Here is an 85790-nt window from a genome sequence, read left to right as displayed (position 1 = left end):
CGGGGCGCCGGTCGCGGGGCGGGGCGCCGGTCGCGGGGCGGGGCGCCGGTCGCGGGGCGGGGCGCCGGTCGCGGGGCGGGGCGCCGGTCGCGGGGCGGGGCGCCGGTCGCGGGGCCACGGTGGCCGGGGCCGGCCCCGGCCGTGGCACCCGCTCCCGGCACCGGGCCGCTCCCTACCGCTTCTCGAACTCCACCGGCACCGCGTGCCGCAACCGCGCACACCGCGGACAGCGGAGCAGGCGGCCCGGCCCGAGCCGGTCGGCCTGCTGCATCGGGAACGAAGCGGTGCTGAACACGTGCCCCTCGGCACAGCGGACGACGGTGCGATCCATCAACTGCTTGAGTCCCTTCCCCAAAGCCGTAACTGGCGGACGACGAAAGCCACATTACGGGATGAAAGGGACGCCGCTCCAGGCGGCACTCCGACCCCACGGGGACCCCTCACGACCCCCACACACCACTCCCCGGATCCACCTCCGGACCTCCCCAGGAGCGACGCCCGGGAGACCCCGGAGCGACCCCCCAAGCGACCCACTGCCACCTCGGAGAGGGCCCCACCGTACGCCCCAACTCCCTTCGCCCGCAGTCACCCAGAGCCCACGCAGCGCAGTCAGGCCCCAGGGGCTCGATGCCCGGGGCCTGGGATGGGGTACAGTGTCCGACAGTACGAAACCGGCTCAACCGGTGTACCGCGCGGGTGTAGTTTAATGGTAGAACATCAGCTTCCCAAGCTGAGAGCGCGAGTTCGATTCTCGTCACCCGCTCCACGATGAAGGCCCGGTCAGAGACCGGGCCTTTTTGCTGTTCAGACCTCCGGTGCCCCGAACCTGCTTCGTTCCATCAGGTCGATCACGTAGTGCACGATCTCCACCGGATGGTTGGTCGCGGCGAATATGCGGCGATCCGCCCCCGATTCGGGGTCGAAGTTCGCCGCGTGCACCACGACAGGCACAGCGACGTTTCTTTCTTCCAACTTCCGCAGCAGACGGATCCCCGCCTGCGGGTCCCCGTCACGGTGTACGTCGCTGAGGATGACGTCGTACGAGCTACGGCGCAGCGCGACCAGCCTCTCGTCGGTCGAACGAGCCGTATCCACGACCATGCCCATGGGTCTGAAGAGCCTGGTCCAGGAGCCGCTGATCTCAGGGTGCCGGGGTATCACCGAGTCGGGCGGCTTCGTCCAGCAGTTGCTCTGTCATCTCCACCTCGACCCCGAGAGCCCGCAGTGCCGTGAGCCTCGGGACCAGGTTTTGGATGATCTCACCTCGCAGCGCCAGATAGCCAATGGTGGCGAAGGCCACCCGGAAGAGGCTCGGTAATGTGCCGATCAACTTGATCCATATTGCTTCCGGCATAGGGACATGATTACCTCCGGCAGCCGGCGCCGCACAGCAAATGAGCGCATCCGTCCCTCGGGTCCTCGCGGAACGGGATATCAGGGGAGAGTCAGGTGGCCACTTGAGGGGAGCCATGGTTCGGCAGGTGTCTCAGGGGGTGTTCCCTGCACGCCTCACCAACTCGGCGCGCGTGTCGCCCCTGTCGAAGGCCCCCGCTCCCTGCGGACCTCTTCCGTCGGCCACGGTGCCGGCCCCACACCTCGTCGATGGAGGTCACAGGGCCGGGGGCGGAGGCGGTGGCCAAAACGCCGTGCCCCCGGAGAGCAATATCTGTGCTCACAAAATGAGAAATAGATGCGACGCCCGGCGAGCATTCCTCGGTCGCCGGGCGGATTGAAATCAACAACCGGGCGGGGGCGAACTCGGCGTGCTACTGTCGATCTCAGTTGCAGGTGTGGTTGCCAGAGGGTTCATTTCCGACGAGGTAATCAGCACGGCGACACGGAATTCGTAGAGCGGATTCCTGCAACCGCCTCCGAAGGAGAAATGATTATGTCTGCTGGCACCGTGAAGTGGTTCAACGCGGAAAAGGGCTTCGGCTTCATCGAGCAGGACGGCGGCGGCCCCGACGTCTTCGCCCACTACTCGAACATCGCCACCCAGGGCTTCCGTGAGCTGCTGGAAGGCCAGAAGGTGACGTTCGACATCGCGCAGGGCCAGAAGGGCCCGACGGCCGAGAACATCGTTCCCGCCTGACACCGGCTTCACCGCGCGTACTTCGTAGCTGGGGCCCGCACCTTGGGGTGCGGGCCCCAGCTCGCCGCGTTTCAGGGTACGGATCCGGCCTTCGGCCCCCGGCCCCTGATGGTGATTCTCTGTGCCGCCGCCCGCCGCGGTCGTACCGTTCCCGCTCCCGGTGGCGGACCTGCCGGATTGAATCCAGCCCTTCTCAGGAGGCCCCCATGACGCAGGCTCAGACGCAGCACCATGGAGTGGACCCCTCCCCCCGGGTCTGTGACGACATGACCGTCGAGGTGGCGCTGTCCCTCATGGCCGGTGCCCGGGTCGATCACCTCGTCCTCTGCGACGGGGACGAGCAGAAGACGGGCCTGATCACCCTGGCCGGGCTCGCTGTTCTTCGCCGCGGCCCCGCGTACACCGACCGGCTCCGGCTGCGGGACGTCCTCACCGTCGGCCCCTGACCATCACCCTTCTCCCCCGCTCTTCTCCTCTGTGAGGCATCAATGCGCTGTGTCATCGCCCGGTACCCGTTCGAGCTGACCAAGGACGGAGTGCTGGCCTCGATGAAGGGCGTCGCGCCCGAGGCCGTCACCGGTGAGTCCGTGACCATCGGCCGCCGCCGCTACCCGGTCAAGCAAGTGGGTCAGGTCGTCACCCGGCAGGACCCCCGCGACTTCACCAGCGGCGAGGTCGTCCGGGCCATGACCCGCCTCGGCTTCACCTGCCACGCGCATCCCGAGATCGCGCCCGCGGGCGCGCCCACCCCGTTCGAGAACGCTTCGGCGCTGCTCGGGGGCGCCGCCATCTCCACGGAGGAGTGAGGCTCGGCGGGAGACCGCCATCAGAGAGCTGTAGAGGGCCCTGCCGACACACGTGTCGGCAGGGCCCTCTTCCTCGTGCCGCCCCTCGCTCCCGATCCCCATGACCACCGCACCACAAAATCTGTCCTCACCAAGGTAGACATTGACCCACAGCCTGGCTACGCTTTCTCTCGTAGAGACGGTCGAGCAAGACCCGGCAGACACGAACTGGCGGGTACGCAGCACCAACGCAGTACCGCAGCATCAGGATCGCCCGGTCCGGCAAGCTCGGTCCGGGTTCCGCGACAACCCGGATTGGATGGTGGTTCCCGGTCACGCAGCAGCGATCCCCGCACCCCTCCCCTCGCCGGGACCGGTAGCGGAATCAGAAGGTCGGCACAGCATGAGGGCCGACAGATGGTGTTGAATTCCCTTCGGGGCCCTGGTGCCGTACGGCATCGGGGCCCCTCGACGCGTTGCACAACGAGGTGACATGGCAGCAGATAATCCGCTCAGCGGTCGTCTGGACGACGACGACTACCCCGCTTACACCATGGGCCGGGCCGCCGAGATGCTCGGCACCACCCCCGGCTTCCTCCGAGCCATCGGCGAGGCTCGTCTGATCACTCCGCTGCGCTCCGAGGGCGGACACCGCAGGTACTCGCGCTATCAGCTCCGGATCGCCGCCCGCGCCCGCGAGCTGGTCGACCGGGGCACCCCGATCGAGGCCGCGTGCCGCATCGTCATCCTCGAGGACCAGCTCGAGGACGCACAGCGCATCAACGCCGAGTACCGCCGTGCCGCGAGCGCCGCGTCCGAGACCGCGCCGGGCCCGAGCTGACCGCTCCCCCGACGGCCGGCCCGGCGCCGGCTCAGGTCCTGCGCGGCGCGAAGCGCCAAGGGCCCGCGAGGTCTCCCTCCGCCGTCAGGCCGTAGCACGGCAGGTCGCGCCAGCGGTGGTCGGTGCGCGCGCGCAGCGCCGCCCAGGCCGGGAGGGACGCGTCGTGGCCCGCGTTCACCGCCAGGCGGTAGAGGCCGTCGGCCTCGGCCAGGGAGCCCCGGTGGGCGCAGAGGCGGGCCAGATCGGCGAGGGCCTCCACATGGCCGGCGTGCGCGGCGGCGCGGGCGTGGTGCTCGGCCGCCTCGTGGTCGCCGGACTGCTGCTTGAGACGGGCCAGCTCCCCCAGGGCCTGGGTGCGGCCCTGGTCGGCGGCGCGCTGGTAGAGGCGCTCCGCCTCCGGCTTCCTGCCGTCCGACTCCCACAGCCGGGCCAGTTGCAGCAGGACCCGCCCGCCCCCGGCGGCGGCCAGGCGCTCGGCGCCCTCGCTGTCGCCGCTCTTCTCCCGGCGCAGCACGAACTCGTTGAGCACCTGGGCGTCCCCGGCCCGGGCGGCGCGCAGCACGAGCGCCTCGGCCCCCGCCTTGTCGCCGGACTTCTCGCGCAGCCGGGCGAGGAGGACCAACGCGCCGGAGTTCCCCGCCCGGTTGGCGGTGTGGGCCAGGCGCTCGGCGCCCTCGGAGTCGCTGTTCTTCTCGCGCAGCCAGGACAGTTCGAGGAGCGCGAAGGTGCTGCCGCCGCCCGCGGCGCCGCACGCCATGCTCTCGGCCTCCGCGCCCGCCCCCTCCTCCTCCTTGAGCAGGGCGAGATGGGCGAGCGCGTCCGTGCTGCCGCAGGAGGCCGCGCTGCGGTAGAGGCGCACCGCGCCCGCCCTGTCCCCGGCCTTCTCCCGCAGCCTGGCCAGCTCCGTCAGGGCGTACACGCTGCCCTGGCGCACCGCCGCGGTCAGAAACCGCTCGGCCCCCTCGCTGTCGCCCCACCGCCGCTTCAGGCGGGCCAGCTCCGTCAGGGCGAAGATGCTGCCCGAGTCCGCGGCGAGGTCGAGCGCGCGGGCCGCGCCCTGCCGGTCCCCCGCCTGTCTGCGCACCCCGGCGAGGCGCAGCGCGGGCCGCACCTTGCCCCGGGCGGCGGCCGCGCGGACCAGGCGCTCCGCCGCCGCGCCGTCGCCCGCCTTCTCCCGCAGGCCGACCAGGTCGGAGAGGGCGTACGTGCTGCCGGTCCGGGTCAGGGCGAGGAAGGCGAGATCCTCGGCGCCCTGGCGGTCCCCCGCCTCCTCCCTGGACCGGGCGAGTCCCGCGTACGTCCTGATCTTGCCCGTGGCGGCGGCGTTCCTGGTCAGGCGTTGGGCGCCCTCCTCGTCCCCGGCCTCCTGGCGGAGCCGGACGAGACGGGTCAGACAGGAGCTGTCGCCCTGGTTGGCGGCCTCGTGGGCCAGTTCCTCCGCCCGGCCCGGCTCGCCCTTGAGCTGGCGAAGACGGACCAGTTCCCAGCGCGCCCGGTGGTCGTCCTCCCACGCGGCCTCGTAGAAGTCCTTCGCCCGGTCGAGATCGCCGACGCCCTCGGCGAGGCGGCCCAGCTCGGGCCGCACGTCGGTGTTCCCGGCCTTCAGGGCCCTGCCGTAGAGGCGGGCGGCGATCCGCAGGCGCCCCCGCGTCCGCGCGGCCCGGGCAAGCGTGACGCTGTCGTCGGTGGTGAGGCAGTGGCGCCCGGCCGCCTCCCAGAAGAGGGCCGGAGGGCTCATGAGGCGGCGCTCCACGCGGCCGTACTGCTCCAGGTAGTCCGCGAGCCGGTACGCCCCGCCCGTGAGCGCGCCGCTCCGGGTCGCCACGGGCGTCAGCGGCCCCGGCACCCCGTGGCACGGCGTCGCGCAGTACGCCAGGGCCTCCTCCAGCCAGCCGCTGCCGCGCAGGCCCCGCTCCTGGTCCTTCAGGTAGCCCTCGGCGGCCTCGGCGAGCAGCTCGTGCGGGAGCAGGGGGCCGTGCCCGAGCCTGCGGCAGTCCATGGCGGCGTGGATCAGGGCCTTCTCCGCGGGGGGCGCGCACAGATAGCGGCGCATCAACTCGGGGACCCCTGCGAGGAACTGGGTGATCTCCCCGTCGCTCGCCCCCGCCAGGGCGCTGGCGAGGCGCGGGTCGTCACGCGCCCGCCACCGGGCCTCGCGCAGGTCGTGTTCGGTGAACGCCTTGGGCACCACGACGCACCGGCCGAGGCCGGTGAGGAGCTTGCGCTGCTGCTCGAAGCGGTCGTCCGCGCCGGTGGCCGACGGCAGCGTCAGGGCCTCCCAGAACCGGGGCCAGATGGTGGCGAGGACCAGGACGGGGCCGCGGCGCCGGTCGGTCAGGAGGGAGCGCAGGCCCGCGGCGATGCCCTCGGCGGTCTTCGCGTCGGGGGCGAGGAGGTAGTGCTGGATCTCGTTCAGCCAGATCACCGTCTGCCCGCCGACCTCCGCGAGGTGCACGAGCGCGGCGTCCGGGCGCGACGGGTCGAAGGGGTGCCACACCCGCCAGCCCGGCGGAAGGCGCCGCAGGACCTCCCAGCAGGCGCGGGTCTTCCCCGTCGAGGACTCGCCGACCAGCGTGACCATGAGGCTCTCGCCGCCGGTCGCCCGGTCCACGAGCGCCGCGAGGGCCGCGTCGTGGTCCCGCGGTACGTACGCGGGCAGCCGCGGCAGCGGCCTCCCGCCGGGCACGCTGATGGCCCGGTGCACCTCGAGGGCGAAGGGGTCGAGGTCGACGACCGGGCTGCCCAGCGGCTGCGCGAGCTGGGCGGCGACCCACATCCGCCCGACCCGGGTGCCCACCCGGACCGGGTCCCGGCCCGCCCACCGGGCCAGGAGCAGGGCCACGGAGACGACGTCCTCCTGCCCCGTCGGCAGCTCCGTGGAGCCGATGATCCGGTGGATGGTGGCCTTCGAGGGGCTGCCGGGGAACGCGTCGTCCTGCCCGATCTCCTCCGCCATGCGCTGGGTGGCGGGCGCACCGGCGTCCACGTACAGCTCGTAGACGTACTCCTTCAAGTCCCGCAGCGGCGCCGGGGTCACGCCCAGCGGCTGCGGGATCCGTCGCTGGCTCCCTTGCCGCGCACCACTCTTGCGACCGGTCATCGAAGCATCCTTGCGTGTGGGAGGCGCGGCCGCCGGGAGAGTCACGGATTCGGCCGCGGGCAGGGTGTCCAGGGCCGCCGCTCAGGACACCAGGGCGCGGAGGGTCTCGTCGGCGGCCGCTCCGACGAGGGCGGACACCAGGCCGCTGAGGACGAATCCCAGCAGGGTGAGGCGCTCACGACGGCTCAGGGGGCGTCGGGGCATGACGGGGCTCCTGTCTCGGTGCGCTCGGGCGGCCGACCGGATCGCCGGCCGTGACCCACTGTCGCCGACCGGCGCGCGCCGTGGACGAGTTGAGACGAGACGGCGGCGCGCGTACTGGCCGCCGGGGCGCCGGGTAGCCGCACACAATGGGCGACATCCTCGTGGGCACCTGTTCGTGGACCGACCGCGGCCTCGTCGGGAGCGGCTGGTATCCGGTGGGGCGGCGCGACGCCGAGGGGCGGCTGCGGCACTACGCCGAGCGGTTCCCGGTCGTGGAGGTCGACGCCTCCTACTACGCGCTGCCCAGCGCGCGGAACAGCCGGCTGTGGGCGGAGCGCACGCCGGCCGGGTTCGTCTTCGACGTGAAGGCGTTCTCCCTGCTCACCGGGCACCCCACGCGCGGTACGGCGATGCCGGACGGGGTGCCGAACGACCACCGTGACCCGGGCGTGCTCGACGAGGTGTGGGCGCGGTTCACCGCCGGGATCACCCCGCTGCGCCAGGCGGGACGCCTGGGCAGCGTGCTGTTCCAGTTCCCGCCGTGGTTCCGGCCGGGGCCGCGGGCCGGGGCGTTCCTCGCGGACTGCGCCCGGCGCACGCGGGGGTGGCCCGTCGCCGTGGAGTTCCGGCACCCGGCGTGGTGGTCGGCCGCGTGGGGCGGGGCCACGCGGGCGCTGCTCGCGCGGTACGGCATGGCCGCCGTCGCCGTCGACATGAACCAGTCGCTGCCCGCTTCGGTGCCGCCGGTCACGCCCGTCACCACGCCGCGCCTGTCCGTCGTACGGTTCCACGGGCGCAGCCCCGCCTGGGGGACCGGGAGCAAGGAGGACCGGTTCCGGCACGCGTACGGGGACGGCGAACTCGCCGAGTGGCTGCCGAGGTTGCGGACCCTGGCCGGGCGGGTCGAGCGGGTGCACGTCCTGTTCAACAACTGCTGCGGTGACGCCGCGGTCCGGGCCGCCGAGGCCATGACGCGGCTGCTCGGACCCACGGCGTCGAGCGCGCCCGGCGTGCGGCGCGCCCCGGGGTGAGCGCCCGCGCTCAGGTCAGGAAGCCGCCGTCGATGTTGAGGGTCGCGCCCGTGACGTACGCCGACTCGGGGCCCGCCAAGTAGGCGATCAGGCCCGTCAGTTCGTCCGGGGTCGCGTAGCGCCCCGCCGGGGTCAGGCCGGTCATGATGTCGGCGACGGGGCCCTCGGGCGGGTTGGTGTCGGTCGCCACCGGGCCGGGCTGGACGTTGTTGACCGTGATCGCCCGCGGGCCCAGCTCCCGGGCGAGCGAGCGGGTGAAGCCGGCGACGGCCGCCTTGGTGAGGGCGTACGTCGTACCGTTCGGGAAGGGCATGCGGTCGGCGAAGACGCTGCCGATCGAGATGATCCTGCCGCCGTCGCCCATGTGCCGCAGGGCCTCCTGCGCGGCCACCCACACCGCCCGGACGTTCACCGCCACGTCCCGGTCGAAGTCGTCGACGGTCAGCTCGCCGAGCGGGCGCATGGTGCCGATGCCCGCGTTGTTCACCAGGACGTCCAGGCGGCCGAAGGCGGCCACGGTGCCGGTGACCGCCGCGCGGACCGCCTCCGCGTCGCCCGAGTCCGCCGCGATCGCCACGGCCCGGCCGCCCTCGGACTCGATGTCCGCGACGACGCCGTCCGCCCTGCCGGGCGACGAGTGGTAGGTGATCGCCACGGCCGCGCCCTCGCGGGCGAGGCGCCGGGCGACGGCCGCGCCGATGCCCCGGCTCCCGCCGGTCACCAGGGCGGCCTTGCCGCTGAGGGGTCCGTCCTGCTCGCGCTCGCTCGTCATTCGGCTGCCCCTCTTCGGAGTCCACACATCAGGTTGATACGTCAACCCGAAGCTAGACCCGGGCGTGCCCGGACGACACCAGGTACTCCGAGATCGTCCTGACGGCCGCCGGCCGCGCGGCGATAGAGGCGGCGGCGCCGCGCCATGTCGCCCACGTGCGCGCGTGGTTCGTCGACGCGCTGACGCCCGAGCAGCTCGCCGCCTTCGGTGAGCTGTGCGACGCGGTGGCGGGCAAGGCGCGGGCGGAGCCGGGCGGGCCCTGCCGCATCGGTTTTGAGCCGACCGGGGCCTGAAGTCCTCGGCCCGGGCCCTTTTGCCCCTACGCTCGTTGATCCCCTCAGTGCGGTGTGAGCGGTGCCCGAGCGGCATGGAGGCATGGATCGACAGTGCTGCCCGGCGTCGGCCTCCCGAGGGCAGGTGAGGTGAGAGCCCCATGCGCATGACCGATCTTCAGCGGTGCGAACTCCGTCCCGGACGGCTCGTGGAGTGGACGCTGCACCCGGCCGCGGTGGGGGCCGCGCGGGACCTGCCCGACGACGTCCGGCCGCCCGCGTACGTACAGGAGTCGCACATCCGCACCTCGCGCACGGTGCGCGGCGACGGCCTCTTCGTGCCGACCTGGCTCGGCACCGTCTTCGACCTGCCGGGGCGGATCGACCTCGACGTGCTCCAGGACGCGCTGCGCGCCTGGACGCTGCGGCACGAGACGCTGCGCAGCGGCTTCCGCTGGGCGGGGGACGAGATGCGGCGCTTCACGCTGGCCGCCGACGATGTGGCGCTGCACCGCGCGGACGGCGGTGCCTTCACCGACGCCGCGACCCTGACCCGCTACCTCCAGGACCGCTTCGACACCGCGGCCGACGCGCTGACCTGGCCGAACTTCATCTTCACCGCGATCGTCCGGGACGACGGGGCGACCGTGTGCATGGCGTTCGACCACAGCAACGTCGACGCGTACTCGATCCATCGGATCACCGCCGAGATCCACGAGCTGTACGCCGCCGGGCTCGGGGGCACCGCCGTGGCCGCCGCGCCGGTCGCCAGCTACGTCGACTTCTGCGCGAGCGAGCGCACGGACGCCGACCGGATCGACGCCGCGCACGCGATCGTGGCGCGCTGGCGGGAGTTCATCGGCCGGTGCGACGGGAAGCTGCCGAACTTCCCCGTGGACCTCGGCCTCGACCCCGAGGGCCCGCTGCCCGAGCAGCGGCTGCTGCACGAGACGCTCGTGGGCGACGCGGAGGCCGCCGCCTTCGAGGCGTACTGCCGTCCCTACGGCGGCAGCCTCGTCGGCGTCCTCGCGGCCGTCGCCCTCATCGCCCGGGAGATCAGCGGGCTCCGCGTGTACCGCACCGTCGTGCCCTTCCACACCCGGGCCCGCTCCCAGTGGGCCGAGTCCGTGGGCTGGTACGTGGGCGGGGCGCCGATCGAGGTGCCCATCGCCGACGCGGTGGACTTCGACGACGCGCTGCGGATGGTCCGCGCGGCCCTTCGCGAGGCCAGACCGCTGTCGCGGATGCCGATCGCGCGGATCCTCCCGCTCCTCGGCGCCGACTTCCGGCCCACGTCCCCCGACCTGTACTCGATCGTCTCGTACGTCGACACGCGGTCGATCCCCGGCTCGGAGCGGTGGCAGGAGCTGAAGGCGTACGGACTGCTCCGGGTGTCGTACGGCGACCAGGTGTGCGCCTGGATCACCCGCCTCCACGAGGGGTTGCAGTTCGCCTGCCGCTACCCGGACACCGACGCCGCGTACAAGAACATGCGGCTCGTGGTGGAGCGGCTGCGGGAGCGACTGGTGGAGGTGGCGCGGGTGACGCCGGGCGGCGCCCCGGCCGGGCCCGGCGCCGCCCGGGTCACCTCGGGCGCCTAGGACCGCCTGGGACCACCTGGGACCGGGTCTCGCGCGGGGCGAGGGCCGCCGCCGCCAGGTGGCCGCGGAACCAGCGGTGGCCCGGGTCGGCGTCGTTGCGCGGGTGCCAGGCCATGCCCAGGTCGATCGGCGGCAGGGGCAGCGGCACGGGAAAGGTCCGCAGGCCCAGGGCCTCGGTCGCGCCGGGGAGCCAGTCGGGCAGCGTCAGGGCGACGAGGTCGGTGTCCCGGGCGAGGAGCAGCGCGCCGGTGTGGCTGGGGACGACCACCGCGACCCGGCGGCGCAGGCCCAGCTTCGCCAGCTCGGTGTCGATGGGGCCGAGGCGCTTGCCGAGCCGGGAGATGCCGATGTGCCCGGCCTCGGCGAAGCGGCGGGCGTCGACGGGCCCGTCGAACAGCGGGTGCCCGGCGCGGGCCACGCCGACCAGGGTCAGGCTGGTGAGGTGCCGGGTGCGGGTCTCCGGGTCCAGGTGCGCGAGGACGCCCAGCTCGACGTCCACCAGGCCCTGGCGCAGGGCGGGCCCGCCCTCCACCGACTCCGGCAGGAAGACCACGTCCACGCCCGGGGCCTCCGCGTGGACACGCTCGGTCAGGGTCCCGGCGAGGCCCGCCTGGAGCAGGTCGATGGTCTGCACGGTGAAGGTGCGCCGCAGGTGCTCGGCCGCGAAACCCGCCCCGGGCCGCAGCACGTTGTCGCAGCCGCGCAGCAACACGGCGACCTCCTCGCGGAGTTCCAGGGCCCGCGGCGTGGGGACCATGCCCTGGCCCGCGCGGACCAGGAGGGGGTCGCCGACGGCGCGGCGGAGCCGGGCGAGGGTGCGGCTGGCCGCCGCGGGGGACGTGCCGAGCCGCTCCGCGGCGCGCGTCACGCTGTTCTCCTGGAGCAGGGCGTCCAGGGCGCGCAGCAGGTTGAGATCCATGGGCCCTCCTGAGCGGCGTCTTTGCGTAGGCGGCAACTATGGAGTGCCGATCCTTGCATTGCTCCGGAATGCGGCGGCGGCGAGGGTGGAGGCGTTCCCCTCCCTCTCTCTTGCAGGAGTCGTCATGCCGAAGGCCCACCAGGAAGAGTCCGCCCGTGCCGGCCGCGAAGGCGACGTGCTGGCCGTGGTCAGCCAGAGCGGCCCGACCGTCTCGTTCTTCGACGCCGCCACCGACCGGTTCCTCGACGCGGTGGACGTCCGCGCCGAGCCGCACGAGCTGTGCTTCGACCCGGTGCGGCGGCTGCTGTGGTGCGCGACGACGTACACCTGCGGCTACTACCACGACAACGCGGGCCGCGGCACGGAGCTGACCGTCATCGACCCGGACACCCGCCGCGTCGTGGAGGTCGTCGACCTCGCGCCCGAACACGGCCCGCACGGGCTTGCGTTGGACGCCGAGGGCGGCCGTCTCTACGTCAGCGTGGAGGGGTCCGGCGACCGGCCCGGCGGCGTCGTGGTGATCGACGCCGAGAGCCGCAAGCCGCTGGGGCGGATCGACACGGGCGCCCCGGGCCCGCACTGGTTCGCCATCGACCGGGCGGGCACCGTCGGGTACGCCACCAACAAGGAGGCGCCGTTCGTGTCGGTCGTCGACCTCGAACGGGGCACCCTCACGGCAAAGATCGAGGTCCCGGGCAGTGAGGGGCTCGCCGTCTCCGCCGACGGCACGCACGCCTTCGTCGCCGCCCCGTACGGGTCCTTCGCCCCGCCGCGGGACGCCGAAGGGCCCGCCGGGGTGCCGCCCGCGCCCGGCGTCCGGGTCGTCGACGCGCGGGCGGCGTCCGTCACCGCCGTCCTGCCCACGGAGGACGTCGTCTTCCCGGTGCACCTGACGACGACGGGCAAGCTGCTCGCGGGCGAGCTGCGGATGCGGCCCGGGGCGGGCCTCGGCGGGCACGAGCCCGGGCGCCTGCGGGTGTACTCCGCCGAGACCCACGAGCCGCTCGGCGAGGTCGAGGTGGGGCACTTCCCGCTGACCATCACGTCGTCGCCCGACGGCAGGCTCGCCTATGTCTCCTGCGTCGTCTCCTCCACCGTCGACGTCGTCGACCTGGTGACGCTGCAACCCCTGGCCCGGCTGGACGTCCCCCGCCGCGGCGAACCCGGCGCCCACGGCTTGGCGTACGTGCCACGCCCGGCTTGAGGCGGGGCCGCGCGGAGTTGCTCGCCCGCTCCGGCGCCCGGCCGGGTGCCGCTAGTCCGGCCGCAGCGATCGCCAGATGCGGTCCGGCAGGACCCGGGCCGCCTCGTCCAGGTCCACCTCGTACGTGCTGGAGAGCCAGCGGTGGGCCGTCTCCGCGACGGGGCCGAGGACCAGGACCTCGATCAGGGGCGCCGGCAGTGCGGCCACCTCGCCTGCGGTGACGCGCGGGTGCATCCAGGCGGCGATGGGCGCGAACTTGGCGTCCTTCACCGCCATCACCTCCTTCGCGTGGGCCGCCAGATAGCTGGAGTACGCGGAGCCGTGCAGGAAGAGCGCCACGTCCCGGTGGTCGCGGGTGAAGTCCAAGTACGCCCGCACCAGGGCGCGGATGCCGGTGCGGGCCGTGCGGCAGCGGGTGACGGCGGCGACCACCGGGTCGCACAGCTCGTCCACGCAGCGCAGATAGAGCGCGGCGGCCAGGCCGTCGAAGCTGCCGAAGTGGTGGTACAGGCTGCCGAAGCTCACGCCGCTGGCCGCCGTGACCGCGTTGACCGTGAAGCCCTGCGCGCCCGAGCGCGCGTACACCTGGAGCGCGGTGTCCAGGAGGAGGTCGACGGTGGCCTCGCCCCGCTGCTGCTTAGGGGACACGGTGCCGCCCCGGCTTGCGCGGGGCCTCGGAACGGGCGCGTCCGCCCGGTGTCACCGCGTCACCTCGTGGGTCACCTCGTCCGCCGCCATGCGTTCAAGCGTAGAGCAGAACCGGCGTCGCGGACGCCCCCGCGAAGCCTTCGGCGCAGCAAAGAATCTAGAGGAATTTTCTAGAAAGTATCTCCATCAACTCCCTTCCTTGGCCACACTTCTGTCATGGCCAGTCCACCGCCCCAGCGGCCTCACGAGCCCGTTCCCGGCAATCCGTACGTCCAGCCGGTCCCCTCTCCGAAGAGGCGGACGGGCGCGGTCGCCTGGGTCGTCGCGGGCGCCGTGCTCGCGGCGGCGGCCGTGGGCGCGGGCGGGTACGTCCTCCTGAAGGAGGACGGCGGCAAGGGGTCGGGTGGTTTCCGGCCCCCCGTCGCCAAGGAGTCGGGGCCGCCGGGCGAGCCGTCCGGCTCGGGGGAGCGGACGGACGCGCCCGGCGGCTCCGACGCGCCGGTGCGGCGCGTGGACGTCAACGCCGGGCGCAAGCCGGGCGAGGCCAAGGGCTGGCTCGATCTGAACGGCGTCAAGCTGCCCGGCAAGGGCGCCATGCTCGGCGACCTGTGGACCGTGGACGGCGGCGCGCCCGGCGGCTCCGACGCGCTCGTCGTGCAGGCCCTCTACGACACGGTGACCGGGTACCGTGCGCAGGACGGCAAGAAGGCCTGGACCCTGCGGCTGCCCGACCGGGTGTGCGACACCCCCGTGGACAGCGCGGGCGGACACGTCGTCGTCGCGTACGGCGACGGCACCACATCCGGCTCCGGCAAGTGCAACCAGCTCCAGCAGATCGACCTGCGGACCGGCGAGAAGGGCTGGCACCGCGAGCTGAAGGAGCACGACCTCTCGGACAGCACGAGCACCGTCCATCTCGCCATGACCGGCGCCGCCGTCACCGTCGGCCAGGGCGACCTCGCCCACACGTACCGCCTCAGCGACGGCAAGCGGCTCTTCTCCTCCGAGCGGGACCGCGTGGGCACCTGCTATCTGCGCGACGTCGCGGGCGGCGCGCGGCTCCTGTACGTCGAGAACTGCGCGTCCGGGGCGCCCAAGGCCCACGGCCGGGTGAAGAACGTCGACCCCAGGACGGGTGACGTCCGGTGGAGCTACCGGACCAGGACCGGCTGGAGCGTCGACAAGGTGTACTCCGTCGACCCGCTCGTCCTCGCCGTCCGGAAGCAGGGCGACTACGACAAGTGGAGCGTCGTCTCCGTGGACGGCCGCGGGCGCCAGCGCGCCTGGATCCCGATGGACCGGGGGCCGTACACGTTCGAGATGTGCGACGGGGCGGGGGACGCGGGGGAAGGCGTGCAGAACTGCCCCGGCGGCGCCGTCGGCGGTGACGCACTCGTCCTGCCCACCGAGGGCAAGGACGGCCTCCTCGGGCCCAACAAGGTCGTCGCCTTCGACCTGGCGACGGGCAAGCGGCGGTGGGACGCCGCCGTGCCCGGGCGGCAGCTCAGGCCCGTGCGGCAGGCCGGGGGCGGCAAGGTCCCCGGGGTCGTCGTGTACGTACGCGCGCAGTCCGGCAAGACCGGCCGCACCGTGGCGTTCCCGGCCGCGGGCGGGGCGCCGCGGGAGCTGCTCCGGCACACCACGCCCGCCCAGAAGTGGGAGGCCCCGATGTTCGCCGGGGAGACCCTGTTCAGCGGCGGGCGGATCTTCGTGGCCCCTTCGCGGCTCAGCCCCGAGGGGCTCGGCGGCGAGAAGGAGCAGGGGCGCCTGGTGTCGTTCGGCCGCTGACATCCGCTGACGGCCCCGCCGCGGCGGGGCCGCGCCCCGCAGGAGAAGTCCCGCGCAGAGCAAAGACCTTGGAGAGACCATGACGCAGCCCCCGCCCGGACCGCCCGAGCCCCACGGGCAGTTCGGGCCGCCGCCCCCGCTCCCCCCGGCCGCTTCCGGGGGCGGTTTCGGGCCGCCGCAGGCCGGGTTCGGGCCTCCGGTGCCGCCGCCGCCCGGGGGCTTCGGGCCGCCCGCGCCGCCGCCCCCGCCGAAGTCCCGCCGCCGCACGGCCGTCGTGATCGCGTCCGTGGCCGCGCTCGCCCTCGTCGCCGGGGCCGGGGCCTGGTACGTCGCCGCCCGCTCCGACGGCTCCGACGACGGCGGGGGCAGGGGCGGCAAGAAGCCGGGGCCCGTGTACGCCCAGCCCAAGGAGGTCGTGCCCGCCGATCCGAAGGCGACCTTCCAGGGCGGGGCGCCGGTGCCGACGCTGCCCGGGAAGGAGAGCACCTGGCCCGTGAAGGGGTCCTGGCTCACCGACAAGGTGTACGTGAAGTCGTCCGTGGCGAAGATCGCGGGGCTCGACGCGGCCACCGGCGACACGCGCTGGACGCTGCCCAAGCCGGGCCAGTCCTGCGGCGGTTCGCCGGAGGTCGGCGCGGGCGGGATCGCCGTGGTGGTCATCGCGCCCACCACGCACGACAAGAAGGGCTACCGGACGCCCTGCACGCAGGTCATGGCCTTCAAGGTCGCCACCGGCGAGAAGCTGTGGACGAAGTCCGTCCGGGTCGGCTACCAGAAGGATGCGGTCGCGTTCAACCACGTCGCGATCAGCGGGCGTACGGCCGCCGCGGGCGGGATCTACGGCGGGGCCGCCTTCGACCTGCGCACCGGAGAGCTGCGGTGGAAGCCCCGGTCCGGCGACACCTGCCGGGACGTGGGCTACGGCGGCGGCGCCCGGCTCGTCGCGATCCGCTCCTGCGGGGACTACGGCTCGCAGAAGTACGAGGTGCAGGACCTCGACCCCCGGTCCGGCAAGCCGCGCTGGAAGTACAAGCTGCCGGGCGGCGTGAAGAACCTCAACGTCATCTCCACCGACCCCGTGGTCGTCGGCGTCGACTCGGGCGAGATCACCGGGCAGGGGGCGAGCGACGTCTTCGCCCTCGACGGCCGCGGCAGGCTGCGCTCGAAGATCTCGCTGCCGGAGCGGAGGTACATGCACGACTGCGGCGACACCAGCGTCGTCAACGACTGCCGGGCCCTCGTCGTCGGCAACGACAGGCTGTACGTCCCGACCGCGCGCCGTAACGCCAAGGACGGCATCTCCTCCACGAACGACGTCATCGCCTTCTCGCTGGCCACCGGGAAGACGACAGGGCAGCGCGGCAACTCCGACAGCAAGGGCCCCCTGTTCCCCATCCGCATGGACGGCGGGAACGTCCTCGCCTACCGCGACCAGCTGGGCGTCCAGGTGGTGACCCTCGACGGGCGGACCCTGCGCGAGAAGAAGCTACTCACCTCCACCAAGAGGCCGAGCGGCATCGTCCCGGTCGGCTCGGAGCTGCTCTTCACCAACGGGCGCCTGTACATCAGCACCGACCTGGTGTCCAAGTCCAGCTCGAAGACACAGCAGTTCATGATGTACGTGTTCGCCCGCAAGGACCAGAAGAACCAGCAGGGCCAGCAGGGCCAGGGCGGCTAGCCGTCCAGGAACTGGGAGCAGCGGTAGGGGCCGAAGCGGTGGGTGCCGTTGTCGAGGGTGACCCGGACGTCGTCGGGGCGGACGCGGCGGGTCTCGTCCTTCGACGACAGGTACGAGCGGGCGCGGGCCAGGGTGCAGACGACCTGGCCGTTGGGCAGGCGTTCGCTGTCGGAGTCGAAGAAGGCGCCGGGCGAGCGGTAGGTGACCTCGTTGCCCCGCGCGGTCACGTCGATCTCGTGGAGTTCGACGAGGTTGGTGAGGCCGCTCTGCCGCTCGGCGCGGTTCGGGCCCGACCCGAGCAGCTTCAGGGCACCGGCGAGGTCCCTGATGGCCGCGTCGGGGCGGGACACACCGCGCAGGCCCGTGCCGTCCACGTAGTAGAGCCGCATGCCCCGGGTGAGGCCGGTGGCCGGGTCCCCGCCGGTCACCACGCCGGTGGGGCGCACCCCGCAGGCCGTGAGGGCGGCGGCGAGGGCCAGGGCGAGCGCGGCGGCGCGCACGGGGGTCACCGGGGCTCCCCCGCCGGGCGCAGCGGCAGCCGCAGGGTGAAGACCGCGCCCCGGCCGCCGGGGCGGTTCGCGGCCTCCACGGTGCCGCCGTGCAGCCGCGCGTTCTCCAGGGCGATGGCCGTGCCGAGGCCGCTGCCCTCGGAGCGGGCGCGGGCCGCGTCGGCCTTGTAGAAGCGGTCGAAGACGTGGGCGAGGGCGTCCGGGGGCAGCCCGGGGCCGTGGTCGGTGACGGTGACCGTGGCGAGCCCGCCGCCGGTGGTGAGGCGGACGGTCACGGGCGGGGCGCCGTGCCGCAGCGCGTTCCCGACGAGGTTGGCGATGACCACGTCGATCCTCCGTACGTCGATCAAGGCGGGCGCGGCGCTTGGGAGTTCGGTGGCCACCCGGCCGGTCCAGGCGCGCAGGGCGAGGGACGAGCGGACGGTGGCGGCCAGGTCCGCCTCCGTCAGGTGCAACCGGGCCACCCCGGCGTCGAAGCGGGACATCTCCATCAGGTCGTCGACCAGACGGGTCAGCTTCGCCGTCTCGGCGCTGACGGTGCGGGCCGCGTGCGCGGCGTCGGCCGGGAGCCGGTCGGCGTCCTCGTCGAGGACGGTCGCCACCATCGTCATGGCGGCCAGCGGGGTGCGCAGCTCGTGCGAGACGTCGGCGACGAACCGCCGCGCCTTCGCCTCCTGCTCCCGCGCCTTCGCCTCCTGGTCGCGCAGCTCGGCGACCGTGGCCTGGAGGGCGTCGGCGGTGGTGTTGAAGTCCCGTGCCAGGTCGGCGAGTTCGTCGCGGCCCCGGGGCTCGACGCGGGTGCCGAGGTCGCCTTCGGCCAGGCGGCGGGTCGCCCGGCCGAGGTCCCGTACCGGACGGAGCACCGTACGGGCGGCGAGCAGCGCGAGCACGGCGGTGAGCAGGAGGACGGGCAGCAGTCCGTCGCGCACGGAGGTCAGCAGGGCGGCGACGTCCCGCTCCTCGGCGCGCAGCGGTGTGACGGCGAAGACCTCGAGGCGTGAGGCGCGGCCGCCCGCGTAGGTGACGGGCGTGCCGACCGCCAGATACGGCTCGCCGCCCCGCGTGACGCGCTGGAAGCTCATCCGCCCCGAGACGCGGACGTCGGCCCGCAGGTCGGCCGTGAGGCGCGGGTCGTCGGGCGACCCTCCCGAGGCCGCCTTGAGGTTCTCGTACCGGGCCACGACCAGGGGCGAGCCGCTGAGCCCGGAGGACACCGAGCGCGCGAACGCGGCGAGGGAGCGCTGGTCGGGCGGCACGTCGACGTCGGGCGCGAGGGCGTCGACGCGGGTGCGCAGGTCGTCCTGCGCGGCCTCCTGGGTGCGGCTGAGGACGGCCGTACGGGCGTCGCGGTAGGCGAGGGCGGTGGCGGTCCCGGTGCCGATGAGGGCGACGAGGACGAAGGTGACGACGAGGCGGGTGCGCAGCCCCCGCGGGGCGCGCGGCCTTCCGGAGCGGCGGCCGGGCAGCGTCACAGCGGCCCGAACCGGTAGCCGAAGCCGCGGACCGTCTGGACGTAGCGCGGCCGGGACGCCACGTCCTCGATCTTCGCGCGCAGGCGGCCCACGGCGGCGTCCACGATCCGGGAGTCCCCGAGGAAGTCGTGGTCCCACACGCTGCGCAACAGCTGTTCGCGGCTGAAGACCTGGCCGGGCGAGGCGGAGAGTTCCAGGAGGAGGCGGAGTTCGGTGGGCGGCAGCGCGAGGGGGGCGCCGCCCTTGGTGACGGTCAGGCCCGCGCGGTCGACGACGAGGCCCGCGTACGTGTCCTGGGCGGCGACCGGGGTCGCGCGGCGCAGGGCCGCGCGGATGCGGGCCTCCAGGACAGGCGCCGTGACGGGCTTGACCACGTAGTCGTCGGCGCCCGCCTCCAGGCCCCTGACCACGTCGGTGTCGTCGCCGCGCGCGGTCAGCATGATCACGGGCAGCGTCGCGTGGGACGTACCGGAGCGCACGCGGCGGCACACCTCGAAGCCGTCGAGCCCGGGGAGCATCAGGTCGAGCACGGCGATGTCGACCGCCTCGCCCCCGGGCCCCGCGAGGAGGGCGAGGGCGGCCTCGCCGGTGGAGGCGAGGGACACCTCGTAGCCGTGGCGGCGCAGCACCAGCTCCATCCCGTCGCGTACGGAGGCGTCGTCCTCGATCAGCAGCACATGCGGCATGCGCTCGATTATGGGCGAGGGCCCGGGCTTTCCAAGCTGGTCAGAGGGGTGGGACGGGGTCGGCCCGCACATTGTTACGTGCTCATCATGTGGCCATGGAGGGACCATCATGTGACGGCCGGACGGTGAGGCGCATGACCATCACCTCACGCAGGGCGCCGGTCTCCGGCGCACCCCGGCTCCGGCTCGTCGCGCTCGTCGCGGCGCCCCTGCTCGCGCTCGCCACCGGCTGCGGCTCCGGCTCCGACAGCGGGGACGGGGGCGGCAAGGACGACCAGGTCGCCTCCGTGCCCGAGGCCTCCGACAAGGACAAGAAGGAGGACAAGACCGAGGACGCGGACGCCTCCTCGGGCGACAAGGCGGGCAAGAGCGCCTTCTTCGACGCGCAGATGACGTACGTCCGCTGCATGCGCACCAAGGCCGGACTCAAGGACTACCCCGACCCCAAGCTCAGCGGCCACCTCGACTTCGGCAAGATCGAGAAGCTCGTCGACCCGGGCGGCGGCGGCGAGGAGTACAAGGGCGGCAAGGACGGCGTCTGCGCCGACGAGCTGCGCGCGGCGATGGCCAAGGAGCCCAAGCGCGATCAGCAGCAGGACTTCGAGTCGATGCTCGCGCACGCCAAGTGCATGCGGGACAAGGGCGTCTCGCGGTTCCGCAACCCGACGATGGCCGCCGGCATCGCGCAGCCCGGCGGCGAGCCCGACCCCGCGTCACCGAAGCTCGACACCAGGTCCCCCGTCTACAAGCAGGCCCGCGAAGCCTGCGCCAGCAAGCTGCTCGACGGTCTGGACGGCATGCAGTGAGACGTCGTACGGGCTGGACGGTGGCGCTCGGCGCGGTCGCCGCCGGGGCCGTGACGGCGGGCGCGTTCACGCTCGGGGGCGGGCAGCGGGACGGCGTCAGGGACGAGGGCGGGGCTCCGCCCGCGACCGCCGAGGTCGTCCGCACCGACCTGGAGGTGAGCAAGACGGTGGACGGCACGGTGGACTTCGCCGGGCGCAGGGCCGTGAAGTCGGCGGTGGAGGGCACGGTGACGGTGGCCGCGCGCGAGGGCACGACGGTGCGGCAGGGCCAGGCCCTGTACGAGCTGGACGACAAGCCGGTGACCCTGCTGTACGGGCCGGTGCCGATGTTCCGCGAGATGAAGAAGGGTGACCGGGGCACGGACGTGCTCCAACTGGAGCGGAACCTGCGCGACTTGGGGTTCGGGGCCGGTCTCTACATCGACGTACGGTACGACGCCGCGACCGCGGCCGCCGTCGAGCGGTGGCAGAAGTCCCTCGACCGCACGCCGACCGGCCGGGTCGGCAGGGGCGAGGTGGTGTTCCAGGGCGGCCCGGTCAAGGTGGTCGAGGCGGACGCCGCCCTCGGCGACCGGGCGGGGCCCGACCGCCCGGTGCTCACCGCCGCGTCGCCGACGCCGGTGGTGCGGGCCGGCCTCGACCAGGGCGACGGCTCGCTCGCCGCGCGCGGCACGAAGGCGGAGATCCGCCTGGCCGACGGCAAGAAGGTGCGGGGGAAGGTGACGGGGACCGTGCGCCCGGAGAGCGCCGAGGGGCCGGGGGCCGAGCCGGGCGGTGACGGCATCACCGTGGAGATCGCCCTGGACGGCGGCGCCGCAGCGCTCTCCGGGCTCTCCGGGCTCTCCGGCGAGGCGGCGCGGGCGACCGCGAGCGTCACCTTCGTCAGCGAGAGCCGGCGCGGCGTCCTGGCCGTGCCGGTCGAGGCGCTCGTCGCCCTGCGCGGCGAGAGCGGCGGCTACGGCCTCCAGCTCGTCCCCGCGTCGGGGCGGTCCCGCATGGTGCGCGTCGAGACGGGCATGACGGCCGACGGCCGGATCGAGGTACGCGGGGGCGGACTTCGCGAGGGCACGCGGGTGGGGGTGGCGGCCCAGTGAGGCGCCCCGCGCCCCGGGCGGAGGCCGCCACGCCACGGGAGGCCGCCATGCCGCGGGAGGCCGCCGCCGTCGTCGAGCTGCGGCGGGCCACCAAGGTCTACCCCGGCGGTGTCACCGCGCTGCGCGAGGTCGACCTCACCGTGTACGACGGGGAGTTGCTCGCCGTCGTCGGTCCTTCCGGGTCCGGCAAGTCCACCGCCCTGAACCTCATCGGTACCCTCGACCGGCCCACGTCCGGCAGCGTGCGCGTGGCCGGGCACGACGTGGGGGCGCTGTCCGACGCGCAGGTGGCGGCGCTGCGGGCCCGGTACATCGGGTTCGTCTTCCAGCACTTCCACCTCGCCCCCGGGCGCGGCGCCGTCGACAACGTCGCCGACGGGCTGCTGTACGCGGGCGTTCCCGCGCGGCGGCGGCGCGCCGCCGCGCGCGAGGCCCTGGAGCGGGTGCGGCTCGGGCACCGCCTCGAGCACCGGCCCGGCGAGCTGTCCGGCGGCGAGAAGCAGCGCGTCGCGATCGCCCGCGCGCTCGTCGGCGCGCCCCGGCTGCTGCTCGCCGACGAGCCGACCGGCGCGCTCGATACCGCGTCCGGGCAGGTGGTGATGGAGCTGCTGCGCGAGCTGAACGCGGCCGGCACGACCGTGTGCGTCATCACGCACGACCACGACATCGCCGACTCGCTGCCGCGCCGCGTCCGCTTCCGCGACGGCGAGGTCGTCGTATGAGCGCGCCCGGCAGGGACCGGCTCAGGCCCGCGCGGCTCTCCCTCGCCGACGTGCTGCGCGTCGGCTCCGTCGGCCTCAGGGCCCGGCGCGCCCGCGTCGTGCTCTCCTCGCTCGGCATCGCCATCGGCATCGCCACGATGGTGGCCGTCGTGGGCCTGTCCACGTCCAGCCGCGCCGACCTGATGCTGCGCCTCGACCGGCTCGGCACCAATCTGCTCACCGCCGAGGCCGGCAAGGACGCGAGCGGCCAGGAGGTGAAGCTGCCGAAGAGCGCCGTCGCCATGGTCGAGCGCATCGGCCCGGTGCGGCAGGCCACCGCGACGGCGAACGTCGACGCCCGCATCCGCCGCAGCGCCGCCGTACCGGAGGAGCGGTCGGCACCGGTGACCGCGCAGGCGGCCCGCCCCGACCTGCTCTCCGCCCTCAACACCCGGGTGGCCGAGGGCGCCTGGCTCGACCGGGGCCGTGAGCGGCTGCCGGTGACCGTGCTCGGCCGGGTCGCCGCCGAGCGGCTCGGCGTCACCGCGCCCGGCGAGAAGATCATGATGGGTGACCGGTACTTCGTGGTCGTCGGCATCCTCGCGCCGGTGGAGCTGGTGCCGACGCTCGACCGGGTCGCCCTCGTCGGATTCCCGGCGGCGGAGCGGTACTTCGGCTTCGACGGCCACCCCACGACGGTCTTCGAGCGCTCCACGGACGCCTCCGTGGCGGACGTCCGCGCGGTCCTCGCCCGCACGGTCAACCCGGGCGCCCAGGGCTCCGTGACGGTCTCGCGCCCCTCCGACGCGCTCGCCGCCAAGACCGCGACCGACGAGGGCCTGACCGCGCTGATGCTCGGGCTCGGCGCGGTCGCGCTGCTCGTCGGCGGGGTCGGCGTCGCCAACACCATGGTGATCTCGGTGCTCGAACGCCGTACGGAGATCGGCCTGCGGCGCGCCATCGGGGCCACGCGGGGCGCGGTCCGGCTCCAGTTCCTGACGGAGTCCCTGCTCCTGTCGGCCATCGGCGGCGTCGCCGGGGCGGGCCTCGGCGCCCTCGCCACCTACGGCTTCGCCGTGGCCCAGGGCTGGACCCCGGTCGTGCCGCCCTGGTCCCTCGCGGGCGGTCTCGCGGCGACCCTCGTCATCGGCGTCCTCGCGGGCCTGTACCCGGCGGCGCGGGCGGCGCGGCTGCACCCGACGGTTGCCCTGAACGCCACGTGACATCCGGCGCGATCGCGGTACCCATCCCCTATGGAGCCCATCGACCACACCACGGCCCCGGTCCTGGAAGCCCTCGACGCCTACCACGACCGGGGCCGGCTCGCCTTCACGCCACCCGGCCACAAACAGGCACGCGGCGCCGATCCACAGGCGCGGCGGGTCCTGGGGGACGCCGTGTTCCGCTCCGACGTGCTCGCCGTCGGGGGCCTCGACGACCGGCGCGCGAGCGGACACGTCCTGAGCCGGGCCGAACGCCTCATGGCCGACGCCGTGCACGCCGACCACACGTACTTCACCACCTGTGGCAGCTCCCTGTCGGTCAAGGCGGCCATGCTGACGGTGGCCCACCCCGGGGACCGGCTTCTGGTCGGCAGGGACGCGCACAAGTCCGTCGTGGCGGGCCTGATCCTGTGCGGCATCGACCCCGTGTGGGTGGAGCCGCAGTGGGACCCGGAGCGGTCCCTGGCGCACCCGCCGTCCGTCGCCTCGTACAAGGAGGCCTTCGACCGGCACCCGGACGCGCGCGGCGCGCTCGTCACCAGCCCCACGCCGTACGGCAGCTGCGCGGATCTGCGGGGGCTCGCGGAGCTGTGCCACGGGCGCGGCCTGCCCCTCGTCGTCGACGAGGCGTGGGGCGCGCACCTGCCCTTCCACGAGGACCTGCCGTCGTGGGCGATGGACGCGGGCGCCGACATCTGCGTGACCAGCATCCACAAGATGGGCAGCGGCCTCGAACAGGGCTCGGTCTTCCACCTCCAGGGCGACCTCATCGACCCCGGCGAGCTGGCCTCGCGCGCCGATCTGCTCGACACCACGAGCCCCTCCGTCCTCATCTACGCGGGCCTCGACGCCTGGCGCCGCCAGATGGTGCTGCGCGGCCACGAGCTGATGTCCGGCGCGCTGCGGCTCACCGCCGCGGCGCAGGAGGAGATCGAGCTGATCCCGGGCCTGCACGTGAACGGCCGCGCCGACCTCACCGGGCCCGGTCTCGCGGCCGACCTCGACCCGCTGCCCACGGTGATCGACATCTCCGCGCTCGGTACGACGGGTTACCGCGCCGCCGACTGGCTGCGCGAGCACCACGGGCTCGTCGTGCACATCGCCGACCACCGCCGCATCGGCACGCAGCTCACCCACGCCGACTCCCGCGAGACCGTCGAACCCCTCCTGGACGCTCTGCGCGACCTGTCCGCGCACCGCGCCGAGCTGGCCGACGCGCCCCGCGTCGACGTGCCGTCCCCCGCGGAGCTGCGCATGGAGCAGGTGTGCCTGCCGCGCGACGCGTACTTCGGCGCCGTGGAGTCGGTGCCCCTCGACCGGGCCGCGGGCCGCGTGGCCGCGGAGATGGCCACGCCCTACCCGCCGGGCATCCCGGCCGCGCTCCCCGGCGAGCGCCTCACCGAACCGGTCGTGGAGTATCTGCGCACCGGCTACGCGGCGGGCATGTACATCCCCGACACCGCCGACCACACGCTCCGTACGATCCGTGTCCTCAAGGAGTGACGCCCGGCACGAGGGGTGCCGTCCTCCGCCAGCCCTTAGCCTTGCCGTACGACATGAGAACGCAAGCGAAGTGCCTCGCGGCGCGACGCGGTGAAGAAACACAGAGGACGGACGACCGATGCCGCGGCGGGCCCCGAGACGCACCCGCGGGCGAAGACGCCCACAGCCCCGGATAGCGGGAGGGCTCCCGCCGGGGGCCGGGAGGCCGCTGCCGCCGGAGCCTGCGGGCCACCCGCCGGCCCGGCCCGGTCCGGGCCCGGCGCCCCGGGCCCGGGGCGTGCTGCCCCGGCTGCGTGGCGTGCTGCGGCGGGAGTGGCGGGTCGTGGCGGGTGCCGCGTGGCGGGAGCTGCGGGCCCGGGGGGCGGCGGGCATCGCGCTCGCCCTCGCCGGGACCCTCGCGATGGTCGTGCTGCACGGCCTGGAGCAGGTGCCTGCGCCCGACCGGGTCGTCCGCATGCTCGGCGAGGTCCGCGCGGACCAGCCCCTGTGGCAGTCGCTGCTCCGCACGCCCCTGTCCGTGTTCATCCCCACGCGCGAGCAGCCGCCCTGGGGCGGCATCCCCCGCCTGGTCCTCGCCTTCGGCCTGGGGCAACTGCTCGTCGGCTGGCGCCGCACGCTCCTGGTCGCGTACGGGGCCACGCTCGCGGGCACGCTCGGCGCCCGGGTCATGGTCGCCATCGGCCCGGGGCACTGGGCCGGGGTGCCGGACTCCTATGCCCACGCCGTGGACACCGGGGCCTCCGCGGCCGTCGTGGGCCTCTTCACCTATCTGGCGATCCGGTTCCGGGCCCCGGTCCTGTGCCTGGCCTTCGTGGTCCCCACGGTCGTCGGCTCCGCCCTCAACCCGAACCTGGCGGGGCGCGAGCACCTGGTGGCGGTCACCCTGACGGCCCTGGCGGCCGTGGCTCTCCACGGGCGCCGCCGAGTAGGGCCCTGATCCCGCGAGCCCTACTCGGCGGGGGCGGCACCGGCGCGGCGCGGGAGGGTGGCCGTCAGGAGCAGGGCCGCGGCCAGCAGGGCCGCGCCGATGGTGAAGGCCAGGTGGTAGCCCGAGGTGAGGGCCTCGGGGCGGGAGTGGCCCGCGGTGAGGGCACTGTCCGTGCGGGAGGCGGCGAGGGTCGACAGGACGGCGACGCCCAGCGCGCCGCCGATCTGCTGCGTGGTGTTGAAGAGCCCGGACGCGAGCCCCGCGTCGTCCGCCCGGGCCCCGGACATCGCGAGCGAGGTCAGCGCGGGCAGCGCGAGCCCGAAGCCCGCGGCGAGGAGCATGACGGGCAGCAGGTCCACCCAGTAGTTCGCGTGCGCGGGCACCCGGGTCAGCAGGCCGAGGACGCCGATGAGCAGCACGAGCCCGGCGAGGAGCACGGCGCGCTCGCCGAAGCGGGCGTTGAGCCGGGCCGATGCCCCGAGGGACACCGCGCCGATGACCACGGCGGCGGGCAGCATGGCGAGGCCCGTCTCGGCGGCACCGTACCCGAGGACGTTCTGGAGGTAGAGCGCGACGAGCACCTGGAAGGAGAAGAGGGCGGCGACCATCAGCATCTGGACGAGGTTGGCCCCGGCCACGGCCCGGGAGCGGAACACCCGCAGCGGCAGCAGCGGCGTACGCGCCTTCGCCTGGCGGGCGACGAAGCCGCCGAGCAGCACCGCGGCGAGCGCGCCGAAGCCGAGCGTGTGCCCGGAGGCCCAGCCGTACCGCTCCACCTTCACCACGCTGTAGATGCCGGCCATCAGGCCCGCCGTCACCAGGAGCGCCCCCGTCACGTCGGCCCCCGCGCGCAGCCCGAGCCCCCGGTCGGCGGGCAGCGCGGACAGGGCGACGAGCAGGACGGCGAGGCCGATCGGCAGGTTGATGAAGAAGATCCAGTGCCAGTTCAGGGCGTCGGTGAGGACCCCGCCGAGTACCTGCCCGAGCGAGGCGCCCGCCGCCCCGGTGAAGCTGAACACCGCGATGGCCCGGGCCCGTTCGCGCGGCTCGGTGAACAGCGTGATCAGGATGCCGAGGCCGACCGCCGAACTCATGGCCCCGCCGACGCCCTGGAGGAAGCGCGCGGCGATCAGTGTGGCGGGGCTCGTGGCCACGCCCGCCAGGACCGAGGCGAGCGTGAAGACGCCGATGCCGGCGACGAACATCCGCTTGCGGCCGACGAGGTCGCCGAGCCGCCCGGCCAGCAGGAGCAGGCTGCCGAAGGCGATGAGGTACGCGTTCACGACCCAGCTCAGCCCGGCGGGTGTGAAGTCGAGGTCTTTCTGGACGGCGGGCATGGCCACGGTCACGATGCTGCCGTCGAGAATGATCATCAGCATCCCGGTGGCGACGACACCCAGGGCCAGACCCCGGGAGCGGACCGCGGGCGGCACGTCCTCGGCGGCTCCGGCCGCGGGCGCCTCGGGCGGTGCGGTGACGGTCATGGGTCTCTCCTGTCAGAGGAGTCCGGACAGCGAAGCCCGGCACAAGGAAGGGGCGGCCGGCGAGGAAGCCCGGCACACGGGAGGGGCGGCCGGCGACGAAGTCCGGCACACGGAAGGGGCGAACAGCGCGACGCCCACACGGTTTCGGCACGACTCGACCGGGCGGCGCCCGGGCCGGCCGCGCCCCGGCCGATATGCAGGACCGTAGCAGATAGTTCCGTTGCAGACTATCTATCTCGGCCTCACACCCGCCCCCTCGGCTACCCTTGCCGCATGACCGCCATGGCACCCGCCCGCACCGAACCGGACCTCTCCTTCCTCCTCGACCACACCAGCCACGTCCTGCGCACGCAGATGGCGGCGGCGCTCGCCGAGATCGGCCTCACGGCGCGCATGCACTGCGTCCTCGTCCACGCGCTCCAGGAGGAGCGCACCCAGGCACAGCTCGCCGAGATCGGGGACATGGACAAGACGACGATGGTCGTGACCGTGGACGCCCTGGAGGAGGCGGGGCTCGCCGAGCGCCGCCCGGCGCGCGAGGACCGCAGGGCCCGGGTCATCGCCGTCACCGAGAAGGGCGCCGGGGTCGCCGCCCGCAGCCAGGAGATCGTCGACCGGGTGCACGAGGACACCCTCGGCTCGCTGTCCAAGACCGACCGCACCGCCCTGCTGCGCGCCCTGAACCGCCTGGTCGAGGGCCACTTGGCGACCCCCGCCGAGAGCCCGCGCCCGGCCCGCAGGGCCCGCCAGCGGGCCTGAGGGCGACCTTCGCGGTCCGTCACGCCGGTCCCGTACGGTGAGAGGTCCCGGTACGCCGTCAGCGCGTACGGGCGACCGCATACGGAACGAACGAGGGTGGGGCCACCATGGCGCTGTTCGGAAACGCGCACACCGTCGACCCGGCGTCGGCACAGCAGGAGTACGCGCGGCTCATGGGCCACGGCGAGCAGGTGTACGCCGCGTACCGGCTGATACGCGACACGATCCTGCTCACCGACCGGCGCATGATCTTCGTCGACAAGCAGGGGATGACCGGCAAGAAGGTCGAGTACCACTCCGTGCCCTACCGCAGCATCACGCACTTCGCGGTGGAGACCGCGGGACACTTCGACCTGGACGCCGAGCTGAAGATCTGGATATCCAGCAACCCGGTGCCGATCGAGAAGACCTTCACCAAGGGCGTCGACATCTACGAGGTGCAGGCGATCCTGACGCAGTTCGTCGCGCGCTAGGGCCTGTCCGGACGCCCCGGACGGGCGCCGGGCGGACGGGCCGGGGTACGTTCGTAGGGCACCTGAAAGCTAAGAGGGAACACCCCATGATCTTCATCACCGTGAAATTCACCGTCCGCCCCGAGCGCAGCGACGACTGGCTCGACCTCGTCGACGACTTCACGCGTGCCACCCGCGACGAACCCGGCAACATCTTCTTCGAGTGGTCCCGCAGCGTCGACAACCCCCACCAGTTCGTCCTGGTGGAGGCCTTCCGCGACGGCGACGCGGGCCGCGAGCACGTGGAGTCCGCGCACTTCGCGGCCGCGATGGAGACCATGTCGTACGCCATCGCCAGCACGCCCCAGATCGTCAGCACGGAGATCCCCGGCATGGACGGCTGGGGCGAGATGGGCGAGGTCTCGCCGCGCGAGGCCTGAGCGCGGCGGCGCGCACGCGAAAGGGGCCCGGGCCGTCGAACGGCCCGGGCCCCTCCCGCTTCCCCTCGGCTCACCCCTGGGGCACCCGGTCCAGGAAGCCGTACACCGTACGGATGCGGCCGTCCTCCGCGAGCGCGATCACGTCCGAGCCGGCCACGGGCGCGGCCCCGTCGGCCTTCGACACCAGCTCCCAGCTGAACCGGGCGATCCCGTGGTGTCCGTCGACCTCCCCGGTCCGCCGGAACTCGAAGCCCGGGAACTGCTCCTGCACGGCGGCTATCACCGCCGTCAGCGCCTCCGCCCCCGCCACGTCCGCCAGCGGGTCGGTGTACGTGCCGTCCTCGGTCCAGGCCGCCTGGACGGCCTTGCGGATGCCGTCGGCCCCGGTGGCGTTCCAGGCCTCGAAGTACCGGGCGACAGCGGTCTCGTGAACGTCCTGTGCGGGCATGGTCTTCGCCTCCGGCGAGTGTCGGTCGTCCCTACGTGGCCCCGAAGCCCGGCCGGAGTGCGCCGCCCGGCCTTCGGTGCCCTCAGCATGCCGCGCACCACCCGCCCCCCACGATTACGTCCCAGGTAAAGCGGGTCAATGACGGTGGTGGCAGCCAGATCGAGCCCGTCCGGCGATTGAGGACAAGCGCGTCAGCGCGGTGTTTGAACGGGGTGGCTTCCGCCGCCCGCGCACATGTGCTTGCCTGGGGGGCCGATTTCGTTCGCCGAGCCGGGAGTTGCCGGATGCGGAAGCAGTTGGTCGGTGGTGCCCTCGCGGGGATGCTGCTGCTCGGGGCCTGCGGGGACCCGGGCGCGGAGGAGGGCGCGGGCGGCGGCGCGGCACCGGACCCGCCCGCGGCGTCCCGGACCGCGGGACCAGGAGCGCCCTCGCAGACGAACCGGCAGCAGGCCGAGCGGGACGGCCCCGCGAAGCCCCCCGAGAAGCCCGGCTCCCCCAAGGCGCCGGGACGGGCCGCGAAGCCCGCGCCGCGCGTGCTCTACCTCGGCGACTCCCTCGCCATGGAGAACCAGGACGTCCTCGGCACCCTCCTGCGCGACCAGCTGGCCGCCCGCTACACCAGCGCCCCCTACTCCGGCACCACCCTCTGCGACTACCTGGAGGGCACCGGCGAGGACTCCCTCGTACCGGACAAGGACAAGGCGGCCACGCTCGTGCGCAAGCTGCGGCCCGACTTCGTGGTGCTCCAGTTCTGGGGCAACGCGTGGGGCTACACGCCGTGCATGGGCGGCGTCACGTACGACAAGCAGCGCGAGACGTACTTCGCGCGGTACGCGGCCGACGCGCGCAGGCTCACCGGGCAGATCGAGGAGGCCGCGCGGGACGCGGGCGCGAAGCGGCCGAAGGTGGTGTGGGTGTCGCAGGGCCCGGACGCCATCACGCCCGACCGGGTGCGCCGCGTGAACGAGCTGTACCGGCGGCAGGCCGCGGCCTCCGGTGACCTGGTGTCGGACGCGGGCAAGGCGGTCAGCCCGGCATCGGAGCGCTACCGGTGGGTGCGGGAGCTGCCCTGCACGGCGTACGAGCGGGCGCACCCGGCGTACTGCACGGAGGCGGGCGGCCGTACCGCGCTGCACCGCGGCGACGACTTCCTGCACTTCTGCCTGGCCCCGACGACGCCCAAGTCACGGCCCTGCCCGGTGCGTTCGCCGGGCATCCGGCGGATCGGGCAGGCCGTGACGGACACGGTGGCGGGCGCCGCGCGGCGCTGACGCGGGGGCCGGGGCACGGTTCAGTCGCGCCGCCACGCGCTGTACGACATCACGTCCCCGGCCCGGACGGCGAACCGCGGCTGCGCCCGGGTGAACATCACCTCCAGGCCGAGCACGTCCCCCGTCCTCGGGTCGAGGATCAGCATCCGGCGCAGGGCCTCGTCCGCGGGGTCCTTGGACTCGTACACGTACGCCTGCCCGGTGCGCCCGAGCCGGTCGGTGATCGCGCCCGCGGGCCGCAGGCCCTCGGTGTCGGCGAGGACGCGGGCGAGCGCGGCGCGCTCGCGGGCGCCGAGCGTCCAGGAGTCGAGGAGCTGCGGCAGCGCGTCGAGGAGGTGGTCCGCGCCGAGCGGGCCCGAGGCGCGGGCGACGCCGCCGTCGTGCGTGTCGGTCAGATAGGAGCGCAGCTTGCCGGGGGTGTGCGGAGGGCGGGCCTGAGGCGGCGCGTCGGACCAGGTCGGCGGGTGGACGCGCTCGGCGACCAGGTCGCCGCCGGACTCGACGCGCTCGGTGCGGCTGCCGTCGCCGTGCCAGCGCACCTCCCGCTCCTCGGGCAGCGTCACGGGCCGCTCGGCGTGCGGCCCCGCGTCCATGGCGAGGCTCCAGGTCTGGATGTGACTGCCCTTGCGCAGTTCCGGCTCGCCGTCGCGCGCGGCGGCCCGCGCCCGCTCGGCGACCTCGGCGAGCGGCACGGCGGCGGAGCCGGCGCGCGGGTGCAGGGCGCGGGGCGCGGCCGTCGCGTCCGAGGCCGCGAGGTCGGGCAGGGTGAGCACGAGCGCGGCGGCGAGCGCGACGGCGGCGGCCTCCGCCCACAGCACGACGCGGCGGCGGGCCCGGCGCCGGGTGGTGTACAGGAGCTGGTTGAGGCCGCGTTCCGCGCGGGCGTCGAGCGGCCGGTCGCGCCAGGGGCCCTCGGTGGCGGACACGGGGTCGGCCGCGCGCAGCAGGTCCAGTTCGTCAGTCATGGGTGCCGTCTCCTGCCGTTACGTTCATCCGCATCCGGTCGATCTCCGCGCGAAGCCGCCGCCGGGCCCGGTGCAGCCGCATCGCGGCGGCGCTCCGGCCGCAGCCGAGGGCCACAGCCAGGTCGTCGATGCCCAGCTCCTCCCAGGTGGTCAGGCGCAGCGCCTCCTGGTCGGCGGGCGAGAGCCGGGCGAGGGCCTCGTGCACCCAGGCGCCCGGCGCTTCGGTGTCGGGCCCCGTGACGACCTGGCCGTGCCGGGTGGCCTCGTGGTGGCCGATGCGGTGCAGCAGGCGGCGGTAGCGGCCGAGGCCCCGCACCGTGTTGGCCAGGCAGTTGCGGGCGACGCCGTACAGCCAGGGCAGCGCGTGCTCGGGCAGCTCGGCGCGGCGCCGCCAGGCTATGGAGAACACCTCCGCGACGACTTCCTCGACCTCGTGCGCCTCGCCCGCGCCGAGTCTGCGCGCCACGAAGCGGCTCACCGCCCAGTAGTGCTCGCGGTAGGCGGCCGCGAAGGCTTCGTCCGTGCTCATGAACCGTAGGTGTCCGGCATGGCCCCGATCTTCACACCCGGGTGCTGTGACGTTCGTGGCAGGGGTTCGCGGTGACGCGCGGGGCGGTCCCGGACACGTACGGGGCATGAGGGCAACCGTGAAGTGGCTGACGACCACCGACCACAAGACCATCGGCACGCTCTATCTGGTGACGGCGTTCGGCTTCTTCTGCCTCGGTGGCGTGCTCGCGCTGTTCATGCGCGCCGAACTCGCTCGTCCCGGCACGCAGATCATGTCGAACGAGCAGTTCAACCAGGCGTTCACGATGCACGGCACGATCATGCTGCTGATGTTCGCGACGCCGCTGTTCGCGGGCTTCGCGAACTGGCTCATGCCGCTCCAGATCGGCGCGCCCGACGTGGCGTTCCCCCGTCTGAACATGTTCGCCTACTGGCTGTACCTCTTCGGCTCGCTGATCGCGGTGGGCGGTTTCCTCACCCCGGGCGGCGCGGCGGACTTCGGCTGGACCGCGTACGCGCCGATCACGGACTCCGCGCACGCGACGAACATCGGCGCCGACCTGTGGATCATGGGGCTCGCCCTCTCCGGCTTCGGCACGATCCTCGGCGCGGTCAACTTCATCACCACGATCATCTGCATGCGCGCGCCCGGCATGACGATGTTCCGCATGCCGATCTTCACGTGGAACGTGCTCCTGACCGGCGTCCTGGTGCTGCTCGCCTTCCCGGTCCTCGCGGCGGCGCTGTTCGCCCTCGAAGTGGACCGGAAGTTCGGCGCGCACATCTTCGACGTGGCGAACGGTGGCGCGCTGTTGTGGCAGCACCTGTTCTGGTTCTTCGGCCATCCCGAGGTGTACATCATCGCGCTGCCGTTCTTCGGCATCATCTCCGAGGTCATTCCGGTCTTCTCGCGCAAGCCGATGTTCGGTTACATGGGCCTGGTCGGGGCGACCATCGCGATCGCGGGTCTCTCGGTGACGGTGTGGGCGCACCACATGTACGCGACGGGTGGCGTGCTGCTGCCGTTCTTCTCCTTCATGACGTTCCTCATCGCGGTGCCGACGGGCGTCAAGTTCTTCAACTGGATCGGCACCATGTGGAAGGGCTCGCTGAGTTTCGAGACCCCGATGCTCTGGGCGGTCGGCTTCCTGATCACCTTCGTGTTCGGCGGTCTGACCGGGGTGCTCCTTGCGTCCCCGCCGATGGACTTCGCGGTGACCGACTCGTACTTCGTGGTGGCGCACTTCCACTACGTCATCTTCGGCACGGTGGTGTTCGCGATGTTCTCCGGGTTCCACTTCTGGTGGCCGAAGTTCACCGGCAAGATGCTCGACGAGCGGCTCGGGAAAATCACGTTCTGGACGCTCTTCATAGGCTTTCACGGAACGTTCCTGGTGCAGCACTGGCTGGGCGCGGCGGGAATGCAACGCCGCATCTCCGACTACCTGGACGTGGAGGGCTTCACCGGCCTGAACACCCTCTCCACGATTTTCTCGTTCCTGCTCGGCATGTCTCTCCTGCCGTTCTTCTACAACGTATGGAAGACCGCGAAGTACGGTGAGTACGTCGAGGAGAACGACCCGTGGGGCTACGGCCGCTCCCTGGAGTGGGCCACCTCCTGCCCGCCGCCGCGCCACAACTTCCACTCCCTGCCGCGCATCCGCTCGGAGTCCCCGGCGTTCGACCTGCGCCACCCCGAGATCGCGGCGGGACCCGCGCTCACGCCGGAGCCGGCGAAGGAGAGGGCCGCCCTGTGACCGCGATGGACGACCGCCCGATGGCCCCGGCGGAGGCGGCCCTGCTCATCCAGGAGATCGAGGGCCACCTCCTGGTGGAGTCCGCGCGCGCCGAGAGCCGCGCGGCGGCGGCCCGCTTCACCGCCCGCCTCGACTGGCTCACCCAGGCCCAGCGCGAGGACGTGGAGCGCGTGTACGCCGAGGACCACCTGGCCCTCACCCGCCACACCTGGCGCCACACGGCCCACCGCTGCCGCCAACTCCGCACGGAGTACGAGACCCGTTACCAGGCCCTGCGCCGCCGCCTCCTGGCGGGGGCCCTGCTGGCCATGACGTTCGCCCTGCTGGTCGCCGTGGCCTGGGTGAGCGCCCCTTAAGGGGCGCGGGGAACTGCGCGACCAGCCCCCACCCACCCGCAGACAACCGCCTAAGGGGCAGGCGGCCCACCCTCCACCCGCCGGAGCACGGGGGCTCGGGCAAACCCCTAAGGAGCACGGGGGCTCGGGCAAGGGCTTTGCCGGGCGCGGGCCCGCGCCGGCCGTCACCATGGTCTCCATGGGAACCCATGAGGAAGCCGGGGCGGAGACTCTCACCGACATCGCCGTCCGTTACCACCGGGCCGTGGGCGCGGGGGCCACGGGCGCCGAGCTTGCGGCGTTCTTCACCACGGACGCGGTCCACCGCGAACTGCCCAACCTGCTCTTCCCCGACGGCGTCGTCCGCGGCCTGCCGGGCATCCTGAAGGCCGCCGACGCCGGGCGCGGCACGCTGCGGCGCCAGACGTACGACGTCCGCAACGCGGTGGCCTGCGGCGACCAGGTGGCCCTGGAGGTCGAGTGGACCGGTGAACTCGCCGTGCCGCTCGGCTCCTTGCCCGCGGGCCACGTCCTTCGGGCGCACATCGCGACGTTCCTGGAGTTCCGCGACGGCCGGATCCGAGCCCAGCGGAACTACGACTGCTACGAGCCGCCGGTCTGAGAGCACCCGCCCCCAAGCCGGCGGCCGGGGTCAGAGCGAAGGACCGTAGTCCTCGCACACGGGCTTGAAGTCCGGCTTGTCGGGGCCGAGGGCGTTGACGACGTCCTGGGTCGTCGGCCCGTCCGCGAACAGGCCGACATGGCCCACCGGGTTCTTCGGACACTGGTCCTGCACGACGACGTTGCGGACGTTGTCGCCTTTCAGGAACCCCTGGCTGTACGGGGTGGAGATGAGGTCCTTCTTCGTCGCGATGACGGTGTAGCGCACGCCCGGCACGGTGTCGCCGTCCGCGAACAGGGCCTTCTGGAAGTCCGAGCCCTCCTCCTGGTCCTTGAGGCCCTGGAGGTTCAGATGGTCGAACGCGCCGTTGACCAGGCCCATGACGCCGAGGGCGTGGCCGAGGTTAACGAGGCCGCTGAGGGTGGTGCCGTGGTTGGTGGGGGCGAGCGCGACGAGCCGGTCGACCTTCTTCGCGCCGCCGAGCCGCTTGATGTAGTAGTTCGGCATCATGCCGCCCTGCGAGTGCCCGACGACGCTGACCTTCTTCGCGCCCGTTCTCGCGAGCACCTGGTCCACGAAGGCGCTCATGGTCCCGGCCGACCTGGCGATGCCGGTCAGGCCGCCGACGCGCCCACCGAAGTCGAACGCGGTGCCCATGCCGTAGTTGAAGGCGTAGACGCAGTGGCCCTCGTTGGCGAGCGTGGGGCCCATCTTCACCCAGTTGGCGCCCAGGTTGACGCCGGTGCCGTGCACGAGCACGACGGGGTTGGGGTGCTCGGCGGACGGCTTGCAGCTCCAGTCGTTCACGCCGGTCACGGCGTTCGGGCTGAGTAAGAAGTTGCGGACGCCGTCCGCGACCCCGCCGACGGGGTACGAGGGCCGCCGCGTCTGCTCGCCGGCCTGCGCGGGCGAGCCCACGGCGGTGAGCGCGGTGGCGGCGAGGGCGACGGGCACGACGGCGGCGGCCCCGCGGCGCAGGGGGCGCAGGGGGCGCAGGGGGCGCGGCAGACGGCGGCCGGATGCGGAAGTTCCGTTCACGGTTCCTGTCCCTTCGAGGAGGGGGCGTCATGGCCATGACACACCGAGCGGCACCTATCTGAAACGACACCGCTTCAGAATTGGTTACTTGAAAGTAGGCCCGAGGCAACGCCGACGCAAGAGCCGTACGCGCGACAATTTCCCCACGGCGGCGGCGCGTTGGCGGCGCGGCAGGTGAGAGGGGCGGCAGGGGTGGAGTCCGACGAGACGGACGAGGCGGGGGGCGCGGGCGGGGCGGCCCGGCGGCCCGCGAGGGCGTACGGAGGCAAGTCGGCCGACCAGCGCAGGGCCGAGCGGCGGCGGCGCCTGCTGGAGGCGGGCGTCGATATCTTCGGCTCGGGCCCCGGTGCCTACCGCTCGGCGTCCGTGGCCGCGCTGTGCGCCCGCGCGGGCCTGTCGACGCGGCAGTTCTACGAGGAGTTCCGCAACCTCGAAGAGGTGCTCGCGGCCCTGCACCGGCACGTACAGCAGGCCGCGCAGGCCGCCGTCATCTCGGCCCTCGCGGAGGTGGCGGGCGGGACCGTGCGCGAGCGCGTCGAGGCCGCCTTCCGCGCGTACGCACGCGTGCTCACCGCCCACCCGCACCTGGTGCGCATCGCCTTCGTGGAGGTCACCGGCGTCACCCCCGAGCTGGAGCGGCAGCGCCTTGAGGCCCGCAAGGGCTGGGTCGACCTCCTCGTCACCGCCCTGGACGAGGCCGCCGAGCACGGCGAGATCGGCGCCCGCGACTACCGCGTCGCGGCGCTCGGCTTCGTCGGGGCGGTGAACGCGCTCCTGTACGACTGGACCGCCGGGTACGTGGAGGCGGACCTGGACACGATCGTGGACGAGCTGATGCGCATGTTCATGGGCCTGCTCCAGCCGCCCCCCGACGCCGGGGCCGGTCCGGGCTAAGGGCGCAGGTGGGCGAGCAGCGCGTCCCCGGCGGGGTAGGCCGGCTCCGCCGGGAGGAGTGCGCGGGCCCCGTCGAGGTCTCCCTCGCGCACCGTCTCCCGTACGCGGCGGGCCCGCTCGGTGACGTCCGTGACCGACACGATCCATTCGTCCGCGTACCGCCGGGAGGCCTCGCCCGCGAGCCCCAGCTGGAGCGAGCGGTGCGGGAGCGGACGCAGGCGCAGATCGCGCTCCGGGTCCCACTGCACCCGGGCGGGCGCCTGCTTGAGCTGCCGCTTCCAGTCCGCCGCGTCAGCGTGCACGCCCGGCTCGTAGTGCGACAGGCACGCGTGCGCGAGGGCCCAGTCGAAGCCCTCCCTGCTGATCTCCAGGGCGAGGACCGTCTCCTGGCCCTCCTTCGTGCCCCAGCCGCAGCGGTACATCATCCACAGGAACGAGGGCTTGATCCATGTCATCCGCCCCCGCCGCCACGCGGCTGGAAACCGCCCGTCCCGGGCGGCGGGCTCCCCGAGGTGCGGGGCGTACGCCTGGTAGACGGTCACGGTGGTGTCGGTGTGGGCGGCTCGGATCTGGTACTTGGGGTGTTCCACGGGGCCAGCGTGCGGGCCCTGCGGGGGCTCGCGCCAGTGGTTTTACCTCCGGTCCGTTGCCCTCGCGGGGCGCCCCAGGCCCGCCCCTTCCCGAACCAGGGGCTGCCGCCCCTGGCACCCCGCAGTGCCCGTTGCCGAGGAGTTGAGCCGCATGCAGCCGCCTGTCACCCTGCGCCTCCGGCGGACCACCGACGCCGCCGCGCCGGAGGCCCTGACGGGCGGCCTGACCGGCCTACTTGAGGGCCCCGCGCACGAGCGCCGCGAAGGCCGCCACCGAGACGGTGACGCGGGGGCCCTCGGGGCGCTTGCTGTCGCGGATGGCTATGTGGGGGCTGGTGAGTTCAGAGACTTCGAGGCAGTCGCCTCCGGTGTCCGCGCTGTACGAGGACTTGCGCCACCGCGCCTTCGTCAGCTCAAGGGTGGCGCCCATGACGTTCCTCCTGTGCGCTAGTGAGGTCGCGTCCGTCACCCGGGTTTCAGAGGGTGCCGCCCACGGATGCGCCCACGAGGGCCGCGAAGGCCACCGCCGAGACGGTGACACAGGGCCCGCCGGGGCGCTTGCTGTCGCGGATCGCTATGTGAGGGCTGGGGAGTTCGGCGACTTCGACGCATTGGCCGCCGGTGTCCGCGCTGTACGAGGACCTGCGCCAGGCGGCGCCGTTGAGAGGGGCGCACTCCACGCAGTCGCCGCCGGTATCGCCTGTGTACGACGACTTACGCCACTGCGCGTTCGTCAGGTCCAGGGTGGCGCCCATGACGTTCCTCCTGTGCGCTAGTGAGGTCGCGTCCGGCACCCGGGTTTCAGAGGGTGCCGCACGCGGCCGCGCCGATGAGGGCCGTGAAAGCCACCGCCGAGACGGTGACACGGGGCCCGCCGGGGCGCTTGCTGTCGCGGATCGCTATGTGCGGGCTGGGGAGTTCGGCGACTTCTACGCACTCGCCACCGGTGTTACCGCTGTACGAGGACTTGCGCCAAGCCGCGCCGTTGAGAGGGGCGCACTCCACGCAGTCGCCACCGGTGCTTCCGCTATACGACGACTTACGCCACCGCGCGTTCGTCAGGTCCAGGGTGGTGCCCATGACGTTCCTCCTGTGCGCTAGTGAGGTCGCGTCCGGCACCCTTCAGAGGGTGCCGCACGCGGCCGCGCCGACGAGGGCGGTGAAGGCCGCTGCCGAGACGGTGAGGCGGGGCCCGTGGGGGCGCTTGCTGTCGCGGATGGCTATGTGGGGGCTAGGGAGTTCGGCGACTTCGACGCAGTCGCCGCCGGTGTTACCGCTGTATGAGGACGTGCGCCAGGCCGCGCCGTTGAGAGGGGCGCACTCCACGCAGTCGCCGCCGGTATCGCCGGTATACGAGGACTTACGCCACCGCGCGTCGGTCAGGTCCAGGACGGTCCCCATAACGTTCCTCCATCACACGGGAGATCAGCGCCGCCGAGTCCTCTACTGAGAGAGCAGCGGCCTGCAAATTAGCGTAACGGAGCGAAGCTTCGCGGACGGTTTCCGGGTTAGCCGTCATGTGGCCAGAGATCACGTCCTCGGTGTAGACGATCTCGGGGTCGTCGTCGAAGCGCAGCAGGTTGAACGACCCGGAGAGACTGACGTGTTCGCCTGCCGAGTATGGCAGGACCTGGATGCGCACCCACCGTCGCTGCTGACAGCCCAACAGGTGTCGCAGTTGCTCACGCATGACCTCTCGGCTCCCGATGGGGCGGTGCAGGGCTGCCTCATCGAGCGTCACCAGCGTCAGCGGCGGGCGCTCACGCTCCAGGACCCGTTGGCGTTCCAACCGTGCCGCGACCAAGTCGTCGAGGTTACTTGGCATCCTGGCCGCCAGAACCGCGCGCGCGTACGCCTCGGTTTGCAGAAGCCCGTATACCAACTGGACCTGGAACGTGGAGATATACGCGGCCTTGGCCTCCATCTCGGCGTAAGCCTGGAACCAGGTAGGCAGCTGGCTGCGCAACACCAGCCCCACCAGCCGGGAGAACATCCCGTCCGTACCGAGGGCGGCGTCGACGCGCTCCGAAAACTCGCGCGTGGGCACCTTCTTGGCGGTCTCGATCTGGCCGATCAGAGAGCCCGTGCAGAAGATGCATCCACCAAGCTCAGCCTGGTTGAGGCCCGCCCCTTCTCTCAGGCGGCGCAGCTCCGATCCGTAGAAGTCCAGCGGGGACGCGCTCGGGTCCAGCTCGTTGATGCGTACCACGGAAAGGTTCACCCCCGGCGTCAAACGCCCGTCAGCGTTGCTCTCGTTGCGTAGCCAAGAGTAAGCGGAGCGCGTCAGCCTGAGTGACATGAATCACGCAACTGACCTCCTTGACCCAGGAGTTGGCGGCAGCTATCGGATGAGCTTCACCGTCGGTGAGCACTCGGCGGGGCCGCTGCGGCGGATCCTGCGGACGTATCTGGGGCGTTGGGGCCTGGCCGGGCTGGCCGACGAGGCCGAGCTGGCGCTCACGGAGCTGGTCGCCAACGTCGTACGGCACGTGCCGGACCGCCGGTGCACGGTGCTCATCCTGCGGCGGCCGCGCGGGCTCCGCGTGGAGGTGACGGACACGAGCGACGCGCTGCCCGCCCCGGCGGAACAGCCGGTCGGCGAACCGGCGGAGGGCGGGCACGGGCTCAGGCTCGTCGACGCGGTCACGGACCGGTGGGCCGTTACGGTGCTGCCTGACGGCGCGGGCAAGACCATCTGGTTCGAGTGCGACGACGGGAAGGGCGTGGACGGTGACCCCTGAGGAACTGATCGCCGAGCACGGGCTGGTGCCTCTGGAGTTCGAGGGCGGGCGGTACCGCAGAACTTGGGTAGGGCCGCCAGGGCCGCCGGACGGGGCGGGCCGGCCCGTCGGGTCGGCCATCATCATGCTGCTGACCTCGGAGCCCGGCGACTTCTCCGCGCTGCACCGGCTGCCCATCGACGAGGTCTGGCACTTCTACCGGGGCGATGCCCTTGAGCTGCTGCTCCTGCACCCGGACGGCGGCGACGAGCTGCGCGTGCTCGGGGGCGGCGGGGAGTTCCAGCTCGTCGTACCAGCGGGGACGTGGATGGGCGCGCGGGTGCGGGCCGGAGGTGAGTGGGCGCTCTTCGGTACGACGATGGCGCCCGGGTTCATGGACGAGGACTACGAGGGCGGGGAGGCGGGCGCGCTCGCCGCCGCGTACCCCGGCCGAGCGGATCTGATCAGGGAGCTGTGCCGTGACTGACCCCGAACTTCCCTCCCTCGCGGGGCGCGTGGCCCTCGTCACCGGGGCCAGTGGGCTCCTTGGCGGCGGGATCGCCCGGCGGTTCGCGGCGGCCGGGGCTGCGGTCGTCCTGCACTGCCGTCAACAGGAGGACCGGGCGCGGGCGGTGGCCTCCGAGATCGGCGCGGCGGGCGGGGACGCCCTCGTCGTGGCGGCGGACCTGCGGGAGGAGAGCGAGTGCCACCGGCTCGTGGGCGAGGCCCACGCGTGGCGCGGGCGCCTCGACGCGCTGGTGAACAACGCCGGGGTGCAGCCCGTCCAGCCGCTGCGGGGCATGTCCGCCGCGGACTGGCGCGCGCTTCAGGAGGCCAATGTGACCAGTGCGTTCGCCTGTACGCAGGCGGCGGCGGAGGTCATGGGCGCGCAGGAGGGCGGAGGCAGTGTCACGCACATCGCCTCCATCGAGGGGCACCAGCCCGCGCCGGGCCACGTGCACTACGCCGCGTCGAAGGCGGCGCTGATCATGTTCGCGCGGGGGGCGGCCGTGGAGTACGGGCCGCTCGGGGTGCGGGTGAACAGCGTGTCGCCAGGGCTGATCGAGCGGCCCGGCCTTGCGGCGGAGTGGCCCGAGGGGGTGGAGCGGTGGGGGCGGGCCGCGCCCTTGTCCCGGCTGGGGCGGGCGGAGGACGTGGGGGCGGCGTGTGTGTTCCTGGCGTCCTCGGGGGCCTCCTGGGTGACGGGGGTCGATCTGGTGGTGGACGGCGGGGTGAGCGCGTGCCCCACGTGGTGAGCCAGGGCGGCTGCGGGAGGCCGCGCCGGTAGCCCCGGGGCCGCGCCCCGCGTCGCCCCGAAAAGGCGACAGCCCGCGAGCCGGGGGAGGATCGCGGGTGTCGCCGGGGGATCTGTGGAGGGCCGGGCGGAGGGGGGGCCGCCGGGCCCGGGGGTGGGCTCGGCGGAGGGGGGCCGCCGAGCCCGGAGGGTGGCTCAGTGGGAGACGAGGTCCGGCTCCCGGTCCTCGTCGACGGCCGGGGCGTCGGGCCCGGGCTTCATCAGGAAGAGGGAGAGGACCGCGGCGACGAGGACCGCGGCGGCCCCGGCGACGAAGGTCGCGGACATGGCGTCGGTGAAGGCGGACCGCACCGCGTCGCCCAGGGCCTCGTTCCCGGTCTTGGCGGCCTCGGCGAGGCCTTCGACCACGGAGTTGTCCGCGGTGTCGGAGGCCGAAGCCGGCATTTCCTTGGCGTACGTGCTGGAGAGGACCGAGCCGAGGATGGCGACGCCGAGGGCGGCGCCGGCCTGCTGGACGGTGTCGTTGAGGGCGGAGCCGACGCCGGCGTGCTCGCTGGGAACCGCGCCCATCAGGGCGGCCACCGCGGCGGGCATCGCGAGGCCGCCGCCCATGCCCATCAGGACCATGGCGATGGCGACGATGCCGAAGCCGTCACCGGGTTCGAGCGTGGTGAGGGTGAAGAATCCGCCCGCCGTGATGGTGAGGCCGACGGCCACCATGAAGCGGTTGCCGAGCTTCTGGCCGAGCGTGGCGCCCAGGGTGTTGAACACGAGGGAGGCGACGGCGAGAGGTGCGAAGGCCCAGCCGGTCTTCGTCGGCGAGTAGTGCAGGACGAACTGGAGGTACTGGGTCAGGACGAGCAGCAGGCCGCCGTTGGCGAAGGTCAGCAGGACGATCGAGAAGCTGGCGCCGGTGAAGACGCGGTTGCGGAACAGCTCCAGGGGGACCATCGGCTCCTCGACGCGGGTCTCCCAGAAGCCGAAGCTGACGAGGGCGACGACGGCGACGATCCCGGCGACGAACACCTTCGGGGAGTCCAGGCCTTCCTTCGGCCACTCGGTGATCGTCCACACCAGGGCGACCATGCCGACGACCGACAGGACGATGCCGGCCGGGTCGGCCTTGCGCCAGGGACCCTTGGACTCCGGCATCAGGACGAGCGCGGCGATGATCGCGACGCCGACGATCGGCAGGTTGATCAGGAAGACCGAGCCCCACCAGAAGTGGCCGAGCAGGGCGCCGCCGAACACCGGGCCGCCGACCAGGCCGACCATGGCCACGGCGCTCCAGGCCGCGATGGCCTTGGGCCGCTCCTTCTCGTCGAAGACGGTGATGAGGATCGAGAGGGTGCTCGGCATGATCAGCGCGCCGCCGATGCCCATCAGGACACGCCCCGCGATCAGCTGCTCGGGGCTGTTGGCGACCATCGCGATGAGTGAGGCCCCGCCGAAGAGCACCAGGCCGAGCACCATCACCTTGCGCCGGCCGAAGCGGTCCGAGAGCGAACCGGACGTCAGCAGCAGACCCGCGAAGACCAGCATGTACGAGTCGAGGATCCACTGGATGTCGGAGGCGGTGGCCCCGATGTCCTCGGCGATGGGCGGGATCGCCACCGTCAGGATCATGTTGTCCACGACCAGGACCAGCGTGCTCAGGCACAGCACGACGAGGATCAGCCAACGTCGCGGGTCACGCACCGTGGTCTCGCCGCCCGTGTCCTCCCCCCGGTCGTCCTCGCCCTGCGCTGCAAGCCCGTCCATCGGGACCTCCTCGGTACGTCGTTCGCTGACACCGAACACTGTACGTACGCCGCACAGTGTTCGCAAGCCCCGAACACTGTTCGCATTCTGCGCTAAGGTAGGGGCGTTACGTCGGAGCAGAGAAAGGGTGGCCGCATGCCGCGCACCGGGAAGCCGACCGCGATCTCCGTCTGGACCCGGCCGCAGCGACCGCGCCGGGAACAGCCCGCGCTCAGCCGGGACCAGATCGTCGCGGAGGCCATCGCGCTGCTCGACGCCGAGGGCATCGAGGCGCTGAGCATGCGCAAGCTGGGCACGCGCCTGAACGCGGGCGCCACCTCGCTCTACACGCACGTGTCCAACAAGGACGAGATCATCGAGCTGGCCGTCGACCAGGTCTACGGCGAGATCGAGGTGCCGCTGCCCGAGTCCGGCACCCGCGAGGACTGGCGCGAGGCGACCCAGCGCTTCGCCGAGAACGTCCGCGCGACGCTGCTCCGCCACCCCTGGATCGCCTCCGTCCTCGGCGAGCTGGGCATGGCCCACCTGGGGCCGAACATGATGGGCCTCACCGAGGAGATGCTCGGCCTCTTCGAAGCCGGCGGGTACGACCTGGAGACCTCCGAGATCGCCGTCAAGACCATCTGGGCGTACGTCATCGGCATCGCCACCACCGAGGCCGCGTACCTCACGACGCTCGCGCGCAGCGGCCGCACCGAGCAGGACTGGCACGACGCGGTGCGCCCCGCGGCGGCGGACGCGGTGCAGGCGTATCCGCGGCTGCGGAAGATGTACGCGATGTCACCGCAGGGCGCCGACCCGAGCAGCGCGCGGCAGGGCTACTTCAAGGTGGGCATCGCCTGCATCCTCGACGGCCTGGAGACCCACGTCGCCCCCTGACGGGTCCCCGTCCCCGGGCTAGAAGCCGGCGGGGCCGCCGTTGGCCGCGAGGGCGTCGTGGATGGCCTGGGTGAAGGCCCGGGTCCGCGCCGTCGGCGTGCCCGCGCGCCACACCGCCGCCACCTCGGCCGCGGGCAGGTCAGGCACGGGCACGAAGACGACGTCCGGCCGGGAGTAGTACGTCTCGACGGAGGCGATGACCGGCGACACGCCCTGCCCCGTGGCGATGAGGGTCATCAGCTCCTGGAACGTGGCCACCGCCTGCCCCCGCCTGATCTCCCGCCCCGACGGCGTGCGCGGCGGCACCTGGAAGTCCCACCAGTAGGCCGGCGCGCTGCTCACCACCCCGAAGCAGGTCTCGTCCGCCAGGTCCTCCCAGGACAGCGCCGCGCGGCCGGCGCGCGGATGGTCCACGGGCATCGCCAGGACACGGGGCTGGCTGATGAGGACGGGCCCGACCGTCAGATCGGGCTCGTCCACCGGCAGGCAGGTGAAGAGCACGTCGACCTCCCCGGACCGCAGCGGCCCGAGCGGGTCCTGGAACTGGGTCTCCCGCATCCGGACCTCGCACCGCGGGCACCGCTCGCGGAACAGCTTCAGGATGGGCTGGGTCAGCGCCCCGGCGCCCGCGCCGAGGAAGCCGACGCCCACCTCGCCCTCCACACCGCGCGCCACGTCCTTGGCGCGGGCCACCGCCTCCTCCATGAGCCGGTGCAGCGGCGCCAGGTCGTCGTACAGCTGACGCCCGAGCGGCGACAACCGCACCACGCGGCTGGTGCGTTCGAAGAGCGTGCCGCCGATCCTGCGCTCCAGCTTCTTCACGGTCTGGCTGACCCGCGCCTGCGAGACCAGCAGGCGCTCCGCCGTGTGCCCGAAGTGCAGCTCCTCGGCGAGCGTCAGAAACGTCTCCAGCTCCTGCCGTTCCATCCAGCCCCTCCCCGTGCTCGGACCTGATCGACTTCTCCCCCTCTGACCTGCATCGATAAGCCAGAGCGAAGTGATCGTTTCATGGATCGCCGTTGATCGGGCAGGAGCGGCGGCGGATCGTTGTCCCACCGGCCGGACCGACCGGACAGCTCGCCCGCCCCCTCAACTCCCAAGGATCCGCCATGCCTTCGCTCACTCGTCAGTCCGTCGTCACCGCCGCCGCGCTCGCCCTCGTCGCGGGGCTCGCGGCGAGCGGGGCCAGCGCCTCCCCGGACGCCCGGCCCGCCGCCGGGGACTGGTCCGCCGCCTGGGCCGCCTCCCCGCAGCGCCCCAGCATCGGCTTCACCCCCAACTGGTCCGAGGCCGGCTTCGACCGCCACACCCTGCGCCAGGTCGTGCGCGTGACCCAGGGCGGCGACAGCGCGCGCATCCGGCTCTCCAACGCCTACGGCGCCTCCCCGCTGCACATCGAGGGCGCCACCGTCGCGCGCACCCAGGGCACCAAGGGCGCCGCCGTCGAGAAGGGCACCCTGCGCCGCCTCACCTTCGGCGGGAAGCGCTCGGTCACCGTCCCGGCCGGGGGGCAGCTCTCCAGCGACGCGGCCGCGCTCGGCCTGGACCGCTTCGACTCCGTCACCGTGACGCTCCGCCTCGCCCGCACCACCGGGCCCGCCACCTTCCACGCCCAGTCCTTCGCGACCAGCTACCGCGCCACGGGCGACCACCTCACCGACACCGGCGCCGCCGCCTTCGGCGAGTCCACCGAGTCCTGGTACTACCTCTCGGGCGTCGACGTACGCGGCGAGCGGCCCGCGAAGCGCGACGGCGTCGTCCTGTTCGGCGACTCCATCACCGACGGCTTCGGCTCCTCCACCGACCTCAACCGCCGCTGGTCCGACGCCGTCGCCGAGCGCCTCGCCAAGGCGGGCAAGGCACGCCCCGTGGTCAACTCCGGCATCGGCGGCAACCTCGTCCTCAACGACTCGGCGTGGTTCGGCGACAAGAGCGCCACCCGGTTCGCGCGGGACGTCACCGACCTGCCGAACGCCGGGACCGTCGTCGTCCTCGAAGGCGTCAACGACGTCGGCTTCAGCGAGACCGACAAGCCGACGTACAAGCCCGCGCCGGTCGTGACCGCGAAGGAACTCATCAACGGCCACCGCGAGCTGATCCGCGCCGCGCACGCCAAGGGCCTGAAGGTCGTCGGCGCCACCCTGGTGCCGTTCGGCGGCTCCGACCACTACGGCAAGCACGCCGCCGCCGTCAGCGACGCCTTCAACACCTGGGTGCGTACGTCCGGCGCGTACGACGGGTACGTCGACTTCGACAAGGCCCTCGCCGACCCGAAGGACCCCGAGCGCATCCGGCCCGCCTACGACAGCGGCGACCACCTGCACCCGAACGACGCCGGCTACCGGGCCATGGCCCGCGCGGTCGACCTGAAGACGCTCTAGCCCCCCGCCCTTATCTCATCCCGCTCTGGATAGAACGCTCGTTCCAGTCGGCTGCAAGGTTCCGTCGCGGGCTACTCGTGCGTGTAGAAGTAGTAGAACGTCGCGACGAAGACGCCGCCCGCGACCACCGCCGCCATGCCCGTGGACCGCAGCACGCTCGCGTCGGTGAGGCTGTAGAGGAAGCCGAAGCTCACGCCCGCGAAGGTGGCCCAGGCCAGGGCGCGCAGCTCGCGCGGCAGGGCCGGGGCGAAGCGGCGCACGGCGGCGTACAGGGCGCCGAAGACGACCCCGGTGACCACGCCGTACAGGACGTTTCCGCCGGTGATCGGTCCGCCCTCGCGGTGGATGCCCGCCGCCCAGACGCCGTAGACGACGGCCAGGAGGACGGGGCCCGCCCAGGCGTGGGAGAGGCTGCGGATGCCGGGGGATCCGTGTGCGGTGAGTGCCATGGCGGTTCCTCTCTGCTCAGGCTCTGCGGCCTCCTCCCAGGAAACACCCGCTCGGGCCCGCGCTCCACCGGAGCGATGAGTTTCCGCTCGCGCGCCGGTCTCCCCTCATGACACGGCGCACCGCTACCGCACCGCGCGCGGCATCGCACCTGGAGGGCGCAGGGACATGAGGACCACACAGCCGGGACGGGACGGCCTCGCCATCGAGACCGCGGGCCTGGTGAAGGCGTTCGGGGAGAACCGCGCGGTCGACGGCGTCGACCTGACCGTCCCCGCGGGCACGGTCTACGGCCTGCTCGGGCCGAACGGCGCGGGCAAGACGACCACGGTGAAGATGCTCGCCACGCTGCTGCGCCCGGACGGCGGCGAGGCGCACGTCTTCGGCCACGACGTGGTCCGCGAGGCCGACGCCGTCCGCACCCGCGTCAGCCTCACCGGCCAGTACGCGTCGGTGGACGAGGACCTCACCGGCACCGAGAACCTGGTCCTGCTCGCCCGCCTCACGGGCCACGGCAAGAAGGCCTCGTACGCGCGCGCCGAGCAGCTCCTCACCGCGTTCGGCCTGGGCGAGGCCGCCGGGCGGCAGGTGAAGCACTACTCGGGCGGCATGCGGCGCCGCATCGATATCGCCGCCTCCATCCTCAACACCCCTGACCTGCTCTTCCTCGACGAGCCGACCACCGGGCTCGACCCGCGCAGCCGCAACCAGGTGTGGGACATCGTGCGCGCGGTGGTCGCCCAGGGCACCACGGTCCTGCTGACCACGCAGTATCTGGACGAGGCCGACCAGCTGGCGGCCCGCATCGCCGTCATCGACCAGGGCAGGGTCATCGCCGAGGGCACCAAGGGCGAGCTGAAGGCGTCCGTCGGCGCCGGCTCCGTGCACGTCCGGCTGCGGGACGCGGCCCAGCGCGAGGAGGCGGCCCGGCTCCTCGCGCGCGCCCTGGGCGCGCAGGTGCAGCTGGAGCCGGACCCGGTGGCGCTCACCGCCCGGGTCGGCGACGGCGGGCGCGGCGCCGAGGAGGCCGCCGCCGAGAAGGCGTCGCGGGCGCTCGCCGGGCTCGCCCACGCGGGCATCGTCGTCGACAACTTCTCCCTGGGCCAGCCCAGCCTCGACGAGGTGTTCCTGGCCCTCACCGACCAGCCGCTCGACCACCAGCAGACCCGTGAGGAAGCCGAGGCCGCGCTATGAGCACCATGACCCCCACCGAGGCCCAGGAACTCGCGCCCGTCCGCACCGAGTCCCTGGCCGAACTGCTCATCTCCAAGGACCGCCCGCGCCGCCCCAGCGCCCTGTCGACGTCCTTGACGTTCGGCTGGCGGGCGGTCCTGAAGATCAAGCACGTGCCGGAGCAGCTGTTCGACGTGACGGCGTTCCCGATCATGATGGTGCTGATGTACACGTACCTCTTCGGGGGCGCGCTGGCCGGATCCCCGCGCGAGTACGTCCAGTACCTGCTGCCCGGCATCCTCGTGATGTCCGTCGTCATGATCACGATGTACACGGGCGTGTCGGTCAACACCGACATCGAGAAGGGCGTCTTCGACCGCTTCCGCTCGCTGCCGATCTGGCGGCCGTCGGCGATGGTCGGCTACCTCCTCGGCGACGTCCTGCGCTACGCCATGGCGTCCGCCGTGATGCTGAGCGTCGGCCTCGTCCTCGGCTTCCGCCCGGGCAACGCGGCCGGGGTGCTCCTCGGCGTGCTGCTCCTGCTGGTCTTCGCCTTCGCCTTCTCCTGGGTGTGGACGATGTTCGGGCTGCTCCTTCGCACCGAGAAGTCGGTGATGGGCGTCAGCATGATGGTGCTGTTCCCGCTGACGTTCCTCTCCGACATCTTCGTGAAGCCCGAGACCATGCCCGGCTGGCTCCAGGCCTTCGTCAACAACAACCCGGTCACCCACGTCGCCTCCGCCGTGCGCGGCCTGATGGCGGGCGACTGGCCGGGCACGGAGATCACGTGGAGCCTGGCCTGGGCGGCCCTGCTCGTGGCGGTGTTCGGGCCGGTGACGATGCGGCTGTACAACCGCAAGTAGCCCCCCCCCCCCCCCCCGCGGGCCCGCCCTGCTCCATCCGGACTCCCCCGGTCGCGCCCCGCGTGACCGGGGTCTTGCCTTGGTGGCGTGCCCCCACGTCCGCGCGCCGCCCTCTGTGCCGTCCTGCTCGTCCTCGCCTGCCTCCTGGTCCCCCTCGGCGTGGTCTCGACCTGGGCGGCGTACGAGATCCAGGACACGGACCGGTACGTCGCCACGATGGCGCCGCTGTCCTCCGACCCGGCGGTGCGGGCGGCCGTGGCCGACGCCGTCACCGAGTCCGTGGTCAAGGAGATCGACGCGGGGCCGTTGCAGTCCACGGTCGAGTCGTTCGTGCGGGACGCCGTCGGGTCCTTCACCGGCACCGCGGCCTTCCGCACCGCCTGGAACGCGGCGAACCGCGCCGCGCACGCGGCCGTCGAACAGGCCCTGGAGAACGACTCCGACAGCGAGGTGCGCATCGACCTCGCGCCGATCACGGAACAGGTCAAGCGGCGGCTCGGCGAGGAGGGCGTGCCCTTCGCCGACCGCATCCCCGTGCGCCACACCGAGGTCACGGTCATGAAGTCGCAGGACCTGAGCGACTACCGGAAGGTGTTCCGCATGCTCCAGGCCGCGGGCCTCTGGCTGCCCGTCGCCGCCGCGGTGTGCGCCGCGGGCGGCATCCTCCTCGCGGCGCGCCGCCGCCGCGCCCTGTACGCGACCGCCCTCGGCACGGCGGCGGGGGCCGCCGCGCTCGCCGCCGCCGTCGCCGTCGGCCGCGTCCTCACCCTGGACGACCTGCCCCCGGACGTGTCCCGGGCCGCCGCGGGGGCCGTCTACGACGCGCTCACCCAGACCCTGCGGGTGACGGCGTGGGTCCTGGTGGGCCTCGGTCTGCTCGTGGCGGCCGGCGCGTGGTGGCTCTCCCGCAGGCGCGCCGGGAAACTTTCCGCGGAGCCGCCACGTCTCTAAGGGAGGATCCGGACAGCACGCCGCCCGGCGGGCGTCCCGTCGAGGAAAGGCCGCCCCTTGGAGCACGCGACGGCACCGCCCACCGCCCCTGAGGACGCACTGCTCGCCGACGTCCCCGTGCGGCGGCCGGGCAGGTGGCGGCTCTCCGCCTGGACCGCGGGCCTGCTGCTCGCCTCGGTGAGCGCCGTGCTCGGCTGCCGCGCCGCCGACACCGACGCGGTCACCCCCGTGCCGCAGGTCCTCGCCTTCCTGCCGTGGCTCCTCGCGCCCGCCGTGCTCGCGCTGCTGCTCGCCGCGTACGGGCGCTGGCGCGTCGGGCTCGTCTGGGCGGTGGCCGTGCTCGGCGGGCTCGCCTGGTTCATGGAGCCGTACGGGAAGGTGGTGGAGCCGGACGGGCCGCCCGTGGCCGACCTGCGCGTCCTGGCCTCCAACGTCGAATTCGGGCGCGGGACCCCGGGGTTGGTCAAGGCCGTGCGGAAGCACGAGCCGGACCTCGTCTTCGTGTCCGAGTGCGACCGCGCGTGCCGGGCGACACTGCGCGAAGAGCTGCCGGAGTCGGCGTACCCGCACCGGGTGGCCGCCGGGGGGAACGGGGCCGACGGGTCCGTCATCCTCTCCGACGTGCCGCTGAAGCGGGCCGCCGGGGTGCGCGGGACGCTGGGCATGCCGGGGGCCGTCGCCGAGGTCAAGGGCGTGCCCGTGCGGCTCCAGCTCGCCCACCCCATGCCGCCCACGCCCGGCGACGTCGACCGCTGGCGCAGGGAGCTGGGCTCCCTGCGCGCCTACGCCGCCGCGGGGGACGGGCGGCCCACCATCCTGGCCGGGGACTTCAACGCCACGCAGGACCACGCGGCGTTCCGGCGCATCCTCGACACGGGCCTGCGCGACGGGGCGCGCGTCGCCGGGGCCGACCGGACGCCCACCTGGCCCACGGCGCTGCCCCGGCCCTTCGGTACGCAGATCGACCACGTCCTCACCACGCCCGACTTCGCCGCGCACACGGCCCGGTTCCTCACCATCGGCGACACCGACCACCGCGCGGTGCTCCTGGACCTGACGCTGCACCAGAGCTGAGCACTGCCACGCCCCTCCCCGTATCCCCAGGTCAGAGCCGGGCCCAGCCATAATGGCGGCATGGCACGTCGAGCCCCACTGGCCGCACTCACCCCACCGGACTGGCTCGTCAGGTCACTCAAGCCACAGCCGGCCCCCGTCCCCTGGGCGGCCGTCGCCCGCGCCGGCATCGCCATGTCCCTGCCCCTGGCGATCGGCATGGCGGCGGGCCACCCCGCCTACGGCGCCCTCGCCTCCATGGGCGCCCTGTCCGGCGTCATCGGCGACACCGCGGACGCGTACCGCATGCGGATCCTCAACATCGCCGTCCCGCAGCTGTTCGGCGCGCTCGGCGTCACCCTGGGCTCGCTCGTGCACGGCCACGGGTGGGTCGCGGTCGCCGCGGTGACCGTCGTCGCGCTGGTCTCGGGGATGATGTCGACGATCGGCGCCGTCGCCTCCGTGTCGGGGCTCCTGCTGCTGCTCAACGCGGTCATCGGCGCGGGCCTGCCGCTGCCCGGCGCGTGGTGGCTCGCCCCCGCCCTGATGACCGGCGGCGGCCTGCTCGTCCTGGTCCTCGCCCTGCTCGCCTGGCCGCTGCGGTCCGGCGTGCCCGAGCGGGCCGCCGTCGCGGCCGCGTACCGGAAGGTGGCCGCGCTCCTGGAGGCGGCGGGCACCGAGCACACCGGCGACGACGCCTACGACGAGGCCCGCGCCGCCGTCACCGCCCAGCTCAACCAGGCCTACGACCTCGTCCTCGCCCGCCGCACCCGCGACCACGGCCGCAGCCCCGACCTGGTGCGGCTGATCGCCGAGCTGAACGCCATCACCCCGGTCGTCGAGGCCGCGCCCGCCGCCCACCAGTACGGCGAGGAGCTGCCGCCCGAGCTGCCGGAGGCCGCCCGCCGGCTCGCCGCGGCCATCGCCCGCGGCCCCGGCGCGGAGCCCGCGGGCCTCGGCCTGCCCGAGGAGCTGCCGGAGGAGCTGCCCGCGGCGTACGGCCCCGCCGCCCGCGCCGTGTACCAGGCGCTGCGGCACGCCGCCGACACCCTCGCCGACCCCGACCCGCTCACCGCCGTGCACGCGGAGGACCGGCTCGGGCGGCCCGCCGCGCTGCGCGTGCGGGCCCGGCGCGCGACCCGCAACGTGGTGCTCTCCGGGGCCTCCTGGCGCTACGGCCTGCGGCTCGCGCTGTGCATCGGCATCGCGCAGTCCCTGGTGTCCCTCGTCGACGTGCCGCGCTCGTACTGGGTGGCGCTCACCGTCACCTTCGTCCTGAAGCCGGACTTCGGCTCGGTGTTCTCCCGCGCGGTGATGCGGGCCCTGGGCACGGCGGCGGGGCTCGTGGTGGCCGCGGCCGTGCTCTCCGCCCTTCACCGGGGCTGGTGGGACGTGCCCGCGGTGCTCGTCCTCGCCATGCTCATCCCCGCGCTCACCCCGCGCGGGTACGGCTACCAGACCGCCGCCATCACCCCGGTGATCCTGCTCCTGTCGGACGTCCTCAACCACCAGGGCTTCGGGCTCGTCCTGCCCCGCCTCCTCGACAGCCTCATCGGCTGCGCCATCGCGCTGGTCGCGGGCTATCTGCTGTGGCCGGAGAGCTGGCACACGCGGATCGGGGACCGGCTCGCGGACGCGGTCGCCGACACGGCGGCGTACGTGGAGTGCGCCTTCGGGGACGACGGCACCGGAGGCGATCCGGCCGCGCGGGCCCGGATGCGGCGGCGCCTGTACCGCGACCTGTCCGACATCCGCACCGAGTTCCAGCGCGCCCTCACCGAACCGCCGCCCGTCGGCACGCGGGCCGCCGCGTGGTGGCCCCTGGTGGTGGCCGTGGAGCGGATCGTCGACGCGACCACGGCCGCACGGGTGCGCGTACGGCACGGAGCCTCCGCCCCCGAGGGGGCGGAGGCCGGGGAAGTCGTGCGGCAGCTGCGCGAACTGGCCGCCGCCCTGCGGGAGGTGGAGGTGCTCGTCCCGGTCCCGGTGGAGTTCACCGGGACCGAGGACAGCGTCCTCGAACCCCTCCGCCAGGAGGTGGCCGCGGCCCGCGCGATCGCGTCACCGCGGCCCTAGCGAGGTCACTGCTTGGCGGTCTGGACCTGCTTCATGGCCTTGGCCAGGCCGTTGGCCCAGAGCTGGTTGACCCGGGCGCGCTCCTGCGCGTTGGGCTGGGCGTTCTGGCAGGACGGGCCGGGGCCGCCGCCGGACATCAGTTCCGAGCACGGGCCGCGGTAGTTGTCGGGCAGGCCGAGCACGTGCCCGGTCTCGTGGGCGGTCACGCGGGTGGAGTTGTACTGCTGGTTCTGCCGGTAGTCGAGGAAGATGTAGCCGCGGCCGTGGCCGTCGGTGCTCGCGTACGAACCCCGGGGGTCGTTGCCCTCGCGGTACGAGAAGCTCGCGCCGGTCGTGCCCTCGCGCAGCTGCACGTTGGTGACGGCGGCGTTCCATATGGAGGTGCTGGAGGCGATCTGCTGCCGGAAGGAGGGGGCACGCGACGCGTTGTACGTGACGGTGACGGCCTTCACGCCGGGGTTCGCGGCACGCTTCTCGGCGACCGCCTTGACGACGGCCTCGAAGAACGCCTTGTTGGCCGCGGCCTCTTCGGCGGAGCCCGCGTAACGGGCGTACGACGAGGAGACGGTGCTCTTGTCGGCCTTGGCCGAGTCGGCCGCCGTGGCAGCCGAGGCGACGGAGGAGGTGCCGAGCGCGGCGACCGCGAGTCCGAGCGCGGCGGCGACGGAGACATAACGCTGGTGCATGTGGGGGGCTCCCTACTCGTTCGGTGAAAGATGAACGTTTCGGTATCCGTGAGTGTCGGGCAGCCTGGCGCGTTGCGGATGATGGCAGGTGGCGATAGCCCCGGCCTATCGCCGCACATCCGGTCACCGGACGCAGGGGCAACTTCTGGGGTTCCATGGGTGTTTGGGAGGCTGGTGTGCCGCCGTAACCCGCTCTACGCTCACGGCCATGGAGCTCGAGGTCAGGCACCTCCGCGCACTCTGCGCCATCGCCGACAGCGGCAGCCTGCACAAGGCGGCGCGCCAACTCGGCATGAGCCAGCCCTCGTTGACCACCCAGCTGCGGCGCATCGAGCACGCCGTGGGCGGCCAGCTCTTCACCCGCGAGCGCACCGGCTGCCGCCCGACCCCGCTCGGCCGCACCGTGCTCAGCCGCGCCCGGCCGCTCGTCATCGAGATGCGGGCCCTGGTCACCGAGGCCCGCGCGGCCGCGGCGCGCTCCGCCGACGGGGAGCCGCGCCTGCGCATCGGGTCCACGGCGAGCCGCGCCATACCGGGCTGGCTGCGCAGGCTGCGCGCCAGCATGCCCGGCACCGAGACCTCGCTCCAGATGGACGTGTCCGCGAACGCGCTGCTGCGTGACGTGGCCGACGGCCGGCTCGACGTCGCCTTCGTGCACGAGGTGGAGGGCAGCCCGCTCCGCTTCCCCGACGGGCTCGCCCGCCGCGTCCTCATCGACCGCGAACCGCAGTTCGTCTCGCTCGCCGCCGACCATCCCGCCGCGCACGAGAGCGTCGTCAGCCTCGCCGACCTCGCCGACGACCGCTGGATGGTCGACCCGACCGTGGACGGCGAGTGGGACGGCCTGCGGCGGATGCTGAGATCCGCCGGGCTCAACCCCCGCGTGCTGCACGGCGACTATCTGACCGCCGCCACGCTCGTCGCCACCGGCGAGGTCGTCACCGTCTGCCAGCCCACCTCGGTGGCGAGACCCGACATGGCGGTCAGACCCCTGGACGGCGATCCCCTGGGCGTCCGCCTGTATGTGGCGGCCCGTACGGAGACGGAGCTGAACGCCGTGTACGGCGAGCTGGAGGCCGCGTACTGGGAGGCCGCCGCGGAGTCCCCCGCCTACCAGGACTGGCTGCTCGGCACCCGCGGCGCCGGGCCCCCCGCCTCCTGTCCCCCGGACCGTCCCCCCGCACCTCCCGCGTGTCCCCCCGACCGCCCGGCGCGTGCCGTCCCCGCGCCGGGGGACCTTGGCCCCCACCCCACTCGGGACCTTCGGCCAACCCCTCTCTGACCTGCACTTCTTACCGTTTTACGGTTCCGCGTCGCGCTCTGCGGCCAGTTGTTACGTTCCCTACGGACGACGCACACACGGCACCCGTAGCTTCCTGTCCGTCGCCACCGCAAAGGGGCACAAAGACGGACACGACGCCGACCAGTACGAGGGAACCACGCCATGCGCGCCACCCGACGCACCTTCCGCACCGCCGCCATCGCCACCGGCGCGATCGCCGCGCTCGCCGTCCCCGCCACCGCGGCCTTCGCCGACACCCCGGCGGCCCCGCACCAGGCCGAAGGCACCACCGCGCCGAGCGACCAGGCGACGCCGACCCCGGACCCCACACCGACCCCGGACGACCACACCACGCCGGACGACCCCACGAAGCCGGACGGCGAGACCAAGCCCGACGACCACACGAAGCCCGACGACGAGACCAAGCCCGACGAGGACAAGGACAAGCCGGTCCCCGGCGGCTGGGAGTCCAAAGGCACGGTGAGCCTCGGGGGCGGCTGGGCCGCCAAGGTCGACGTGAATGCCTCCGCGCGCTCCGCCAAGGCTCAGCTGTTCGAGAACGGCGTCGCCAAGGGGGCCCTGAAGGCGTACATCGAGCCCGCCTCCACGAAGATCGACGGCTGTACGTTCACGCTGACCGCCGACGGCACGGTCACCAAGACCGGTACGCCGCTCCCGCCGAAGCCGAAGCCGAAGCCGGAACCGTCGAAGAAGCGCGCCTTCGTCCGCGAGTACAAGAACCTCGGCAAGACCGGCTTCGACGCCAAGGTCTACAAGACCAAGACGGGTTACGAGGCCGACATGATCGCCCCGGCCCCGGGCACCGGCAAGAAGACCGTCTGGGACACCCTGAAGCAGACCGGGAACAAGGCCGCGTACGGGCAGCACAACGGCGCGCACTTCGTGCTCAACCCCGACGGCACGATGAAGGGCTGGGTCGAGGGCCGCAGCGGCAAGCCGGCCACCCCGGGCACCTCCACCAAGGTCCCGCAGGGCGGTGTCAAGGCGGGTGCCGACGGTGTGAGCGGCACCGGCGCCTCGCACGACACCCCGCTGGTCGCCGCCGGCGGCGGCATGGCGGCCCTCGGCGCGGCGGGCCTGGGCTTCGCGATGTACCGCCGCAAGCAGAACGGCTAGTCACCGGCACGTGAGGAGGGGCGCCCCCGGCGAGGGGGGCGCCCCGCCCGCGTACTCAGACGCCGATGTCGTCACCGTTCGCGCGCCACACCGACACGACCGCCGGGCGCACGATCTTGCCGGGGCCGTCGGGCCAGACGCTCGCGGGCTTCTCGACGGACGCGCCGTCGATTTCACCCGGGTGCTGCACCGCGACGAGCACCCGCCGCTCCTGCACGAGCGGGCCGCAGGTCTCCGCGCCCGCCGGCATGGTCAGGAACTGCTTCAGCTCACCGCGCCGCTCGCCCTTCGTGGCCACGCCGAACAGGCCGTCGTGGGAGCCGAGCTGGTTGCCGTCGGTGGAGATCCACAGGTTGCCGTGCGGGTCGAAGGCCACGTTGTCCGGGCAGGAGATGGGGCTGACCTTGTCCTTGGGGAAGCCCGCGAAGTACGTGGCCGGGTCGTTCGGGTCGCCCGCGACGAGGAAGAGGTTCCAGGCGAAACGCGTGGCCTCCGGCCGGTCGCGGGACTCCGTCAGTTCGAGCACCTGCCCGTGCTTGTTGAGGTTGCGCGGGTTGGCCTCGTCGGCACCGGCCTTGCCGGGCTTGCCGCGGTCGCTGTTGTTCGTCAGGGCGACGTACACCTTGCCGGTCTTCGGGGACGGCTCGATGTCCTCGGGCCGGTCCATCTTCGTGGCCCCCACCTTGTCACCGGCGAGCCGCGTGAAGACGTACACCTCGTCGGCGGTCATGCCCTCCACGTGCGAGACGGCCTTGCCGCCCGCGTACGCGGTGGCCAGCGGGATCCACTCGCCGCCGCCGTCGAACTCGCCGTCGGCCGGGAGCTTGCCCGTGCCGTCGATCTCCCCGGCCGGGGAGTCACCCGTGAACTTGGCGACGTACAGCGTGCCCTCGTCGAGCAGCGTGAGGTTGTGCTCGCGCGCCCAGCGCGAGTTCCCCTTCGCCATCCGCTTGCTGCTCACGAACTTGTACACGTAGTCGAACCGCTCGTCGTCGCCCATGTAGACCACCGGGCGGCCGTCGCGGGTCAGCCGGGGCTGGGCGCCCTCGTGCTTGAAGCGGCCGAGCGCGGTCCGCTTGCGCGGCACGGAGTCCGGGTCGTACGGGTCCAGCTCGACGACCCAGCCGAAGCGGTGCGGCTCGTTCGGCTCCTTGGTCAGGTCGAAGCGGTCGTCGAAACGCTCCCACTTGCGCTCGGACTCGCCGCCGACGACGCCGTAGCGCTTCAGGCGCGCGGCCTGGGTGGGGTCGGTGACCTTGTCCGCGTGCGCGAAGTACTGGTTGAAGTTCTCCTCGCCGTGCAGCGTGGTGCCCCACGGGGTGGTGCCGCCGGAGCAGTTGTTGAGCGTGCCGAGGACGGTGGTACCGCGCGGGTCGGCCTTCGTACGGACGAATTCGCTGCGGGCGGCGGGGCCGGTGAGGTGGAACTTGCTGGTGGCGGTCAGGCGCCGGTTGAGGCGGTGGCGCGGCACGGCGCGCAGCGCGCCCGTCTTCCGCTCGCCGTCGACCACGACCACGGACAGGCCGTGCGCGGCCCAGGCGATCTCGACCTGCTCGCGGGTCGGGTTCTTGGCGTCGTAGCCCTTGAACATCAGGACTTCGTCCGTGTACTCGTGGTTGGCCACGAGCACCTGGCGGCCGTGCTCCTCGCTCTCGCCGCGCAGCGGGAGCAGGCTGAGGAAGTCGTTGTTGTAGCCGAACTGGCCGGCCTGGGCCTTGGCCGTCTGCTTGGCCGCGTCGAAGGCGGGGGCGCCGCGCAGGATGGGCTCGCCCCAGCGGATCACGACGTTCTGGCGGTAGCCATCGGGGACGGTGACCTTGTCGGCCGTGTTGGGCGCGACGGGCGTGTACCGCAGGCCGCGGGCGCCCTTGCCGCCCTTGGGTTTGTACGCCGCCGGGGTCGCGGCCGCGGCTTCGCCCGCGCCGGGGCCGAGGGCGACGCCGCCCGCGGCCGAGGCGGCCACGGTCACCACGGCCGCCGCGCGCATCACGGAGCGGCGGCTCAGGGCGCCGGCTATGACGTCGCCGACGTATTCGTTGTCGCTGGTGTTCGGCACCGGGTGGAAGCAGGCGTCGCCGCAGCGGAACCGGCACGTCATGGCGGAGCGGCCACCGGCACCGCCCGGGTGCGAGGTGATCAGGGGCAGCAGCTTGCGCACGGGTTCCTCCAGGATGGCTTAAACGGGCTGCGACGTGGCTGTTTTCACTCGATTCACAGCGGTCCGGCTGGAGGCTAGGGGCGGTGGCCAGCAGGACGGGGGACTGCGGGTGAACGGAGCGTGAACCGCGCCTGGCCCCTGGGGTCGGCCCGGGGGGCCCGTGCGGCCGGGGAGGCGGCGGATACCCTTACGTGTCCTTGGGGCCGGGGGGACGGCCGGGGACTCACACACGCCGAACTCACATTTAGGGGTGCGCACATGGGCATTCTGGATCGTCTGCGGAGCGCGTTCCGGCGGGGCCGGGCCAATCCGGCGCCCCCCGCTCCCCAGCCCGAGCCTGCGGCCCCGGCCGCCCCCCAGGCCTCCGTCCCGGCTCCGGCGTCCCCCGCGGAAGACCTCGTAGCAGCAGCCTTCGACAACGTAACGGTCCGCCCCTCCGAGCCGGCCCCACTTTCCCACCCACCCGCCCATGACGGGGAAGCACCCACCACGGCCCCCACGGCGACACCCGCTCCCCCCGAGCAGCCGTCTGTTCCCGAAACCGCTGTGGGCAATCGTCCCGCGGGGCGAGTGGGGCACCCCCTGCTCGAGCGAAGCCGAGAGCTTGGGGAAGGGTGGGCACAGCCCGAGGTGCCGAGCAACCGTGAAGCAGAGCCCACCCCCGCGGAGCCCGCGCCCATAGAGGAGCCCGAGGCGGAGGCCGCCGTCGAGGTGGAAGCCCCGGCGGAGGAAGAGCCCGAGCCCGCAGAGGCCCCGGTCGAGCAGGAGCCCGAGGCGGAAGCCCAGGAGGAAGCCCCCGCCAAGCCCGCGCTCAGTCTGGCCAGGCTCAAGGCGCGGGCACCGGGGCTCGCCCCGGCGTACAAGGCGGCCGGCGCGGCCCTGCGCAAGCGGGGCCTGACGGGCACCCGAGCCCAGGTCTACCTCGTCCTCGACCGCTCCGGCTCCATGCGCCCGTACTACAAGGACGGCTCCGCCCAGGCCCTCGCCGACCAGACCCTCGCCCTGGCCGCCCACCTCGACCCCACCGCCACCGTCCACGTCGTCTTCTTCTCCACGGACATCGACGGCACCGGCACCCTCACCCTCACCGACCACGAGAACCGCGTCGACGAGCTGCACGCGGCCTGCGGCCGCATGGGCCGCACCAGCTACCACCGCGCCGTGGAGGAGGTCGTGGCCCACTACGAGAAGAACGGCGACGAGGGCCCCGCCCTCGTGATCTTCCAGACCGACGGCGCCCCGGACACCAAGGGCCCCGCCACCCAGGCCCTCGCGGACGCCGCCCGGCATCCGCTGTTCTTCTCCTTCGTCGCCTTCGGCGACGAGGACAGCAAGGCCTTCGACTACCTGCGCCGCCTCAAGGCCGGCAACGCCGCCCACTTCCTCGCGGGCCCCACCCCCAAGGAACTCACCGACAAGCAGCTCTACGAGGGCCTCCTGGCCGCCTGGCGCCCGCGGCCGTGAGGTGAGTGGATCTTCGTCGGGCCGTTAGGATTTCGACCATGGCGGCCACTGGATCCGAGAAGCAGGGAGCGGACGAGAGCGCGAAGGCGTTCTACGTCTCGACCCCCATCTACTACGTAAACGACGCTCCTCACCTGGGCCACGCCTATACGACCGTCGCAGGCGACGTGCTCACGCGCTGGCACCGGCAGCGCGGCGAGAAGGTGTGGTACCTCACCGGCACGGACGAGCACGGTCAGAAGATCATGCGCACGGCCGAGGCGAACGGCGTCACGCCGCAGGAGTGGTGCGACAAGCTCGTCACCGAGGCCTGGCGCCCCCTGTGGGAGCACCTGGAGATCGCGAACGACGATTTCATCCGCACCACGGAGAAGCGCCACACCGACCGCGTGCAGGAGTTCGTCCAGGACCTCTACGACAAGGGCGAGATCTACAAGGGCGGCTACGAGGGCCCGTACTGCGTCGGCTGCGAGGAGTACAAGCTCCCGGGCGAGCTGCTCGACGGCGAGGGCGCGTACGACGGCCAGAAGCTCTGCCCGATCCACAAGAAGCCGGTGGAGCTGCTCAGCGAGGAGAACTACTTCTTCAAGCTGAGCGAGTACGGCGACAAGCTGCTTGAGCACTACGCCGCCCACCCGGACTTCATCCAGCCCGAGTCCGCGCGCAACGAGGTCGTGAATTTCGTCAAGCAGGGCCTTCAGGACCTGTCGATCTCGCGCTCCACGTTCGACTGGGGCGTGAAGGTCCCGTGGGACGACAAGCACGTGATCTACGTGTGGGTCGACGCGCTGCTCAACTACGCCACGGCCGTGGGGTACAACGAGAACCCGGCGAAGTTCGACGCGACCTTCCCCGCGAACGTGCACCTGGTCGGTAAGGACATCCTCCGCTTCCACGCGGTCATCTGGCCCGCGATGCTGATGGCCCAGGGCCTCCCGCTGCCCGGCAAGATCGCCGCGAACGGCTGGCTGATGGTCGGCGGCGAGAAGATGTCGAAGTCCAACCTCACCGGCATCAAGCCGCAGGACCTGACCTCGCACTTCGGCGTCGACGCCTACCGCTGGTACTTCCTGCGCGCCATCGCCTTCGGCCAGGACGGCTCCTTCTCCTGGGAGGACTTCACCGCCCGCTACACCAGCGAGCTGGCCAACGACTACGGCAACCTCGCGTCCCGCGTGGCCGCCATGGTCGGCAAGTACTTCGGCGGCGCCCTGCCCGCCGCCACCGCGGACGGCCCGGCCGAGGCCGCGGTGCACGAGGGCCTCGCCAAGGCCGTCGCCGCGGCCGACCGGAAGATCGGCGACGACCTCGACTTCCAGGGCGGCATCCTCGCCGTCTTCGACTTCGTGAAGCAGGTCAACGGCTACATCACGGAGCAGGAGCCGTGGAAGGTGGCCAAGGACGAGTCCGAGCAGGGCAAGGCCCGCCTCGCGACCATCCTGTACACGGCCGCCGAGTCCCTGCGCGCGGTCGCCGTGCTCCTCAACCCCGTCATGCCCGACACCTCCCAGAAGCTCTGGGACTCCCTCGGCGCCGAGGCGTCCCTGGGCGCGCTCGCGGACCAGAAGGTCCAGGACGCGGGCGCGTGGGGGCAGCTCCCCGCGGGCTCCACGGTGACGAAGGGCGCGGTGCTCTTCCCGCGTCTGGAGGAGCCGAAGAAGGCCTAGCCGCCACCCCCGGCAGAGACACGAGAAGGGCCCGGAACACTTCGTTCCGGGCCCTTCTCGTCGTGGTCAGCTCCGGTACGTCCCGACGAGCCGGGCCAGCTGCCGGCCCGCCGCCCGCAGGGGCTCCTCGCTGCGGCTGACCTGCGCCGTCACCTCGGCGCCCTCCAGCGTGCTGATGACGGTGGTCGCCACCTCGCGCGCGTCCTGCTCCGTGAAGCCGCAGGACCGCAGCTTCCCCTCGACGACGGCCTCCCAGGCGCGCAGCGCCTCGCCGCACACCCGCTGGATCTCCGAGTCCGTGCCCAGGGTCTCCAGGGCGGCGGCCGTGACGGGGCAGCCGTCGGTCCAGCCCGACTCGCGCAGCGCGACGGCGAGCCGCACGGCGCACGCCTCGACGGCGGCGGCCGGGTCGTCCTCCGCGTCGAGCGCGTCCTGGAGCAGCCAGCCGAACTCCTTCTCGCCGTGCTTGATCGCGGCCACCGCGACGGCCTCCTTGCCACCCGGGAAGAAGTGGTAGACGGAGCCGAGCGTGGCCTGTGCCTCCTTGGCGATCTGTTTGATGCCGGTACCGACGTAGCCCTGCCGCTGGATGAGCTGCGCGGCGACCACGACGATCCGCTCGCGCGTGCTGGGGGGCGCGCTGAACATGCTCATCCCGCCACCTTACCCATCCTCTGAGTAGAGCGTTCGTTCTAGTGCTGTGTTACGTTACTCCTGGCTCTGGATAGAGCGTTCGTTCTAGAGGTACTCAACAGCGAAGACAGGAGACAGTCATGTCGCAGTCCGTGACCGTGCTGGGGCTCGGGCCGATGGGGCAGGCCATGGCGGGCGCGTTCCTCGACAGGGGTTACGAGGTCACGGTGTGGAACCGCACCCCCTCGCGCGCCGCCGCGCTGGTCGAGCGGGGCGCCCGCCTCGCCGCCACCCCCGACGAGGCCCTGCGCGCCAATGAGCTGGTGGTGCTGAGCCTGATCGACTACGACGCGATGTACACCGCGCTCCAGGGCGCCGAGGCCGCGGTCGCCGGCCGGGTCCTGGTGAACCTCAGCTCCGACACCCCGGAGAAGGCGCGCGCGGCGGCGAAGTGGACGGCCGGGCTCGGCGGCACCCATCTGACGGGCGGGGTGCTGTCGCCGCCGCGGGGCATCGGAAGCCCGGAGATGTCGACCTTCTACAGCGGGCCGCGCGAGGCGTACGACCGGCACCGCGCCGCCCTCGAAGTGATCACCGGCAAGACCGACTACCGGGGCGAGGACCCGGGCCTCGCCGCGCTCATGTACCAGCTGAACATGGTGATCTTCTGGCCCGCGATGCTCTCGTACTGGCAGGCCGTCGCCCTCGCCTCCCGGCACGGCCTGACGGCGCGGGACATCGCCCCGTACGCGGCGGAGAACTTCGCGGGCATGGGCGAGTTCCTCGACTTCTACGCGCCGCGCATCGACGCGGGTGACCACGCCGGGGACGTGGACCGCATCTCGATGGGGCTCGCGAGCATGGAGCACGTCGTCCACACGAACGCGGACGCGGGCGTGAGCACGGCGTTCCCGCAGGCCGTCCTGGACGCCTTCCGGCTGGGCGCGGACGCGGGGCACGGCGCCGACAGCTTCAGCAGGCTCGTGGAACTCCTGAAGGACCCCGCCTGACCGCCTCTCCGGGCGGGCCGCGCACGAGTGGCTTGATCTCTACCCCGTCGATGAGCTGTTGATCACTTCGTGACCGGTCTCACTCCGCCTTCACGCCCGCGCACGTACGCTTCACAGCATGGCCACGAATCCCGCTTCCGACACGCGGCGCCCCCGGCGCACCGCGGACGAGGTGAACGAGGAGATCCGTGCGCTGTGGCTGCGCTGCGGCGGGCGGTTGAGCACCGACCAGCGACGTGAGTATCAACGCCTGGTCACGGAGTGGGCGACGGCGGAGGCCGCGGACCACGAGGACTCCCCGACGAGAGCCGCGTAGGCGTCAGCCGCTGGGCACGACGCAGTCGCGCGGCTGGGCACGCCCGTCGGGCCACCCGAGGCCCACGAACCTCAGCTTGCGGGTGCGGGGGTCGAGTTCGACCACGGCCACGGGTTTGTCGTAGGGATTGCCCGCGTTGGTCAGGCACACCCACCCGCTGGTTCCGGCCACCCGGTGCGCGGACTCAAGTCGGGACCACTGGGCGGCGACCCGCTCGCGGGGCGGCACCGCCCCGGCGGAGCGGGCGTTGGCGAGGAAGACGGCCTGCGCGATGGTGCGTACGCCGTCGTGCACGAGCATCGTGCGCGAGTCGTCGTAGCGGACGGGGCCGATGTCCCCGGCTCCCTGCCGGTCGGTGAGCGCGCGCAGCTCGGCCAACTCCCGCTGCGGCTCGGTCAGATGCGCGGGCCGGCCCTTGGCCGACGCCAGGGACCGCGTCCAGGCCTCGGGGTGTCCGGGCGCGGTGTACTGCACGGTGACGGTGGGCTCCTCGGTGCCGGCGTCGCCGCGCAGCTTTCGCCAGTCCGCGTCGCTCATGTAGCGGTCCAGGGTCGCCGCGCCCGAACCGCTCACCACCGTGTACCGCTTGCCCCTGCACGGCACCTCCGCGAGCTTCAGGGCGAACAGGCGCAGGTGCACGGGGCGGCCCGCGAAGTAGACGACCTTGGCCCGGGACTGGCAGATGTTGTGGCCGATCAGCGAGAAGTCGTTGCCGGTCTCGCCCGGGTCGTTGAGGGAGGGGGAGGTGAACACCTGGTCCTTCGCGCCCGCCGGGCCCGACTCGTCGGCGCTGAACGCCCGCGCGAGGGACTCCACATAGATGTCGTCCGGGCGCATGTCCTTGACCAGGACGGTCTCCTCGTCGCGAAGGCCGTGGTGGAAGGCGGCGAGCGCCGCCGCCTGCTGCCGGTTGGTGGGGATCACCCGCGCGAGGCCCGGGAAGCGCGGCTTGCCCTCGCGCCGCTCGGCGTTGGCGAGTTCGTCGGCGCTGGCCCGGCTGATGAGGACGGGCACGCGCAGCTCGTTCGTGAGCCGGTCCACGGCGTCGACGGTGTGCCGCAGGCTCAGGTTGAAGCCGGTCACCGCGCGGAGGTTGTGCTTCTTGTCGTCCGCGAGCCGCGCCAGGTCGTCGACGACGCGGGCCTGCTGGGCGTAGTTCCGGCCGGGGTTGGCGAGCACCAGGCGGATCAGCGGCTTCTGTTCGGCGCGGTTCGCGCGGTACTGCGCGAGGTAGGCGCCCTGGACGTCGCTGCGCAGCTGGGCGCGCTCGGCGGCCGACTCCGGCTGGAGGGGCAGCAGCATCGCCACGGTGACGTGGGGCTCGCCGTCGATCCGCCGGTTCTCCCGGTCGATCGCGGCGCTCACCCTGCCGATCTCGGACGTGCCGAAGTCGTAGCCGGAGCCGTTGACGCCGACGCACTCGCCCCGGTGCCTCTCCACGCCGTCGGCGCAGTGGTCGGGCCCGCCCACTGCGGTCGGCACCAGGGTGCCCACGGCGACCCCGACGGCCGCCACGACCAGGATCGTGACGGCCTTCTTCAGGCGCGTGGCCCACACGTGGTGGTACAGCCAGTTCAGCACCGCCGCCCCCTTCGCCCCGCCATCCGACGTCCCCTCTCCCGCGTCACCCCGTGGCGTACGCCCGGCTGTCAGCCGATGTGCCGCGTGCACGCGCACGGCTTCAACGGCTGCCTCTCCCGGGCCCGCTGAGCCCACTCCCCGGCCGTGCGCGACAGCACCTCGATGCCCGGCACCGGCTCGTCGCCGAGCCGGTCGAGCAGCTGCCGCCAGATGCCCGTCACCGCCGGGTCCACCGGGCCCGTGCGGTCCTCGTACAGCCACACGGCGTGCAGCAGCCGGTCCACGCGGCGCCGCAGTACGTCATCACCGGTCGCGGGGGTCTCCCCGAGCGCGCGGGCGTGCCGTTCGTCGGGCGTGCCCGCGAGCGGCGCCTCGCAGGGCGCGCCCGCGACGGCGAGCAGCTCCCCGCACCAGTCGGCCATGGCCCGGCGCGGATCACGCCCGGGAAACGTCCGCGTCAGATGGTCGACGGCCCGCGCGGCCCCGCCCGCGGCCAGGTCGTGGTGGGCGGCGTGCGCGGCGGCCGAGCCGAACAGCTCGTCGGCGGCGTCCGGGGGCGGCGGCCCGAAGTGGTCGCGCAGCAGCGCGTGGTCGGCGCGCCACATGGCGCCCCGCTGCCGCACCGGCCCGTCCGTCATCCCGTACAGACGCCGCATCAGCAGGTGGCGCAGGCCGCGGTCGCCGATGAAGTGGCGCGGGCAGTGCGGCCAGCCGTTGTCCTGGAGGAGTTCGGCGACGCGGTACGCGGACAGGCGCTCGTCCCGGTCGCCCTGCCGGGCCCGGATCAGGCGCTGCGCGCACGGCCCGGTGTGCGCGAGGGACAGATGGCTGAGCAGGTCCAGCCAGTGGCCGTGCTGCTCGGGCGGCAGCTCCTCGGGGAGCTGGCGCAGGACGAGGTCGTCGAGGAGCAGCTCGGCGACGGGCCTCGGCGGCGCGTCGGCGGCCTCCCGGGAGCGCACGGGCGCGTCCAGGAGGGACCAGTCGGTGAGCGCGGCCGGATCGGTGACGCGCAGCGCGGCCGCCGCCTCGCCCAGGCGCGTGACGAACAAGGGGCGGCCGCCGCTGAGCCGGTGCACGGCGCTCTCCACGCGCAGCCGCGCGGCGTGCTCGCCCGGCGGATGGCCCGCGTCGTGGCCGTGCCCCTGGAGCCGGGCCAGTTCGTGGTTCTGCTGCTCGGCGGTCAGCGGCGGCATCCGGACGAGCAGCGCGCCGCGCGCGGGCGCGACCAGGCCCGGGACGCCGCCCGGTCTTCGGGTCCAGGCGGGCAGGCCGCCGTCGGCCGGGCCCCAGACGGCCGGGGCGTCCGCGGCCCCGTCCGGCGCGTCGGGGAAGCGGTACAGGAAGCGGCCCCCGTCCGCGCGGCGCGCGGTGGCGAGGACGACCACGCGGTCGTGGTGGCCGCTCTCGCGGTCGAGCAGGACGGACCGGAGCAGGCGGCGGCCCACGCTGTTGTCGGCGTGGTCGAGCAGGACGACGGGCCGCCCGGCGCGGGCCATCCGGCCCCGTACGGAGGTGTACGCGGCCTCCACGTCCTCGCGCAGGGCCCGGAAGAGGAAGCTCTCCGCGTTGGCGCGGGCGTCGCCGCCCTGCTGGAAGTCGACGCTCAGCGCGTGCAGGCCGAGCCGGGGGTGCCCGGCCGCGCCCGAGTAGGAGCCGTAGCAGGCCTCAAGGGCGGCCTTGCCCTCGGACGAGGTCCGCTCGAAGAGTTCGTCGAGGATGGCGGTGATCAGCGGTGTGGCCAGCGGCTGGGCGACGAGGAGCGTGCCGAGCGCGGCCAGGTAGGCGCGGAAGGCGCGGTGCAGCACGCCGCCCCAGAACGAGCCCCGCGGCAGCAGGTCGTCGTACCTGCGCACCTCGCCCAGGCCGTCGGCCGGGTTGGCCAGGGCGTCACCGGCGGCGACCGCCACCAGGCCCGCGTACAGGCGCGGCACGCCGATCGCCCCGCCGTCGCCGCTCCACGCGCCGAACTGGACCGCCAGCTCCCGCAGCGCCTCGGTGGCCTCCGAGCGGGTGGTGAGCCGTTGGCCGGCGGCCTCGCGGAACACGGGCGCCGCGCAGTCGACGTGCGCGGCCGGGACGTAGCGGCCGAACTCGTCGCGTACGCAGCGCAGCAGCCGCCCCTTGCCCATGCCGGGGCCGCCGGTGAGGAGCACGACCGGCAGATCGGGCCCGTACAGGAGCGGGCGGCCCCGGCCCTTGGCGGTCTTGCCGAGCAGCCGGGCGACCAGGCCGTCGTCGTCCAGCAGCTTGCCGAATCCCAGGTCGTCGGACACCGGCCCCCCGAAGCGTCACGGTTCCGTCCCGCACCCGCGCCACGTAACGGACCGTCAGGGTAAGGCCTTGACCGGGGTGTTGAGGAGACCCCGCCGCGTCACGATTGGCCGTCAGGCGCCGCCGAGCGCCGGGTTCGGGGTGAGGATGCGGCGCAGGATCGCCTCGACCTCGGCGCGGCCGGGAGGGGTCCGCGAGGCGAGGGAGCGCAGGCTGATCCCCATGAGCGCGGCTCCCGCGGCGGCGGCGGTGTCCGGGTCCGTGTAGTGGGTCAGGGCGCGCAGGATGTGCCCCTGGTGCTCCTCGGCGATGTGGCGCAGCGCGGGCCTGCGCAGCGCGGCGAGGTACAGCTCCAGGTCCACGACCTGCTGGGCCCGCTCGGGCCCCGCGAGCGGCGGCAGGACCGCGTCGGCGAGGAGCACGGCGTGCTGCTCGGGCGTCAGCTCGGGCCGGCGCGCGACCCACTCGTCGAGGTAGGCGGCGAACCGGTCGACGGACCGCCGCAGGGCCGCCGCGATCAGGTCGTCCTTCGTGGCGAAGTGGTACGTCGTCGCGCCGAGCGGCACGCCCGCCTCGGCGGCGACGGCCCGGTGCGTGAGCCCTTCGACGCCGCGCTCGGCGATGACGCGCTCGGTGGCGGCGGCGATCTCCTCGATGCGCCGCGCGGGATCACGGCGCCGGGGCTCGGCGGCGGCCATGGCTCCTCCTGGACGGCGCGGGCAACGGTACATGCGTACTGTAACGCCGAAGGGCCCGGAACCGCCTGGTCCCGGGCCCTTCACGCGAAGCCGGAGGCTGGAGGCCGGAGGCCTACTTCTCGGCCTGCTCACCCTTGGCGGGAGCCTTGCGCAGGGCGATGTTCAGCTCCTTGAGCCGCGCCTCCTCCAGGACCGTGGGCGCGCCCATCATGAGGTCCTGGGCGTTGCCGTTGAGCGGGAAGGCGATGGTCTCGCGGATGTTCGGCTCGTCCGCGAGGAGCATGACGATGCGGTCGACGCCCGGGGCGATGCCACCGTGCGGCGGGGCGCCGAGGCGGAAGGCGCGCAGCATGCCCGCGAACTCCTGCTCGACGGTCTCCGCGGCGTAACCGGCGATCTCGAAGGCCTTCAGCATGACCTCGGGCTCGTGGTTCCGGATGGCGCCGGAGGACAGCTCGATGCCGTTGCAGACGATGTCGTACTGCCAGGCGAGGATGTCCAGCGGGTCCTTCTCCTGAAGGTCCTTCATGCCGCCCTGGGGCATCGAGAAGGGGTTGTGCGAGAAGTCGATCTTGCCGGTCTCCTCGTCCTTCTCGTACATCGGGAAGTCGACGATCCAGCAGAACCGGAAGACGTTCTCCTCGAAGTGGCCCGCGCGCTTGGCGGCCTCGACGCGGACCGCGCCCATGATCTTGGAGACCTCGTCGAACTCGCCCGCGCCGAAGAACACGGCGTGGCCGGCCTCCAGGCCGAGGCGCTTGGTCAGCTCCGCCACGTTCGCCTCGGTGAGGAACTTGGCGATCGGGCCCGCGAAGGCGCCGTCCTCGCCGACGCGGATCCAGGCAAGGCCCTTGGCGCCGTGCTCGACCGCGTACTCGCCGAGGCCGTCGAAGAACTTGCGGGACTGCCCGGCCGTGTCCGGCACCGGCAGGGCGCGCACGTGCTTGCCCGCGAAGGCCTTGAACTCCGAGCCCTCGAAGACGTCGGTGATGTCCACCAGCTCGAGCTTGGCGCGCAGGTCCGGCTTGTCGTTGCCGTACTTCAGCATGGACTCGCGGAACGGGATGCGCGGGAACGGCGAGGTGACCTCGCGACCGCCGCCGAACTCCGTGAACAGCTCGGTCATCAGCTTCTCGATGGGCTGGAAGACGTCTTCCTGCTCCACGAAGCTCATCTCGACGTCGAGCTGGTAGAACTCGCCCGGCGAGCGGTCCGCGCGCGCGTCCTCGTCGCGGAAGCACGGCGCGATCTGGAAGTAGCGGTCGAAGCCGGAGATCATGAGCAGCTGCTTGAACTGCTGCGGGGCCTGCGGCAGGGCGTAGAACTTGCCCGGGTTCAGGCGGGAGGGGACCACGAAGTCCCGCGCGCCCTCGGGGGAGGTCGCGGTGAGGATCGGCGTCGCCATCTCGTTGAAGCCGAGGGCCACCATCTTGTGGCGGATCGCGGCGATGACGGCCGAGCGCAGCATGATGTTGCGGTGCATGCGCTCGCGGCGCAGGTCGAGGAAGCGGTACTCCAGGCGGCGCTCCTCGTTGACCCCGTCCTCCGCGTTGATCGTGAAGGGCAGCGGGGCCGCGGCGCCGAGCACCTCGACGTCGGCGGCCTCGATCTCGATCTCGCCGGTGGGCAGCTCCGGGTTCACGTTGTCCGCGCCGCGGGAGACGACCTTGCCGTCGACGCGGACGACCGTCTCCTTGGAGAGCTTGTCCAGGACCTCGGCGGCGGCCGTGCCGGGGCGGGCCACGAGCTGCGTGATGCCGTAGTGGTCGCGGAGATCGATGAAGAGGATGCCGCCCAGGTCGCGCCGATTGTGCAGCCAGCCGCTCAGCCGGACGTCCGTGCCGACGTCGGAGGCGCGCAGCTCACCGCACGTGTGGGACCGGTACCGATGCATCGTCGTTCATCCACTCTTTCGAGATCTGGGGCTAGCTGCCAAGGCTACCGTCCAGCACAAGATCACTTCGCCGGGGCGCGAACCACCGGGGAGCCGCGCCGGGCACTCGGTGGCGGCTGGTCCGAACCTGTTCCTACAGTGAGTCAATGCGCACCGATGAGCCCCGCGAGCAGAGGGGTGACGCCTCCCTGCCGCCCGGCCAGGGCGCCCTGCCCCCTGTGGAGGACGTACTCACCGCGATCGCCACCGGCCTGTGGCGCTGGGACAACGCGAGCGGCACCGTCACCCTGGACGCGGAGGCCGCCCGGCTGCTCGGTCTCGCGCCGCGCGCCCAGACCACCACCGAGGTCGGCGTGCGCTCCCGCTTCCACCCGGTCGACTGGAACGAGATCCACGGCATCGTGCAGCTCGCCGTCGCCGAGGGCACCCTCGCCGAGGCCCGGCTGCGGATCATGGACGAGCAGGGCCGGCACGTCCTGCGTACGGTCCGCAGCCGCACCAAGCCGGTCGTCCACGACGCCTCGTCGAACGCGTACGAACTGATCGGCACCCTCCAGGAGGTGTCCGAACCCGGCCCCGGCGCCGCCGCCCGCGCGCCCGTCACCGGCGACTGGCGCCGCTCGCGGGAGGCCTTCCTGCTCGACGCGGGGCGCGCGCTCGCCGAGGCGCGGTCCACGGAGGAGGTCCTGCGGGTGGCCGCGGGCCTGTCGATGCCCGGGTTCTCGCCGGACGGCCTCGCCGTCTTCGGCTCCACCGGCGACCGGCTCACCGTCGTCGGCCACCACGGGCACCACGGCTACGGGGACGACGATCCGCTCGCCGCCATGCCCCTGGACACCGACTACCCGGCCGCCGAGGTGCTGCGCACCGGCCGGGCGGTCTATCTGTCGTCCCCGCAGGAGTACCGCCGCCGCTATCCGACGACGTGGCCGCTGGCGTCCCGCTTCAAACGGCAGTCCTGGGCGTTCCTGCCGCTGACCGTGGCGGGGCGCACGATGGGTGCCTGGATGGCCGCGTTCACCTACCCCGTCTCGTTCACGCCGGACGAGCGCTCGGTCCTGACGACCGTCGCCCGGATGCTGGCGCAGGCCCTGTCGCGGGCCGGGGTCGCCGAGTCCGAGCGGGAGCTGACCGAGGGCCTCCAGCGGTCCATGATGCCGACGCTGGGCCCGGAGATCCCGGGCATGAGCGTCGCCGCGCGCTATGTGCCGACCGGCGGCGGCCTCCAGGTCGGCGGCGACTGGTACGACATGATCCCGCTGCCCAGCGGCCGCATCGCCTTCGTCATCGGCGACGTACAGGGCCACGACGTACGGGCCGCGGGCCTGATGGGGCAGCTGCGCATCGCCCTGCGCGCGTACGCGTCCGAGGGCCACCGCCCGGACGCGGTCCTGTCCCGCGCCACCCGCTTCCTGTCCGGCATCACGGACGGCATCACCTACGGGTCCACCGACACCCGGGACGACCCCGACCACGCGGCCACGGACCCGCGCTTCGCGACGTGCCTCTACGTAGAGGCCGATCCGGCGACCGGCCTCCTGGAGATCGCCCGCGCGGGCCACCCCGAGCCCGTCATCCGCATGTCCGACGGAACGGTCCTGCAACGGCCCATCGCGGGCGGCCTGCCCCTCGGCATCGACCCGGACGCGGACTACCCCACGACCCGCCTCGTCCTCGACGCCGGCGACACGATGCTGATCTGCACCGACGGCCTGATAGAGACCGGCGGCCACGACCTGGAGACCGGCTGGACCAGGATCCGGCGCATCCTGGAGAACTACGACGGGTTCTCCGAGTACGCGGAGCCCGCGGGGCCCGAGTACGAGGGCAGGGCCCGTCCCTCCGGGGCGGACGACGACCTGGAGACCCTCGCCGACACCCTCGTCCAGGCGGTGCACGGCCCCTCGTCGCACCACACCACGGGGCCGCTCGCCGACCGCCGCGAGGACGACATCGCCGTCCTGCTGCTGCGCCGCACCGGGCGCCCCGACGAGCGCGCCCGGATCCGCCGCACGATGCTGACCATCGCGCAGGCCGAGCCGGAGCGCGTCGCGGGCGCCCGGGGGCATCTGCGGGACCTGCTGCACGACTGGGCGGACGACGACCAGGTCGACTCCGCCGTCCTGCTCATCTCCGAGATGATCACCAACGTCCTGGTGCACACCGACGGCGACGCCCTCCTCGTCGCCGAGGTCACCGGCGAGAGCCCCGCGCGCAGGCTGCGCGCGGAGGTCACCGACAGCAGCGACGACCTGCCGCACAAACGGCACCCCGGCGAACTCGCCTCCTCCGGGCGCGGCCTGGTCCTGATGGACCTGCTCGCCCACCGCTGGGGCGTGGACCCGCGCGGGGAGGGCAAGAGCATCTGGTTCGAACTCTACGAAGGCTCCGCCTCGGCCGACGAGGACCCCGGGGCCGCGGCCGCCTTCTCGGCGTAGCGGGCCCGCAACTCGCTGACCACACCGAAGGCCGCGGCCGTCAGCGGCACCGCGAGCAGCATGCCGATGATCCCGGCGACGGAGGCACCCGCGGTGATCGCGAGCATCACCACCGCGGGGTGCATCTGCACGGTCCGGCTCTGGATCATCGGCTGGAGTACGTGCCCTTCGAGGACCTGCACCGCGAGCACCACGCCGAGCGCCCACAGGGCGATGGCGAGGCCTCGGTCGGCGAGCGCCACGAGCACGGCGATGGCGCCGGACAGGAACGCTCCCAGGTACGGGATGTAGGCGCCGACGAACACCAGGGCGCCGAGCCCCCATGCCCCCGGGACGCGCAGGACCAGCAGCCCGACGGTGATGCACACCGCGTCGATGAGCGCGATGAACGTCGTCCCGCGCATGAACCCCTCGACGGCCGTGAAGGCCCGCCGCGCCATCGCCTCCGCGGTGTCCCCGGAGTGCGCGGGTACGAGGGCCCGCAGCGTGCTCGCCGCCTTGTGGGAGTCCCGCAGGAAGAAGAACACCAGCAGCAGCGCGAGAACGGCGGTCGCGATCATCTCGCCCACCACGCTCAGCCCGCTGACCACCCCGGAGGCCGCCGTGCCGCCGAACTTGCCCAGCAGGTCCTTGGAGTTGGACGCCAGGTCGTCCAGGGAGGTGCCGGCCGCGCCGAAGTGCTTCGACAGGTCGTGGGCCGCGTTCTTCAGCGAGTCCACGATCTGGCCCCCGGTGTCGATCAGGGCCTTCACCACGATGTACGTCGCCCCGCCGACGACCGCGAGCACGGCCGCGCACGTCAGGCCCGCCGCGAGGGACCGCTGCACCCGCATCCGCACCAGGCGCCGGTACAGCGGCCCGAGCAGCGCGGTTCCGAGCAGCGCGAGCAGTACAGGGGTGACGGCCGTCTTGAAGACGACGCACAGCCAGACCCCGACGGCGGCGACACCCGTGACGAGCAGCGCGACCACACACCAGGCGGCCAGCCGCCGCACCACCTCAGGCAGAAGGGAGGACACCCTGCCACCCGAACACGGCACATCAACCGCCGCACGCGGAGTGACGCGCCTGGGTGTCGTCCCCCTCCTGTGGGCAGCTGGTCCGCCCAGAGGGCGGAACGGGTGGGCACAGCCCGGGCGCCGAGCAACTGTCCAGCAGGGCCCGCGCCCCGGGCAGGGGGCACCCGCCCCGGGCAGGGGGGCACCCGCCCCGGGCAGGGGGCAGGCGCCCAGCCGGAGGTCACATCCCGTGGACCGCGGGCACGGACCCCAGCCGCCCCTTCTGGAAGTCCTCGAACGCCTGCTGCAACTCGTCACGCGTGTTCATCACGAACGGCCCGTAGTGCGCCATGGGCTCCCGGATCGGCTGCCCACCCAGCAGGACGACCTCCAGATCCGGAGTGTGGGAGTCCTGCTCGGCGTCCGCCCGGACGGTGAGCGACCCACCGGCCCCGAACACCGCGGTCTGCCCCAGCCGCACGGGCCGCCGCTCGGCACCCACGGTCCCGCGCCCGGCGAGGACGTACGCGAGCCCGTTGAAGTCCTCCCGCCAGGGAAGCGTGACCTCGGCACCCGGCCGCACCGTCGCGTGGACCATGGTGATCGGGGTGTGCGTGATCCCCGGCCCCTCGTGCCCGTCCAGGTCACCGGCGATGACACGGAGCAGCGCGCCCCCGTCCTGCGAGGTCAGCAGCCGCACCTGGCCGCCGCGGATGTCCTGGTAGCGGGGGTCCATCATCTTGTCCTTCGCGGGCAGGTTCACCCACAGCTGGAGCCCGTGGAAGAGCCCGCCGGACATGACGAGGGACTCCGGCGGCGCCTCGATGTGGAGCAGGCCCGAGCCGGCCGTCATCCACTGGGTGTCGCCGTTCTGGATGGTGCCGCCACCGCCGTTGGAGTCCTGGTGCACGAACGTGCCGTCGATCAGGTACGTCACGGTCTCGAAGCCGCGGTGCGGGTGCCAGGGCGTGCCCTTGGGCTCTCCGGCCGCGTACTCCACCTCGCCCATCTGGTCCATCATGATGAACGGGTCGAGGTGCTTGTAGTTGATCCCGGCGAAGGCCCGGCGCACCGGGAACCCTTCGCCCTCGAAGCCGCTCGGCGCGGTCGTCACGGCGAGCACGGGCCGGGCCGCGGTGTCTGCGGGCACGGTCACGCGGGGCAGGGTCAGCGGGTTCTCAACGGTCACTGCGGGCATGGTTCGGACCTCCTCTTACGCTCAGGTTAGTTGAACGTAGAACTTTCTGCCACTTGGAACGCGGCCCGGCCCGACGGCATTCCCACCCTCCGCCCCACCGAACGACCCCTGACCGAAACGCGCCCCCGGCACTCCCGCGCCCCGCCGGCCACCCACCCCTTCGGCCACCCCTCCCCACACTCCCGTCACACGGTCCCCACATATCCCGCATATGGAGATAACAGCCCTCCGGGACGCGCCGAAAGAAGAACAACCCATTGACAATGCGCGGCACAGACCGATTCACTCACCACGTAACAACTGGAGCGCATTTCCCGGTAACCCTTGGGGCGCCGTGAATTGCCGCTCCTAAACCTTTGTTCCACGTACCGATAACGCATGGAGGGAGGGGTTTTACATGGCTAAGCTCATCCAGGCCCTCAAGGCCGCCACGAAGAAGAGCGAGCCCAGTCTGAAGCAGTCCGCCTGGTACATCTGGTACTGAGCGCCCTGGTGCCCCGGGGCCCGGACCACCCAGCACGTCCGGTACCGGCCTTCGGGCCCGCGGGCCCGCGCACGGCACAGGAGCCGGTCCACTTCCGTTCCGCCGCGCGCGGGCCCTTCATTCCGGAGACCTCCGCATGTCAGCCACAGAACAGCCCCAGAAGCAGCAGGACCAAAAGGCAGGGAACGCAGGCACCGTAAAGAATTCAGAAAACGGCACGTCGCGTGGAACCGGCGGACCGAGAAACACATCGGGCCCGGCCCGGCCATCGTCGCGAATTCGCCGCACCACCCTTTTCGCGCCACGGCTCCAGGCCCTGCTCGACGAGCACACCGGCAAGGACCTCGTACGGCTGGAACCCGACACGATCGGTGTGCCCGGCGCGGAGCTGTCCGACCGCATCCTGGCCGCGCGCCGGGCGACCGAGACCGAGCGCCCCACCTTCAAGCCCCTGCACGGCCGCTCCATCTCCAAGGCCGAGGCCGCGTCGGTGATGCGGACCGTCGGGCGGGACGTCCGTGCCGCCCTGGACGGCCCCGACCCGCTCCCCGCGGGCACGGACCTGTCCGGGCCGTGGCCGATCACCGGGCACCGCTTCCTGCGCGACCTGGTCCTGCGCGACGACCCGTGGCGCCTGCGCGTCCTGATGTCCCGGCTCCTGGAGATCGACACCAAGGTCACCTGGACCACGATCGTGACCGGCGCCGCCCTGCCGCGCCGCCCGCGGCCCGGACCGCACCTGACCCAGCTGGCGAACCTCGTCGCGGAAGCGGAGACCTACCAGGACCGGCGCTACGCCATGGGCATGTACCGCCGCGCCGCGGCGCCGGTCTGCTTCACCGTCTCCACCCTCGTCGCCAACGCCCTGTGGCTCGGCTCCCCCTTCGACGACTCCGCGTCGGACCGCGCCGTGCTGTACGAGGCGATGCGGCTGCTGCCCCCGTCGTGGAACCTGCTGCGCAACCGGTCGCCCGAGTACCCGGCGATCGACGACCGGATAGGCCGCGGCGACGACATCCTGATGCTGCCGCTGCTCACCCACCGCGACCCGGCCCTCTGGGACGCCCCGGACGAGTTCCGCCCCGAGCGCTGGGACACCCTCGACCCCGACGACACCCCCGGCTACCTGCCGTTCGGCCACGTCAGCGAGCGCTGCTGGGGCCGCCACCTGGTCATGCCGCTCGCCGAGCTGCTCCTCGGCCACATCCGCAGGACCGGCCTGATCGTCGCCCCCGGCCAGCGCACCGCGGAGGTACCGCTCCTCGGCCTGCTCGGCGTACGCACGGTCCATGTGGGCCACCGCGGCAAGGTCCGCCACGTCTGACGGCGCCCCGGGCCTGAGGGACGGTCAGCCGTACATGCGGCGCATCGCGAAGTCCACCATCTGCTCGACGGCCTTCGCGTCGAACACCATGCGGTGCTCGCCCTCCATGTCCAGGACGAAGCCGTACCCCGTCGGCAGGAGGTCGATCACCTCGGCGCCGGTGATGACGAAGTACTTGGAGTCCTTGCCTGCGTAACGGCGCAGCTCCTTGAGGGAGGTGAACATCGGGATGACCGGCTGCTGGGTGTTGTGCAGCGCGAGGAAGCCCGGGTTGTCGCCGCGCGGGCAGTAGACCTTCGAGGTCGCGAAGATCTGCTGGAAGTCCTCGGCGGACATCGAGCCCGTGGTGAACGCGCGCACCGCGTCCGCGAGGGAGGGCGGCGAGGGCTCGGGGTACAGCGGGGGCTGCTGGCCGTAACCACCGGGCATCTGCTGCGCGTGCTGCTGCGGCTGCTGCGGCGGGGCGTACCCCTGGCCGACACCGGCGTGTTGGTCGTAGCCGTACATGCCCCCAGCCTACCGAGAGCGGCGTGGCGGCCCGCCGGAAACTTTCTCTAACGACCACTAGACAATGGCGCGGCGGCTCGGCTACGGTTTCTGTAGTGGCAGCTACAGATAGTCGTGGCCGCCGGGACCGAAGGGGGACCCCCATGCCCGCACACCCGCAGACGCCGACCTCAGCGACGGCTGCGCCGGCCGCGACCGCGACCGCGCGCCCCACACCCGGCGCGACGTTCGCGCGCACGGCCGCGGGCACCGGCCCCGGAGTGCTGCTCGCCCACGGCGCGGGCGGCTCGATCGCGGCCAACTACGGCCCCGTGATCGACGCGTTGACACCGAAGCGCCGAGTCGTCGGAGTCGACTATCCGGGCACGGGCGCGACCCCCCGGACGCGGACCCCGCTGACCCTGGACGCGCTCGCGGACGAGCTGGTCGCGGCGGCGGACGCCGAGGGCCTGGAGACCTTCGCGGCGGTGGGCTATTCGCTGGGCACGGCTGTGGCGGTGCGACTGGCGGCGCGGCACCCGGAGCGGGTGACGGCGCTGGCCCTGACGGCCCCCTTCGCCCGCACGGACACCCGCACGCGGCTCACGGCCGAGGTCTGGCGGAGCCTCGCCGCGTCCGGTGACCGGGACACCCTCGCCCGCTTCCTGCTGCCGCTCGCACTGAGCCCCGCGGCCCTGGAGTCCCTGTCCGGCGAGGACCTGGAGGCGGCCGTGCGGGGCACGGCCGAGACGGTCCCTGAGGGCTCGGCGGACCACGTGGACCTGGTGGCCAGGGCCGACGTGCGCGCCGACCTGGCGCGGATCACGGCGCCCACACTGGTGATCACCACGACCGAGGACCAGCTGATCCCGCCCGCGCTCCAGCGCGAGGTGGCGGCGGGCATCGCGGGCGCCCGCACGGCGGACCTCACCACGGGCCACCTCCCCTTCGCCGAGGATCCCGCGCAGTGGCAGCGGCTGATATCGGCCTTCCTGGACGATCTGCCCGCGCACCGGACCCCGGAGAAGTAGACCCAGCTCACACTTGGCCGCTCAGGGGTTGCCTCTTATTACCGACGGGTAGCATCATTTAAGACCACAAGCTACTTACTGGTACGCCTACGAGGTCCCCGCCTCCCAAGCCACTACGGAGCCGTCGCCATGGGGCACTACAAGTCGAATCTCCGCGACATCGAGTTCAACCTCTTCGAGGTGCTCGGCCGCGACAAGCTGTACGGCACCGGCCCGTTCGCGGAGATGGACGTCGAGACCGCCAAGAGCATCCTCAGCGAGCTGGCCCGCCTCGCGGAGAACGAGCTGGCGGCTTCCTTCGAGGACGCCGACCGCAACCCTCCGGTGTTCGACCCGGAGACCAACACCGCCCCCGTCCCGGCGTCCTTCAAGAAGAGCTACCAGGCCTTCATGGACTCCGAGTACTGGCGCCTCGGCCTGCCCGAGGAGATCGGCGGCACCACCTCGCCCCGCTCCCTGATCTGGGCGTACGCGGAGCTGCTGCTCGGCTCGAACCCGGCGATCTGGATGTACTCCTCGGGCCCGGCGTTCGCCGGGATCCTCTTCGAGGAGGGCAATGACGTCCAGAAGAAGATCGCCCAGGTCGCCGTCGAGAAGCAGTGGGGCTCGACGATGGTCCTCACCGAGCCGGACGCCGGCTCGGACGTGGGCGCGGGCCGCACCAAGGCCGTGCAGCAGGAGGACGGCTCCTGGCACATCGAGGGCGTGAAGCGCTTCATCACGTCGGGCGAGCACGACATGTCGGAGAACATCCTCCACTACGTCCTCGCCCGCCCCGAGGGCGCGGGCCCCGGCACCAAGGGCCTGTCCCTCTTCCTCGTCCCGAAGTACGAGTTCGACTTCGAGACCGGCGAGCTGGGCGCCCGCAACGGCGTGTACGCGACGAACGTCGAGCACAAGATGGGCCTCAAGGCGTCCAACACCTGCGAGATGACGTTCGGCGACCAGCACCCCGCCAAGGGCTGGCTGATCGGCGACAAGCACGACGGCATCCGCCAGATGTTCCGCATCATCGAGTTCGCCCGCATGATGGTCGGCACGAAGGCGATCTCCACCCTCTCCACGGGCTACCTCAACGCCCTGGAGTACGCCAAGGAGCGCGTCCAGGGCCCCGACCTGGCCCAGTTCATGGACAAGAGCGCGCCCAAGGTGACGATCACCCACCACCCGGACGTGCGCCGCTCGCTCATGACGCAGAAGGCGTACGCGGAGGGCATGCGCGCCCTGGTCCTGCACACCGCCGCCGTCCAGGACGAGATCGCGGTCAAGGAGGCGGCCGGCGAGGACGCCACCACCCTCCACGCGCTGAACGACCTGCTGCTCCCCATCGTCAAGGGCTACGGCTCCGAGAAGGCCTACGAGCAGCTGGCCCAGTCGCTCCAGACCTTCGGCGGCTCGGGCTACTTGCAGGAGTACCCGATCGAGCAGTACATCCGCGACGCCAAGATCGACACGCTCTACGAGGGCACGACCGCGATCCAGGGCCAGGACTTCTTCTTCCGGAAGATCGTCCGCAACCAGGGCGCCGCGCTCAACGGCCTGGCCGAGGACATCAAGAAGTTCCTCGCCCTCGGCACCGGCGGCGAGGAGCTGGCCGGCGCCCGCGAGGAGCTGGCCAAGGCCGCGGTCGAGCTGGAGGCCATGGTCGGCGTCATGCTGACCGACCTCGCGGCCACCGAGCAGGACGTCAAGTCGATCTACAAGGTCGGGCTCAACACCACCCGCCTGCTGCTCGCCTCCGGTGACGTCGTCGTGGGCTATCTGCTCCTGCGCGGCGCCGCCGTGGCCGCGGAGAAGCTGGCGACCGCCTCCGCGAAGGACGTGCCCTTCTACCAGGGCAAGATCGCCGCGGCCAGGTTCTTCGCGGCGAACGTCCTGCCGGGCGTCGCCACCCAGCGCGCCCTCGCCGAGGGCGTGGGCCTGGACCTGATGGAGCTGGACGAGGCCGCGTTCTAGGCCCCGCCGAGGCTCTGGTGGCCCGCTCCCTGCCGGGGGGCGGGCCACCGGCACAGGGCGCGGGGCACCGGGCGGGCCCGCGGGGGCCTACGCCCACCGACCTGCGAAGAGGACGGCACAGGGCCCGAGGGCCTGGTTAGGCTGAGCGGCATGCGCACACGCCCCCGCTTTGACCGCGGTCACACCGACGACCTGATGTCCTTCCTGGCGGCGAGCCCGTCGCCGTACCACGCCGTGGCGAGCGCCGCGGAGCGGCTGGAGAAAGCGGGCTTCCGGCAGGTCGAGGAGACCGAAGCCTGGGACGCGTCGAGCGGCGGCAAGTACGTGCTGCGCGGCGGCGCCATCATCGCCTGGTTCGTGCCGGAGGGCGCAGGCGCGCACACCCCGTTCCGCATCGTCGGGGCGCACACCGACTCCCCCAACCTGCGGGTGAAGCCGCTGCCGGACGCCGGCGCCCACGGCTGGCGCCAAGTGGCCGTCGAGATCTACGGCGGGCCGCTGCTCAACTCCTGGCTGGACCGCGACCTCGGCCTCGCGGGCCGCCTCACCCTGCGGGACGGCTCCACCCGCCTGGTCAATGTGGACCGGCCGCTGCTCCGCGTGCCCCAACTGGCCATCCACATGGACCGTTCGGTGCCGACCGAGGGCCTCAAGCTCGACAAGCAGAAGCACATGCAGCCGATCTGGGGCCTGGGCGGCGACGTGCGCGAGGGCGACCTGATCCGCTTCGTGGAGGAGGAGTGCGGCCTCACCCCCGGCGAGGTGACCGGCTGGGACCTGATGACCCACTCCGTTGAGCCGCCCGCCTATCTGGGCCGCGACCACGAGCTGCTCGCGGGCCCGCGCATGGACAACCTCCTGTCCGTGCACGCCGCCACGGCCGCGCTCGCCGCCGTGGCCACCGCCTCCGGGGCCGACGCGCTGCCGTACATCCCGGTCCTCGCCGCGTTCGACCACGAGGAGAACGGCTCGCAGTCCGACACCGGAGCCGACGGCCCGCTGCTCGGCGGCGTCCTGGAGCGCTCGGTGTTCGCGCGCGGCGGCCACTACGAGGACAAGGCCCGCGCCTTCGCGGGCACGGTGTGCCTGTCGTCCGACACCGGCCACGCCGTGCACCCCAACTACGCGGAGCGGCACGACCCGACGCACCACCCGCGGGCCAACGGCGGCCCGATCCTGAAGGTGAACGTCAACAACCGCTACGCCACCGACGGCGGCGGCCGCGCCGTGTTCGCCGCCGCGTGCGAGAAGGCGGGCGTGCCGTTCCAGTCGTTCGTCTCCAACAACGCGATGCCCTGCGGCACGACCATCGGCCCCATCACGGCGGCGCGGCACGGCATCAAGACCGTCGACATCGGCGTGGCGATCCTGTCCATGCACAGCGTGCGCGAGCTGTGCGGCGTCGACGACCCGCCCATGCTGGCGGACGCGCTGCGGGCGTTCCTCGAAGGCTGAGCCCCTCGGGCCCGTCCTTGCGGGCCGACCCTTTCGAGGGGGCGGAAACGTCCCGTTCGCGGGTACTCATGGCTGCATGAGGCTTCTCGTGCGCGACCGTCTGTTCGGCATCGGCGACGACTACTGGATCGAGGACGACCGGGGCCGCAAGGTCTTCCTCGTCGACGGCAAGGCCATGCGGCTGCGGGACACCTTCGAACTGAAGGATCCGCAGGGGCGGGTGCTCATCGACATCCACGCCAAGATGCTCGCCCTGCGCGACACGATGGTGATCGAGCGCGAGGGCGAGCCCCTGGCCAGGGTGAAGCGCAAACGGCTCTCGCTGCTGCGCAACCACTACCGCGTGGAGCTGGCCGACGGCAGCACCGTGCTCGACGTCAGCGGCAAGATCGCCGACCGCGAGTTCGCCATCGAGTACGAGGGGGAGCTGCTCGCGGACATCTCCCGCCGCTGGTTCAGCGTGCGGGACGCCTACGGTCTCCACATCACCCGCGACGACGTGGACCCGGCTCTCCTGGTGGCGGTCACGGTCTGCGTCATCCGCCTGGCGGAAAAGGAGCGTGGCGAGGACTGAGCGCTTCGTCCGCGGGTCGTCCGTGGCCGGTCGCGCGGTTCCCCGCGCCCCTTCGGGGGCGCCGCCCAGGCGTCAGAGGCGGGGCTCGGCCACGCCAAGGCGCCGGTCCTTGAGGGCCGGGAACTGCTCCCGGGTCTCCGCGACCTTCGCCAGGTCGAGGTCCACGGTGAGCACCTCCGCGGCATCGGGTCCCGCCTCCGCGAGGACCTCGCCCCAGGGGTCGACCACCACGCTCGCCCCCGCCTGCGGCACCCCCGCGTGCTCCCCGGCGGTCCCGCAAGCGAGCACGAACACCTGGTCCTCCACCGCCCGCGCCCGCGCGAACAGCGACCAGTGCGCGCGTCGCCGCGCGGGCCACCCCGCGGGCACCACGAAGACCTCGGCGCCCGCGTCCACGAGCCCCCGGAAAAGCTCGGGGAAGCGCAGGTCGTAGCAGGTGGCGAGGCCGAGCACGGCCTCGGATGTCCGGACGGTGACCAGCTCACGGCCCGCGCCCATCAGGACGGCCTCGCCCTTGTCGAAGCCGAAGCGGTGGATCTTGCGGTAGGCGGCGGCCAGCTCACCGGTCGGCGAGAAGACGAGGGAGGTGTTGAAGAGGGGGCCGTCGCCCGCGGCGGAGCCGCTGTCGGACACGGCGCGCTCGGGGATGGACCCCGCGTGCAGCCACACGCCCGCGTCGCGCGCGGCCTCGGCCATCGCCTCGTACGTCGGTCCCTGAAGCGGCTCCGCCTCCGTGGCGAACGCCTCGTACCCGAAGGCCCCGGTCGTCCACAGCTCGGGCAGCACGATCAGGTCGGAACCCTCCCGTTCCGCCACCTCGCGCACCAGCGAAGAGACGCGCTGTCGCCGGGACTTGACTGATTCGTCATCCTCTACGGCGATCTGGAGGAGAGAGGCGCGCACAGTACCACCGTCCTGGCATTCGAACCGTCAACTAGGCCTACGATCGTCACACGAAAGCACTGCCGGGGTGCCCACGGGCAGCGTAACTTAAAGCCCAAGACACCCACCGCCCGCGTACGACCGCCGAGGGGTCCCGTGAGTCTCCATCCCAGCCTGCAAACCTACGCCGATGCCTGGGCGCACGCCGTGGAAGCGATATCCGAGCTGGTGACCCCGCTCGCCGAGGGCGAGTGGAACCAGCCAACCCCGTGCCCGGGCTGGTCCGTCCGGGACATCGTCTCGCACGTCATCGGCCTGGACTGCGAGATGCTCGGCGACCCGCGGCCGATCCACACGCTGCCGCGCGACCTGTACCACGTGAAGACCGAGGGCCAGCGGTACATGGAGATGCAGGTGGACGTCCGCCGCCACCACACCGCGCCGGAGATGACCTCCGAGCTGGAGTACACGATCATCCGCCGCAACCGCCAGATCCGGAACGAGTCGCGGGCCCCGGAGACCATGGTGCGCGGCCCCCTCGGCACCGAGCAGAGCCTCGAACTCGCCATGCGGATCCGCGCCTTCGACGTATGGGTGCACGAGCAGGACCTGCGGGTGGCCCTGGGACGGCCGGGGAACCTCGACTCGCCGGGCGCGTACGTCGCCCGCGATCTGATGCTGCACGGCCTGCCGAAGGTCGTCGCCAAGAAGGCGGGCGCCCCCGCGAACTCGGCCGTCGTCTTCGACGTGAGCGGCCCCGTGGAGTTCCTTCGTACGGTACGCGTGGACGCCGAGGGCAGGGGCACCGTCGACAACACGCCCTCGCTGGGCCCGCTCGCCACCATCGCCACGGACTGGGAGACGTACTCCCGCCTCGCCTGCGGGCGCGTACCGCACTCGGCGGTCGGCGACCGCGTGAAGGTCGAGGGCGACCACGAGCTGGGCGACGCGATCCTGGGGAACTTCTCCGTCACCCCGTGACCCGGTCACCCTCCGACCCGGTCACCCTCCGACCCGGTCACCCTGTGACCTTGTGGCCCGCCCCGCACGACGCGGCCCCGGGGAGGGGGCGAGCCCCCTCCCCCCGCCTCACGCCGCGGGCACGTGCACCGTCTCCACCCGGCTGGCGACGAGCCGCTCCCGCTCCCGCCGTGCGGCCCTGCCGCGCAAGCGCAGGATCTGGCTCACGCCGAGCGCCTGGAGGACGAAGACGCAGGAGAAGGCGACCCGGTAGTCGTCGCCCGTGGCGTCAAGCAGGACGCCGACCGCGAACAGCGTGGTCATGGAGGCGACGAAGCCGCCCATGTTGGTGATGCCCGAGGCCGTGCCCTGCCGCTCCGGCGGGTTCGCGGGACGGGCGAAGTCGAAGCCGATCATCGACGCGGGCCCGCACGCCCCGAGCACCACGCACAACACCACGAGCAGCCACAACGGCGCGTGCTCACCCGGGTAGGCGAGGACGCCCGCCCAGACCACCGCGGTCGCGGACACCGTGCCGAGTGCCAGCGGCAGGCGTGCCGCGTGGTGCCGGGCCACGATCTGGCCGTAGACCAGGCCGACCGCCATGTTCGACAGGACGACGAGGGTCAGCAGGTCGCCCGCCGCGCCCCGGCTGAGGCCCTGCGCCTCGACCAGGAAGGGCAGGCCCCACAGGAGCAGGAACACCATCGCGGGGAACTGCGTGGTGAAGTGCACCCACAGGCCGAGCCGGGTGCCGGGCTCCCGCCAGGCCCTGGCGATCTGCTCGCGCACGAAGCCGGGCCCCGCCGCGTCGCGGGCCGGCGGCGGGGGCGGCTCGTGGCCCTCGGGGTGGTCCTTCAGGAAGAGCGCCATGAGGACGAGGACGACGACTCCGGCGAGCGCGCTGCCCGCGAACGCCTCGGTCCAGCCGATGTCGTGCAGGAGCCGGGCGAGGACGAGCGTCGAGACCAGGTTGCCCGCCATGCCCACCAGGCCCGCGAGCTGTGCCACCAGGGGCCCGCGCCGGACCGGGAACCAGCGGGTGCCGAGCCGGAGCACGCTGATGAACGTCATCGCGTCGCCGCAGCCCAGCAGCGCGCGGGCCGCGAGCGCCGTCCCGTACGAGGGCGCGAGCGCGAAGCCGAGCTGCCCGACGGTGAACAGGACCGCGCCGAGCGTGAGGACCTTCTTCGTGCCGAGCCGGTCGACCATCAGGCCGACGGGTATCTGCATGCCCGCGTACACGAGGAGTTGGAGGATCGAGAACGTCGACAGGGCCGACGCGTTGACGTGGAAGCGGTCGGCGGCGTCCAGGCCGGCGACGCCGAGCGACGTGCGGAAGGTGACGGCGACGAAGTAGACGGCGACGCCGACGCACCACACGAACACGGCCCGCCGGCCGCCCGGCGGGTCCCCGGGCAGGCGCCCGGCCTTGGCGGACGCGGCGCTCATCGCGTCGCCCCCCGCGCCAGGTTCTGGAACCAGCCGACGTGCCGGGTGACGACCGCCACCGCGGCGTCCGCGTCCTCGGCCGTCAGGGCGGCCAGGATCTCCTCGTGCTCGGCCAGGGTCTTCGCGATCCGGTCGGGGTGCGAGTGCAGCACCGCGACGCCCATCCGCAGCTGGCGGTCGCGCAGCTGGTCGTAGAGGCGCGCCAGGATCTCGTTGCCGCCGCTGCGGACGATCGTGGCGTGGAAGCAGCGGTCCGTGGTGGCCGCCCCCGCGAGGTCGCCCGCGGCGGCCTGCTCCCGCTGCTTCTCCAGGAGTTCGGCGAGCCGGTCGAGCAGGCCGGGGGGCGCGGGCACCGCCTTGCGCACCGAGTGGGTCTCCACCAGGAGCCGGGTCTCGACGACGTCCGCGATCTCCTGCGCGGAGACGGGCAGGACGAGCGCGCCCTTCTTCGGGTAGAGCCGCAGCAACCCCTCCACCTCCAGCTTCAGGAGCGCCTCGCGCACGGGCGTGCGGGACACCCCGACGGCCTCGGCCAGCTCGCCCTCGGTCAGGAGCGTGCCGCCCTCGTAGTGCCGCTCCAGGACGGCCCGCTTCACGTGGGCGTAGACGCGCTCGGCGGCGGGGGGCTGTTTGCCGGGGGCGGCGGTGGCGGCGAGACCGGGGGCAGCGGCGGTGGGGGCGGTCGCGGTGGGGGGAGCGGTCGGCATGCGCACAGCATAGATACAACACGTATGCGATGGATCTTGCGTCCACGATCCGGACGACGCCCTCGCA

At 72.9% G+C, this 85790-nt stretch carries 84 protein-coding genes, 1 tRNA gene and 1 pseudogene; 48 read left to right on the top strand and 38 right to left on the bottom strand.

Translation table 11 applies throughout. The features are described from left to right. Positions 1 to 172: 172 nt before the first annotated feature. A complete protein-coding gene (locus tag AC07GB_RS04695) occupies positions 173 to 331 on the bottom strand; it encodes a hypothetical protein (protein WP_478841749.1) in 159 nt (52 codons plus the stop codon). A 361-nt stretch (positions 332 to 692) separates the two neighbouring features. Here AC07GB_RS04695 and AC07GB_RS04690 point away from each other — a divergent pair. After that, positions 693 to 766 (top strand) — tRNA-Gly (locus AC07GB_RS04690). A 38-nt stretch (positions 767 to 804) separates the two neighbouring features. On the opposite strand, the gene AC07GB_RS04685 is transcribed toward AC07GB_RS04690, so the two are convergent. Next, positions 805 to 1107: a hypothetical protein gene (locus AC07GB_RS04685; RefSeq protein ID WP_478841748.1), complete on the bottom strand. Its 303-nt coding sequence runs from the start codon at positions 1105 to 1107 to the stop codon at positions 805 to 807. 34 nt (positions 1108 to 1141) lie between these two features. Then, on the bottom strand, positions 1142 to 1354 hold the full coding sequence (locus AC07GB_RS04680) for a hypothetical protein (RefSeq protein WP_478841747.1): 213 nt from the start codon (positions 1352 to 1354) through the stop codon (positions 1142 to 1144). A gap of 534 nt (positions 1355 to 1888) precedes the next feature. Here AC07GB_RS04680 and AC07GB_RS04675 point away from each other — a divergent pair. From AC07GB_RS04675 to AC07GB_RS04660, 4 genes are all read left to right on the top strand, one after another. Then, the gene (locus AC07GB_RS04675) at positions 1889 to 2092 is read left to right on the top strand and encodes a cold-shock protein (protein WP_478841746.1); all 204 of its coding nucleotides are present in this window, start codon (positions 1889 to 1891) and stop codon (positions 2090 to 2092) included. A gap of 206 nt (positions 2093 to 2298) precedes the next feature. Next, positions 2299 to 2538 carry a CBS domain-containing protein gene (locus tag AC07GB_RS04670; RefSeq protein WP_478841745.1) on the top strand — a complete coding sequence of 80 codons (240 nt, stop codon included), beginning with the start codon at positions 2299 to 2301 and terminating at the stop codon, positions 2536 to 2538. Positions 2539 to 2580: 42 nt separating this feature from the next. Beyond that, entirely contained in the window at positions 2581 to 2898 is a 318-nt protein-coding gene (locus tag AC07GB_RS04665) for an SCO5918 family protein (RefSeq protein ID WP_478841744.1), read from the top strand. Between the two features lie 472 nt (positions 2899 to 3370). Beyond that, a complete protein-coding gene (locus AC07GB_RS04660; protein ID WP_478841743.1) occupies positions 3371 to 3718 on the top strand; it encodes a helix-turn-helix domain-containing protein in 348 nt (115 codons plus the stop codon). A 31-nt stretch (positions 3719 to 3749) separates the two neighbouring features. Here the strand turns inward: AC07GB_RS04660 and AC07GB_RS04655 are convergent, their stop codons facing one another. Both AC07GB_RS04655 and AC07GB_RS04650 read right to left on the bottom strand, forming a co-directional pair. After that, on the bottom strand, positions 3750 to 6818 hold the full coding sequence (locus tag AC07GB_RS04655) for a hypothetical protein (RefSeq protein WP_478841742.1): 3069 nt from the start codon (positions 6816 to 6818) through the stop codon (positions 3750 to 3752). A gap of 81 nt (positions 6819 to 6899) precedes the next feature. Then, complete coding sequence (locus AC07GB_RS04650) at positions 6900 to 7022, bottom strand: hypothetical protein (protein ID WP_478841741.1); 123 nt, start codon at positions 7020 to 7022, stop codon at positions 6900 to 6902. Between the two features lie 146 nt (positions 7023 to 7168). Between AC07GB_RS04650 and AC07GB_RS04645 the strand changes: the two genes are divergently transcribed. Beyond that, entirely contained in the window at positions 7169 to 8053 is an 885-nt protein-coding gene (locus AC07GB_RS04645; protein WP_478841740.1) for a DUF72 domain-containing protein, read from the top strand. A 10-nt stretch (positions 8054 to 8063) separates the two neighbouring features. Here the strand turns inward: AC07GB_RS04645 and AC07GB_RS04640 are convergent, their stop codons facing one another. After that, a complete protein-coding gene (locus AC07GB_RS04640) occupies positions 8064 to 8825 on the bottom strand; it encodes a 3-oxoacyl-ACP reductase family protein (RefSeq protein ID WP_478841739.1) in 762 nt (253 codons plus the stop codon). A 155-nt stretch (positions 8826 to 8980) separates the two neighbouring features. Here AC07GB_RS04640 and AC07GB_RS04635 point away from each other — a divergent pair, with 155 nt between their 5' ends. Continuing rightward, complete coding sequence (locus AC07GB_RS04635) at positions 8981 to 9118, top strand: hypothetical protein (protein WP_478841738.1); 138 nt, start codon at positions 8981 to 8983, stop codon at positions 9116 to 9118. A gap of 140 nt (positions 9119 to 9258) precedes the next feature. Then, positions 9259 to 10698: a condensation domain-containing protein gene (locus AC07GB_RS04630; RefSeq protein ID WP_478841737.1), complete on the top strand. Its 1440-nt coding sequence runs from the start codon at positions 9259 to 9261 to the stop codon at positions 10696 to 10698. On the opposite strand, the gene AC07GB_RS04625 is transcribed toward AC07GB_RS04630, so the two are convergent. Continuing rightward, positions 10682 to 11617, bottom strand: coding sequence for a LysR family transcriptional regulator (locus tag AC07GB_RS04625; protein ID WP_478841736.1), 936 nt, complete (start codon positions 11615 to 11617; stop codon positions 10682 to 10684). The genes AC07GB_RS04630 and AC07GB_RS04625 overlap by 17 nt on opposite strands. Before the next feature lie 124 nt (positions 11618 to 11741). On the opposite strand from AC07GB_RS04625, the gene AC07GB_RS04620 reads away from it, so the two are divergent. Beyond that, entirely contained in the window at positions 11742 to 12821 is a 1080-nt protein-coding gene (locus tag AC07GB_RS04620; RefSeq protein WP_478841735.1) for a YncE family protein, read from the top strand. 51 nt (positions 12822 to 12872) lie between these two features. Here AC07GB_RS04620 and AC07GB_RS04615 read toward each other — a convergent pair whose 3' ends face one another. After that, a complete protein-coding gene (locus AC07GB_RS04615) occupies positions 12873 to 13469 on the bottom strand; it encodes a TetR/AcrR family transcriptional regulator (RefSeq protein WP_478841734.1) in 597 nt (198 codons plus the stop codon). A 216-nt stretch (positions 13470 to 13685) separates the two neighbouring features. Here AC07GB_RS04615 and AC07GB_RS04610 point away from each other — a divergent pair, with 216 nt between their 5' ends. Next, positions 13686 to 15257, top strand: a complete 1572-nt coding sequence (locus AC07GB_RS04610) for an outer membrane protein assembly factor BamB family protein (RefSeq protein ID WP_478841733.1) — start codon at positions 13686 to 13688, stop codon at positions 15255 to 15257. A 79-nt stretch (positions 15258 to 15336) separates the two neighbouring features. Further along, on the top strand, positions 15337 to 16935 hold the full coding sequence (locus tag AC07GB_RS04605) for an outer membrane protein assembly factor BamB family protein (protein ID WP_478841732.1): 1599 nt from the start codon (positions 15337 to 15339) through the stop codon (positions 16933 to 16935). Here AC07GB_RS04605 and AC07GB_RS04600 read toward each other — a convergent pair. From AC07GB_RS04600 to AC07GB_RS04590, 3 genes are read right to left on the bottom strand one after another with little or no spacing between them, the layout of a single operon-like run. Continuing rightward, the gene (locus AC07GB_RS04600) at positions 16932 to 17444 is read right to left on the bottom strand and encodes a GerMN domain-containing protein (RefSeq protein WP_478841731.1); all 513 of its coding nucleotides are present in this window, start codon (positions 17442 to 17444) and stop codon (positions 16932 to 16934) included. The two genes, AC07GB_RS04605 and AC07GB_RS04600, sit on opposite strands and share 4 nt — an antisense overlap. Further along, positions 17441 to 18910 carry an ATP-binding protein gene (locus AC07GB_RS04595; RefSeq protein ID WP_478841774.1) on the bottom strand — a complete coding sequence of 490 codons (1470 nt, stop codon included), beginning with the start codon at positions 18908 to 18910 and terminating at the stop codon, positions 17441 to 17443. The genes AC07GB_RS04600 and AC07GB_RS04595 overlap by 4 nt, the downstream gene beginning before the upstream one ends. Before the next feature lie 2 nt (positions 18911 to 18912). After that, positions 18913 to 19602, bottom strand: a complete 690-nt coding sequence (locus AC07GB_RS04590) for a response regulator transcription factor (protein WP_478841730.1) — start codon at positions 19600 to 19602, stop codon at positions 18913 to 18915. 134 nt (positions 19603 to 19736) lie between these two features. Between AC07GB_RS04590 and AC07GB_RS04585 the strand changes: the two genes are divergently transcribed. From AC07GB_RS04585 to AC07GB_RS04560, 6 genes are all read left to right on the top strand, one after another. After that, complete coding sequence (locus AC07GB_RS04585; protein ID WP_478841729.1) at positions 19737 to 20408, top strand: hypothetical protein; 672 nt, start codon at positions 19737 to 19739, stop codon at positions 20406 to 20408. Continuing rightward, positions 20405 to 21502, top strand: a complete 1098-nt coding sequence (locus tag AC07GB_RS04580; protein WP_478841728.1) for an efflux RND transporter periplasmic adaptor subunit — start codon at positions 20405 to 20407, stop codon at positions 21500 to 21502. Before AC07GB_RS04585 ends, AC07GB_RS04580 begins: the two co-directional genes overlap by 4 nt. Positions 21503 to 21549: 47 nt before the next feature. Next, positions 21550 to 22224: an ABC transporter ATP-binding protein gene (locus tag AC07GB_RS04575; protein WP_478841727.1), complete on the top strand. Its 675-nt coding sequence runs from the start codon at positions 21550 to 21552 to the stop codon at positions 22222 to 22224. Continuing rightward, positions 22221 to 23426, top strand: coding sequence for an ABC transporter permease (locus AC07GB_RS04570; RefSeq protein WP_478841726.1), 1206 nt, complete (start codon positions 22221 to 22223; stop codon positions 23424 to 23426). Before AC07GB_RS04575 ends, AC07GB_RS04570 begins: the two co-directional genes overlap by 4 nt. 30 nt (positions 23427 to 23456) lie before the next feature. Further along, positions 23457 to 24929, top strand: a complete 1473-nt coding sequence (locus AC07GB_RS04565; RefSeq protein ID WP_478841725.1) for an aminotransferase class I/II-fold pyridoxal phosphate-dependent enzyme — start codon at positions 23457 to 23459, stop codon at positions 24927 to 24929. A gap of 322 nt (positions 24930 to 25251) precedes the next feature. Further along, entirely contained in the window at positions 25252 to 25866 is a 615-nt protein-coding gene (locus AC07GB_RS04560) for a hypothetical protein (RefSeq protein WP_478841724.1), read from the top strand. Between the two features lie 11 nt (positions 25867 to 25877). On the opposite strand, the gene AC07GB_RS04555 is transcribed toward AC07GB_RS04560, so the two are convergent. Next, positions 25878 to 27341, bottom strand: a complete 1464-nt coding sequence (locus AC07GB_RS04555; protein ID WP_478841723.1) for an MFS transporter — start codon at positions 27339 to 27341, stop codon at positions 25878 to 25880. A 273-nt stretch (positions 27342 to 27614) separates the two neighbouring features. Between AC07GB_RS04555 and AC07GB_RS04550 the strand changes: the two genes are divergently transcribed. The 3 genes from AC07GB_RS04550 to AC07GB_RS04540 all read left to right on the top strand — a co-directional run bounded on the left by AC07GB_RS04550 (position 27615) and on the right by AC07GB_RS04540 (position 28992). Continuing rightward, the gene (locus tag AC07GB_RS04550; RefSeq protein WP_478841722.1) at positions 27615 to 28100 is read left to right on the top strand and encodes a MarR family winged helix-turn-helix transcriptional regulator; all 486 of its coding nucleotides are present in this window, start codon (positions 27615 to 27617) and stop codon (positions 28098 to 28100) included. Between the two features lie 107 nt (positions 28101 to 28207). Next, positions 28208 to 28573: a PH domain-containing protein gene (locus tag AC07GB_RS04545; protein ID WP_030688977.1), complete on the top strand. Its 366-nt coding sequence runs from the start codon at positions 28208 to 28210 to the stop codon at positions 28571 to 28573. Positions 28574 to 28659: 86 nt separating this feature from the next. Then, complete coding sequence (locus AC07GB_RS04540; RefSeq protein WP_478841721.1) at positions 28660 to 28992, top strand: putative quinol monooxygenase; 333 nt, start codon at positions 28660 to 28662, stop codon at positions 28990 to 28992. Positions 28993 to 29062: 70 nt separating this feature from the next. Here the strand turns inward: AC07GB_RS04540 and AC07GB_RS04535 are convergent, their stop codons facing one another. Continuing rightward, positions 29063 to 29440 carry a nuclear transport factor 2 family protein gene (locus AC07GB_RS04535; RefSeq protein ID WP_478841720.1) on the bottom strand — a complete coding sequence of 126 codons (378 nt, stop codon included), beginning with the start codon at positions 29438 to 29440 and terminating at the stop codon, positions 29063 to 29065. A gap of 284 nt (positions 29441 to 29724) precedes the next feature. Between AC07GB_RS04535 and AC07GB_RS04530 the strand changes: the two genes are divergently transcribed. Continuing rightward, positions 29725 to 30711, top strand: a complete 987-nt coding sequence (locus tag AC07GB_RS04530) for an SGNH/GDSL hydrolase family protein (protein WP_478841719.1) — start codon at positions 29725 to 29727, stop codon at positions 30709 to 30711. A 20-nt stretch (positions 30712 to 30731) separates the two neighbouring features. On the opposite strand, the gene AC07GB_RS04525 is transcribed toward AC07GB_RS04530, so the two are convergent. Then, the gene (locus tag AC07GB_RS04525; RefSeq protein ID WP_478841718.1) at positions 30732 to 31676 is read right to left on the bottom strand and encodes a CU044_5270 family protein; all 945 of its coding nucleotides are present in this window, start codon (positions 31674 to 31676) and stop codon (positions 30732 to 30734) included. Further along, entirely contained in the window at positions 31669 to 32205 is a 537-nt protein-coding gene (locus tag AC07GB_RS04520) for an RNA polymerase sigma factor (protein WP_478841717.1), read from the bottom strand. Before AC07GB_RS04520 ends, AC07GB_RS04525 begins: the two co-directional genes overlap by 8 nt. A 106-nt stretch (positions 32206 to 32311) precedes the next feature. Here AC07GB_RS04520 and ctaD point away from each other — a divergent pair, with 106 nt between their 5' ends. From ctaD to AC07GB_RS04505, 3 genes are all read left to right on the top strand, one after another. Further along, complete coding sequence (gene ctaD / locus AC07GB_RS04515; protein ID WP_478841716.1) at positions 32312 to 33943, top strand: aa3-type cytochrome oxidase subunit I; 1632 nt, start codon at positions 32312 to 32314, stop codon at positions 33941 to 33943. A gap of 5 nt (positions 33944 to 33948) precedes the next feature. Continuing rightward, entirely contained in the window at positions 33949 to 34299 is a 351-nt protein-coding gene (locus AC07GB_RS04510) for a hypothetical protein (RefSeq protein WP_478841773.1), read from the top strand. A 178-nt stretch (positions 34300 to 34477) separates the two neighbouring features. Beyond that, positions 34478 to 34900, top strand: coding sequence for a nuclear transport factor 2 family protein (locus AC07GB_RS04505; RefSeq protein ID WP_478841715.1), 423 nt, complete (start codon positions 34478 to 34480; stop codon positions 34898 to 34900). A gap of 30 nt (positions 34901 to 34930) precedes the next feature. Here the strand turns inward: AC07GB_RS04505 and AC07GB_RS04500 are convergent, their stop codons facing one another. Further along, positions 34931 to 35938 (bottom strand): esterase/lipase family protein, encoded by a 1008-nt coding sequence (locus tag AC07GB_RS04500; RefSeq protein ID WP_478841714.1) that lies wholly within the window; start codon positions 35936 to 35938, stop codon positions 34931 to 34933. A gap of 192 nt (positions 35939 to 36130) precedes the next feature. Here AC07GB_RS04500 and AC07GB_RS04495 point away from each other — a divergent pair, with 192 nt between their 5' ends. After that, a complete protein-coding gene (locus AC07GB_RS04495; protein ID WP_478841713.1) occupies positions 36131 to 36832 on the top strand; it encodes a TetR/AcrR family transcriptional regulator in 702 nt (233 codons plus the stop codon). On the opposite strand, the gene AC07GB_RS04490 is transcribed toward AC07GB_RS04495, so the two are convergent. The 6 genes from AC07GB_RS04490 to AC07GB_RS04465 form a co-directional block, all read right to left on the bottom strand. Continuing rightward, on the bottom strand, positions 36829 to 37422 hold the full coding sequence (locus AC07GB_RS04490; RefSeq protein WP_478841712.1) for a DUF4291 domain-containing protein: 594 nt from the start codon (positions 37420 to 37422) through the stop codon (positions 36829 to 36831). The genes AC07GB_RS04495 and AC07GB_RS04490 overlap by 4 nt on opposite strands. A 232-nt stretch (positions 37423 to 37654) precedes the next feature. Next, entirely contained in the window at positions 37655 to 37852 is a 198-nt protein-coding gene (locus AC07GB_RS04485; RefSeq protein WP_478841711.1) for a DUF397 domain-containing protein, read from the bottom strand. A gap of 46 nt (positions 37853 to 37898) precedes the next feature. Beyond that, positions 37899 to 38177 (bottom strand): DUF397 domain-containing protein, encoded by a 279-nt coding sequence (locus AC07GB_RS04480; protein WP_478841710.1) that lies wholly within the window; start codon positions 38175 to 38177, stop codon positions 37899 to 37901. A 46-nt stretch (positions 38178 to 38223) separates the two neighbouring features. Beyond that, positions 38224 to 38502 carry a DUF397 domain-containing protein gene (locus AC07GB_RS04475; RefSeq protein WP_478841709.1) on the bottom strand — a complete coding sequence of 93 codons (279 nt, stop codon included), beginning with the start codon at positions 38500 to 38502 and terminating at the stop codon, positions 38224 to 38226. Between the two features lie 42 nt (positions 38503 to 38544). Beyond that, positions 38545 to 38823: a DUF397 domain-containing protein gene (locus AC07GB_RS04470; RefSeq protein WP_478841708.1), complete on the bottom strand. Its 279-nt coding sequence runs from the start codon at positions 38821 to 38823 to the stop codon at positions 38545 to 38547. Next, positions 38783 to 39631 carry a helix-turn-helix domain-containing protein gene (locus AC07GB_RS04465; RefSeq protein ID WP_478841772.1) on the bottom strand — a complete coding sequence of 283 codons (849 nt, stop codon included), beginning with the start codon at positions 39629 to 39631 and terminating at the stop codon, positions 38783 to 38785. Before AC07GB_RS04465 ends, AC07GB_RS04470 begins: the two co-directional genes overlap by 41 nt. Before the next feature lie 88 nt (positions 39632 to 39719). On the opposite strand from AC07GB_RS04465, the gene AC07GB_RS04460 reads away from it, so the two are divergent. Genes AC07GB_RS04460 through AC07GB_RS04450 form a run of 3 tightly spaced genes read left to right on the top strand, consistent with a single transcriptional unit; the run spans position 39720 to position 41398 of the window. After that, complete coding sequence (locus AC07GB_RS04460; RefSeq protein WP_478841707.1) at positions 39720 to 40163, top strand: ATP-binding protein; 444 nt, start codon at positions 39720 to 39722, stop codon at positions 40161 to 40163. Beyond that, positions 40153 to 40629 (top strand): cupin domain-containing protein, encoded by a 477-nt coding sequence (locus AC07GB_RS04455; protein WP_478841706.1) that lies wholly within the window; start codon positions 40153 to 40155, stop codon positions 40627 to 40629. The genes AC07GB_RS04460 and AC07GB_RS04455 overlap by 11 nt, the downstream gene beginning before the upstream one ends. Beyond that, complete coding sequence (locus AC07GB_RS04450; protein WP_478841705.1) at positions 40622 to 41398, top strand: SDR family NAD(P)-dependent oxidoreductase; 777 nt, start codon at positions 40622 to 40624, stop codon at positions 41396 to 41398. The genes AC07GB_RS04455 and AC07GB_RS04450 overlap by 8 nt, the downstream gene beginning before the upstream one ends. Before the next feature lie 194 nt (positions 41399 to 41592). On the opposite strand, the gene AC07GB_RS04445 is transcribed toward AC07GB_RS04450, so the two are convergent. Continuing rightward, complete coding sequence (locus AC07GB_RS04445) at positions 41593 to 43158, bottom strand: MFS transporter (protein ID WP_478841704.1); 1566 nt, start codon at positions 43156 to 43158, stop codon at positions 41593 to 41595. Positions 43159 to 43293: 135 nt separating this feature from the next. On the opposite strand from AC07GB_RS04445, the gene AC07GB_RS04440 reads away from it, so the two are divergent. After that, complete coding sequence (locus AC07GB_RS04440) at positions 43294 to 44037, top strand: TetR/AcrR family transcriptional regulator (RefSeq protein ID WP_478841703.1); 744 nt, start codon at positions 43294 to 43296, stop codon at positions 44035 to 44037. An 18-nt stretch (positions 44038 to 44055) separates the two neighbouring features. Here the strand turns inward: AC07GB_RS04440 and AC07GB_RS04435 are convergent, their stop codons facing one another. Then, positions 44056 to 44964 (bottom strand): LysR family transcriptional regulator, encoded by a 909-nt coding sequence (locus AC07GB_RS04435; RefSeq protein ID WP_478841702.1) that lies wholly within the window; start codon positions 44962 to 44964, stop codon positions 44056 to 44058. Positions 44965 to 45146: 182 nt separating this feature from the next. On the opposite strand from AC07GB_RS04435, the gene AC07GB_RS04430 reads away from it, so the two are divergent. Continuing rightward, complete coding sequence (locus AC07GB_RS04430) at positions 45147 to 46418, top strand: SGNH/GDSL hydrolase family protein (protein ID WP_478841701.1); 1272 nt, start codon at positions 45147 to 45149, stop codon at positions 46416 to 46418. A 71-nt stretch (positions 46419 to 46489) separates the two neighbouring features. Here the strand turns inward: AC07GB_RS04430 and AC07GB_RS04425 are convergent, their stop codons facing one another. Next, positions 46490 to 46867, bottom strand: a complete 378-nt coding sequence (locus AC07GB_RS04425; RefSeq protein WP_478841700.1) for a hypothetical protein — start codon at positions 46865 to 46867, stop codon at positions 46490 to 46492. 166 nt (positions 46868 to 47033) lie between these two features. Between AC07GB_RS04425 and AC07GB_RS04420 the strand changes: the two genes are divergently transcribed. From AC07GB_RS04420 to AC07GB_RS04400, 5 genes are all read left to right on the top strand, one after another. Next, positions 47034 to 48059, top strand: coding sequence for an ATP-binding cassette domain-containing protein (locus AC07GB_RS04420; protein WP_478841699.1), 1026 nt, complete (start codon positions 47034 to 47036; stop codon positions 48057 to 48059). Continuing rightward, positions 48056 to 48901: an ABC transporter permease gene (locus tag AC07GB_RS04415; RefSeq protein WP_478841698.1), complete on the top strand. Its 846-nt coding sequence runs from the start codon at positions 48056 to 48058 to the stop codon at positions 48899 to 48901. Before AC07GB_RS04420 ends, AC07GB_RS04415 begins: the two co-directional genes overlap by 4 nt. An 87-nt stretch (positions 48902 to 48988) precedes the next feature. Beyond that, positions 48989 to 49852, top strand: a complete 864-nt coding sequence (locus AC07GB_RS04410) for a hypothetical protein (protein ID WP_478841697.1) — start codon at positions 48989 to 48991, stop codon at positions 49850 to 49852. 57 nt (positions 49853 to 49909) lie between these two features. After that, a complete protein-coding gene (locus AC07GB_RS04405; RefSeq protein ID WP_478841696.1) occupies positions 49910 to 50926 on the top strand; it encodes an endonuclease/exonuclease/phosphatase family protein in 1017 nt (338 codons plus the stop codon). A gap of 60 nt (positions 50927 to 50986) precedes the next feature. Further along, entirely contained in the window at positions 50987 to 52981 is a 1995-nt protein-coding gene (locus AC07GB_RS04400) for an FUSC family protein (RefSeq protein WP_478841695.1), read from the top strand. Between the two features lie 5 nt (positions 52982 to 52986). Here AC07GB_RS04400 and snpA read toward each other — a convergent pair whose 3' ends face one another. Beyond that, complete coding sequence (gene snpA, locus AC07GB_RS04395) at positions 52987 to 53667, bottom strand: snapalysin (protein ID WP_478841694.1); 681 nt, start codon at positions 53665 to 53667, stop codon at positions 52987 to 52989. 208 nt (positions 53668 to 53875) lie between these two features. On the opposite strand from snpA, the gene AC07GB_RS04390 reads away from it, so the two are divergent. Further along, the gene (locus AC07GB_RS04390) at positions 53876 to 54949 is read left to right on the top strand and encodes a LysR family transcriptional regulator (protein ID WP_478841693.1); all 1074 of its coding nucleotides are present in this window, start codon (positions 53876 to 53878) and stop codon (positions 54947 to 54949) included. Positions 54950 to 55111: 162 nt separating this feature from the next. Continuing rightward, a complete protein-coding gene (locus tag AC07GB_RS04385; protein WP_478841692.1) occupies positions 55112 to 56086 on the top strand; it encodes a hypothetical protein in 975 nt (324 codons plus the stop codon). Positions 56087 to 56141: 55 nt separating this feature from the next. Here AC07GB_RS04385 and AC07GB_RS04380 read toward each other — a convergent pair whose 3' ends face one another. After that, positions 56142 to 58244: a PhoX family protein gene (locus AC07GB_RS04380; RefSeq protein ID WP_478841691.1), complete on the bottom strand. Its 2103-nt coding sequence runs from the start codon at positions 58242 to 58244 to the stop codon at positions 56142 to 56144. A 630-nt stretch (positions 58245 to 58874) separates the two neighbouring features. Here AC07GB_RS04380 and AC07GB_RS04375 point away from each other — a divergent pair. Together AC07GB_RS04375 and metG are read left to right on the top strand one after the other, a co-directional pair. Then, complete coding sequence (locus AC07GB_RS04375; protein ID WP_478841690.1) at positions 58875 to 59708, top strand: VWA domain-containing protein; 834 nt, start codon at positions 58875 to 58877, stop codon at positions 59706 to 59708. Positions 59709 to 59746: 38 nt separating this feature from the next. Continuing rightward, complete coding sequence (metG, locus tag AC07GB_RS04370) at positions 59747 to 61375, top strand: methionine--tRNA ligase (protein ID WP_478841689.1); 1629 nt, start codon at positions 59747 to 59749, stop codon at positions 61373 to 61375. 66 nt (positions 61376 to 61441) lie between these two features. On the opposite strand, the gene AC07GB_RS04365 is transcribed toward metG, so the two are convergent. Next, positions 61442 to 62029, bottom strand: coding sequence for a TetR/AcrR family transcriptional regulator (locus AC07GB_RS04365; protein ID WP_478841688.1), 588 nt, complete (start codon positions 62027 to 62029; stop codon positions 61442 to 61444). A gap of 110 nt (positions 62030 to 62139) precedes the next feature. Between AC07GB_RS04365 and AC07GB_RS04360 the strand changes: the two are divergent. Both AC07GB_RS04360 and AC07GB_RS04355 read left to right on the top strand, forming a co-directional pair. Continuing rightward, a pseudogene (locus AC07GB_RS04360) lies at positions 62140 to 63018 on the top strand (NAD(P)-dependent oxidoreductase); the annotation flags it as partial. A 118-nt stretch (positions 63019 to 63136) separates the two neighbouring features. Continuing rightward, positions 63137 to 63334 carry a hypothetical protein gene (locus tag AC07GB_RS04355; protein ID WP_478841687.1) on the top strand — a complete coding sequence of 66 codons (198 nt, stop codon included), beginning with the start codon at positions 63137 to 63139 and terminating at the stop codon, positions 63332 to 63334. 3 nt (positions 63335 to 63337) lie between these two features. Here the strand turns inward: AC07GB_RS04355 and AC07GB_RS04350 are convergent, their stop codons facing one another. From AC07GB_RS04350 to aspS, 4 genes are all read right to left on the bottom strand, one after another. Further along, positions 63338 to 64915 (bottom strand): ABC transporter substrate-binding protein, encoded by a 1578-nt coding sequence (locus AC07GB_RS04350; RefSeq protein WP_478841686.1) that lies wholly within the window; start codon positions 64913 to 64915, stop codon positions 63338 to 63340. Positions 64916 to 64983: 68 nt separating this feature from the next. Then, a complete protein-coding gene (locus AC07GB_RS04345; RefSeq protein ID WP_478841685.1) occupies positions 64984 to 67188 on the bottom strand; it encodes a DEAD/DEAH box helicase family protein in 2205 nt (734 codons plus the stop codon). Between the two features lie 111 nt (positions 67189 to 67299). Then, the gene (locus AC07GB_RS04340; RefSeq protein ID WP_478841684.1) at positions 67300 to 67884 is read right to left on the bottom strand and encodes a TetR/AcrR family transcriptional regulator; all 585 of its coding nucleotides are present in this window, start codon (positions 67882 to 67884) and stop codon (positions 67300 to 67302) included. Positions 67885 to 67996: 112 nt separating this feature from the next. Beyond that, entirely contained in the window at positions 67997 to 69778 is a 1782-nt protein-coding gene (gene aspS / locus AC07GB_RS04335; protein ID WP_478841683.1) for an aspartate--tRNA ligase, read from the bottom strand. A gap of 146 nt (positions 69779 to 69924) precedes the next feature. Between aspS and AC07GB_RS04330 the strand changes: the two genes are divergently transcribed. Beyond that, a complete protein-coding gene (locus AC07GB_RS04330; RefSeq protein ID WP_478841682.1) occupies positions 69925 to 72216 on the top strand; it encodes a SpoIIE family protein phosphatase in 2292 nt (763 codons plus the stop codon). On the opposite strand, the gene AC07GB_RS04325 is transcribed toward AC07GB_RS04330, so the two are convergent. Both AC07GB_RS04325 and AC07GB_RS04320 read right to left on the bottom strand, forming a co-directional pair. Then, positions 72156 to 73235 carry an AI-2E family transporter gene (locus AC07GB_RS04325; protein ID WP_478841681.1) on the bottom strand — a complete coding sequence of 360 codons (1080 nt, stop codon included), beginning with the start codon at positions 73233 to 73235 and terminating at the stop codon, positions 72156 to 72158. The genes AC07GB_RS04330 and AC07GB_RS04325 overlap by 61 nt on opposite strands. Before the next feature lie 220 nt (positions 73236 to 73455). Next, positions 73456 to 74412 (bottom strand): pirin family protein, encoded by a 957-nt coding sequence (locus AC07GB_RS04320; protein ID WP_478841680.1) that lies wholly within the window; start codon positions 74410 to 74412, stop codon positions 73456 to 73458. A 761-nt stretch (positions 74413 to 75173) separates the two neighbouring features. Here AC07GB_RS04320 and AC07GB_RS04315 point away from each other — a divergent pair. After that, positions 75174 to 76220, top strand: a complete 1047-nt coding sequence (locus AC07GB_RS04315; RefSeq protein WP_478841771.1) for a cytochrome P450 — start codon at positions 75174 to 75176, stop codon at positions 76218 to 76220. A 24-nt stretch (positions 76221 to 76244) separates the two neighbouring features. On the opposite strand, the gene AC07GB_RS04310 is transcribed toward AC07GB_RS04315, so the two are convergent. Beyond that, complete coding sequence (locus AC07GB_RS04310; protein ID WP_478841679.1) at positions 76245 to 76727, bottom strand: SseB family protein; 483 nt, start codon at positions 76725 to 76727, stop codon at positions 76245 to 76247. Between the two features lie 143 nt (positions 76728 to 76870). On the opposite strand from AC07GB_RS04310, the gene AC07GB_RS04305 reads away from it, so the two are divergent. The 4 genes from AC07GB_RS04305 (at position 76871) to AC07GB_RS04290 (ending at position 81722) form a co-directional block, all read left to right on the top strand. Next, complete coding sequence (locus tag AC07GB_RS04305; RefSeq protein ID WP_478841678.1) at positions 76871 to 77737, top strand: alpha/beta fold hydrolase; 867 nt, start codon at positions 76871 to 76873, stop codon at positions 77735 to 77737. Positions 77738 to 77866: 129 nt separating this feature from the next. After that, on the top strand, positions 77867 to 79693 hold the full coding sequence (locus tag AC07GB_RS04300; RefSeq protein WP_478841677.1) for an acyl-CoA dehydrogenase: 1827 nt from the start codon (positions 77867 to 77869) through the stop codon (positions 79691 to 79693). A 150-nt stretch (positions 79694 to 79843) separates the two neighbouring features. After that, positions 79844 to 81148, top strand: coding sequence for a M18 family aminopeptidase (locus tag AC07GB_RS04295; protein ID WP_478841676.1), 1305 nt, complete (start codon positions 79844 to 79846; stop codon positions 81146 to 81148). A gap of 76 nt (positions 81149 to 81224) precedes the next feature. After that, positions 81225 to 81722, top strand: a complete 498-nt coding sequence (locus tag AC07GB_RS04290) for an LURP-one-related/scramblase family protein (protein ID WP_478841675.1) — start codon at positions 81225 to 81227, stop codon at positions 81720 to 81722. 72 nt (positions 81723 to 81794) lie between these two features. On the opposite strand, the gene AC07GB_RS04285 is transcribed toward AC07GB_RS04290, so the two are convergent. Then, positions 81795 to 82625 (bottom strand): carbon-nitrogen family hydrolase, encoded by an 831-nt coding sequence (locus AC07GB_RS04285; protein ID WP_478841674.1) that lies wholly within the window; start codon positions 82623 to 82625, stop codon positions 81795 to 81797. Between the two features lie 135 nt (positions 82626 to 82760). Here AC07GB_RS04285 and AC07GB_RS04280 point away from each other — a divergent pair, with 135 nt between their 5' ends. Further along, complete coding sequence (locus tag AC07GB_RS04280; RefSeq protein ID WP_478841673.1) at positions 82761 to 83585, top strand: maleylpyruvate isomerase family mycothiol-dependent enzyme; 825 nt, start codon at positions 82761 to 82763, stop codon at positions 83583 to 83585. Positions 83586 to 83693: 108 nt separating this feature from the next. Here the strand turns inward: AC07GB_RS04280 and AC07GB_RS04275 are convergent, their stop codons facing one another. Both AC07GB_RS04275 and AC07GB_RS04270 read right to left on the bottom strand, forming a co-directional pair. Then, positions 83694 to 85016, bottom strand: a complete 1323-nt coding sequence (locus tag AC07GB_RS04275; RefSeq protein WP_478841672.1) for an MFS transporter — start codon at positions 85014 to 85016, stop codon at positions 83694 to 83696. Continuing rightward, positions 85013 to 85723 carry a GntR family transcriptional regulator gene (locus AC07GB_RS04270; protein WP_478841671.1) on the bottom strand — a complete coding sequence of 237 codons (711 nt, stop codon included), beginning with the start codon at positions 85721 to 85723 and terminating at the stop codon, positions 85013 to 85015. The genes AC07GB_RS04275 and AC07GB_RS04270 overlap by 4 nt, the downstream gene beginning before the upstream one ends. Positions 85724 to 85790: the final 67 nt, after the last annotated feature.

The organism is Streptomyces sp. NPDC045778 (assembly GCF_056431945.1).
The sequence above is the reverse complement of the archived record's forward strand: the minus strand, read 5'-3'. Positions and strand labels throughout refer to the sequence as shown.

Coding starts and splice junctions, on each gene's coding strand:
- AC07GB_RS04445 (WP_478841704.1), bottom strand. CDS start 43,158: ATGGACGGGCTTGCAGCGCAGGGCGAGGACGACCGGGGGGAGGACACG.
- AC07GB_RS04355 (WP_478841687.1), top strand. CDS start 63,137: ATGGCCACGAATCCCGCTTCCGACACGCGGCGCCCCCGGCGCACCGCG.
- AC07GB_RS04270 (WP_478841671.1), bottom strand. CDS start 85,723: ATGCCGACCGCTCCCCCCACCGCGACCGCCCCCACCGCCGCTGCCCCC.
- AC07GB_RS04505 (WP_478841715.1), top strand. CDS start 34,478: ATGGGAACCCATGAGGAAGCCGGGGCGGAGACTCTCACCGACATCGCC.
- AC07GB_RS04430 (WP_478841701.1), top strand. CDS start 45,147: ATGCCTTCGCTCACTCGTCAGTCCGTCGTCACCGCCGCCGCGCTCGCC.
- AC07GB_RS04330 (WP_478841682.1), top strand. CDS start 69,925: ATGCGCACCGATGAGCCCCGCGAGCAGAGGGGTGACGCCTCCCTGCCG.
- AC07GB_RS04670 (WP_478841745.1), top strand. CDS start 2,299: ATGACGCAGGCTCAGACGCAGCACCATGGAGTGGACCCCTCCCCCCGG.
- AC07GB_RS04660 (WP_478841743.1), top strand. CDS start 3,371: ATGGCAGCAGATAATCCGCTCAGCGGTCGTCTGGACGACGACGACTAC.
- AC07GB_RS04475 (WP_478841709.1), bottom strand. CDS start 38,502: ATGGGCACCACCCTGGACCTGACGAACGCGCGGTGGCGTAAGTCGTCG.
- AC07GB_RS04295 (WP_478841676.1), top strand. CDS start 79,844: ATGCGCACACGCCCCCGCTTTGACCGCGGTCACACCGACGACCTGATG.
- AC07GB_RS04655 (WP_478841742.1), bottom strand. CDS start 6,818: ATGACCGGTCGCAAGAGTGGTGCGCGGCAAGGGAGCCAGCGACGGATC.
- AC07GB_RS04565 (WP_478841725.1), top strand. CDS start 23,457: ATGGAGCCCATCGACCACACCACGGCCCCGGTCCTGGAAGCCCTCGAC.
- AC07GB_RS04530 (WP_478841719.1), top strand. CDS start 29,725: ATGCGGAAGCAGTTGGTCGGTGGTGCCCTCGCGGGGATGCTGCTGCTC.
- AC07GB_RS04275 (WP_478841672.1), bottom strand. CDS start 85,016: ATGAGCGCCGCGTCCGCCAAGGCCGGGCGCCTGCCCGGGGACCCGCCG.
- AC07GB_RS04640 (WP_478841739.1), bottom strand. CDS start 8,825: ATGACGAGCGAGCGCGAGCAGGACGGACCCCTCAGCGGCAAGGCCGCC.
- AC07GB_RS04480 (WP_478841710.1), bottom strand. CDS start 38,177: ATGGGCGCCACCCTGGACCTGACGAACGCGCAGTGGCGTAAGTCGTCG.
- AC07GB_RS04425 (WP_478841700.1), bottom strand. CDS start 46,867: ATGGCACTCACCGCACACGGATCCCCCGGCATCCGCAGCCTCTCCCAC.
- AC07GB_RS04525 (WP_478841718.1), bottom strand. CDS start 31,676: ATGACTGACGAACTGGACCTGCTGCGCGCGGCCGACCCCGTGTCCGCC.
- ctaD (WP_478841716.1), top strand. CDS start 32,312: ATGAGGGCAACCGTGAAGTGGCTGACGACCACCGACCACAAGACCATC.
- AC07GB_RS04695 (WP_478841749.1), bottom strand. CDS start 331: ATGGATCGCACCGTCGTCCGCTGTGCCGAGGGGCACGTGTTCAGCACC.
- AC07GB_RS04590 (WP_478841730.1), bottom strand. CDS start 19,602: ATGCCGCATGTGCTGCTGATCGAGGACGACGCCTCCGTACGCGACGGG.
- AC07GB_RS04440 (WP_478841703.1), top strand. CDS start 43,294: ATGCCGCGCACCGGGAAGCCGACCGCGATCTCCGTCTGGACCCGGCCG.
- AC07GB_RS04310 (WP_478841679.1), bottom strand. CDS start 76,727: ATGTACGGCTACGACCAACACGCCGGTGTCGGCCAGGGGTACGCCCCG.
- AC07GB_RS04550 (WP_478841722.1), top strand. CDS start 27,615: ATGACCGCCATGGCACCCGCCCGCACCGAACCGGACCTCTCCTTCCTC.
- aspS (WP_478841683.1), bottom strand. CDS start 69,778: ATGCATCGGTACCGGTCCCACACGTGCGGTGAGCTGCGCGCCTCCGAC.
- AC07GB_RS04385 (WP_478841692.1), top strand. CDS start 55,112: ATGCGCGCCACCCGACGCACCTTCCGCACCGCCGCCATCGCCACCGGC.
- AC07GB_RS04650 (WP_478841741.1), bottom strand. CDS start 7,022: ATGCCCCGACGCCCCCTGAGCCGTCGTGAGCGCCTCACCCTGCTGGGA.
- AC07GB_RS04365 (WP_478841688.1), bottom strand. CDS start 62,029: ATGAGCATGTTCAGCGCGCCCCCCAGCACGCGCGAGCGGATCGTCGTG.
- AC07GB_RS04645 (WP_478841740.1), top strand. CDS start 7,169: ATGGGCGACATCCTCGTGGGCACCTGTTCGTGGACCGACCGCGGCCTC.
- AC07GB_RS04620 (WP_478841735.1), top strand. CDS start 11,742: ATGCCGAAGGCCCACCAGGAAGAGTCCGCCCGTGCCGGCCGCGAAGGC.
- AC07GB_RS04435 (WP_478841702.1), bottom strand. CDS start 44,964: ATGGAACGGCAGGAGCTGGAGACGTTTCTGACGCTCGCCGAGGAGCTG.
- AC07GB_RS04305 (WP_478841678.1), top strand. CDS start 76,871: ATGCCCGCACACCCGCAGACGCCGACCTCAGCGACGGCTGCGCCGGCC.
- AC07GB_RS04420 (WP_478841699.1), top strand. CDS start 47,034: ATGAGGACCACACAGCCGGGACGGGACGGCCTCGCCATCGAGACCGCG.
- AC07GB_RS04570 (WP_478841726.1), top strand. CDS start 22,221: ATGAGCGCGCCCGGCAGGGACCGGCTCAGGCCCGCGCGGCTCTCCCTC.
- AC07GB_RS04675 (WP_478841746.1), top strand. CDS start 1,889: ATGTCTGCTGGCACCGTGAAGTGGTTCAACGCGGAAAAGGGCTTCGGC.
- AC07GB_RS04390 (WP_478841693.1), top strand. CDS start 53,876: ATGGAGCTCGAGGTCAGGCACCTCCGCGCACTCTGCGCCATCGCCGAC.
- snpA (WP_478841694.1), bottom strand. CDS start 53,667: ATGCACCAGCGTTATGTCTCCGTCGCCGCCGCGCTCGGACTCGCGGTC.
- AC07GB_RS04340 (WP_478841684.1), bottom strand. CDS start 67,884: ATGGCCGCCGCCGAGCCCCGGCGCCGTGATCCCGCGCGGCGCATCGAG.
- AC07GB_RS04685 (WP_478841748.1), bottom strand. CDS start 1,107: ATGGGCATGGTCGTGGATACGGCTCGTTCGACCGACGAGAGGCTGGTC.
- AC07GB_RS04300 (WP_478841677.1), top strand. CDS start 77,867: ATGGGGCACTACAAGTCGAATCTCCGCGACATCGAGTTCAACCTCTTC.
- AC07GB_RS04665 (WP_478841744.1), top strand. CDS start 2,581: ATGCGCTGTGTCATCGCCCGGTACCCGTTCGAGCTGACCAAGGACGGA.
- AC07GB_RS04585 (WP_478841729.1), top strand. CDS start 19,737: ATGACCATCACCTCACGCAGGGCGCCGGTCTCCGGCGCACCCCGGCTC.
- AC07GB_RS04610 (WP_478841733.1), top strand. CDS start 13,686: ATGGCCAGTCCACCGCCCCAGCGGCCTCACGAGCCCGTTCCCGGCAAT.
- AC07GB_RS04625 (WP_478841736.1), bottom strand. CDS start 11,617: ATGGATCTCAACCTGCTGCGCGCCCTGGACGCCCTGCTCCAGGAGAAC.
- AC07GB_RS04545 (WP_030688977.1), top strand. CDS start 28,208: ATGGCGCTGTTCGGAAACGCGCACACCGTCGACCCGGCGTCGGCACAG.
- AC07GB_RS04630 (WP_478841737.1), top strand. CDS start 9,259: ATGCGCATGACCGATCTTCAGCGGTGCGAACTCCGTCCCGGACGGCTC.
- AC07GB_RS04605 (WP_478841732.1), top strand. CDS start 15,337: ATGACGCAGCCCCCGCCCGGACCGCCCGAGCCCCACGGGCAGTTCGGG.
- metG (WP_478841689.1), top strand. CDS start 59,747: ATGGCGGCCACTGGATCCGAGAAGCAGGGAGCGGACGAGAGCGCGAAG.
- AC07GB_RS04320 (WP_478841680.1), bottom strand. CDS start 74,412: ATGCCCGCAGTGACCGTTGAGAACCCGCTGACCCTGCCCCGCGTGACC.
- AC07GB_RS04540 (WP_478841721.1), top strand. CDS start 28,660: ATGATCTTCATCACCGTGAAATTCACCGTCCGCCCCGAGCGCAGCGAC.
- AC07GB_RS04400 (WP_478841695.1), top strand. CDS start 50,987: ATGGCACGTCGAGCCCCACTGGCCGCACTCACCCCACCGGACTGGCTC.
- AC07GB_RS04555 (WP_478841723.1), bottom strand. CDS start 27,341: ATGACCGTCACCGCACCGCCCGAGGCGCCCGCGGCCGGAGCCGCCGAG.
- AC07GB_RS04510 (WP_478841773.1), top strand. CDS start 33,949: ATGGACGACCGCCCGATGGCCCCGGCGGAGGCGGCCCTGCTCATCCAG.
- AC07GB_RS04415 (WP_478841698.1), top strand. CDS start 48,056: ATGAGCACCATGACCCCCACCGAGGCCCAGGAACTCGCGCCCGTCCGC.
- AC07GB_RS04470 (WP_478841708.1), bottom strand. CDS start 38,823: ATGGGGACCGTCCTGGACCTGACCGACGCGCGGTGGCGTAAGTCCTCG.
- AC07GB_RS04575 (WP_478841727.1), top strand. CDS start 21,550: ATGCCGCGGGAGGCCGCCGCCGTCGTCGAGCTGCGGCGGGCCACCAAG.
- AC07GB_RS04520 (WP_478841717.1), bottom strand. CDS start 32,205: ATGAGCACGGACGAAGCCTTCGCGGCCGCCTACCGCGAGCACTACTGG.
- AC07GB_RS04460 (WP_478841707.1), top strand. CDS start 39,720: ATGAATCACGCAACTGACCTCCTTGACCCAGGAGTTGGCGGCAGCTAT.
- AC07GB_RS04290 (WP_478841675.1), top strand. CDS start 81,225: ATGAGGCTTCTCGTGCGCGACCGTCTGTTCGGCATCGGCGACGACTAC.
- AC07GB_RS04485 (WP_478841711.1), bottom strand. CDS start 37,852: ATGGGCGCCACCCTTGAGCTGACGAAGGCGCGGTGGCGCAAGTCCTCG.
- AC07GB_RS04680 (WP_478841747.1), bottom strand. CDS start 1,354: ATGCCGGAAGCAATATGGATCAAGTTGATCGGCACATTACCGAGCCTC.
- AC07GB_RS04535 (WP_478841720.1), bottom strand. CDS start 29,440: ATGCCCGCACAGGACGTTCACGAGACCGCTGTCGCCCGGTACTTCGAG.